Origin of the sequence: Rhizobium sp. UGM030330-04 (assembly GCF_003208455.1) — a bacterium.
Classification (GTDB): Bacteria; Pseudomonadota; Alphaproteobacteria; order Rhizobiales; family Rhizobiaceae; genus Agrobacterium; species Agrobacterium rhizogenes_A.
Window position 1 is genome coordinate 1 of record NZ_QKML01000015.1, and the last position, 115,343, is coordinate 115,343.

Annotated in this window: 101 protein-coding genes, 1 other RNA gene and 1 pseudogene (1 of these 103 running past the window's edge); 62 read left to right on the forward strand and 41 right to left on the reverse strand. The window is 60.1% G+C overall.

What is annotated here, in order from left to right; translation table 11 throughout:
* The 3 genes and pseudogenes from N434_RS26125 to N434_RS20780 form a co-directional block, all read right to left on the reverse strand.
* Positions 1-303, reverse strand: a pseudogene (locus N434_RS26125) (transposase); the annotation flags it as partial.
* 368 nt (positions 304-671) lie between these two features.
* On the reverse strand, positions 672-1,043 hold the full coding sequence (locus tag N434_RS20775; protein WP_065113813.1) for a hypothetical protein: 372 nt from the start codon (positions 1,041-1,043) through the stop codon (positions 672-674).
* A 214-nt stretch (positions 1,044-1,257) separates the two neighbouring features.
* Positions 1,258-1,890 carry an outer membrane protein gene (locus N434_RS20780; RefSeq protein ID WP_065113812.1) on the reverse strand — a complete coding sequence of 211 codons (633 nt, stop codon included), beginning with the start codon at positions 1,888-1,890 and terminating at the stop codon, positions 1,258-1,260.
* A 445-nt stretch (positions 1,891-2,335) separates the two neighbouring features.
* Between N434_RS20780 and N434_RS20785 the strand changes: the two genes are divergently transcribed.
* Positions 2,336-2,788 (forward strand): hypothetical protein, encoded by a 453-nt coding sequence (locus N434_RS20785; RefSeq protein ID WP_110760146.1) that lies wholly within the window; start codon positions 2,336-2,338, stop codon positions 2,786-2,788.
* A 200-nt stretch (positions 2,789-2,988) separates the two neighbouring features.
* Positions 2,989-3,549, forward strand: coding sequence for a dual specificity protein phosphatase family protein (locus N434_RS20790; RefSeq protein ID WP_065116018.1), 561 nt, complete (start codon positions 2,989-2,991; stop codon positions 3,547-3,549).
* A 160-nt stretch (positions 3,550-3,709) separates the two neighbouring features.
* Here N434_RS20790 and N434_RS20795 read toward each other — a convergent pair whose 3' ends face one another.
* Positions 3,710-4,957, reverse strand: coding sequence for an AGE family epimerase/isomerase (locus N434_RS20795; protein WP_110760147.1), 1,248 nt, complete (start codon positions 4,955-4,957; stop codon positions 3,710-3,712).
* Positions 4,958-5,149: 192 nt separating this feature from the next.
* On the opposite strand from N434_RS20795, the gene metH reads away from it, so the two are divergent.
* Positions 5,150-8,923 (forward strand): methionine synthase, encoded by a 3,774-nt coding sequence (metH, locus tag N434_RS20800; RefSeq protein ID WP_110760148.1) that lies wholly within the window; start codon positions 5,150-5,152, stop codon positions 8,921-8,923.
* A 69-nt stretch (positions 8,924-8,992) separates the two neighbouring features.
* Here metH and N434_RS20805 read toward each other — a convergent pair whose 3' ends face one another.
* Together N434_RS20805 and N434_RS20810 are read right to left on the reverse strand one after the other, a co-directional pair.
* The gene (locus N434_RS20805) at positions 8,993-10,324 is read right to left on the reverse strand and encodes an MFS transporter (protein ID WP_110760149.1); all 1,332 of its coding nucleotides are present in this window, start codon (positions 10,322-10,324) and stop codon (positions 8,993-8,995) included.
* A gap of 78 nt (positions 10,325-10,402) precedes the next feature.
* Positions 10,403-11,179, reverse strand: coding sequence for an AAA family ATPase (locus tag N434_RS20810; RefSeq protein ID WP_110760150.1), 777 nt, complete (start codon positions 11,177-11,179; stop codon positions 10,403-10,405).
* Positions 11,180-11,514: 335 nt separating this feature from the next.
* On the opposite strand from N434_RS20810, the gene N434_RS20815 reads away from it, so the two are divergent.
* Positions 11,515-12,153, forward strand: coding sequence for a hypothetical protein (locus tag N434_RS20815; protein WP_110760151.1), 639 nt, complete (start codon positions 11,515-11,517; stop codon positions 12,151-12,153).
* 42 nt (positions 12,154-12,195) lie between these two features.
* On the opposite strand, the gene N434_RS20820 is transcribed toward N434_RS20815, so the two are convergent.
* The 6 genes from N434_RS20820 to N434_RS20850 all read right to left on the reverse strand — a co-directional run bounded on the left by N434_RS20820 (position 12,196) and on the right by N434_RS20850 (position 18,761).
* Entirely contained in the window at positions 12,196-13,239 is a 1,044-nt protein-coding gene (locus N434_RS20820) for a zinc-dependent alcohol dehydrogenase family protein (protein WP_110760239.1), read from the reverse strand.
* 406 nt (positions 13,240-13,645) lie between these two features.
* A complete protein-coding gene (locus N434_RS20825) occupies positions 13,646-14,704 on the reverse strand; it encodes an ABC transporter ATP-binding protein (RefSeq protein ID WP_110760152.1) in 1,059 nt (352 codons plus the stop codon).
* A 13-nt stretch (positions 14,705-14,717) separates the two neighbouring features.
* Complete coding sequence (locus N434_RS20830; RefSeq protein ID WP_110760153.1) at positions 14,718-15,500, reverse strand: ABC transporter permease; 783 nt, start codon at positions 15,498-15,500, stop codon at positions 14,718-14,720.
* Positions 15,497-16,381, reverse strand: a complete 885-nt coding sequence (locus N434_RS20835; protein ID WP_110760154.1) for an ABC transporter permease — start codon at positions 16,379-16,381, stop codon at positions 15,497-15,499. Before N434_RS20835 ends, N434_RS20830 begins: the two co-directional genes overlap by 4 nt.
* A gap of 103 nt (positions 16,382-16,484) precedes the next feature.
* Positions 16,485-17,591: an ABC transporter substrate-binding protein gene (locus N434_RS20840; RefSeq protein WP_065113802.1), complete on the reverse strand. Its 1,107-nt coding sequence runs from the start codon at positions 17,589-17,591 to the stop codon at positions 16,485-16,487.
* Positions 17,592-17,882: 291 nt separating this feature from the next.
* Complete coding sequence (locus N434_RS20850; protein WP_065113801.1) at positions 17,883-18,761, reverse strand: MurR/RpiR family transcriptional regulator; 879 nt, start codon at positions 18,759-18,761, stop codon at positions 17,883-17,885.
* A 177-nt stretch (positions 18,762-18,938) separates the two neighbouring features.
* On the opposite strand from N434_RS20850, the gene N434_RS20855 reads away from it, so the two are divergent.
* The 9 genes from N434_RS20855 (at position 18,939) to N434_RS20900 (ending at position 28,745) form a co-directional block, all read left to right on the forward strand.
* A complete protein-coding gene (locus N434_RS20855; RefSeq protein WP_110760155.1) occupies positions 18,939-19,712 on the forward strand; it encodes an N-formylglutamate amidohydrolase in 774 nt (257 codons plus the stop codon).
* Positions 19,713-19,925: 213 nt separating this feature from the next.
* Positions 19,926-21,440 carry an amino acid permease gene (locus N434_RS20860; protein ID WP_110760156.1) on the forward strand — a complete coding sequence of 505 codons (1,515 nt, stop codon included), beginning with the start codon at positions 19,926-19,928 and terminating at the stop codon, positions 21,438-21,440.
* A gap of 66 nt (positions 21,441-21,506) precedes the next feature.
* Positions 21,507-22,874, forward strand: coding sequence for a glutamine synthetase family protein (locus N434_RS20865; RefSeq protein ID WP_065113798.1), 1,368 nt, complete (start codon positions 21,507-21,509; stop codon positions 22,872-22,874).
* A gap of 18 nt (positions 22,875-22,892) precedes the next feature.
* Positions 22,893-24,281 (forward strand): aldehyde dehydrogenase family protein, encoded by a 1,389-nt coding sequence (locus tag N434_RS20870; RefSeq protein ID WP_110760157.1) that lies wholly within the window; start codon positions 22,893-22,895, stop codon positions 24,279-24,281.
* On the forward strand, positions 24,278-25,423 hold the full coding sequence (locus tag N434_RS20875; RefSeq protein WP_110760158.1) for an iron-containing alcohol dehydrogenase: 1,146 nt from the start codon (positions 24,278-24,280) through the stop codon (positions 25,421-25,423). Before N434_RS20870 ends, N434_RS20875 begins: the two co-directional genes overlap by 4 nt.
* 12 nt (positions 25,424-25,435) lie before the next feature.
* Positions 25,436-25,816: a hypothetical protein gene (locus N434_RS20880; RefSeq protein ID WP_110760159.1), complete on the forward strand. Its 381-nt coding sequence runs from the start codon at positions 25,436-25,438 to the stop codon at positions 25,814-25,816.
* Positions 25,817-25,983: 167 nt separating this feature from the next.
* A complete protein-coding gene (locus N434_RS20890) occupies positions 25,984-26,700 on the forward strand; it encodes an AAA family ATPase (protein WP_065113795.1) in 717 nt (238 codons plus the stop codon).
* A 145-nt stretch (positions 26,701-26,845) separates the two neighbouring features.
* Complete coding sequence (locus N434_RS20895) at positions 26,846-27,493, forward strand: TetR/AcrR family transcriptional regulator (protein ID WP_110760240.1); 648 nt, start codon at positions 26,846-26,848, stop codon at positions 27,491-27,493.
* 46 nt (positions 27,494-27,539) lie between these two features.
* Positions 27,540-28,745 (forward strand): MFS transporter, encoded by a 1,206-nt coding sequence (locus N434_RS20900; protein ID WP_181424037.1) that lies wholly within the window; start codon positions 27,540-27,542, stop codon positions 28,743-28,745.
* Between the two features lie 69 nt (positions 28,746-28,814).
* Here the strand turns inward: N434_RS20900 and N434_RS20905 are convergent, their stop codons facing one another.
* On the reverse strand, positions 28,815-30,209 hold the full coding sequence (locus tag N434_RS20905) for a L,D-transpeptidase family protein (protein ID WP_110760161.1): 1,395 nt from the start codon (positions 30,207-30,209) through the stop codon (positions 28,815-28,817).
* A 155-nt stretch (positions 30,210-30,364) separates the two neighbouring features.
* On the opposite strand from N434_RS20905, the gene N434_RS20910 reads away from it, so the two are divergent.
* From N434_RS20910 to N434_RS20920, 3 genes are all read left to right on the forward strand, one after another.
* A complete protein-coding gene (locus N434_RS20910) occupies positions 30,365-31,198 on the forward strand; it encodes an aldose 1-epimerase family protein (RefSeq protein WP_110760242.1) in 834 nt (277 codons plus the stop codon).
* A gap of 127 nt (positions 31,199-31,325) precedes the next feature.
* Complete coding sequence (locus N434_RS20915) at positions 31,326-31,664, forward strand: protein tyrosine phosphatase family protein (protein WP_110760162.1); 339 nt, start codon at positions 31,326-31,328, stop codon at positions 31,662-31,664.
* A 49-nt stretch (positions 31,665-31,713) separates the two neighbouring features.
* Positions 31,714-32,055, forward strand: a complete 342-nt coding sequence (locus tag N434_RS20920) for a RidA family protein (RefSeq protein WP_052818029.1) — start codon at positions 31,714-31,716, stop codon at positions 32,053-32,055.
* 102 nt (positions 32,056-32,157) lie between these two features.
* On the opposite strand, the gene N434_RS20925 is transcribed toward N434_RS20920, so the two are convergent.
* The 7 genes from N434_RS20925 to N434_RS20955 form a co-directional block, all read right to left on the reverse strand.
* On the reverse strand, positions 32,158-32,574 hold the full coding sequence (locus tag N434_RS20925) for a MarR family winged helix-turn-helix transcriptional regulator (protein ID WP_110760163.1): 417 nt from the start codon (positions 32,572-32,574) through the stop codon (positions 32,158-32,160).
* A gap of 64 nt (positions 32,575-32,638) precedes the next feature.
* Positions 32,639-33,013 (reverse strand): DMT family transporter, encoded by a 375-nt coding sequence (locus N434_RS20930; RefSeq protein ID WP_110760164.1) that lies wholly within the window; start codon positions 33,011-33,013, stop codon positions 32,639-32,641.
* Positions 33,014-33,064: 51 nt separating this feature from the next.
* Positions 33,065-33,385 carry a DMT family transporter gene (locus tag N434_RS20935; RefSeq protein ID WP_110760243.1) on the reverse strand — a complete coding sequence of 107 codons (321 nt, stop codon included), beginning with the start codon at positions 33,383-33,385 and terminating at the stop codon, positions 33,065-33,067.
* A gap of 320 nt (positions 33,386-33,705) precedes the next feature.
* The gene (locus tag N434_RS20940) at positions 33,706-34,470 is read right to left on the reverse strand and encodes a HugZ family pyridoxamine 5'-phosphate oxidase (protein WP_110760165.1); all 765 of its coding nucleotides are present in this window, start codon (positions 34,468-34,470) and stop codon (positions 33,706-33,708) included.
* Positions 34,471-34,657: 187 nt separating this feature from the next.
* Positions 34,658-36,310, reverse strand: a complete 1,653-nt coding sequence (locus tag N434_RS20945) for a thiamine pyrophosphate-binding protein (RefSeq protein WP_110760166.1) — start codon at positions 36,308-36,310, stop codon at positions 34,658-34,660.
* Entirely contained in the window at positions 36,307-37,509 is a 1,203-nt protein-coding gene (gene caiB, locus N434_RS20950; RefSeq protein ID WP_110760167.1) for a succinate--glutarate CoA-transferase, read from the reverse strand. Before caiB ends, N434_RS20945 begins: the two co-directional genes overlap by 4 nt.
* Before the next feature lie 168 nt (positions 37,510-37,677).
* Positions 37,678-38,658: an alpha/beta fold hydrolase gene (locus N434_RS20955; protein WP_110760168.1), complete on the reverse strand. Its 981-nt coding sequence runs from the start codon at positions 38,656-38,658 to the stop codon at positions 37,678-37,680.
* 147 nt (positions 38,659-38,805) lie between these two features.
* Here N434_RS20955 and ettA point away from each other — a divergent pair, with 147 nt between their 5' ends.
* From ettA to metF, 3 genes are all read left to right on the forward strand, one after another.
* A complete protein-coding gene (gene ettA, locus N434_RS20960) occupies positions 38,806-40,455 on the forward strand; it encodes an energy-dependent translational throttle protein EttA (RefSeq protein WP_065113786.1) in 1,650 nt (549 codons plus the stop codon).
* A 160-nt stretch (positions 40,456-40,615) separates the two neighbouring features.
* Complete coding sequence (locus N434_RS20965) at positions 40,616-41,629, forward strand: ArsR/SmtB family transcription factor (RefSeq protein WP_065113785.1); 1,014 nt, start codon at positions 40,616-40,618, stop codon at positions 41,627-41,629.
* Between the two features lies 1 nt (position 41,630).
* On the forward strand, positions 41,631-42,524 hold the full coding sequence (gene metF / locus N434_RS20970) for a methylenetetrahydrofolate reductase [NAD(P)H] (RefSeq protein WP_181424038.1): 894 nt from the start codon (positions 41,631-41,633) through the stop codon (positions 42,522-42,524).
* Positions 42,525-42,987: 463 nt separating this feature from the next.
* Here the strand turns inward: metF and N434_RS20975 are convergent, their stop codons facing one another.
* The 7 genes from N434_RS20975 to N434_RS21005 all read right to left on the reverse strand — a co-directional run bounded on the left by N434_RS20975 (position 42,988) and on the right by N434_RS21005 (position 50,722).
* Positions 42,988-44,214 (reverse strand): lytic murein transglycosylase, encoded by a 1,227-nt coding sequence (locus N434_RS20975; RefSeq protein ID WP_110760169.1) that lies wholly within the window; start codon positions 44,212-44,214, stop codon positions 42,988-42,990.
* A gap of 123 nt (positions 44,215-44,337) precedes the next feature.
* Positions 44,338-45,117: a glycoside hydrolase family 25 protein gene (locus tag N434_RS20980; protein ID WP_065116015.1), complete on the reverse strand. Its 780-nt coding sequence runs from the start codon at positions 45,115-45,117 to the stop codon at positions 44,338-44,340.
* Between the two features lie 249 nt (positions 45,118-45,366).
* Complete coding sequence (locus N434_RS20985; RefSeq protein ID WP_161991708.1) at positions 45,367-46,083, reverse strand: class I SAM-dependent methyltransferase; 717 nt, start codon at positions 46,081-46,083, stop codon at positions 45,367-45,369.
* Positions 46,080-47,330, reverse strand: coding sequence for a BtaA family protein (locus N434_RS20990; protein ID WP_065113781.1), 1,251 nt, complete (start codon positions 47,328-47,330; stop codon positions 46,080-46,082). Before N434_RS20990 ends, N434_RS20985 begins: the two co-directional genes overlap by 4 nt.
* A gap of 303 nt (positions 47,331-47,633) precedes the next feature.
* Positions 47,634-48,698 (reverse strand): lytic transglycosylase domain-containing protein, encoded by a 1,065-nt coding sequence (locus N434_RS20995; protein ID WP_110760170.1) that lies wholly within the window; start codon positions 48,696-48,698, stop codon positions 47,634-47,636.
* A 124-nt stretch (positions 48,699-48,822) separates the two neighbouring features.
* Complete coding sequence (locus N434_RS21000; protein WP_110760171.1) at positions 48,823-49,458, reverse strand: LysE family translocator; 636 nt, start codon at positions 49,456-49,458, stop codon at positions 48,823-48,825.
* Between the two features lie 52 nt (positions 49,459-49,510).
* A complete protein-coding gene (locus tag N434_RS21005; protein ID WP_110760246.1) occupies positions 49,511-50,722 on the reverse strand; it encodes a pyrophosphate--fructose-6-phosphate 1-phosphotransferase in 1,212 nt (403 codons plus the stop codon).
* Positions 50,723-51,053: 331 nt separating this feature from the next.
* Between N434_RS21005 and N434_RS21010 the strand changes: the two genes are divergently transcribed.
* From N434_RS21010 to rnpB, 6 genes are all read left to right on the forward strand, one after another.
* On the forward strand, positions 51,054-51,794 hold the full coding sequence (locus tag N434_RS21010) for a J domain-containing protein (protein ID WP_065116014.1): 741 nt from the start codon (positions 51,054-51,056) through the stop codon (positions 51,792-51,794).
* The gene (locus N434_RS21015; RefSeq protein ID WP_110760172.1) at positions 51,791-52,570 is read left to right on the forward strand and encodes an N-acetylmuramoyl-L-alanine amidase; all 780 of its coding nucleotides are present in this window, start codon (positions 51,791-51,793) and stop codon (positions 52,568-52,570) included. The genes N434_RS21010 and N434_RS21015 overlap by 4 nt, the downstream gene beginning before the upstream one ends.
* A gap of 247 nt (positions 52,571-52,817) precedes the next feature.
* On the forward strand, positions 52,818-53,357 hold the full coding sequence (locus N434_RS21020) for a lytic transglycosylase domain-containing protein (protein ID WP_110760173.1): 540 nt from the start codon (positions 52,818-52,820) through the stop codon (positions 53,355-53,357).
* Positions 53,358-53,508: 151 nt separating this feature from the next.
* Positions 53,509-54,696 carry an FAD-dependent oxidoreductase gene (locus tag N434_RS21025; protein ID WP_110760174.1) on the forward strand — a complete coding sequence of 396 codons (1,188 nt, stop codon included), beginning with the start codon at positions 53,509-53,511 and terminating at the stop codon, positions 54,694-54,696.
* Between the two features lie 60 nt (positions 54,697-54,756).
* The gene (locus tag N434_RS21030; RefSeq protein WP_110760247.1) at positions 54,757-55,947 is read left to right on the forward strand and encodes an NAD(P)/FAD-dependent oxidoreductase; all 1,191 of its coding nucleotides are present in this window, start codon (positions 54,757-54,759) and stop codon (positions 55,945-55,947) included.
* 56 nt (positions 55,948-56,003) lie between these two features.
* An RNA gene (rnpB, locus tag N434_RS21035) (RNase P RNA component class A) lies at positions 56,004-56,405 on the forward strand.
* 58 nt (positions 56,406-56,463) lie between these two features.
* Here rnpB and N434_RS21040 read toward each other — a convergent pair.
* Positions 56,464-56,895: a winged helix-turn-helix transcriptional regulator gene (locus N434_RS21040; RefSeq protein WP_110760175.1), complete on the reverse strand. Its 432-nt coding sequence runs from the start codon at positions 56,893-56,895 to the stop codon at positions 56,464-56,466.
* A gap of 89 nt (positions 56,896-56,984) precedes the next feature.
* Here N434_RS21040 and N434_RS21045 point away from each other — a divergent pair, with 89 nt between their 5' ends.
* From N434_RS21045 to N434_RS21115, 15 genes are all read left to right on the forward strand, one after another.
* Positions 56,985-57,800: an oxidoreductase gene (locus tag N434_RS21045; RefSeq protein ID WP_110760176.1), complete on the forward strand. Its 816-nt coding sequence runs from the start codon at positions 56,985-56,987 to the stop codon at positions 57,798-57,800.
* A 50-nt stretch (positions 57,801-57,850) separates the two neighbouring features.
* A complete protein-coding gene (locus N434_RS21050) occupies positions 57,851-58,852 on the forward strand; it encodes an NADP-dependent oxidoreductase (protein WP_110760177.1) in 1,002 nt (333 codons plus the stop codon).
* Positions 58,853-59,469: 617 nt separating this feature from the next.
* Positions 59,470-59,910 (forward strand): division/cell wall cluster transcriptional repressor MraZ, encoded by a 441-nt coding sequence (gene mraZ / locus N434_RS21055; RefSeq protein WP_110760178.1) that lies wholly within the window; start codon positions 59,470-59,472, stop codon positions 59,908-59,910.
* A 14-nt stretch (positions 59,911-59,924) separates the two neighbouring features.
* On the forward strand, positions 59,925-60,950 hold the full coding sequence (gene rsmH, locus N434_RS21060; protein ID WP_110760179.1) for a 16S rRNA (cytosine(1402)-N(4))-methyltransferase RsmH: 1,026 nt from the start codon (positions 59,925-59,927) through the stop codon (positions 60,948-60,950).
* 1 nt (position 60,951) lies between these two features.
* Complete coding sequence (gene ftsL, locus N434_RS21065) at positions 60,952-61,506, forward strand: cell division protein FtsL (protein ID WP_065113769.1); 555 nt, start codon at positions 60,952-60,954, stop codon at positions 61,504-61,506.
* Positions 61,506-63,248 carry a peptidoglycan D,D-transpeptidase FtsI family protein gene (locus N434_RS21070; protein WP_065113768.1) on the forward strand — a complete coding sequence of 581 codons (1,743 nt, stop codon included), beginning with the start codon at positions 61,506-61,508 and terminating at the stop codon, positions 63,246-63,248. The genes ftsL and N434_RS21070 overlap by 1 nt, the downstream gene beginning before the upstream one ends.
* A 59-nt stretch (positions 63,249-63,307) precedes the next feature.
* Entirely contained in the window at positions 63,308-64,777 is a 1,470-nt protein-coding gene (locus N434_RS21075) for a UDP-N-acetylmuramoyl-L-alanyl-D-glutamate--2,6-diaminopimelate ligase (RefSeq protein ID WP_110760180.1), read from the forward strand.
* On the forward strand, positions 64,774-66,207 hold the full coding sequence (locus N434_RS21080) for a UDP-N-acetylmuramoylalanyl-D-glutamyl-2,6-diaminopimelate--D-alanyl-D-alanine ligase (protein WP_065113766.1): 1,434 nt from the start codon (positions 64,774-64,776) through the stop codon (positions 66,205-66,207). The genes N434_RS21075 and N434_RS21080 overlap by 4 nt, the downstream gene beginning before the upstream one ends.
* 23 nt (positions 66,208-66,230) lie before the next feature.
* Complete coding sequence (gene mraY, locus N434_RS21085) at positions 66,231-67,331, forward strand: phospho-N-acetylmuramoyl-pentapeptide-transferase (protein WP_003494882.1); 1,101 nt, start codon at positions 66,231-66,233, stop codon at positions 67,329-67,331.
* 3 nt (positions 67,332-67,334) lie between these two features.
* Positions 67,335-68,744 (forward strand): UDP-N-acetylmuramoyl-L-alanine--D-glutamate ligase, encoded by a 1,410-nt coding sequence (gene murD, locus N434_RS21090; protein WP_110760181.1) that lies wholly within the window; start codon positions 67,335-67,337, stop codon positions 68,742-68,744.
* A gap of 5 nt (positions 68,745-68,749) precedes the next feature.
* Positions 68,750-69,904 (forward strand): putative lipid II flippase FtsW, encoded by a 1,155-nt coding sequence (gene ftsW / locus N434_RS21095; protein WP_065113764.1) that lies wholly within the window; start codon positions 68,750-68,752, stop codon positions 69,902-69,904.
* A 6-nt stretch (positions 69,905-69,910) separates the two neighbouring features.
* Positions 69,911-71,047 (forward strand): undecaprenyldiphospho-muramoylpentapeptide beta-N-acetylglucosaminyltransferase, encoded by a 1,137-nt coding sequence (gene murG / locus N434_RS21100; protein ID WP_110760182.1) that lies wholly within the window; start codon positions 69,911-69,913, stop codon positions 71,045-71,047.
* Positions 71,044-72,459 carry a UDP-N-acetylmuramate--L-alanine ligase gene (gene murC, locus N434_RS21105; protein WP_110760183.1) on the forward strand — a complete coding sequence of 472 codons (1,416 nt, stop codon included), beginning with the start codon at positions 71,044-71,046 and terminating at the stop codon, positions 72,457-72,459. The genes murG and murC overlap by 4 nt, the downstream gene beginning before the upstream one ends.
* Positions 72,456-73,421: a UDP-N-acetylmuramate dehydrogenase gene (gene murB, locus N434_RS21110; protein ID WP_035209672.1), complete on the forward strand. Its 966-nt coding sequence runs from the start codon at positions 72,456-72,458 to the stop codon at positions 73,419-73,421. The genes murC and murB overlap by 4 nt, the downstream gene beginning before the upstream one ends.
* A 202-nt stretch (positions 73,422-73,623) precedes the next feature.
* Positions 73,624-74,433, forward strand: a complete 810-nt coding sequence (locus N434_RS21115; RefSeq protein ID WP_110760248.1) for a GGDEF domain-containing protein — start codon at positions 73,624-73,626, stop codon at positions 74,431-74,433.
* Between the two features lie 75 nt (positions 74,434-74,508).
* Here the strand turns inward: N434_RS21115 and N434_RS21120 are convergent, their stop codons facing one another.
* Entirely contained in the window at positions 74,509-75,813 is a 1,305-nt protein-coding gene (locus tag N434_RS21120) for an MFS transporter (protein WP_065113760.1), read from the reverse strand.
* Between the two features lie 543 nt (positions 75,814-76,356).
* On the opposite strand from N434_RS21120, the gene N434_RS21125 reads away from it, so the two are divergent.
* The 9 genes from N434_RS21125 to N434_RS21165 all read left to right on the forward strand — a co-directional run bounded on the left by N434_RS21125 (position 76,357) and on the right by N434_RS21165 (position 88,639).
* Complete coding sequence (locus tag N434_RS21125) at positions 76,357-77,283, forward strand: D-alanine--D-alanine ligase (protein WP_110760184.1); 927 nt, start codon at positions 76,357-76,359, stop codon at positions 77,281-77,283.
* Positions 77,271-78,203: a cell division protein FtsQ/DivIB gene (locus N434_RS21130; RefSeq protein WP_065113758.1), complete on the forward strand. Its 933-nt coding sequence runs from the start codon at positions 77,271-77,273 to the stop codon at positions 78,201-78,203. The genes N434_RS21125 and N434_RS21130 overlap by 13 nt, the downstream gene beginning before the upstream one ends.
* Positions 78,200-79,531 (forward strand): cell division protein FtsA, encoded by a 1,332-nt coding sequence (ftsA, locus tag N434_RS21135; RefSeq protein WP_003522206.1) that lies wholly within the window; start codon positions 78,200-78,202, stop codon positions 79,529-79,531. The genes N434_RS21130 and ftsA overlap by 4 nt, the downstream gene beginning before the upstream one ends.
* A gap of 92 nt (positions 79,532-79,623) precedes the next feature.
* Positions 79,624-81,384: a cell division protein FtsZ gene (ftsZ, locus tag N434_RS21140; RefSeq protein ID WP_110760185.1), complete on the forward strand. Its 1,761-nt coding sequence runs from the start codon at positions 79,624-79,626 to the stop codon at positions 81,382-81,384.
* Between the two features lie 266 nt (positions 81,385-81,650).
* The gene (lpxC, locus tag N434_RS21145; RefSeq protein ID WP_065113756.1) at positions 81,651-82,610 is read left to right on the forward strand and encodes a UDP-3-O-acyl-N-acetylglucosamine deacetylase; all 960 of its coding nucleotides are present in this window, start codon (positions 81,651-81,653) and stop codon (positions 82,608-82,610) included.
* Positions 82,611-82,844: 234 nt separating this feature from the next.
* Entirely contained in the window at positions 82,845-83,711 is an 867-nt protein-coding gene (locus N434_RS21150; RefSeq protein WP_065113755.1) for an outer membrane protein assembly factor BamD, read from the forward strand.
* 15 nt (positions 83,712-83,726) lie between these two features.
* On the forward strand, positions 83,727-85,400 hold the full coding sequence (gene recN / locus N434_RS21155) for a DNA repair protein RecN (protein ID WP_110760186.1): 1,674 nt from the start codon (positions 83,727-83,729) through the stop codon (positions 85,398-85,400).
* A 103-nt stretch (positions 85,401-85,503) separates the two neighbouring features.
* Positions 85,504-87,678 (forward strand): NAD-dependent DNA ligase LigA, encoded by a 2,175-nt coding sequence (gene ligA / locus N434_RS21160; RefSeq protein WP_110760187.1) that lies wholly within the window; start codon positions 85,504-85,506, stop codon positions 87,676-87,678.
* 64 nt (positions 87,679-87,742) lie between these two features.
* Complete coding sequence (locus tag N434_RS21165) at positions 87,743-88,639, forward strand: aminoglycoside phosphotransferase family protein (protein ID WP_110760188.1); 897 nt, start codon at positions 87,743-87,745, stop codon at positions 88,637-88,639.
* Between the two features lie 4 nt (positions 88,640-88,643).
* Here N434_RS21165 and N434_RS21170 read toward each other — a convergent pair whose 3' ends face one another.
* A complete protein-coding gene (locus N434_RS21170; RefSeq protein ID WP_110760189.1) occupies positions 88,644-89,180 on the reverse strand; it encodes a GNAT family N-acetyltransferase in 537 nt (178 codons plus the stop codon).
* Between the two features lie 296 nt (positions 89,181-89,476).
* Positions 89,477-90,403, reverse strand: a complete 927-nt coding sequence (locus tag N434_RS21175) for a DMT family transporter (protein WP_174034363.1) — start codon at positions 90,401-90,403, stop codon at positions 89,477-89,479.
* 198 nt (positions 90,404-90,601) lie between these two features.
* On the opposite strand from N434_RS21175, the gene gcvA reads away from it, so the two are divergent.
* The 3 genes from gcvA to N434_RS21190 are packed head-to-tail and all read left to right on the forward strand — an operon-like array spanning position 90,602 to position 92,694.
* Positions 90,602-91,504 carry a transcriptional regulator GcvA gene (gene gcvA / locus N434_RS21180; protein ID WP_110760190.1) on the forward strand — a complete coding sequence of 301 codons (903 nt, stop codon included), beginning with the start codon at positions 90,602-90,604 and terminating at the stop codon, positions 91,502-91,504.
* Positions 91,505-91,547: 43 nt separating this feature from the next.
* Entirely contained in the window at positions 91,548-92,156 is a 609-nt protein-coding gene (locus N434_RS21185; protein ID WP_110760191.1) for a 3'-5' exonuclease, read from the forward strand.
* A 46-nt stretch (positions 92,157-92,202) separates the two neighbouring features.
* Entirely contained in the window at positions 92,203-92,694 is a 492-nt protein-coding gene (locus N434_RS21190; protein ID WP_035220532.1) for a CreA family protein, read from the forward strand.
* A gap of 219 nt (positions 92,695-92,913) precedes the next feature.
* Here the strand turns inward: N434_RS21190 and N434_RS21195 are convergent, their stop codons facing one another.
* Positions 92,914-93,381, reverse strand: a complete 468-nt coding sequence (locus tag N434_RS21195; protein WP_004430791.1) for a chemotaxis protein CheW — start codon at positions 93,379-93,381, stop codon at positions 92,914-92,916.
* 224 nt (positions 93,382-93,605) lie between these two features.
* Between N434_RS21195 and N434_RS25840 the strand changes: the two genes are divergently transcribed.
* The 3 genes from N434_RS25840 (at position 93,606) to N434_RS21210 (ending at position 95,477) form a co-directional block, all read left to right on the forward strand.
* Positions 93,606-93,764: a hypothetical protein gene (locus tag N434_RS25840; RefSeq protein WP_236771146.1), complete on the forward strand. Its 159-nt coding sequence runs from the start codon at positions 93,606-93,608 to the stop codon at positions 93,762-93,764.
* Between the two features lie 141 nt (positions 93,765-93,905).
* Positions 93,906-94,505, forward strand: coding sequence for a cytochrome oxidase assembly protein Sco (gene sco / locus N434_RS21205; RefSeq protein WP_065113746.1), 600 nt, complete (start codon positions 93,906-93,908; stop codon positions 94,503-94,505).
* 93 nt (positions 94,506-94,598) lie between these two features.
* Entirely contained in the window at positions 94,599-95,477 is an 879-nt protein-coding gene (locus N434_RS21210; protein ID WP_065113745.1) for a 50S ribosomal protein L11 methyltransferase, read from the forward strand.
* Between the two features lie 148 nt (positions 95,478-95,625).
* Here the strand turns inward: N434_RS21210 and N434_RS25845 are convergent, their stop codons facing one another.
* On the reverse strand, positions 95,626-95,799 hold the full coding sequence (locus N434_RS25845) for a hypothetical protein (RefSeq protein WP_003522343.1): 174 nt from the start codon (positions 95,797-95,799) through the stop codon (positions 95,626-95,628).
* Positions 95,800-96,092: 293 nt separating this feature from the next.
* On the opposite strand from N434_RS25845, the gene N434_RS21220 reads away from it, so the two are divergent.
* Positions 96,093-97,934, forward strand: coding sequence for an aminopeptidase P family protein (locus N434_RS21220; protein ID WP_110760193.1), 1,842 nt, complete (start codon positions 96,093-96,095; stop codon positions 97,932-97,934).
* Here N434_RS21220 and N434_RS21225 read toward each other — a convergent pair.
* Both N434_RS21225 and N434_RS21230 read right to left on the reverse strand, forming a co-directional pair.
* Positions 97,931-98,245, reverse strand: coding sequence for an AzlD family protein (locus tag N434_RS21225; RefSeq protein ID WP_046798084.1), 315 nt, complete (start codon positions 98,243-98,245; stop codon positions 97,931-97,933). The two genes, N434_RS21220 and N434_RS21225, sit on opposite strands and share 4 nt — an antisense overlap.
* Positions 98,242-98,961, reverse strand: coding sequence for an AzlC family ABC transporter permease (locus N434_RS21230; protein WP_110760194.1), 720 nt, complete (start codon positions 98,959-98,961; stop codon positions 98,242-98,244). Before N434_RS21230 ends, N434_RS21225 begins: the two co-directional genes overlap by 4 nt.
* 148 nt (positions 98,962-99,109) lie before the next feature.
* Here N434_RS21230 and N434_RS21235 point away from each other — a divergent pair, with 148 nt between their 5' ends.
* Positions 99,110-99,346, forward strand: coding sequence for a DUF2164 domain-containing protein (locus tag N434_RS21235; protein WP_110760195.1), 237 nt, complete (start codon positions 99,110-99,112; stop codon positions 99,344-99,346).
* Between the two features lie 45 nt (positions 99,347-99,391).
* On the opposite strand, the gene pncA is transcribed toward N434_RS21235, so the two are convergent.
* Positions 99,392-100,018 carry a bifunctional nicotinamidase/pyrazinamidase gene (gene pncA / locus N434_RS21240; protein WP_110760196.1) on the reverse strand — a complete coding sequence of 209 codons (627 nt, stop codon included), beginning with the start codon at positions 100,016-100,018 and terminating at the stop codon, positions 99,392-99,394.
* 457 nt (positions 100,019-100,475) lie between these two features.
* Here pncA and N434_RS21245 point away from each other — a divergent pair, with 457 nt between their 5' ends.
* A complete protein-coding gene (locus N434_RS21245) occupies positions 100,476-101,759 on the forward strand; it encodes a DUF2778 domain-containing protein (protein WP_110760197.1) in 1,284 nt (427 codons plus the stop codon).
* 16 nt (positions 101,760-101,775) lie between these two features.
* On the opposite strand, the gene N434_RS21250 is transcribed toward N434_RS21245, so the two are convergent.
* The 5 genes from N434_RS21250 to N434_RS21270 all read right to left on the reverse strand — a co-directional run bounded on the left by N434_RS21250 (position 101,776) and on the right by N434_RS21270 (position 106,855).
* A complete protein-coding gene (locus N434_RS21250) occupies positions 101,776-102,201 on the reverse strand; it encodes a DMT family transporter (RefSeq protein ID WP_065113740.1) in 426 nt (141 codons plus the stop codon).
* Positions 102,198-102,680, reverse strand: a complete 483-nt coding sequence (locus N434_RS21255) for a DMT family transporter (protein ID WP_065113739.1) — start codon at positions 102,678-102,680, stop codon at positions 102,198-102,200. The genes N434_RS21250 and N434_RS21255 overlap by 4 nt, the downstream gene beginning before the upstream one ends.
* Before the next feature lie 271 nt (positions 102,681-102,951).
* Positions 102,952-103,764: a glycosyltransferase family 25 protein gene (locus N434_RS21260; protein ID WP_110760198.1), complete on the reverse strand. Its 813-nt coding sequence runs from the start codon at positions 103,762-103,764 to the stop codon at positions 102,952-102,954.
* A gap of 105 nt (positions 103,765-103,869) precedes the next feature.
* Positions 103,870-106,344, reverse strand: a complete 2,475-nt coding sequence (locus N434_RS21265; RefSeq protein WP_110760199.1) for an ATP-dependent helicase — start codon at positions 106,342-106,344, stop codon at positions 103,870-103,872.
* A 100-nt stretch (positions 106,345-106,444) separates the two neighbouring features.
* Positions 106,445-106,855, reverse strand: a complete 411-nt coding sequence (locus tag N434_RS21270; protein WP_110760200.1) for a carboxymuconolactone decarboxylase family protein — start codon at positions 106,853-106,855, stop codon at positions 106,445-106,447.
* 239 nt (positions 106,856-107,094) lie between these two features.
* Here N434_RS21270 and N434_RS21275 point away from each other — a divergent pair, with 239 nt between their 5' ends.
* The 4 genes from N434_RS21275 to N434_RS21290 all read left to right on the forward strand — a co-directional run.
* On the forward strand, positions 107,095-108,261 hold the full coding sequence (locus N434_RS21275; RefSeq protein WP_110760201.1) for an efflux RND transporter periplasmic adaptor subunit: 1,167 nt from the start codon (positions 107,095-107,097) through the stop codon (positions 108,259-108,261).
* The gene (locus N434_RS21280) at positions 108,258-111,407 is read left to right on the forward strand and encodes an efflux RND transporter permease subunit (protein ID WP_065113735.1); all 3,150 of its coding nucleotides are present in this window, start codon (positions 108,258-108,260) and stop codon (positions 111,405-111,407) included. Before N434_RS21275 ends, N434_RS21280 begins: the two co-directional genes overlap by 4 nt.
* Before the next feature lie 134 nt (positions 111,408-111,541).
* Positions 111,542-112,954 (forward strand): FAD-binding oxidoreductase, encoded by a 1,413-nt coding sequence (locus N434_RS21285; RefSeq protein ID WP_110760251.1) that lies wholly within the window; start codon positions 111,542-111,544, stop codon positions 112,952-112,954.
* 91 nt (positions 112,955-113,045) lie between these two features.
* Positions 113,046-115,343 carry the 5' portion of an AsmA family protein gene (locus tag N434_RS21290; RefSeq protein ID WP_110760202.1) on the forward strand. Its footprint extends 1,410 nt past the window's final position, so the window shows 2,298 of its 3,708 coding nt (coding positions 1-2,298); the start codon lies at positions 113,046-113,048; its stop codon lies off the right edge, out of view.

Below are 115,343 nucleotides of genomic sequence, written 5' to 3' on the forward strand. Positions count from 1 at the left end.
AACTGCAAGCGATGCAGGGCAATGAATGCGTATTTCACTTTGCATCCCTGGCGAAATACGCGGCCGCTTTTTTTAGGATGTCTCGCTCCTCGATAACGCGAGCCAATTCCCTCTTCAGCCGTCTGATCTCTTCGGCTTCGTCGTTGCCCTTGGCGTTCGAGGCCGCAAACTTCTTTTTCCATTCGTACAAAGAATGCTGCCTCACCCCACCCGCTGCGAAACCTCCGCAACCGGATAGCCTCGCCCCGTGATCTGACGCACTGCGTCACGCTTAAACTCTTCGCTGAAATTCGATTTGCTCATGAGACGCTTCTTGCCTCAAAATTAGGAAAGAAGGCGTCTACAAATCTCGGGGTTATTCAGCCAGAACCCAATAGATATTGGGCAATTGGTTTTATTGAACGTGAGAAAAGGGTGCCGCAGGAGCAACGAATGTGACGACAGGGTCAATCGTTGGTGACGATAGCCCATCGAAAACTCAATGTTTTCAAAGGCGCGAAAATCGTCGAATGTGACGAACTACATTTTCTTTTTAAATCAGATTGTTAAGCTGTTTTTTACAATGCAGCTGTGCCGCTCGGCGTACAATCTGCGCTCGGCGCGCAGAATATCGGGACGCTGCCGCGCGATCTGGTCTGCTTCCATGGCAAACCAGATCGCGGATTTTGGGATCAGTTGCAGACCCGCATGCTTTCGGTGTGCCAGCCACCGTCATAGGAGTTGGGAACGCGGCGGTCTTCGAACCAGCAGCGCGGGCGTGGCGGCGGCGGGGGCTCGTAGTAGCGGGGACCGTTGTTGCTGTTGGCGATGGCGCCGCCGATCAGGCCGCCGATGACGCCTGCGGCGAGGCCGCCGGCGATTGCTGCACCGTCATTGTGGCGGCGGTGTTCGCGGTAGGGCGGCGGGGGCGGGCCGCCACGGTCATAACCACGGTCGTAGCGCGGACGATAGGGATAATCCTGTGCGGCGGCGGTGCCGTAGGATGCGAAGACGCTGCCGGTGGCAACCAGCGCGGCAAGGGTGGAAAGAATGATCTTTTTCATCGGGGCTACTCCATAAGCCTGCTTTGGGAGATAGAGGCTCATTATGCCCGGATGATGGCACGGGACGGCTGAACGGTTTGTGAATGTTTCATTTTTGAGCGGTTCATATTGTTCGCACGCCGCTTGTTTTGGTGGGTCCGGAGCGGCGGGGTTTTCAGATATGAAAAAGCCCGGCTGCCGGCCGGGCTTTTTCGCTGAAACCGGTTGGGTGGGATCAGAATTTCACGCCGAGGCCGACCTTGACGGTATGCTGGTCGAAGTCGGTGTTGACGCCGAAAATGTCCTTGTCGCCATAATCGTTGTAACGATATTCCAGCCTGCCGAAGACATTGTCCGTGAAGGCATAATCGAGACCCGCACCGACGGTGTAGCCGTTAAAGGTGGTACTGTCCTTGCCGGCCGCCGGTGTTTCTATGAAGCCGCGTGTGGCGGTCCAGCCAGCCGTCGCATAAATCAGGGCGCGGTCGAAGGCGTAACCGACGCGACCGCGAACCGAACCCTGCCAGTCGGTGCCGATCTGCACGCCGGCATAATCATTGTCATTCCAGTTATAGTCGACATCGCCCTCGATGCCGAGAACCATGTTGTTGTCGAACTGGTAATTGTAACCGGCGAAGGCGCCGAGAATGCCGCCGTCGAAATTATCCGAGGCAACGGGGCCGCCCGCCGAAAAATCACCATTCGCCCAGCCGGCGCCGCCCTGAATACCGAGATAGGGACCCGACCAGGTAAAGACCGGCAGGGTTTCCTGTGCGACAGGAGGCGCCGGGTTTTCGTAGACGGCATCCGCAGCCATTGCGGTGCTGGCCGAAAGGGCCAGGAGTGACGTTACGATCAGCGTTTTCATCGTTATTCTCCCTGAGCTACTGACGTCTATAGCATATATTAGTCTCATTTAATATGGTCGCGGGCGCGGCGATTCCAAGAGGCGACCCGTCTTCACGGGTTCGCGGCTGTCGTGCCCTGATCGCGGCGTTTCTGTCGCCCTGTCATGCTGTTGTGATGCGGCGAACGTCTCTGGCGGCGTTTGGTTCCCTTGGCATTTGCCCCGTAGCGCCAGCGGATTGGTCATTCGCTGTCACGCTTGGTTGTCTTGACAGCGGGGGGTGCGACCATAGAGTTGTGCTGCCCGAGGCACGTCGCTGCTTCGGCGCCCGGTCGACTTCGTCGGTGAGGATGTGACGTTTCGTTGAAACGCTCCGTTACATCGCGACGCGCAGGTTCGGTGGGCAGGAATGGGTCAAAGGAGGGCGGGAACGCATGAGGGTTCGATTTTATGAGGGAGGAGCGACGTGATCGTCGGAGCGGTTCTTAGTGCCATTCTTCTTCTCACCCTCATCGCATTTCCACGGCATCTCAAACCCGTCGTCATCTGCCTGCTGCTGGTCTGGGCAACCACTGCGGCCTTTGTCATCTATGACTGGCAACGCGGCAATCAGCGGCTTGCTCACGTCGTTGCGACAGCAAGTTTCGATACGGCCTGCCCGGACCCCGCCTTGCCCATTCGGGTCAGCTTTCGCAACGACAATGATGTCGCGGTGCAGCGCCTGACCTATACGCTGGAGGGCTTCGAACCGGCTTTCCGCGCTTCCGTTGCCTTCGATCCCTATCAGGTCAGCGAAAGGCGGATCGAGGCCGGCGAGACTTTCGCCGCATGCCGCGTGTTCCGGCTGCGCAACAATGAAAGGGTGGAACCGCAACGCCTGGAATGGCGGGTTACGGTCATTTCAGCGGAATTCGACTGAGCGGTTCATTCGCTCGCCGGCCATCACGGTATTTTGAGAATTCCCGCGCCGTTGCGAAACGCCTTTTATTCCAGAGGATTCATGAATCCGCTGCGCCGGCGCCAGTCGTGCCGATGCCGGTTCGTGCCTGGCATGACTTGTTTTCGCCCGTTTGCGATGCCATCTCCCCACCCGTCCGATGAATGTCGCGGGTTGACGGTTTGCGTATAGTTCTGAAGTTTTTGAAAATCACGGCCATCGGCCTTGTTGCCCTGCCGGTTCTGGCGGGCGCGCATATGGGTATCGGTCAGCTGACGGGAAATTTTCACGAGGTCATCCCCGGAGAGCTTTATCGTTCGGCACAGCCGAGCGGCAAGGACATCACCGCTTATGCCAAGACCTACGGCATCAAGACGATCATCAATCTGCGCGATGAAAAACGTGAGGGCTGGTATGATGCGGAAAGCAAGGCGGCGAAAAACAATGGCATCCGGCTTGTCGATTATCCGATGAGCTCGAGTGAAAAGCTATCGCCGCAGGATGCGGAAACGCTGGTGGCGGTGCTGCGCAATGCGGAAAAGCCGATCCTCATCCATTGCGAACACGGTGCCAACCGCACCGGGCTTGCCTCCGCCATCTATGTCGGGGCCGTGGCCGGCAAGAGCGAGGCGGCCGCCGAATTCCAGCTTTCGCCCTATTACGGGCATGTGCCGATCCCCGGTATCGGGCGCTATGAAATGTACCAGTCCTGGGATGATTTCGAGGAAACCATCGGCTTTTGAGTGTTACCTTATACGCGGGGCCATCCTCGGCCCTGTGCCGAGGGTCGAACCACGTTGCGTCCGGCAGATAGGTTGCAGATGCTCGGGACAAGCCCGAGCATGACGGAAGAGAAGCCTTCGAACGCTGTCGTCAGCCGTCCTCCGTTACCTGCAAGGCTGCTCAATAATTCCCGCCACTTTCCGCGATCACCTTCGTCAGACTTCCCGAGGCCGGGAAAAGCGGGATGAGGCAGGCCTGGAGCGCGTGGTAGATATCGCCCTTGCCGGGGAACAGCGTATGCGCCGGAACCAGGTTTTCCGTCAGTTCCTCATGCCAGCCGCCATTGCCGTGATCGATGAAGTTGTTGGCGATGGTGCTCCAGATGCGGCGGTAGCTGTCTTCGTAGAACGGGTCCGCCGGCAGGTTTTCGTTGAGGAAGTGGGCAGCCCCCGCCGCCTCGCACATGGGCCACCAGAGCTTTGCCCGCTTGTCGGGATTGTCGTTCCAGTCAAGCGTATAAAAGAAGCCGCCCTTTTCCCGGTCCCAGCCGAGCGCCATGGATTGTACGAACAGCGATTTTGCGGCCACCGGCATCCAGTCGTGGCGGCGCTCGCCCAGAACCCACAATTGCAGGATGAGGCGGGCCCATTCCAGCCAGTGGCCGGGGGTGGAACCGGAGGGGCGGAACATCTCGTTGCCGCGATAATCCTTGTCGAGCGTCCAGTTGTCGTCGAAATGCTCCGGCACGCGGAAATCCAGCTCGCCGGCGCGGCGGCGGATGACGAGATCGGCGATACGCTCTGCCTTGTTGAGGTAATGGCTGTCGCCGGTCACCTCATAGGCCGCCATCAGCGCTTCGGTGAGGTGCATGTTGGAATTCTGGCCGCGGTAATTATCGATGGGCGACCAGTCGCGGTTGAATTCCTCGGCGATCGCGCCGTGTTTTTCTTCCCAGAAACGGGTTTCCAGCACTTCGGTAATATCGGCCAGCATCTTGTCTGCGAGAGGATGGCCGACGGTCCTGGCGGAGGAGGCGGCCAGAAGCACGAAGGCATGGCCGTAACCCTGCTTGGTGGCGTCTACCGGGCCGGCATCGTTCACTTGCCAGAAATAACCGCCATGTTCGCCATCGCGATGATGGTTCCAGAGATAGGTCATGCCGTGGTCGACGATATCGCCGCAGCCGGGACGGCCGAGCAGGTGGCCGATGGAGAAGCAATGCACCATGCGGGCGGAGGCGTGGATGCCGCGCACGGGATCGTTTGCCTGCAGCGGCGCGCCCTTGCTATCGAGATCGAAGAAGCCGCCGGCAGGGTTAAGGGCGCGATACTGGAAGAAATCGAAAAGTCCCTCGGCCTGTTTTACCAGCCATTGGCGGTGCCAGGGCAGGGCGTTCCAGTTGCGGCTGTTGTGATCGTCCTCGGGCATTCTCGTCCTCCATGCGGTTTGCTGCTTCGGCTTATATCCTTGCCGTATAAACCTGTCATCTGTCAGTGAAATTTCGTAACCTGCCGCAATGACGCAAAGCCATGCCTGTCCCTTGAAGATATATTGACATAAACATATCTTTATGTGACTTGACGGCTTGCGATCTTGCAAATCGAAATGAGGAGTGTGCCCGTGTTTGACGATCTGTTTGGCCCTGAAGGGGCAAAGCGCGACGGCGCGGAAATTTTCAAGGCGCTGCGCGAGGCCGCGAGTGAACGCATCCTCATTCTCGACGGCGCGATGGGCACGCAGATCCAGGGTCTCGGTTTTGACGAAGACCATTTTCGCGGCGACCGTTTTATCGGCTGTGCCTGTCACCAGAAGGGCAATAACGACCTTCTGATCCTGACCCAGCCGGATGCCATCGAAGACATCCACTATCGTTACGCCATGGCGGGTGCGGATATTCTCGAAACCAACACGTTTTCGTCCACACGCATTGCGCAGGCCGATTACGAGATGGAAAATGCCGTCTACGATCTCAACCGTGAAGGGGCGCAGATCGTCCGCCGCGCCGCCCAGCGCGCCGAGCGGGAGGACGGACGCCGCCGTTTCGTGGCCGGCGCCATCGGCCCGACCAACCGCACGGCCTCGATTTCGCCTGATGTCAACAATCCCGGTTTCCGCGCCGTCAGCTTCGACGACCTGCGTATCGCCTATGGTGAGCAGATCGACGGCCTGATCGACGGCGGCGCCGACATCATCCTCATCGAGACGATTTTCGATACGCTGAACGCGAAGGCGGCGATCTTTGCCTGCGAGGAGCGTTTCGAGGCCAAGGGCATCCGCCTGCCGGTCATGATCTCCGGCACGATCACCGACCTTTCCGGCCGCACGCTGTCCGGCCAGACGCCGTCTGCCTTCTGGAACTCGGTGCGCCACGCCAACCCCTTCACCATCGGGCTGAACTGCGCGCTGGGCGCGGATGCCATGCGTCCGCATCTGCAGGAATTGTCCGATGTGGCCGACACCTTCGTCTGCGCCTATCCGAATGCCGGCCTGCCGAACGAATTCGGGCAATATGACGAAACGCCTGAAATGATGGCGCGCCAGGTGGAAGGTTTCGTCCGCGACGGTCTCGTCAACATCGTCGGCGGCTGCTGCGGCTCGACGCCGGAGCATATCCGGGCGATTGCCGAAGCGGTCAAGGATTACAAGCCGCGTCCGATCCCCGAGCACAAGCCGTTCATGTCGCTTTCGGGCCTCGAACCTTTCGTGCTGACCAAGGACATTCCTTTCGTCAATGTCGGCGAACGCACCAACGTCACCGGTTCGGCCCGCTTCCGCAAACTCATCACGGCTGGCGATTACGCGGCGGCGCTGGCGGTTGCCCGCGATCAGGTGGAAAACGGCGCGCAGATCATCGACATCAACATGGATGAAGGCCTTATCGATTCCGAAAAGGCGATGGTGGAATTTCTGAACCTCATCGCCGCCGAGCCGGATATCGCCCGCGTGCCTGTCATGATCGATTCCTCGAAATTCGAGATCATCGAGGCCGGTCTGAAATGCGTTCAGGGCAAGCCGATCGTCAACTCCATTTCGCTGAAGGAAGGCGAGGAGAAATTCCTCCAGCAGGCGCGGCTCATCCATCATTACGGCGCGGCGGTTGTCGTCATGGCCTTCGATGAGGTCGGACAGGCGGACACCTATCAGCGCAAGGTGGAGATATGCTCACGCGCCTACAAGATCCTGACCGAGAAGGCCGGGCTTGCGCCTGAGGACATCATCTTCGATCCGAATGTCTTCGCCGTGGCGACAGGTATCGAAGAGCACAATAATTACGGCGTGGACTTCATCGAAGCCACCAAGACCATCCGCGAAACCATGCCGCTCACGCATATTTCCGGTGGCGTTTCCAACTTGTCCTTCTCCTTCCGCGGCAACGAGCCGGTGCGCGAGGCGATGCATGCCGTGTTCCTCTACCACGCCATTCAGGTTGGCATGGATATGGGCATCGTCAATGCCGGGCAGCTTGCGGTTTACGACAATATCGACCCCGAGCTGCGCGAGGCCTGCGAGGACGTGGTTCTGAACCGCCGCGATGACGCGACGGAGCGGCTGCTGGAGGTCGCGGAGCGTTTCCGTGGCACAGGCGCCAAGGACACCAAGGTGCAGAATCTCTCCTGGCGCGAACTTCCCGTCGAGAAGCGGCTGGAACACGCGCTGGTCAACGGTATCACCGAATTTATCGAAGCCGATACGGAAGAGGCGCGCCAGAAGGCGGAGCGTCCGCTGCACGTCATCGAGGGGCCGCTGATGGCCGGCATGAATGTGGTCGGTGACCTCTTCGGTTCCGGCAAGATGTTCCTGCCACAGGTGGTGAAATCCGCCCGCGTGATGAAGCAGGCCGTGGCCGTGCTGCTTCCTTACATGGAAGAGGAAAAGCGCCTGAATGGCGGCGAAGAGAAGAAGGCGGCCGGCAAGGTGCTGATGGCGACCGTCAAGGGCGACGTGCACGATATCGGCAAGAACATCGTCGGCGTCGTGCTGGCCTGCAACAATTACGAGATCATCGATCTCGGCGTGATGGTGCCGACGACGAAGATCCTCGAAACGGCAATTGCGGAGAAGGTGGACGTGATCGGCCTTTCCGGCCTCATCACCCCGTCGCTGGACGAGATGGTGCATGTGGCGGCCGAGATGGAGCGTCAGGGTTTCGACATTCCGTTGCTGATCGGCGGCGCGACGACGAGCCGCGTGCATACGGCGGTGAAAATCCATCCGCGCTATGAGGCAGGGCAGGCGATCTACGTCACCGACGCCTCACGTGCGGTCGGCGTCGTTTCGGCACTTCTTTCCGAAGAGCAGAAGCCCGCTTATATCGATAACATCCGCACGGAATATAAGAAGGTAGCGGAGGCCCATGCCCGCAATGAGCGGGAAAAGCAGCGCCTGCCGCTTTCCCGCGCCCGGGAAAATGCCCAGAAGGTCGACTGGTCGGACTATAAGCCCGTCAAGCCGCAATTCTTCGGCACCAGGGTATTCGAGACCTATGATCTGGAGGAGCTTTCCCGTTACATCGACTGGACGCCATTCTTCCAGACCTGGGAATTGAAGGGGCGCTTCCCGGCGATCCTCGATGACGAGAAGCAGGGCGAGGCAGCACGGCAGCTTTACAGCGATGCGCAGGCGATGCTGAAGAAGATTATCGACGAAAAGTGGTTCCGGCCACGGGCGGTGATCGGTTTCTGGCCGGCCAATGCCGTGGGCGACGATATCAGGCTGTTTACGGATGAAAACCGTCAGGAAGAGCTGGCCACCTTCTTCACGCTGCGTCAGCAGCTTTCCAAGCGCGATGGTTGCCCCAATGTGGCGCTGTCCGACTTTGTGGCGCCCGTCGACAGCGGTGTTGCCGATTACGTCGGCGGTTTCGTGGTGACGGCGGGTATCGAGGAAGTGGCGATTGCCGAGCGTTTCGAGCGGGCGAACGACGATTATTCGTCCATTCTCGTCAAGGCGCTGGCCGACCGTTTCGCGGAAGCCTTCGCCGAGCGTATGCATGAGCGGGTGCGCAAGGAATTCTGGGGTTATGCGCCAGACGAGGCTCTTGGCGGCGATGATCTGATTGGCGAGGCCTATGCCGGTATCCGCCCTGCGCCGGGTTATCCGGCGCAGCCTGACCATACCGAAAAGAAGACGCTGTTTGCCCTGCTCGACGCCACCAATGCGGCGGGTGTGGAACTGACGGAAAGCTACGCCATGTGGCCCGGCTCTTCCGTCTCCGGCATTTATATCGGCCATCCCGAGAGCTATTATTTCGGTGTCGCCAAGGTGGAGCGCGATCAGGTTCTCGATTATGCGCGCCGCAAGGATATGCTGGTCACGGAGGTGGAGCGCTGGCTCGGGCCGGTACTTAACTACGTGCCGACAAATGGCGCTGAGGAAATCGACAGCGCGGCCTGATGTTTCGGGCGTCATTGCTGCAAAAAAAAAGCGCGGGTCCTGCCCGCGCTTTTTTGTTGGCCGTTGCGCTTACGATCTCAGCGCCGCCAGTTCCTCGATGCCGACATGGCTCTCAACCTCGCTGCCGCGCAGATAGAGGTAAAGGCCAATGCAGAAGGCGAGCACGGCGATGAAGACCAGATACCAGGCATGGGCCATGGGATTGACGGCAAGCGCGGTCGTCACCCCGATCGGCGTCAGCCCGCCGAAGACGGCATAAGAGACGTTGTAGGCGAAGGAGAGGCCGGAGAAGCGGACCGATGCCGGGAAGGCGCGGACCATGACATAGGGCACGGCCCCCGCCATGCCGACTGAAAGGCCCATCACGCCGTAAAGAATGAACATGGTTTCGAGCGAGGTGCCAGCATAGCTGTAGAAGGTGAAGGTGGCGATGCCGAAGAAGATGCTGGCGCCCATGAAGAAGACGCCGGAGCCGACACGGTCGATCAGTGCGCCGGCGATGATGACGCCGAAAATGAGGAACAGCGTGCCGAAGCTGGTGCCGGCCAGAGCCTGAGTCGGGCTATAGCCATAAAGCTTCTGCAGGAAGGTGGCCGTCATCAGCGTGGTCACCACGATGGCGGCCGAGAGAACCCAGGTGAGCAGGGCGGAGATGATCACGCCGCGCATATGGTGCTTCAGGACCAGCCCGAGCGGCAGCTTGTCCGTCAGCGATTTCGATTTCTTCATCTCGGTGAAGATCGGCGTCTCTTCCAGCCAGCGGCGCAGATAAACGGCGATCAGGCCGAAAATACCGCCGAGCAGGAAGGGAATACGCCAGGCATAACCGGCAACATCTTCCGGCGAAAAGAGCGAGTTGATGGCAAAGGCGATCAGCGATCCCAGCATGATGCCGAAGGAAAGGCCCGATGTGAGGAAACCGCAGGCAAGCCCGACACGACGGAAAGGCACGTGCTCGGCAACGAAGGTCCATGCGCCCGGCACTTCCCCGCCGATGGCTGCGCCCTGCAGCATGCGCAGGATGATGAGCAGGATGGGTGCCGCCACGCCGATGGTGGCATAGGTTGGCATCAGCGCCATGCCCAGCGTGGAAAGCGCCATCAGGAGGATGGAGAAGGCGAAGACGCGCTTGCGGCCATACCGGTCGCCATAGTGGGCGAGCACGATGCCGCCCAGCGGCCGCACCAGATAACCGGCGGCGAAGATGCCGAAGGTCTGGATCATGACCAGCCAGTCGGGCATTTCCGGCGGGAAGAACAGATGGCCGATGACGGTGGCGAAAAATACGAAAATGATGAAATCGTAAAATTCGAGCGCACCGCCGAGGGCCGAAAGACCGAGAGTTCTGTAATCCTGACCATTGAGGGGCCGGGCTGCCGCCGGTGTGGTGGTGGGAGACATGAGCCTGCTTCTTTTTCTAATTACATATTACTTATGGGCATGGGCCAAGCGCGGCGTGATTTCAAGCCTTATCGATGCTCAATCGCTGAGGTATTTCGATGGACGATCGAGAAAACGCCGCAGAAAAGAGATATTCTCCAGTTCGTCATACAGGCGTTCGGTGATGCCGTTCTCATCGAAATAATAGATTGTCGCTTCGGGAATGGCCAAAAGGACCGGCGAATGGGTGGCGATGATCAATTGCCCGCCGCCATCGGCCGCATGACGGATAATGGCCGCCAGTTCCAGCTGCTTCTGTGGCGAAAGCGGGCTTTCGGGTTCGTCGAGAAAATAAAGGCCGGCACCGTGCAGCCGCTGCTGCATGATGTCGAGAAACCCTTCACCATGCGATCGTTGGTCGATGGCATTGTTTCTGACGATGGTGCGAAACGTCTCCGGGGTTTCCTCGGGAAAGTCCTCGCCTTTTTTCTCGGCCTTTTCCCGCTCCCAGCGAAAATCGTCCAGCGTCTCCTCGTTCAGCCGGCGTATATAGCCGAGCACATCTTCCGCACGCATGAACATGCGGATTTTCGGATATTTCCTGCGGGCGAAATAGAAGGCCTTTGCCACGGTCCCGGCGTGCTGAAGGTAGATATCGCCTGAAACCTGACCATGGTTGCCGATGGCATAGGCCGTCATTCCCGCCGCCAGCCCTTCCAGAAGCGTCGACTTGCCGGAACCGTTATTGCCGGCGAAAAAGGTGATCGGCGTCTTGAATTCAAGGCGCTCCAGATGGCGCAGCGCCGGAACCGAGAAGGGATATTCGTCCCTGCCGCCTGGGGTGTCCTTCATGGTTACGCTGTCGAGAAACAGCATCTTCGCGGTCCTTGCATCTAATCCGTCATGTTCACCGACGTTGCGCTCTGTCGCATCATCATGGCCCGAGTCTCAAAGCAATTGCGTGTGATTACAGCTTAACGTGGGGCACTGTTCGCGCCAATGGCTTGCGGTGGTGGCGGAAATACGCCGTGCCGCCTCGTTAGAAATCCATGTTATTATAATTTAGTATGGCATAAATTTAGTAATGATTCTAAAATATACTATTTATCTTCAATAAATTATCTAATATTAAGATGCTACCTTGAGTATAAACTTCAAATTAATTCAACAATGCCAGTTGTCGTCATTCTCGTTGTTTTTGGAGAGGATGAATGAAGCATATTGCGCTTTTTTCGGTCGCGGTTCTATTTTCCGCGATATTCGTGAGCGAAGCTGAGGCGCGGAAGTCTCGTTTTTTTGCCATACCCGGATTTGGCGGCGGCGAGACCATCGATCTCGTTTATGACCTGCCGGACAACGAGCCTTTTCTTCGCGACGGGGAAGCATTCGACCTTGGTTATCTCAACAGCGGGGATAGGAGCGGTTATGTGCTGTATCGTGGCGAGCGGTACAGCAGGCTCAGCGATGCGGATATTGCCAGGCTGAAGGTGACGCTTGGTTTTGATCCGACGACAAAAGACCGCATGGAGAGGGCGGCAAGGGGCAGCGACGCGCCCTGGAACCTCGTGATTATTGTAGCGGTCGCGATTGTTGGTATTTTTGTGCTTGTTCACAAGGGCATACAAGTTGCCCGGTGGATTTCGCGATCGGCGACAACCTCCGCAGCCACGGAAAATAAGCAGCAGGAGGAGGTCCCCGACCCGCTGGAGGTCCGCAAGAAACAGCTGCTGAACCGTCAATGGCGTGATAGCCAGACGGATCATGCGGCGCGTATCCCGGCAGCATCGTCGGTCCATGTGTCTTCTCGGGCAGACGCTCCGGTCCGAGTGTTCGGACGCAGGGGTGCATGAACAAGACGAAATCCCCGGACCTCAGATGGTTGAGGGATGGTGCTATTCGAACCGGTCGATGATGCTGATGCCGCTTTCCGTGAAGCTGTCCATGGCGGGCAGGGCGGTTGCAGCCTCGGTGAGGGTGATGTGGCGGCCGATCAGTTTTTCCGGCGCAAGTTTACCGCTTTCGATCATGGCCAGCATGTCCTCGTAACGCCATGCCTGCATGCCGTGGCTGCCATAGATCTCCAGTTCGTGGGCGATGACCCGCGCCATGGGGATGGCGGGCATGGCGTGATCGGCCAGCATCAGGCCCACCTGCACGTGGCGTCCGCGCCGGCGCAGGTTGCTGATGGAATTGCAGCAGGTCTGCGGGTGGCCGAGCGCGTCGATTGACACATGCGCGCCGCCGCCCGTCACTTCGCGTACTGCTTCCGAAACATCGGCGACCGTGCGGCTGTTGATCGTCGCGATCGCGCCGAGCTGGCGGGCGAGTTCAAGCTTGTCTTCGGCAATGTCGATGGCGACGATCTGCGCGCCAAGGCCCGCGCCGATCATGATGGCGGAGAGACCGACGCCGCCACAGCCATGGACGGCCAGCCATTCGCCACCCTTCAGGCGTCCCTGATCGGTCACGGCCCGGAAGGAGGTGGCGAAACGGCAACCGAGGCCGGCGGCGGTGGCGTAACTCATCGTATCCGGCAGATGCACGAGGTTCTGGTCGGCATAATCGATGGCGACATATTCGGCAAACGAACCCCAGTGGGTGAAGCCGGGCTGGAATTGCGCTTCGCAGACCTGCTGGTTGCCGGAGCGGCATTCATGGCAACGGCCGCAGCCGGAAACGAAAGGCACGGTGACACGGTCGCCGGTCTTGAAGCGGGTGACGTTCTTGCCGACTGCGGCGATGACGCCGGCGAATTCGTGGCCGGGAACGTGCGGCAGGCGGATATCCGGATCATGCCCCATCCAGCCGTGCCAGTCACTGCGGCAGAGGCCGGTCGCCTTTACCTCGATGACCACGCCGCCATCGGCCGGTTCCGGATCGGGCAGGGATGCGACAACAGGGGTCTCGCCGAACAGTTCGTAAAAAAGCGCGCGCATCATGGCCTCATATCGCTGGAAGGCGGGTTCTAACCTGTACCTGCTCTTAGAGTATTTCCAGAAAAAGTGCGAAGCGGTTTTGCGTCTGGAAGAGCGAAAAACAGATAGAGAGAGTTCTTGCTTTTTGGGGACACAGTACACAACAGTTATGTTGGACCCGTAAAACAGGCTCGACTATCGTCGGGGTTCGTGACGCTTCCCTCTTCCGTCATACCGGCCTCGAGCCGGTATCCAGCCAGCCCAAGTCCTTGGGCTGAAAGGGCTCTTCCCGCCGCACAGACGTGCGTCGACTGGATACCGGCTCAAGGCCGGTATGACGGATAGGGCGGTACCCCGGTGCAGGTAATCTTCGCGTCGTATACTATGTTTGGGCAAAGCGGAAATGCCCTCTTTCGCCAATAGCGCTTTAGTCCTTGATCACCATCAGATCGCCCGCTGCGAATTTGAGCGTCACCTGTTCGCCAAGCGCCGGCGGCGCGGTGCCGGGATCATTGAACATGTCGAAAGACAGGGTCGAACCACCGAGATCGAGACGGGTGCGGATGACGGAACCGAGGAACTGGCTGGAGGTGACGGTGCCGGAAATGGCGACATCGCCTTTCGCGTCGCTGCCAAGCGAACCCGCTTCCGGGCGAAGCGCGAGGGTGACTTTTTCGCCGTTTGCCGCATCGACCGGCTTGTGCAGGGTGATCTGCTGCTCACCGACACGGATGGTGTTGGACGAGGAATCGACGACGGTGGCGTCGATAAGGTTGAGCGTGCCGACGAAAGAGGCGACGAAACGGGTTGCGGGCTTGTTGTAGATATCGAAGGGCGAGCCGATCTGGTCGGCGCGACCGGCATTCATGACGACGATGCGGTCGGAGATCGACAGGGCCTCTTCCTGATCGTGAGTCACGAAAATGGTGGTGATGCCGAGTTTCTGCTGGATCTGGCGGATTTCCTCGCGCAGCGAGACGCGGATCTTGGCGTCGAGCGCGGAGAGCGGTTCGTCGAGCAAAAGTACTTCCGGCTTCGGGGCCAGAGCGCGGGCCAGTGCCACGCGCTGCTGCTGGCCGCCCGACATCTGGTAGGGATAACGGTCCGCCAGATGTTCCAGATGGATGAGCTGGAGCATTTCCTTCACGCGGGCGTCGATCTCGGCTTTCGGCTTGCCGGCGACTTTCAGGCCGAAGGCGACGTTTTCATAGACATTCATGTTCGGGAACAGCGCATAGGCCTGGAACACCATGCCGATATTGCGCTGGTTGGGCCGCAGCGCCGTCTGGTCCTTGCCGTTGATGACGATGGAACCGCCGCTCGGGGTCTCGAAGCCGGCGATCATGCGCAGCACGGTGGTCTTGCCGCAGCCCGACGGCCCGAGGAAGGAGACGAATTCGCCCTTTTCGATGGCCATGTTGAAATCATGCACGACCTGCACGGAGCCGAAGGATTTCTTGATGTTGCTAAGTGTCAAAAAGCTCATGAAAATATTGTCCTCAGGCCTTGGGAGGCGCGCCCTTCTGGTAGCGTGAAACGAGTTGGATCAGACCCAGGCAACCCCAGGTGATGCCGAAGGAAATCACGGCAAGTGCGGCCGGTTCATAGGCGCGGTTGGCGCCGAGCAGCTGCATGTAGGGGCCAAAGGCCGGGCGGTTCAAAAGGGCCGCCATGGTGAATTCACCGATGACGATGGCGAAGGTCAAGAACGCGCCTGACAGCACGGCGACCAGAACATTGGGCAGGATGATGCGGGACAGGATGGTCGCCCAGCCCGCGCCGAGGCTCTGCGCCGCTTCCGTCAGCGTCGCGACATCGATGGTTCTGAGGCCCGTATCGACGGCACGGTACATATAGGGCAGGGCAAGCGTGGCATAACCGAACATCAAGAGCAGGTTGGTGCCGAAGCTCGTGCCGGTCAGCGGCAACCAGCTGGAGGTGTTGTAAAGCCGGATATAACCGAAAACGATGACGATGGCCGGAATGACCAGCGGCAAAAGCGTGATGAATTCGATATAGGGCCGCAGGCCGGGCAGTTTCAGCCGTACCCAATAGGCGGTGGGGACGACAAGCAGAACCCCGAAAACGATGGTGAACAGCGCCATCACCACCGAATAGCTGAAGGTTTCCTGGAAACGCGGATCGGTCAGCACCTTGCCATAGGCGTCGAAGGAATATTCGCCGCGCCGCATTTTCAGCGAGAAATTGGTCATGCCGATCAGCGGCAGGGCAAAATAGAGCAGGCCGAAGATCAGCGCGCCCCAGGCGAAGAACCGCTTCATTTCAGCCACCTTTCGCTGCGGGCACGCAGCCAGATATAAAGCGCATTGGCAATGCCGGTGACGACGATCATGCCGAAGGCGAGTGCGTAACCAAGATGCGGATTGCCGAGAACGTCGCCGCGGATCTGCGCGAAGAGCAGGATCGGCACGATGTTGAGCGAGGAGCCGGTGAGCGCGATTGCGGTTGCCACGGCGCCAAAGGCATTGGCGAAGAGCAGCGACATAGTGCCGAGCAGCGATGGCAGCAGGATGGGGAAGGCCACCATGCGCCAATATTGCAGGCCGGTGGCGCCGAGAATTTCCGCAGCCTCGCGCCATTCGCGCTTCAGCCCGTCCAGTGCCGGCGTGATGATGAGGATCATCAGGGGAATCTGGAAGAACAGATAGGTGACCGTCAGGCCCCAGAAGGACAGGATGTTGAAGCCGAGGAGCCGAAGATCGATGCCAACCTGCGTCTTCAGGAAGACGGTGAGCAGGCCGACAGGGCCGAGCGTGGCGATGAAGGCGAAGGCCAGCGGCACGCCGGCAAATTGCGAGGCGACGCCCGAAAAGGTCAGAAGCGGTCCGCGAATGCGCTGCGGCAGGCCGCCCAGCACGACGGCGGCGGCCACGGCGAAACCGATCAGGCAGCCCAGAGCCGCCGAGGCGAGGCTGATCTTGATCGAAATCCAGTAGGCCGCGAGGATGGAGGAGGTGAAGAGCCCGGCGATGTTTTCCAGCGTGAAGCTGCCATCAGGACGCTGGAAAGCGCCGATCACGATCTTCATCGTCGGCATGATCAGAAACAGCAGAACAAAGACGGCGAAAGGTACGACGCCTATCCAGTGCAACGGCAACTTTCTGCCCGCGTCGGATGGTCCGCCGGTGTTGGTTGATGGCATGCCTTGTCCCCAAACGCCGTTTTTAAAACGGTCTGTGTCTTAAGGTTTAATTATAAAAGAAGCACCCCGGCTTTTTGATCGGCCGGGGTGCGTTTTCAACAGTTTACTTCACGTTTGCGCCAACGACGCTGTCCCAGCCGGCCGTGACGGCGGCCTTGTTGGCGTCAACTTCCTCGAGCGTCGGGAAGATCGCCTTTTCATAGGCTGCTGCCGGCGGCAGGCTGTCGATCAGTTCCTGCGGAACCTTGCCGGCCTTGACCATGGCGTTGAAGCGGATCGGGTGGCAATAGCCCTTCAGCCAGCCGAGCTGACCGTCGTCGGAATAGAGATGTTCCATCCACAGCTTGGCGGCGTTCGGGTGCGGCGCGTAAGCGGAGATGCCCTGAACGTAAACGCCAGCCAGAACGCCCTTCTCAGGGACGACGACTTCTGTCGGCGGGTTGTCGTTCAGCGTCTTCTTCCAGGACAGGGCGTTATAGTCCCAGGCGATGATGATCGGGGTTGCGCCCTGTGCCAGCGTGCCGGCCTTGCCGATAACCGGCAGGAAGTTACCGGCCTTGTTGAGGTCGGCGAAGTACTTCAGGCCAGCTTCACCGGCTTCCTTGCCGGATTTCGCACCGGTGGAAAGGCCAGCGGCGAGAACGCCGAGGATCGCCTGGTTGGAAGCGCGCGGATCGCCTGCGAGTGCCACCTGACCGGAATATTCCGGCTTCAGCAGGTCGGCCCAGTCCTTGGGAGCGTTGGTGACGAGGTCCTTGTTCACGAACATCGACATGACGCCGTAATAGTCGCCGTACCAGTAACCGTCGGCATCCTTGACGTTGTCAGGAATTTCGTCCCAGGTGGAAACCTTGTAGGGCTGCAGCAGGCCTTCGGCCTTCATCTGCGGACCGAAAGCGAGGCCGACGTCGACGACGTCAGGAGCCTGCGGGCCCTTGTTGTCCTTGTTTGCCTTGATTGCTTCCACTTCGTCGGCGGAGCCGGCGTCGGGGTTCAGTTCGTTGACGGTGATTTCCGGGTACTTCGCCTTGAAGGCGGCGATGACGTCGCCGTAACCGCACCAGTCATGCGGCAGCGCAACGGTGGTCAGCATGCCTTCCTTCTTGGCGGCAGCGATCAGTTCGGCGCTCGGCTCGGCGGCAGCGATCGCGGTGGAGGCAATGACCATTGCGGTGGTCGTAGCAAGCAGTCGGCGGCAGTGAGAGATCACTTTTTTCTCCTCTTCGTGTTCTCATATTGCGGACGCTGATACGGATTCTAGATGAAGCTAATGTGACGGCTGGATTGCAATTTATTTATCCGGATTCCGCCACTTTACGCCCATTTTCCGCCATCATCAGGCTTTTGTGCCTGCAATCGCGGGATAATCCCCTCATCATCCTTGTTGGCCAGATCTGTTCCCCAGCTTGGTTACTTATCCTGTTTTATCGTGCTGGTAGCGATCACAGGTATCCAATCAGCGCGCGACATCCGCGTCAAGCAAGTTGCCGGCTATGCAATTTCATGTTCTGTCCGGCCTGCGGAACAGACGCGTCTGTTCGAACAGGCCTTCCAGCGCGTTCATGCGTTCCTTGGTTTCATCCCAGGTGCCGCTCTGGACGGCCTCAATCAGCGCCTCGACGACGAATAATGTCACGACGGAGGAATCCCATGCCGAGGGCGCCTCTATTTTTACCCGGAAGGTGTGCAGGGCGTGGCGGGCCACCGGTGATGTCCACTGATCCGTGAAGAGGATGATCTCAACACCGTTTGCCCTCGCCACTTCGGCAAGCGTCGTCATGTCATGCTCGTAACGGCGGATGTCGAAGATCACCAGCACGTCACCGGCGTTCATGTTCAGCATATATTGCGGCCAGGCGCTGGAATTCGATGACATCAGCGTCGTTTTCGGGCGGATCACCTGCATATGGGTGAAGAAATATTCGGCGATCGCCCCGGTGATGCGTCCGCCGACGAAATAGATGCTGCGCTTGCGGTCGGAAAGCAGCGCTGCGGCATTGTCGAAGACGGCGGTGTCGAGATCGCTCAGCGTATCGCGCAGATTGCCGGTGATGGCGTCGGCGAAGCGGTTGAGAATGTGCAGGCCGGGCGCATTGGTCGCCCAGCGGTCGTGCTTGGCGACCGGGCCGGAGATCGTCGCCTCCAGTTCCTGATGCAGATGCGCCTGGAATTCCGGGTAGCCCTTGTAACCGAGCTTCTGCACCATGCGCGCCACCGTCGGCGTCGAAACGCCGGCATTTTCAGCGATGGTGGTGATGCTGCCGAGACCGGATACGGGGTAGTTGCCAAGCAGGCTCTCCGCCAGCCGTCTTTCCGAACGGGTCAGCGCGTCGTAATGGGCATGGATGACATCCGACACGGTCGCCGTCGTGCTGCGCAAATCTTTCCCCTTCCGGTCTTTGTGCCGGTCTATCGGCTAAAATAAACATCTGCGCCAGCTATCGAGTCAATGGGAAAAATGAAGAGAAAATTTCAAAATTCCATTTGACACTCGCAATAATGTGAAGAATTCTTTTCGTCATTGGCGGGGAGCGGGGTTCCCCGGCGGGGTGCTTTCATGACGGTGCGTTCAGATTTTTTCACGCAGGCGGAAGGGCAGGCGGTCGGTGTCGAGAACGCCGCGGCGAAGGGCGACGTCCTTCTCGTCTGTGAGCATGCCTCCGCCACCATTCCGGAAAAATTCGGTACGCTCGGTCTTTCGCCCGATGTGCTTTCCAGCCATGCGGCCTGGGATCCGGGTGCCCTTGCCGTTGCGCGGCTGCTGTCGAAAAGCCTTGACGCCACGCTCGTTTATCAGCGGTTCTCGCGGCTCGTCTATGATTGCAACCGGCCGCCCGAATCGCCTTCCGCCATGCCGGTGAAAAGCGAAATCTACAATATTCCCGGCAATCTCGACCTTTCCGAAGCGGAGCGTTTTGCCCGTACTTCAGCGCTTTACGTGCCGTTTCATGATCGGGTGAGCGAAATCATCGCCGGGCGTCAGGCTGCGGGCCGCAGGGTGGTGGTGGTGACCATCCACAGTTTCACGCCGGTCTATCACGGGCAGTTCCGGCAGGTTCAGATCGGCATCCTGCATGACAGCGACAGCCGCCTGGCCGATGCGATGCTGGCGGGCGCCGAAGGGTCGGCGCTCACGGTCAAACGCAACGATCCCTATGGTCCGGAAGACGGCGTGACGCATACGCTGAGGCTGCATGCGCTGCCGGACGGGCTTTTGAACGTAATGATCGAAATCCGCAACGATCTGATCACCAATGAAGGAGAGCAGGCGGCCATCGCCGGTTTCCTCCACGAACTTATGGGGAAGGCACTCTCATCGATCGATGAGTGAGGGAGCTATGGCCGGCCGATGGTGAAAACACCGGGGCCGGCCACCAAACGAGACTGCCGACATTCAGGGAAAGCCGGAAAGGCATGAAGCGGCAAGGGAACAGCAAGTGCGTGCGGCACAGCGCGGAAACCTTCCGCAGGTGCTGAAAACTGGGGCACAATCGGCCAATAACGGCTGACTGGCTTGTTTTTTTCTTATTCAGGAGAGAAGGGCATGGACAGTTCATCGTCAGGCGTCAGCTATAAGAAAGCTGATGCATCCTATTTCGAAAAACGCGGACTTTCCCGTTATGCGGGGGTGTGGTCGCTCTGGTCGCTCGGCGTCGGGGCGGTTATTTCAGGGCATTTTTCCGGATGGAATTTCGGCTTTTCCACCGGCGGCTGGGGCGGCATGCTGGTGGCGGGCATCATCATCGCCATCATGTATCTCGGGCTGACATTTTCGATCGCGGAAATGAGCCCGGCGCTTCCGCACACCGGTGCTGCCTATTCCTTCGCCCGCACGGCCATGGGCCCGTGGGGCGGCTTCGTCACCGGACTTTGCGAGAATGTCGAATATGTGTTGACGCCGGCGGTCGTCGTCACCTTCATCACCGCCTACGTGAATTCCATCCTCGGGCTTGATCCCGCCTATTCACCCTTTGTGTGGATAGCCTTCTATGCGATCTTCCTTGCCCTCAACGTCTTCGGGCTGGAGCTTTCCTTCAAGGTCACCCTGATCATCACGCTGATTTCGCTCGGCGTTCTGGTGTTCTTCTGGATCAGCGCCATCCCGAATATCGATTTTTCGCGTTACGCGCTGAATATCGGCGTTGGCCCTGATGGCAAGGCGGTGGAGCTGCCGGAAGGCGGCGGTTCCTTCTTCCCCTTCGGCTTTTCAGGTGTTCTCGCCACGCTGCCTTTCGCGGTCTGGCTGTTCCTCGCCATCGAGCAATTGCCACTGGCCGCCGAAGAATCGGTCGATCCGAAACGCGACATGCCGAAGGGCATCATCCTCGGCGTCATCACGCTGATGGTATCCGCCTTCATGATCGTGCTGCTCAACCCGTCGCTGCCGGGTGTCGGCGCCTTCCATCTCGGTTCCTCGCTTGAGCCGCTGCTGGATGGTTTCAAGGCTATCTATGGCGATGGCGGTGTCGTGCTGCTTGGCCTTGTCGCGTTGACCGGCCTGATCGCCAGCTTCCATACGATCCTTTATGCGCAGGGCCGGCAGATCTATTCGCTGTCGCGTGCGGGTTATTTCCCGACCGTGCTGTCGATCACCCACTCGAAATACCGCACACCCTTCGTTGCCAATATCGCCGGCGCTGTCGTCGGCCTCGCGGTCATGCTCGTCATCTGGTTCTCGCTGGGTGCGGAAGAGGGCGGCAGCATCATCGGCAGCGTGCTTTTGAACATGGCCGTGTTCGGCGCCATGTTCTCCTACATCATGCAGGCGGTTTCCTTCATCCTGCTCCGCAAGAACCTGCCGTATATCGAGCGGCCGTTCCGTTCGCCCTTCGGCATTCCGGGTGCGCTGCTGACGATCATCATCGCCATCGTCACGCTGCTTTACCAGATCCAGGATCCGAACTTCACCAAGGGCGTTCTCTGGGTCGCCGTTTGGTTTGCCGTGGCGATTGCCTATTTCGCCTTTGTCGGACGCCATCGCCTCATCCTGTCGCCGGAAGAGGAATTCGCGCTGGAGCACAAGCAGGCTGCCATGGCAGCGGCGGCTGCAAAGGCCTGATGCTCAAACGAAACGGGCGGCCGTCTGCCGGCCGCCCGATCGCCACACAAAAAGGGAACGGACAAAATGACGAGCTACACATTCGACGCGCTCAAGATGGATGTCGCCGAAGGGCGTATCGACACGGTTCTGGCCTGCCTTGTCGACATGCAGGGGCGTCTGATGGGCAAACGGTTCCAGGCCGAGTTTTTCGTCGAAAGCGCCTATGAGGAAACCCATAGCTGCAATTACGTGCTTGCCACCGACATGGAGATGGAAACCGTTCCCGGCTACAAATCGTCCAGCTGGGAAAAGGGCTATGGCGACTATGTGCTGAAACCCGACCTTTCGACGCTGCGACGGGTGCCGTGGCTGGAAGGCACGGCGCTGGTGCTCTGTGATGTACTCGATCATCACACCCACGAAGAGGTGCCGCATTCGCCCCGCGCGTTGTTGAAAAAACAGGTGGCGCGGCTGGAGGCCATGGGGCTCAAGGCCTATATGGCGACCGAACTGGAATTTTTCCTGTTCGACCAGACCTTCGATGCGGCGCGCGCCAGCGGTTACAAGGGGCTGAACCTCGCCAGCGGTTATAATGAGGATTACCATATCTTTCAGACGACCAAGGAAGAGGATGTCATGCGGGCGCTGCGCAAGGGCCTGCAGGGTGCCGGCATTCCGGTCGAAAACTCCAAGGGCGAAGCGTCCGCCGGTCAGGCGGAAATCAACGTGCGTTATGCCGATGCGCTGACCATGGCCGACCGGCACGCCATCATCAAGAACGCCACCAAGGAGATCGCCTGGTCGAAAGGCAAGGCGGTGACCTTCCTTGCCAAGTGGAACTACAATGCCGCCGGCAGTTCCTCGCATATTCACCAGTCGCTGTGGAGCCTCGATGGCAAGACACCGGCCTTCCTCGACAAGGATGCCAAGCATGGCATGTCGGAGCTGATGCGGCATTATGTTGCCGGGCTTCTGGCCCATGCCAGCGAGATAACCTATTTTCTGGCGCCCTACATCAATTCCTACAAGCGGTTCATGGCCGGCACGTTTGCGCCGACCAAGGCGATCTGGAGCCTCGACAACCGCACGGCCGGATATCGCCTGTGCGGCGAGGGCACCAAGGGCATCCGTATCGAATGCCGCGTCGGCGGCTCCGATCTCAATCCCTATCTCGCCATGGCGGCTTTGCTTGCAGCAGGCATTGACGGCATCGAAAATAAACTCGAACTTGAGCCTGCTTTTGTCGGCGATGCCTATGGCGGCAAGGACGTGCGCGAGATACCCAAGACCCTGCGTGACGCCACTGCCTTTCTGGACGGATCGAAAATGCTGCGCAACGCCTTTGGCGACGATGTGATCGATCATTATGTCCATGCCGGACGGTGGGAGCAGGAAGAATACGACCGCCGCGTGACCGACTGGGAAGTGGCGCGCGGTTTCGAACGGGCCTAATCATTACGGGAAAACATCATGACCATGATCCAGAATATCTCGCCCATCGACGGCTCGGTTTATGCCGAGCGGGAGGCGATGTCGCTGGAGGCGGCGCGGGCCGCCGTTTCAAGAGCGCGCAAGGCGCAGAAAGACTGGGCCCGACGTCCGCTTGAGGACCGCGTTCAGCTGGTTCTGAAGGGTGTGGCGCGCCTCAACGAAATGGTAGCGGAGGTTGTGCCGGAACTGGCGCATATGATGGGCCGTCCGGTGCGTTACGGTGGCGAGTTCAAAGGCTTCAACGAGCGCTCCAATTATGTCGCTTCCATCGCCGCCGATGCGCTGGCGCCGCTCGTCATCGAGGAAAGCGGCAATTTCGAACGCCGTATCGAGCGCGAGGCCCATGGTGTGGTCTTCGTCATCGCGCCGTGGAACTATCCTTACATGACGGCGATCAACACCGTCGCGCCCGCCTTGATGGCCGGCAATACGGTGGTCATCAAACATGCGGCGCAGACATTGCTGGTCGGCGAACGCATGGTGCGGGCTTTCGTCGAGGCCGGTGTGCCTGACGATGTCTTCATCAACGTCTTCCTCGACCATGGCACGACCTCGGCGCTGATTTCCGAGGGCCTGTTCAACTTCGTCAACTTCACCGGTTCGGTGGAAGGCGGTCGTGCCATCGAACGCGCCGCTGCCGGCACCTTCACTGGCCTCGGGCTTGAACTCGGCGGCAAGGACCCCGGTTACGTGATGGAGGATGCCGATCTCGACGCTGCCGTCGATACGCTGATGGATGGCGGCACCTATAATTCCGGGCAATGCTGCTGCGGTATCGAGCGCATCTACGTCAATGAAAACCTCTATGACGAATTCGTCGAGAAGTCGGTGGCGTGGGTGTCCAACTACAAGCTCGGCAATCCGCTCGAGCAGGAAACCACGCTCGGGCCGATGGCCAACAAGCGGTTTGCCAAGGTGGTGCGGGCGCAGATTGCCGACGCCATTGCCAAGGGCGCCAAGGCGCTGGTCGATCAGACGCTTTTCCCGGCCGATGATGGCGAGAGTGCTTATGTCGCGCCGCAGATCCTCGTCAATGTCGATCATTCCATGGAATTCATGACCGAAGAGACTTTCGGTCCCGCCATCGGCATCATGAAGGTCAAGAACGACGATGAAGCCATCGCGCTGATGAATGACAGCAAATACGGCCTCACCGCTTCGCTCTGGACGCAGGATGCGACACGGGCAGCGAGGATCGGTCGCGAAATCGAGACCGGAACCGTGTTCATGAACCGCGCCGATTATCTCGATCCGGCGCTTTGCTGGACCGGCGTGAAGGAAACCGGCCGTGGCGGTTCGCTTTCCGTCCTCGGTTTCCAGAACCTGACCCGCCCGAAATCCTACCATCTGAAGAAAGTCACGAAATGAATATCGTCGCCAACTGGAGCTACCCCACCGCCGTCAAGCTTGGCCGTGGCCGGATCAAGGAACTGGCGGAAGCCTGCAAGACGCTCGGCATCAAGAAGCCGCTGCTCGTGACGGATCGCGGCCTTGCCAATATGGCGATCACCGCGCATGCGCTCGACGTGCTGGAAGAGGCAGGCCTCGGCCGGGCGATCTTCGCCGAGGTCGATCCGAACCCCAACGAGATCAACATGGAAGCCGGTGTGAAAGCCTATCGCGATGGCGGCCATGATGGCGTCGTCGCCTTCGGCGGCGGCTCTGGCCTTGATCTGGGCAAAACCATCGCCTTCATGGCCGGGCAGACCCGCCCGGTCTGGGATTTCGAGGATATCGGTGACTGGTGGACCCGGGCGGATGCTTCCAAGATCGCGCCGATCGTCGCTGTGCCGACGACGGCCGGCACCGGCTCCGAAGTCGGCCGCGCCAGCGTCATCACCAATTCGCAGACCCATGTGAAGAAGATCATCTTCCATCCGAAGCTCTTGCCCGGCGTCGTCATCTGCGATCCGGAACTGACGGTCGGCATGCCGAAGGTCATCACGGCCGGCACGGGCATGGATGCTTTCGCCCATTGCCTCGAGGCCTATTCGTCGCCGTTCTATCACCCGATGAGCGCCGGCGTGGCGCTGGAGGGCTTACGTCTCGTCAAGGAATTCCTGCCGCGCGCCTATAGGGACGGCACGGATATCGAAGCGCGCACCAATATGATGGCAGCGGCGGCGATGGGGGCGGTGGCGTTCCAGAAGGGTCTCGGCGCCATTCACTCGCTCTCGCATCCGATCGGCGCGGTTTACAATACCCATCACGGCATGACCAACGCCGTCGTCATGCCGGCGGTGCTGCGTTTCAATCGTCCGGCCATTGAAGACAAGATTGCCCGCGCGGCCGCCTATCTCGGTATCTCCGGCGGTTTCGACGGCTTCTATGATTACGTGCTGGAACTTCGCAAGGAACTCGGCGTGCCGGAAAACCTGACCGCCATGGGCATCAAGCCGGATCGTATCGACGAACTGGCGGCGGAAGCGATCAAGGATCCGAGCTGCGGTGGTAATCCGGTGCCGATGACGCTGGAAAATACCAGGAAGTTGTTCGAGGATTGCTTCTAAAGGGTGGGCAGAGTGACTGCGAGATTCTCACTTTTTTCGTCACTGATCGCGGTGGCGTTGTTGGGGTCGCCCGTCGTTACGCAGGCTGCTTCTTTTAAGGAACTGTCAGGGCAGGGCTACAAAGTTGGAGCCCTCTCGAGCAACAAGGCGGGAATTCGAGGCTGGAACCTGTCTAAAGGTTCTGACCGCTATTTTTGCGAGATGCGCGCGACCATGGCCTATTCGGGAAAAAATGGCATGGTGTCCTTCACCAGTGCCGGGCGCATGATTTCGCTTGATCGCAATACCGTTGAGAAAAGGCTGGGCGGTTCGCTAAATCTGCCCAAATATGAAGATCTTAAAGCCGGCCGGTTGCGGGCGGACGATGTGGGCTCCTGCCGCAAGCTGATGTAATCCACTGAACTGGAGAAGCCCGCGACGACCCGGTCGCGGGCTTTTCGTTGCCCGGCATAACCGTTCTTAGCCTTTTATTAACCCTGTTCGTTAAGATTATGGAAAGCACCATGAATTGCTTCGGTGCGTGAATGAGCATGAAACGGCTCTGACCAACAGGGGGTGTCATGTCAGTCATCACTTTCGCCAATACCAAGGGCGGTGCCGGAAAAACCACCGCCGTGCTGCTTCTGGCAACCGAACTGGCCCGCAGCGGTCACCGCGTGACGGTTCTGGATGCCGATCCGCAATTGTGGATTTCCCGCTGGCACGAATTATCAGGTGATATCGAAAATCTTTCGGTGATTTCGCATGTGACGATGGCCTCGCTTGAGGGCCATATTCGCGAGAATAAAACCAGCACTGACTGTTTCATCATCGATCTGCCGGGAGCGAAGACCCCGCTTCTGACCATGGCTCTCGGCATTTCCGATCATGTGCTGATTCCGGTTCAGGGCTGCGCCATGGATGCACGCGGGGCTGCCGAGGTTCTGGACCATATCGAATTTCTGAACCGCAAGATGGGCAAGGAGATTGCTCATTCCATCGTGCTGACGCGGGTGAACGCCATGGTGGCGACGCGTTCGCTGCTGCTGGTCAAGATGCTGCTGGCCGAGAAAAATGTCTCGGTTCTCAACACCCCGATCGTCGAGAGAGCCGCCTATCGCGATATTTTCGACCTTGGCGGCACGCTTCTCTGTCTCGATAAGACCAAGGTGAGCAATATCGACAAGGCGGTCGAGAATGCCAGAGCATTCGCGGGCGAAGTGCTTGGCCTGCTGCCGAAACGCCTGTTGCGGCTCGGTACGCCACCCGCGCGCCTTTTCACCCGTAAAGCCGCCTGAAATATTGCTTTCAACTTTCGATCCGTCTGCGGCGCTCATAACCGCAGACGGATGATGATGCCTTGGACCATCGGTGGCCGTCGGGCTTGCCGGCGTGTCAGCCGTCGCTTTTCAGCGATGGCTTCATTATTTGCTTGATTTGGAAATGATCATTTCCTATATTCCGGCCATGAGCAATACCAGCCACAATCAGTCCGAGGAACAGCGCCATCGCGGCAGGCCGCGCGAGTTCGATATCGACCGCGCGCTCGATGGTGCGATCCGGGTTTTTTCCAGACGCGGTTATCACGCCACTTCCGTCGGTGATCTTACCGATGCGATGGAGCTGGCGCAGGGCAGTCTTTACAAGGCCTTCAAGGACAAGAAGGCCGTCTTCATCGCCACGATGGAGCGCTACAGGATCGTACAGACCGAGCGTTTCGAGGCGGCGGTGGCCGGTTACGACACCGGTCGCGAACGCCTGCGGGCAGGGCTGATGTTTTATGCGGAACGGTCGCATGGCGGTGCTGGCTCTGATGGCTGTCTGGTTGTCGGTGCCGCTGCCGATCTGGCGGCGCTGGATGACGACATTGCCGTTGTGGTCGAGCGGGCCGTCAAGGCGAGGGAGCGGATTGTCGCCCGCCTCGTTGCCGAGGGGCAGAAGGATGGTTCGGTGAATTCCAGGGCCGATCCCGATGATCTTTCCCGGGCGATGCTGTGCATGATGTACGGCATGCGCGTGGTGGGAAAGACGGGGCGCAGCCTCAAGGACATGGTGGCCGTGGTGGATATCGCCATGAAGCTTGCCGAGTGAATTTATGTCTATTTAGGAAACGTTCGTTTCCATATTGGAGAAAATGATGACGACGCGTGTAATTGAAGGGGAGGATGTTGATGCAACATCCCTTTCTCCGGCTTTGACTTTTCTGCTGGCGACAGCCTGCGGGTTGATTGCCGCCAATCTTTATTATGCCCAGCCGCTTGCCGGCATCATCGGGGCGGAGCTCGGTCTCTCCGCCGGCGCTACAGGCTTGATCGTGACCCTGACGCAGATCGGTTACGGTGTCGGCCTGCTGTTCGTCGTGCCGCTCGGCGATCTCGTTGAAAACCGCAAGCTGGTCGTCGGTTCCGTCTCGATGGCGGTGCTTTCCCTTGTGGCAGCGGCATTCGCGCCGCATGCGGCCCCGTTCCTGATCGGGGCCTTCCTGGTCGGCGTCAGTTCGGTGGCAGTGCAGGTCATCGTTCCCTATGCCGCGCACATGGCGCCGCACGCCATTCGTGGCCGGGTGGTCGGCAATGTCATGAGCGGGCTGATGGCTGGCATCATGCTGGCGCGGCCGGTCTCCAGCCTGCTGTCGGAAGTCGTTTCATGGCGCGGCGTCTTTCTGACGTCGGCGGCAGTCATGGCGCTTCTTGCCGTCGTGCTCTTCCGGCTTTTGCCGCCGCGCATGCCGGAGGCAAGGCTGGGTTACGGCTCGCTGATGGCCTCGATGGGCAGACTTGCCCTCCACACGCCGATCCTGCGGCGGCGGGCGATCTACCATGCCTTCCTGTTTGCCGCTTTCAGTCTGTTCTGGACCACGACGCCGCTTTATCTGAGCGGACCGCATTTCAACCTGAGCCAGGGTGAGATCGCGCTGTTTGCGCTTGCCGGTGCTGCGGGCACCGTGGCTGCGCCAATTGCCGGGCGGATGGCCGATCGCGGCTGGACCCGTGCGGCGACTTTCCTGGCATTGGTGGCGGTGGCGCTCTCCTTCGCCGTCACGCATCTTGCGCCCGAAGGCTCGCATCTGGCGCTCGCCATCTTGGTGGTCGCTGCCATCGTTCTGGATTTCGGCGTCACCACCAATCTGGTGCTTGGCCAGCGGGCGATCTTCACGCTCGGGGCGGAATTCCGCAGCCGTCTGAACGGCATCTATATGGCGACGTTTTTCATGGGCGGCGCAATCGGTTCCGCCGTGGGCGGCTGGGCTTATGCTGTCGGCGAATGGCAAGCCGCCTCGTGGATCGGTTTCGCCTTACCGGTGGCCGCCCTGCTGTATTTCCTGACGGAAAAGCACGACTGAAACGCTGCCAAATGAAAAAAGCCCGACGGACCAAACCGCCGGGCTTTTTCTCTTTTATTCCGGTCGATCCTATTCCGCGAATTCAACCACAACGCCGGGGCGGACCATCTTTGCCAGTTCGGTCGCATCCCAGTTGGTCAGGCGGATACAGCCGTGGCTGTTTGTCTTGCCGATCTTTGAAGGTTCCGGCGTGCCGTGAATGCCGTAGGTCGGCTTAGACAGGGCAATCCAGACGGTGCCGACCGGGCCGTTCGGACCCGGCGGGATTTGCAGGATCTTGTCGTTCTGGCCCTGCTTGAAATTGATCTTCGGATTATAGGTGTAGCCGGGATTGAGCGCGATGCGCTCGACCGTATGCGTGCCGCTCGGCGAGGGCGTATCCGTGGAACCGATGGTGGCGGGATAAGCGGCGATCAGATTGCCGTCCTGGCCATAGGCAAAGACCTGCTTGATGCCCTTATGTGCTACGATGCGGGCCACCTGTCCCTTTTTCGTCTCGCCCGGATTGACCACCTTGATGATGGTGCCGGGCACCGTGAAGTCGATGCCGGGGTTCAGTTCCTTCAGATAGTTCTCATCCATATGGAAGCGCTCGGCGAGCGCCTCGGAGGTGGAGGTGAAGGACAGAGCGGGCAGCTGCGACTTTTCGGCATAGTCGTCCGGAATGGAGGCGACATAGGGGCCGGCGGCATCGGCGGCGGTAATGGTGTAGTCGACGATCGGCATGCCGCCGGAAGAGCGCAGGCGTTCCAGAATGTCGTCGGAATTGTTCGGGTCCAGCTTTTCGCCGGTCATGTCCTGCCAGGCGGCAATGGCCTTGTTGACGTTGTCACCCATCTTGCCGTCGATAACGCCGGGCGAGATGCCTTCACGGTCGAGGAAAGTCTGCAGTGCGACGATCTCCTGACGGGAGCGATTGACCGGTGTCGTCACCGGCGTGTGGCGTTCGATCAGGTGATCCGGCTGCGGAACGGCGGCCGTGGTGCTTTCGCCGGGCATGGGCTGGCCGAGCGGTCCGCTTTCCACCGCGCCGGGTGCGGGAACGGAGCCGGTATAGACATTGTCGTCGGTGCCATCGCCACGGTATTCGCGATAATCACGCACGCTGCCATTGTCCTGATAACCGTAGTCGCGCTGTGGCTCACGGTACTGGCCGCCGGGGGCGGGCGGATAATAGGTGGTGTCGCGCTGCTGGCGCGCCTGCTGCCGTTGCTGCTGGTAACCGGAGGGCATTTCGGTGGCCAGCAGATTGCCGTACTGATCGTAAAACACCGTGCGACCCATGGCATCGCGGCTGATGACGATATCGCCGCGCTCCGGCATGAAGTCGAGCACGCGGCCGTCAGGTGTCACCAGCATCGTCTGCTGGTCGCCATAACGCTGCTGCGCGCCAGCCTGTAGCGGGGCGAAAGCTGCCACTACCGCGACTGTCAGACCCAGAGCTGCGTTAAGAAACTGTTTCACGATTCTGCTATCCCTTGCTTGTTCACCGATAAACACACCGCAATCTTGACCCTATTGTGAAAAAGGTGAATTCGCGGTTAATGCAATCTTAATTTCCGTCACGACTAGTAGCGTTTCCGTGATTCATGCGTTTTTACCGCCACAGGGAGGTTGTCTTGCGTTCGTTTCAGGCCGGCAAATCGCCACGCATTTTCCTTGATGAAACCTCCGTTTTCGATATCGGCGCCTGCGTCGTCGATGGCATCGACATCGCGCCCGGCCGCGCCATTCCCGATGATGGCGATGCGCGCATCGATCATTCGCTGGAAGGCTTTCTCTTCACCTGCGGTCCCGATCATATCCGCCATCCCGAACCGATCGAAGGTGACGGCGAGGGGCGTCGATATCCGTTGCATGGGTCCTTTTCCTCGCATCCGGCAAAGATAGTCGCCTTCGATGTTCATGAGACCAATGCACTGGCGCGCGTCGAGGTTCCCGTAAAGCTTGCCGATGGCGGCACTGCGTTGCTGGAGCGGACATGGCGCATTGATGGCGAAAGCGGCGAAGTCAGCCTCGATGACAGGGTCATCAATACGTCAGACCGGCCGATGCCGGTGTTCCTGATGTATCACATGAATGTCGGTGCCCGTCTGTTTGACGATGCGGTGCGGCTGGAAGGCGCAATGCTGGATGGCGGCGGCCATGGCTGGCGTTTCGGCGAGGAGCCGGGCAATGTTTTCTGTGTTCCTGCCGGTAATGACGAATGGGCGGAATTGAAGCTCGGTCCCGTCGCGGCCATTGGCGGGAAGACGCTGACCGTGCGTTTTCGCACCGAGACGCTGCCCTATTTGCAGATGTGGCGCAACCAGCAGGAGCCGGCCAATGTGCTCGGCATCGAGCCGGTTTCGCATCGCTGGGTGGGGCGGAGCGAGCTTGAAGCTGCCGGTGAGTTCAATATTCTCCAGCCCGGTGAAAGCCGTTCCTTCGGCTTGCGTTTTTCCATCCTCTGAATGCCGTACCGAATGAGGACACCGCATCATTGACGCATGGGTTTTGAGCCCTTACATCGGATGCGGATTTCTAAGGGTGGCGAGAGCGTGCCAGCGGCGCGGATGCCGATTTCAGCGGAGGCATAAGATGGATATCAGGCGCATAGACGACGAATATTCGGTAACGGGACAGATCACCGTCGCCGATCTGGATGAGGTCAAGGCACTCGGCTTCAAGTCGATCGTCTGCCACCGCCCGGACGGCGAAGAAGACGGCCAGCCGCTTTTCGCCGATATTGCCGAGCGCGCAGAGCAGCTCGGTATTACCATCATGCATGTGCCTGTCGGCCGTTATGGCGTCGACGCCGATGCCGTTGCCGGCATGGTGGACGCGCTTGACGAATTGCAGCGCCCGATGCTCGGCTATTGCCGTTCCGGCGCGCGCTCCACGGCAATCTACGAAAAAACCCATCACCTGCGCGGCTGATTTTTCGCGCATCATTTTGTTTTCAAATGCCAATCAACAGGAGTTTTCCATGACCATCAAGCGTATCGAGCCGGGCAAGCGCATGAGCGGTGCCGTCGTTCACGGCAACACCGTTTATCTGGCCGGCCAGGTTGGCGAAGGCACCAGCGTGACGGAACAGAGCAAGTCTGCGCTGGCTGAAGTCGACCGCCTGCTGGCCGCTGCCGGCTCCGACAAGTCGAAGGTCCTGCAGACCATCATCTACCTCTCCGACATGTCCACCTTCGGCGAAATGAACGCCGTCTGGGAAGGCTGGATCGACCCGGCAAACCCGCCGGCCCGTGCCACCAGCGAAGCAGCGCTGGCAACGCCGGACTACAAGGTTGAATTCATCGTGACTGCTGCTCTCTGAGCAATCATTTGATGTGTCATTAAAAAGGCCGGGTTGCGACTTGCAGCCCGGCCTTTTTGCTGCCGGAGTGTAAGTTGACCCCTGTAAGGCAAGGGCGTTAGTCTAACGTGGTCCGGATGGGCTGAATTGTGCCGCAAGGGCCGTTTCGCAGCCGTGCTGCTTGATTGCCGCGCCAAGTGCGTGTTCGTAAACTTGGCGAGCGCTCTCGATACGCGCGCGTCCGTTATCTGTCAGCACCGTGTAGACACCGCGTTTATCGTCGGGACAAAGGTCGCGAACGGTAAGTCCTGTCCGTTCCAGACGTTCGACCAATCTTGAAACAGAACTCTGGTTCAGACAAAGATGCGCAGCAAGATCCTGCATCCGCAATTCGCCGTCCGGTGAGATGAACAGCGCTTCCAGCGCACGATATTCCGAAAGCCCAAGTCCGCAGGCGGTTTGCATCGCTTTTCCGAGGTCGGATTCAACGTTGCCAACGGCCTGAGCAAGTTTCAGCCATGCATCGTGTTTCGGGGGCATATGGGCTACGTGCTCCTGGAGGAAAGCTATCTTAGCCCATATGTATGTTCATACAATCATGTCTTCAAGCCGATGGAATTTGATCCGGCGATTGCTTTGTACTGTCGGCCAGCTTCAGCCACACGACACCGAAGATGATGATTGAAAGCCAGAATGTCTGGATGAGGTTTAAAGGCTGATCCAGCAAAAGACTGCCGCAAACCGCAGCGCCAACCGCGCCGATTCCGGCCCACACGGCGTAGCCAAGCCCGACGTCGATGGTCTTCAAGGCAACGCTCAGGAAATAAAGTGTCAGCAGAAAGAAAATCGCGGCAGCGATCGACCAACTAGGTATGGTGAAAGCCTTGCTCCCACCGACGCTTAGCGCGTAACCGATTTCGAAGCCGCCAGCAAGCAGCAGCATCAACCATGCGCGCCCGGCATTCGCTTTATCTTTCATGTCTTTATCCTTTCAGGCTTAAGTATTTGTCTTGATTGCCATGCTCGATCTTCACGCTGCGCCGCTCAGTCGGAGGCCTATGACGCCGCCGATCACCAGAAAGATGCCGGTGATCTTCTTCCAATGCAGTCGTTGTCCGAAAAAAATCGCTCCCAGAACCACGATGCCGACGCCGGCAGCGGAGGTCCAGATGGCATAGCCGACCCCAACGCTGAAGGTGAGAAGCGCAAAACTGAGAAAAACCGTTGCGATTGCGCCGCTGATGAGAGTGGCCACGGTCCACCACGGGTGGGTGAAACCCCTGGCGTTTCCTGCTGATATGGCGACCGCGATTTCAAAGATCACTGCGGCCGCAAGATACATCCAATGCATTGTCATTCTCCGTTAGGATGGTTGTGTGCGTTGTTGGTCTAATCTCCCTCTCACCGTTATGTGGCCGATGGAGCATGCATTGCCCTCGCGCATGATCGCTCAGATCACACGTCATCTATTTAATTGCATGTACATGCATATAATTTGCGACAGCAGAGGTCAATATGTCTATGCTGAATTGGTAACGCCTGTTGTTGTGCGGGGCGGGGGAGGTGACTGCCACGCGACGGCGCGCTCCAGTGGCTGCATGGCGCCGGTTGATTGTAGGAACTCTGGAGGGAATACCGGTCGAGCCTGTTTGTCTGAGGCCCTTGGCGGGTTCACTCTGCAATCGGGGCTATGCGTTGCTCAAGTTCGTTCAATGCCGCCACCCTCTCCGCAAACCACAGCCGTGCCAGATCGCTGGCCGAAGCGAGATCGATACCATCTGGGTCGATGGAGGTGATCGTCCAGCGACCGGCTTTTGCGCCGGCGAGAACTGCCAACCGCGACGCTTCACCCTTGATGGCGTTGAGGCGCGCCGCTTCGCTTTCCGTCGCAGCCATCAGTTCCGCCGCGCCTGAGAGATCGGTGCGCAGGTCGGCCGGGGTGATGTTGCTGGCATTGCGGGCCGGGCCGCCATTGATCTGCACGCCTTCCGTCCGCAGCCGGTAAAGCCTCGTGTCGGGAAGGGAGAGATAAAGTTTCGCTTTGGGGTAACGGGCAATGTAGCGCCTGATGGCGAGTTGCGTCTCATCCGGGCCGAGTTGTTCCACCTTGCCCACCAGTGTCAGCCGCGGCAGCGTCAGCGCATCGCCCTTGCCGAAGGGCGCGAGCGTCAGCGAGACGCGTGGGTCGGCCTCCATGTTGCGGGCGTGCAGCGCCAGGCCGGCCGCGAAGAAAAACGGCGTGCCATCCGGCTCGATACCGATATTGGTGGCAGTCGTGTAGGGATAGCTGCTGACCGGATCGAGCGTGGCGAGCGCCGCCGTGCGGGACGTGTGCAGCACATCGCGGGCCACGCGTACCGCCTCGAAAGGCGCACCGGCCGAGGGCTCGATCTTCGCGCCGCGTGGGGTGATGACGGGAGGGGCAACGTCCGGCATGTCTTATCCTGAGTTAGTGGATGCTGAGAGAAGCGTAAAACCTCTCCACGTCATGTCCTGGCCTGTCCCGTGCATCTGCAACCGATCGATTTAGCGCGACGTGGTTGGATCCTCGGGACAGGCCCGAGGATGGCGTCAAGCGAGCGTCAGGATTTACACCATGCCGGAGGCATGTCCATGCGTCATGTCAGCTTTTTGTCCTGATCTGTGTCAGCGTGCGCGTTGGCGTGATCGCTTCCGGGTCCAGCTTCACCTCGATGATCGCAGGCTTGCCGCTTGCACGCGCCCGCTCGAAGGCAGCGGCGAAGTCTTGCGTTCTTTCCACCGTTTCGCCGTGGCCGCCATAGGCTTTCGCGAAAGCGTTGAAATCGGGATTGACGAGATCGGTGCCGCTCACACGGCCGGGATATTCCCGTTCCTGATGCATGCGGATCGTGCCATAGGTGCCGTTATTGACCAGCACGGTGATGATCGGCAGGCCGTAGCGCACGGCGGTGATGAATTCCTGTCCGTGCATCATGAAGCAGCCGTCACCGGCAAAGCAGATCACCTCCCGCGCCGGGAACAGGTGCTTTGCGGCAACCGCCGCGGGTAAGCCGTAGCCCATCGAGCCGGAGGTCGGCGCCGATTGCGTGTTGAAGCGGCGGAAGCGGTGGAAGCGGTGCACCCAGGTGGCATAGTTGCCGGCGCCATTGGTGAAGATGGCGTCCTCAGGCACATTGGCTTCGATCCAGTCCATGATCGGACCCATCTGCACCGGGCCGGGGCCGGTCTGCGGTGGCGTGGACCAGTTGAGGTAAGCGGTATGTATGGCGGCGGTGCGCTCGGCCCATGCAGCGTTTGCCGGAAGCGAGATGGAGGAGAGGGCGGCGACGAAATCATCCGGTGCGGCGCAGATTGCGAGATCGGGACGGTAAACGCGGCCAAGCTCTTCGGCTTCCGGATAGATGTGGACGAGTTTCTGCGACGGGTAGGGGATGTCGAGCAGCGTATAACCGGAGGAGGGCATCTCGGAGAGGCGGCCGCCGAGCAGAACCACGAGATCGGATTCCTTGATCTCCTTTGCCAGCGCCGGGTTGATGCCAATGCCGACATCGCCGGCATAGGAAGGGCTTAAGTGATCGAACAGCATCTGGCGGCGGAAGGAACAGCCTACGGGCAGCTTGTGGTTTTCGGCAAATGCCCTGAAGCTTGCCACGCTCTCCTCGGACCAGCGTGTGCCGCCGATAATGAAGATCGGCCGTTTTGCCTCGCCCAGCATTTTCGCGAAGGCCGCGATCTGTGACGGGCCGGGATGCGCTTCGACCGGCGTGTAGGGCTTTGCCTCGGGCGCTTCGACCTCTTCCACCAGCATGTCTTCGGGCAGCGTCAGCACCACCGGGCCGGGGCGGCCGGAGGTGGCAACAGTGAAGGCGCGGGTGACGAATTCCGGGATGCGGCGGGCATCATCGATTTCGCCCACCCATTTGGCGAATTCGGTGAAGGCGCGGCGATATTCCACTTCCTGAAAGGCTTCGCGCTCGCGGGCTTCGCGCTGCACTTGGCCGATGAACAGGATCATCGGAATGGAATCCTGCCTTGCGATGTGCAGGCCGGCCGAGGCGTTGGTGGCACCCGGACCGCGGGTCACCATGCAGATGCCTGGTTCGCCCGTCAGCCGGCCCCAGGTGTCGGCCATCATGGCGGCGCCACCTTCCTGGCGGCAGACCACGGTTTCGATGCCGCTTTCATAAAGCGCGTCCAGCACCGCCAGATAGCTTTCGCCCGGAACGCAGGAAACGCGGGAGACACCATTGGCCTTCAGCGCTTCGACGATCAATTGCCCACCGGTTCTTTTCATGGCGTCGTGGTCCTTTCGATGTTTTCCAGTTCGGCCAGCACCTGCGCCTGATGTTCGCCGAGCTTCGGGCTCGGACGTTCATAGTGCAGCGGCGTCTGTGACATGATAATCGGTGTTCGTACACCGGGGATGACCGTGCCATCCTGAGCTTCGAGATCAATACGCAGGCCGCGTGCCTGAACCTGTGGATCGGCGAACATTTCCTCGATGGAATTGATTGGCCCGGCCGGCACGGCATTCTGCTCGCAAGCGGTCAAAAGATCGCGCTTCTGCCATTTCAGCGTTTCGGTGGAAATGATCTGCCGGACTTCGACCTTATGCGCCACGCGGGCCTTGTTCGTCGCGTAGCGCTCGTCATCGGCAATCGCGCCTATGCCGAGGATATTGCAGAGGCGGCGGAACTGGCCGTCATTGCCGACCGCGAGGATGAGGAAGCCATCGGCCGTCGGCACCACCTCATAGGGGGAAATATTCGGATGGGCATTGCCGAGCCGGACGGGCGGCTTGCCGGAGATCAGGTAATTCATGTTCTGGTTGGCGAGCACGGCCGACTGCACATCGAGAAGCGCCATGTCGATATGCTGGCCTTCGCCTGACCGTATGGCGTGGATCAGCGCGGCCTGAATGGCTGTCACGGAATAGATGCCGGTGAAGATATCGGCAACAGCCACGCCAGCCTTCATCGGCTGGCCATCCGGTTCGCCTGTTATCGACATGAAGCCCGACATGCCCTGCACGATATAATCATAACCGGCGAAATCGGCATAAGGCCCGGTCTGGCCGAAGCCGGTGATGGAGCAATAGATCAGCTTCGGATTGAGCGCCTTCAGGCTCTCGTAATCGAGGCCGTATTTGGCAAGTCCGCCGCGCTTGAAGTTTTCGATGACGACATCGGCGGTGCGCACCAGCCGGCGCACCAGCTCGCAGCCTTCAGGCGTTTTCAGATCGGCGACGATGGAGCGTTTGCCGCGATTGGTGGCGTGATAATAGGCGGCGGAGAGGTTTTCGCCTTCCGCGCCTTCAACGAAGGGCGGTCCCCATGTGCGGGTGTCGTCACCGCCTTCGGGGTTTTCCACCTTGATGACATCAGCGCCCATATCGGCCAGCATTTGCCCCGCCCAGGGACCGGCCAGAACACGCGCAAGCTCAATGACACGAATGCCTGATAGTGGTGGTTTCCTGTTCGGCATGTCGGTCATCTGTCCCCCGGTCTTTTGTGCCTGCCGGTTATAGACCGCGCCTTGCCCCGCCGCATGTGATTTTATCTCATGGACTTATTCCGTTTTGGAACGGCACTGAACTGGGGCTGACACGGCAGCTTCGACATTCGTTGTGTTTTGAGAGTCCCCTAATTCCGTCATTCCGGCTCAAGGCCGGAATGACGGGGAGGGCGTTTTACTGTCATCCACGACGCGGCCGCACCAGGCGGCGAAATCCGCCGCTGCCGCCTGCCAGCCGATCTCGTTCAGCGTCTCGTGCCGCATGCCCTTGTAGATGGTGTGTTCGACATGGCTGAAACCTGCCTCTCGAAACCGCTCTGCGAGCCAGACGATCTCCCTGCCGTCATTGGTCGCGGCGTCCTGATCGCCGCTGACCAGCAGAAGCGGCAAAGTCTTCGGCAGACGCTCGATGAGCTTCGGGGCGCGATAGGAGAGTTCGAAAACGTCCTGCCACAGGGAAACGCTGGCCTCGAACTGGCAGAGCGGGTCTTGCACATAAGCATCCACCGCCAACCTGTCATGGCTCAGCCAGTCGGCGTGGGTGCGCCTTTCCGGCATTTTCGCGTTCCAGGCGCGGAAGGTCGCTTTCGGCAGGATGGCGCTCGGCACGTCCGAGCCCTTCAGCATCTTTTCAAGCCGCAGCACCACCTGCGCGATGCGGCCCATGACGCCGGGATTGAGATTGGAATTCCAGATCGACAGGCCATCGAAGGCATCCGGATGGCTGACGGCGGTGTTGAGCGCCACGAGGCCGCCCATGGAATGGCCGAACAGGATGACCGGCAGGCCGGGATGTCTCTCGCCGATCATGATGCGCATCGCCATGACATCGGCGACCACTTTTTCGGCGCCATCCTTCCAGGCGAAGCGGCCGATCGGTGCGTCCGCCGCTTTCGTGCGGCCGTGGCCGCGATGGTCGTGGGCATAGACCTCGAAACCCTGTTTCGCCATGACACCGGCAAAACGGCGGTAGCGGCCGGCATGTTCCACCAGACCGTGGCAGATCATCAGCACGCCCCGCGCCGGTGAAACAGCCGAGGGCAGGTGGCGAAAGGCGATGGATGCGCCGGAAGGAGCCTCGAGCCTCTCGATCCGGCTGAAGGCGAAGTCATCAGTCGTCTCATTCATCGTCGCACCCAGCGTGTCATCATGTGCCTTGTCATAATCATGGGGTCATAATCGTGCCAGAGGTTGCCCCAAGGTCCTATTTACCCTACATAGCGGCAAATTTCCCGATACGTACTCTTAAAAATCCGATGTGGAGCATTCGCTACAATGGCACGTCAATTCATCTATCACATGGCTGGGCTGAACAAGTCCTATGGCGCGAAGAAGGTTCTGGAGAACGTCCATCTCTCCTTCTACCCCGATGCCAAGATCGGTATCCTCGGCCCGAACGGCGCCGGTAAGTCGACCGTTCTGAAAATCATGGCCGGTCTAGACAAGGAATATACCGGTGAAGCCTGGCTCGCCGAAGGCGCGACGCTCGGTTATCTCGAGCAGGAACCGAAGCTCGACGAAAACAAGACCGTGATGGAAAACGTCATGGAAGGCGTGGCGCACAAGACCGCCATCGTCGACCGCTACAACGAACTGATGATGAACTACTCCGACGAAACGGCGGATGAGGGCGCAAAGCTCCAGGACATGATCGACAGCCAGAACCTCTGGGATCTGGAAAATCAGGTCGAAATGGCCATGGACGCCCTGCGTTGCCCGCCCGGCGACTCGGCCGTAACAGGTCTTTCGGGCGGTGAGCGCCGCCGCGTGGCGCTGTGCCGTCTGCTGCTTTCGCAGCCGGATCTGCTGCTGCTCGACGAACCGACCAACCATCTTGACGCGGAAACCATCGCCTGGCTGGAAAAGCATCTGCGCGACTATCCCGGCGCCGTGATGATGATCACCCACGACCGCTACTTCCTCGACAATGTGACGGGCTGGATTCTCGAGCTCGACCGTGGTCGCGGCATTCCCTACGAAGGCAACTATTCCGCTTACCTGCAGGCGAAAGCCAAGCGCATGCAACAGGAAGCCCGCGAAGATGCCTCCCGCCAGAAGGCCATCAGCCGCGAAAGCGAGTGGATCGCCTCCAGCCCGAAGGCACGCCAGACCAAGTCCAAGGCGCGTATCAAGGCCTATGACGAGCTGGTGGAAGCGGCGGAAAACCGCCGTCCCGGCGATGCGCAGATCGTCATTCCGGTTGCCGAGCGTCTCGGCCGCGTCGTCATCGAAGCCGACAATCTGACGAAGTCCTTCGGCGACCGCGTGCTGATCGAAAACCTGTCCTTCAAGCTGCCGCCCGGCGGCATTGTCGGCGTCATCGGTCCGAACGGCGCGGGTAAGTCGACGCTGTTCAAGATGATCACCGGTCAGGAACAGCCCGATAGCGGTTCGGTGACTGTCGGTGAAACGGTGCAGCTCGGTTATGTCGACCAGAGCCGCGATACGCTGGCGGGTGACAAGACCGTGTGGGAGGAAATCTCCGGCGGCAACGACATCATCAAGCTCGGCAAGTTCGAAGTGAACTCGCGCGCCTATTGCGGCGCCTTCAACTTCAAGGGCGGCGATCAGCAGCAGAAGGTCGGCAATCTCTCGGGTGGTCAGCGCAATCGCGTTCACCTTGCCAAGATGCTGAAGGCCGGCGGCAACGTGCTGCTGCTCGACGAACCGACCAACGACCTTGATACGGAAACGCTGGCAGCGCTCGAAGAAGCGCTGGAAGCCTTCGCCGGTTGCGCCGTTATCATCAGCCACGACCGCATGTTCCTCGACCGTCTGGCCACCCATATCCTCGCTTTCGAGGGTGACAGCCACGTGGAATGGTTCGAAGGCAACTTCGAAGACTACGAAAAGGACAAGGTCCGCCGCCTCGGCCCGGAAAGCATCAAGCCCGGCCGGGTCAGCTACAAGCGCCTGACGCGCTGATCCTTTTCCGCATCGCTTCAGAAAGGCCCGCCGCAAAGCGGGCCTTTTCTTGTGCAATAAATGGAGTTGATGGCGGCGCATTACAGTTTGCGCTTGCATCGAACACCAGATCGACATAAAGATATCTTTATATCTTGATTAGCTTGCGAGGCGCGGCAGAGTGGCGTTCGGTCTGGACAAATTGGTGGATCTCCTGAAGGCGGCGGGTGAGCCGACGCGCTTCCGTTTGCTGGCGCTTCTTTCGGCCGGCGATCTGACGGTTACCGATCTTACTGAAATCCTCGGCCAGTCGCAGCCGCGCATCTCCCGTCACCTCAAGCTTTTGACGGAAGAGGGGCTGATCGAGCGTTATCAGGAAGGCGCATGGGCCTATTTCCGCTTGCGGCAGGATGGCGAGCCTGCGGGCGTCGTGCGGCAGCTGCTTGCCGCTGCATCGCCCTCTGACGCGGTTCTCCAGCGCGACAGCGAGCGGCTTGCCACCGTCAAGCGGGTGCGGGCCGAACGTGCACAGGATTATTTCAGCCGCAACGCATCCGCCTGGGACGAGTTGCGCCGTCTGCATGTCAGCGACGAAGCCGTGGAAGGCGCGTTGCTGAAGCTGGTGGGAACCACCCCGATCGATTCCCTTCTCGATCTCGGCACCGGCACCGGCCGTATCCTGCAGCTTCTGAGCGGCATCTATCGCCGTGCGATCGGTGTGGATGCCAGCCGCGATATGTTGTCGGTGGCGCGCGCCAATCTCGACAAGGCGGGCGTGGTCAATGCATCCGTCCGTCATGGTGATATTCTCAACCTGCCGCTGGAGGGACAGGATTTCGATCTGATCGTCATCCATCAGGTGCTGCATTTCCTCGACCAGCCGGAAATCGCGCTTTCCGAGGCCGCACGTATGCTGCGCCCCGGCGGGCGGCTGATCGTCATCGATCTTGCGCCGCATTCCTTCGAATATCTGCGCGATGAGCACGCGCATGTGCGGCTCGGTTTTTCGCATCCGCTGATGGAAGAATGGCTGAAGAAGGCCGGGCTTTCGCTGGAACGCGCTGTCGATCTTCATTCTGAAAAAGCGTCCGACGAGGCTCTCGACGTGACGATATGGGTTGCCCGCGACCAGCGGCTGCTGATGGCAGACGATGTGGTGCAAGAGGCCGTTTTACTTGCTGCCGGGAGGGCATGATATGTTGAGGTCGGAAACCGCGCGCCGTGATGGCGATATCCGGTTGTCTTTCGAATTTTTCCCGCCCAAGAATCCCGAGATGGAAACCCAGCTCTGGGAAACGGTTGCCGAGCTGAAGAAGTGGAATCCGGATTTCGTGTCCGTGACCTATGGCGCGGGTGGCTCCACCAAGGCGCCGACGCTGGATGCGGTGCGCCGTATGATCGGCGACAGCCACCTGCCGACCGCCGCGCATCTGACCTGCGTGGATGCCAGCCGTGACGACGTGCATCAGGTCATCGAAGAGTTTAGCAATGCCGGCGTTCGCCATTTCGTGGCGCTGCGCGGCGACCCCTCGACCGGTATCGGCACGGCTTACAAGCCGCATCCCGAAGGGTATGAGAATGCCGCCGCATTGGTGAGAGGCCTGCGCGAGATCGGCGATTTCGAAATTTCCGTTTCGGCCTATCCGGAAAAGCATCCCGAAAGCGCAAGCGAAGCTGTTGATATCGACATGCTGAAGCGCAAGGCGGACAATGGCGCGACCCGGGCGCTGACGCAGTTCTTCTTCGATAATGACGTGTTCGAGCGTTACATGGAGCGGGTGGCAGCGGCGGGCATTACCATTCCGGTGGTTCCGGGCATCATGCCTATCCAGAACCTTACCCAGCTCAAGCGTTTCGCCGGCCGCTGCGGCACCAGCGTTCCCGGTTTTCTGGATGAGCGTTTTGAAGGTTATGACGAGGATCTGGAAGGGCGTGCCCGCGTGGCCGCCGAAGTTGCGGCCGAGCAGATCGCCGATCTGCAACGGCGTGGTTTCAACGAGTTCCACCTCTATACCATGAACCGTGCGCCGCTGGTCGACGCCGTGCTCGAAAATCTCGGGCTGGAGCGTCTGCGCCGCAGCGCCGCCTGATCCAGGCAACAGATTTCAGGCAGAAAAAAAGCGCAGGTCCCTAAGGATCTGCGCTTTTCAAACTCGTGTCACTACGGTTCTTCACTGCGTTTGGTCTTCACGTCTCGTCAGATGAAAAGCATCATCGCTACGAACAAAAACGCCAAACCGACTGCCAAGGCATTGAGAGATTTTGTAAGTCCCATGGGTGCCTCCTGTTGTTGACAGGGTCGATAATATGACCGTTTTGTGGCAGTTGAAAAGCGGTTTTTGTGATGCAGTGCAGCACGCTTTGGCATGGTGTAAAAAAGTAAATTCTATAATATATTGAAAATAAAAGATTATTTTCTTATCACGCAGTGCTTCATATGTTTAAAAAAAGTAAATGACCGGGGTGTTATCCCCAGTCATCCGGTCGAGATTAACGATTTCCGCCTTGATTCCGGCTCACAGATTAAAGGCCTGGCAGCGCCGTTAAGATTGCTTAAAGCGCCTGCAGAAGCGCGGCCGACGGCCAGCCATCCGCGGGCATGCCGAGGCGCTGTTGCTCCTTCTGGATGGCGACGCGGGTGCCGGAACCGAGAATGCCATCCACCTTGCCGACATTGTGTCCGCGCGCCTCAAGCTTGGTCTGAAGCTCTTTCATGGTCGCGTCATCGAAGCCGGGCTCGGGATTACCCTTGTTGTAGACAGGGGAGCCCATCAGGCGGGTGGCGAAATAGGCGGCCGATGTCGTGTAGATGAACGACTGGTTCCATTCCAGATAGATGTTGAAATTCGGATAGGTGATGAAGGTCGGTCCCTTGCGGCCCTGCGGCATGATGAGGGCCGCGGGCAGGGAGGCGAAGTTCCTGTTGCCGTCACGCGGGGTTACGCCCAGCGCAAACCATTCACCGGCGGTCAGCGGACCGCCGAGGCCGGATTTTTCCCAGGGCAGGTTTTCCGGCAGGGAGACTTCCTGAATCCAGGGTTCGCCCTTCTTGAAGCCGAGATGCTGGATGAATTTGGCCGCCGTCAGAATGGCATCCGGGGCGCTGCTCTTGACGTTGATATGCCCGTCGCCGTCTCCATCAACGCCGAAGGCGATGATGTCCTTGGGCAGCATCTGCACCTGACCGATTTCGCCCGCCCATGCGCCGGTATTGGTGGCGGGATCGAGGTCGCCGTGCTGGACCATTTCGATCAGCGCCAGCAGCTGCGGACGGAAAAGTTCCGGGCGACGGCAATCATGCGAGAGGGTCACCAGCGCGTTGCGGGTGTTGAAATCGCCCTGAACGGCGCCGAAATCGGTTTCCATGGCCCAGAAGGCGGCGATGACGCCGGCCGGTACACCGTATTCACTTTCGGCGCGGGCGAAGGTGGAGGAGAGTTCCTGCAGCTTCCTGCGGCCGATATCGAGGCGAGCCTGGCTGACGGTACGCTGGGAGAACTCCAGGAAGGTCTGGCGGAACACACCCTGCGCGCGGTCACGCGAGAGCACCTTCGGGTCGACCTGCGCGCCGGCAAGCGCCTTCTGGATCGCATCGGCCGGAATGCCTTTGGCGAGCGCGTCGGCCTTTACGCCTTCAAGGAAGGCGCCGAGATCACCGCCGCAGGCAACCTGCTTGGGATCGTCAGGCGAGGCCACGGGTGGCGTGGCGAAGGCGGAGCCGGTGGAAAGAAGCGACAAAGCGGCGGCAAAAACGATGCTGCGCGACCGGAAGGTGGACATGGGAATTTCCTCAATGGGTTGTAGGCCCGCTTTACCCATATGTTTGCGACAAAAAAACGGGTCTCGCGGTCTGGCGACAGGTGAGAACGCGGTTTTTTTGAATGTGTTGCTTCTTGGCCGTGTTTATTTGGCGGAAGCGACCCATTTACGCCAGTTTTTCTCGCTGCCGGCAAAGACATTGATATCGGTCGGACCGTTCACGCCGGGCACGACGCCGGTTGCCGTATATTGCCAGAAGGCCCATTGCCGGTCTTCATAGATCTTGGTCGGATGCGCGGCGACGGAGCGCACCCAGAAATGATAGTCCTTGAACTGGCCGACGAGATTGTCGCGGTGGAAATCGACCGAGGTATAGATGATCGGGCGTTTGCCATAATGCGCCTCGATACGGTCGAGGAAACGCTGCATCTCGGCGCGAACGATGCCGGGCGCCGGGCGCGTCTTGCAGGTGGGCGAGGCCGGGTTCCATTCCACGTCGAGAACCGGCGGCAGGGTGACGGCGTCCTTCGGCACGTTGCGGATGAACCAGTCGGCCTGCGCGTCGGCGGTCGAGCAGAAATAATAGAAATGATAGGGCGCGTGCAGGATATTCGCCGCTGCGGCGCTGCGCCAATGGTCACCGAATTTCGGGTCGATGCGATCCGATCCCTCCGTCGCCTTGATGAAGACGAAGGAGACGCCAGACTTGCGCACGGTCGGCCAGTCGACATCGCCATTCCATTTGGATACGTCGATGCCATGCACCTCATGACGGTGCGGGTTGTTCATGCCGAAATCCTGCGGATCGGTATCGGAAAATTTCGGCTTGGAAACGGATGCGGTTTCAAGCAGGTCATAACTCGTGGATGTGCAGCCGCCGATCAACAGCAAAGCCGACAAAAGTGCCGATAAACGCAGCCGCATTGGAACCCTGAAGAAAGTGTTGTCCATCCCACGGCCGCAAAAATGGCGCGCCGCATCTCCCGATTTACCCATAACATGGTAAACAAGCGGTTATGGCAAGAGGCACCGCGCCTTTTTGCGCCCTGCAAGCCACTGGATTTGAAGCGATTTGCGTTTTTGTGGCGGCAATGGCCGATCAGCGCCGCAGGAAACGCCCCAAAGCCCGCCGCTGCCGCTGCGCGGGCTGAGGTGCTGAAATCCCTTCGAGAATCAGGCGTCGGCCAGGATGCGGCTGATTTTCGGTTGCTCCTGGGGCACGGGAAGCGTGATGACGGCCCGCCACGCATAACCGCGGGCGATCTCCTCGAATTCCAGATTGCCATCGAAACGACCGGCCATATTGGCCAGAACGTAACGAAGATTGGCGCGGGGCGTGACGTGAAAACGGGTGAGCCATGCCTGCAGAAGAGTGCGGAACCACTTCGGCAATTGCTCCTGCTGGCCGAAATCGACGATATGCAGGGAGCCGCCGGGTTTCAGGGCCGTGAGCGCCTGTTCGATCGCTTTTTCCCAGTCCGGTATCATGGACAGCGCATAGGGGATCATGACACGGTCGAAACCGTCGGGCTGACCGAATTCGGCGGCACGGAAGGCGGTGGCGTCGGCCACGCGCAAAAGCGGACGCTCTGCCTTGCCGGCAAAATTCTCGGATGCGGTCAGCAGCATTTCGGCGGAAATATCAAGGCCGAACAGTCTGGCCTGGGGAAATTTGCGGCTGGCCAGCAGCAGGTTGCGGCCGGTGCCGCAGCCGACTTCCAGCAGCGTGCCGCCCTTCGGCACGTCGAGACTGGAAATGGTCCTGTCGCGGCCGAGCAGGTAATATTTGCGGGTGATATCGTAGATATGCCGCTGATGGCGATACATGCGGTCCATCAGGCCCGCATGCGCGCTGTCTGCAAGGCCCACATTCTCGCCGATGGTTTTCATGCCATAGCCCTTTGATAGATATGGAAGCCGCCATAGATGGCCGAGCGGTCCATGGCGTTCAGCTCTTTCGAGCGCTCTTCGAGGTAGACCCACTGGTTGCGGATGTCGGTGGAGAGCCGGCCTTCGATGACGCTTTTTTCGGCGGCGGTGCGGAAGATGACGCGCGCGCCGGCTGCGGCGGTGCGGCTGATCTGCGACCATAATTCGTTGAGCTGCGCGTCCGTCATCCAGTCCTGCGCGTCGAGCAGGATATAGCGGTCGACGGCGCTTGCCGGTTTCTTGGAAAGAAGCTCGGTATAGGTGGCATGATGCACGGCGACGCGGGCGGTGTTGTTGCGGATCGTTTCGTAATATTCCGGCTTGAGATAGGCGGGCAGGGCACCCTCATGCGGCTCGGGATAACGGCGTGCGAAGGCCTGCCAGGCGAAATAATTGTCGCTGAGCGGAAAGTTGCAGGCAAGCTTTTCCAGCCGCTCCTTGAGCACGGCGGCAACCGTGCCATTTGCGGAAAGGCTTGCGAGCTCGTCATATTGGCGGGGCGGAATGCCGAGGCCGAACAGCGAGCTTTTGCGCTTCGTCAGCCAGCGCACCACCGGCTTGTCGAACAGCGGTGCGACCTTGCTGTCGAAGAACTGGCGCTGTTCGTCCAGTGTACGGCTGTTGGCCATTTCGGTGAGCTTCACGCCGTGCAGGCGGGCCATGAGGTGGCCGGCGCCGATGAAACGGCCGAGCAGACCGGTGCGATAGATATTCCGGTCAAACACAGAAATGCGGCGGCGGCCGGTCAGCGTGCGCTTCGACCAATAGGCCTTGGTCGTATCGTCGAGGTGGTCGGCGATGAAACGGTCATAGCCATGGCTGTTGCTGCGGGTATTGGCGCGGCCGAAGTGGCGCACGACATCCTGATGGGCGGGAAGGTGGCGGAAGGCGGCGAGCTTCAGCTTGTTGAGGGCGATGTGATGCGGGTTCAAATCCACGACATCGATGCTGGCAGGGTTGCGGGAGAGATAGGCCAGCATGTTGCAGCCGCCGGAGCCGATGGTGACGATGCGGTGACCTTCGCCAAGCTCCATCGCTTCCATGTCGATTTCCGGGTCTTCCCAGATTTGAGGGTAGACGAGACCGGAAAAAAGAACTCCGAAGAACCGTTCGGAAAGGCCGCTTTTCGAGAGTGCCTTGTGCTGGAGCAATGCGGACTTCAGTTTCGTGTTTTTGCTGAAGCCGGTCTTGGGTGCCGCACTCGTCATATGTTCACCTCTCAGTCGATTGAGAGGCCTCTACAGCCGTGACGCTACAGTTTGATGACAGGGCCTGTGGGCTGAGGCAGGAATCGAAAAGACGATGGGAAAGCGGACGGTGCCCCGGGTTGATGGCCAAGGTCCGTCATGCAAGCCATCCCCGGTTTTGAGCCGAAGAATCAAAGCCCGTTGCAATGGCAGGTTCCCGGGGCAGGCCCGAGGGCGGCGGAGGTGTTGTTTTCGAGGCTTATGGGCGGGCGTTCCGGCAGACCGTTCCTATTTGAACGGCATTCCCGGAACAGCCTGAAACCATTATTTGCGCAGGACGTGCAGCATGCCCTTGCGCTTGGCGTCGTAATAATAACCGCGCGCATAAAGGCGGACCGCGTTGTCGCGGTTGTTATCGGCGACAAGCCATGCGCCGCGCAGGTATTTGACGGCATATTTCAGGTTGGTTTCGGCATCGAACAGGCCAGACGCCGGGCCGTCGAAGCCCATGGAGCGGGCCGTGGCGTGCTTGATCTGCATCAGGCCGAAATGGCCGCCATTATAGGCGCCGGGATTATACATGCTTTCACGCTGCACCACGCGGTGTACCAGATCTTCCGGCACGTCATACATGGTGGCGTATTTGGAAATCAGCCCGCTCAGCTTCTCGCGTCCGGCTGGCGCCGATCTGAGCGGCGCCGTCATCGTTTCGTTCTGCCGGATGGCGGCAAGGGCGGCATTGGTGGGGCCGGCGGCATAGGCCAGAACCGCGCTATCCGGCTTCGGCAGCGGAACGACCTTCCGCTCCGCCGTCAGTTCGGTGCCGATGGAGGGTGAACCGGGCGGTGGCGGCGCGGGCGGGAAGCTGCCCTTGACGGCAACCACCTGCGGCAGGTCTGCGGCGGCATTGTGGGGTGCGGACTTTGCCGCCATGTCAGCCGTTTCGATTGCGGCTGCGGCCGGAGCGGCGCCTGTCGGTGCGAGAGCCGCGGCCGTGGTCGGCGCAGACGTCATCACGGTGGCCTGCGCCATCTCGTTCTGTTGCGGTTGCATCTGGGCAGAGATGGCGGCCGCAGCGGCGATTTCGGATGCCGGCGGCAGTGCGACGCGGCCGCCCTTGACGGCGACGGCAGTCGGAAGTTCCGCAGGGTGAGAAGAGGCTTCGGCGGTCTGCGTTGCCGGAGCGATGCCGGCCGGGGTCTCTGCCGTTGCCGACTGTGCGGCCGGCTGGCCGGAAGTGGCGGGGTGAACCGTGGCGATCTTCGGGCCGTCAGGCCCTTCCTTCGCGGTATATTCGACGCTGGTGCATCCGGCCAATGCCAGTGCCAGGCCCACGGTGGAAGACAGAAGAAGTGTCCTTCTTCCGCGGAATTTGCCCGAATTTCGCATGTTGCCGCCTTCGTTATGCCTGTCTTTCGATACCCCCGCGTCGAGCGAAGCAGGCAGTGTCCCGTCGAGCCTTCATTAACCTATTGTAAGGAAAGCGGCAAGCCGGGAGTAATCTCCCGGTTTTTCAGGCTGCAATGCGCCTGTATCCGGCGCTGACGGCACGGCCGGAAATGAAGTGGGTACGGTATTTCGGCCTGATTTTTTTCTCGCCCGACATGCGGCGCACCAGCGCCAGCGTCGAGGCGGCAAACAGCGCCTGCGCCGTCAGCATGGCAAGCGCCAGAAGCAGGGTTGCTGCCTGCGCCATGGCGAACGCTTCAACGGCGTTGCCGGAGGTGGAAACGAATTGCGGCAGCAGCGCCAGAAAGAATGCGAAATAGCGCGGGCGCAGCGCGGCGATGGCGTAACAATCGCTGAAAATGCCGATCCATGATTTGCCGGGCAGATTGTCGTTGTCGGCATTGGCTGCCTGGGCGGCGGGCGTGGCGAAGGTCCACAGGAAAAACAGCATAAGCCAGCCAATACCGGCCCATTGCACGATTTCAACGAAGGCTTGCGGCAGATAGGTGAGGCCGGCCACCGGAATGGCTGAAATCGTCATGGTCGTGACGATACCGAGGGCGCCGCCGCTGACAGAGGCGAAAATCGTCTTCCTGCCGCGAATGGCGGCATAGGAGGCAACAGAGAATACAAGGGGAGAGGGAAGTGCGAACACAACGGCACATGCTGCACAAAAAATCAGCCAGGCCTGTCCAGACATTCTCTTCCTCCTTGCCCTCCCTGTCGCCGTCTTATTTTAGACTATCGTAAAATCAGGCCGCTGTGAACGGCTGACCGACGTGTTCCATCACTTCGGTAAACCATTTTGCAGAGAGGTCGAAATGCTTTCCACCCTTGATACGCGGAAACTCGATGGTCCGCAATTTGCCTTTCTGGTCTTCGTCATGGCCGGTAACGCCGGAAACCTTGTTGAGGGCGCTTTCGACGGCGAGATCGACCATGCCCTGGATGAGGCGCAGGTCCTCGCCGTTGGCGGCGGCGGAACGGGCGAAATAGCCTGATTTCTGCACCATGGAGCGTTCGGCGCCGATGAGGCTCGCGAACTGCTTCTGGAACCAGCCACCGACATTGATGGTGTCGATCTTCACATGGCCGAAGGCATCGCGCTTGACGGCTTCGCCGGACGCTTCGCGTTCCGCGACGATGGAATCGAGGCCCGCACCTTCCGACACGAACAGGGTGACATAGCCGTTCCTGTCCATGATCTCTTTCAGACGCTCGGCTTCCGCTTCGATGTCGAAGGCCATTTCCGGCAGATAGATGCCGTCGATGTTCTTCATCTGCGTGTTCATCATCAGACCTTCGACATATTCATTGCCGCTGGTCTTCTGGATATAGGCGCGGGCGGTGGCGGCCGTCAGCCAGCCGCAATGGCGGCCCATGACTTCGTGGATGACGAAGGTCTTCGGCGCCGCACTCTGTTCGTTGCTGACATTATCGAAGAAGGAGGCGCCGACTTCGGCAGCCGTCCAGGCGCCAAGCGACTGCTTGATCGGTACAACGTCATTGTCCACCGTCTTCGGCAGGCCGACGACGGTAAGGTCGTAACCGTTGGCACCGAGATAGGCGGCGAGGTCGGCGGCCGTCGTGTTGGTGTCGTCACCGCCGATGGTGTGGAGAATGGTGATGCCATCTGCGGCCAGCCGTTCGGCGGCGACGCGCAGCGGATTGTCGCCTTCCTTGACGAGGCCACGCTTGGCGCAATCGGCGGCGTTGGTGAGCTTGACGCGGCTGTTGCCGATCGGCGAGCCGCCATAGCGGTGCAGGAGATGCGCCTTCTCCCGCATGTCCGCCGTGATCTCGATACGGTCGCCGAGAAGCACGCCCTGATAGCCGGAGCGATAGGCCACGATGTCGATTTCAGGCGCGATGTCGCTATAGCGCTCGATCAGGCCGCCAACGGCCGAAGAGAGACAGGGCGCAAGGCCACCCGCGGTCAGCATTGCGACTTTCTGTTTGGCCATCATGGCTCTCCTTTTCACGTATACCCAAAGACATGTCTGGCAAATGGATGCGACAGCCGCGTGTAGGTGTAAAGTGAATTTATGAAGAAAAACGCCGATTTCTCGCGGTTTTTCAGCGGCTTGAGGAAACCCGTCGAATATAATCGTTTCAATCCGCATCGAAGCCGCCACGCGCCCATGTCCGATTGCTGCGCCTGTGGAAAACCTCGGTTGCGCCGTTTCCCGCGCTCTTGTTCCTGAAGCAAAACTGTCGCAAAGATGAATAAAAGTTAATGCCGCTGGCCCCCTCGACATATTGCATTCGCGGCGATATCCCGTCATGCTTGTCGCCATGATGTTCGATTTCGCCTGTCTGCAAATTTCATCCCTGTGGGAACGGCTGCTCGGCGCAATCGGCGACGCGGCGGGCGGTGCGCTCGGGCGCGTTGTGGAAGCCATCCGCACCCTGTTCGAGGGTGACCCGGAAACACGCCGCAAAGTTTCGTTCTCCGTGGCGATCATCGCGCTCTCCGCCAAGATGGCGAAAGCCGACGGCGTCGTCAACGATGCCGAGGTGCGCGCCTTCCGGCAGATATTCGATTTTCCGGAAGAAGAAGCCAGGAACGTCGCCCGTCTTTATAATCTTGCCCGTCAGGATGTCGCCGGTTACGAGGCCTATGCGGAGCGGCTCGCGGGTCTGTGCGGTTCCGGCCATGACAATTGCGAGATGCTGGAAAGCGTCATCGATGGCCTGTTCCATATCGCCAAGGCCGATGGGCTGATCCACGAGCGGGAACTGGCTTTCCTTGGCCGTATCGCGGAAATCTTCCATATCACCGAAGATCACTTCGAAACGATCATGGCGCGGCACGTCCACATGGACGGGCGCGATCCCTACCGCGTACTTGGCGTTTCGCCTTCCGACGATTTCTCCGACATTCGCAAACGTTACCGTTCGCTTGTTGCCGAGCACCATCCGGACAAGCTCATCGCGCGCGGCGTTCCCATGGAATTGCATGCGGCGGCGAATGAGCGTATGGCGGCTCTTAATGCCGCCTATGCGGCCATAGAGAAAGAACGCCGCGTCGCATGAGTGAATGTCTGCCGGATTTTACCCCGGATTTCGGGGGCGCGGCCGTTGCGCCTTCGCCTAACCATGGCGAAAGGCTTGATGTGGCCGGGCCGGATATCATTCTTCTGCACTATACCGGCATGACGACCGCCGATGGCGCGCTGTCGTGGCTCTGCAATCCGGAAAGTCAGGTCTCCAGCCATTATTTCGTCTTCGAGGACGGGCGGGTTGTTCAGCTGGTTCCGGAAACCCGCCGTGCCTGGCATGCGGGCAAGAGCGTCTGGGCAGGGCATGAAGACATCAATTCCCGCTCCATCGGCATCGAAATCGCCAATAAGGGTCATCCGGGCGGTCTGCCTGAATTCCCGAGGGAGCAGGTGGCGGCCGTCATCGAATTGTGTCGCGATTGCGGCCAGCGATGGTCCATCGCGCCTGAAAGGGTGCTTGCCCACTCGGATGTAGCGCCGATCCGCAAGGTCGATCCGGGTGAGAAATTCCCGTGGGACATCCTGTCGCAGCACGGTGTCGGCCATTGGGTGGAGCCCGCGCCGATCCGCGGCGGCCGCTTTTTCCAGCGTGGTGACCATGGCCAGCCCGTCGAAGCACTTCAGTCGATGTTGTCCATTTATGGATATGGCGTTGAAATTACAGGCGCTTATTGCGAGAAAACCGAAGGCGCCGTTGCTGCCTTCCAGCGGCATTTCCGTCCGGCTCTGGTGGATGGCATCGCGGATTTTTCCACCATCGACACGTTGCACCGGCTGATTGCCAGCCTTCCGAAATTTTCGGTCGTCTGAAGGCAGATTCTGGAAAAGCGTTCCCCGTTTTCCGGCTGTTCAAGTCGCTTTTTTTGTTGTGCCACAGATAATCCGCATTGAAGAAGTTTAAGAACGTCACTGCATGCGGTGACGTTCTTCAGGGGAACCTGCCGTCAATATCAATCAAGGAGACTGGACAGCGGAAAGTCGGGATCGACTTTCCGGGCGTTGAATATTTGTGTCGCTTCACTGTTACCGTCATCCGATCTGGAGACTTTTTCTACATATGAACAGGGTTGTTGTTGCTGTTGCGGCGGGTGTTGTTATGCTCGTTTCACAGGCGGGGATTGCTTTTGCCAAAGACGAGGACGTCAAGACCAAGACCGTGACGCTGGAGACCTTCTTCCGCAAGTCCGGTTATCCCATTCCGGAAAAGAGCCTGCCTTCCTCCCTCAGGAACGATTATTCCGATCTGATCGTCAAATATGCCAAGCGTTACGGCGTTCCCACCAATCTGGCGCATGCCGTGGTTTCGGTGGAAAGCAAGTTCAACCCGAAGGCCCGCGGCAGCGCCGGCGAGGTCGGGCTGATGCAGATCAAGCCGGCAACGGCGCGCATGATGGGTTTTCGAGGTACGACAAAGGCGCTCTACGATCCCGAGACCAATATTCGCTGGGGCATGCAATATCTGGCAACTGCCCATCAGCTTGGCGGCGGCGAGGTTTGCAGCACGATCCTGCGGTATAATGCCGGCCATGGCGCCACGCGCATGAACCCGGTGTCCAAGCGTTATTGCGGCAAGGTGCAGGCGCTGCTGGCCGGTTGAGACCTGCGCTTATCTTTCCCGGAAGCCTTTCCCGGAAAAGCGGTGCTGTTTTCCGTCCGGAAATGCGACCGCGCCCCATGGTTTTGCGAAAAGCGATTCCGGTTCGCGCGGGCATGCTGTAGTCAGGAGCAAATCTGATACGGAGCATGTCATGCCGGATTTCAAATATATCGTGGTCGGGGCCGGGATGATGGGGGCTGCCGCTGCGCGGCACCTTTCTGCGCAAACGGAAGGCGTGGCGCTGATCGGACCGGGCGAACCCGCCGATCGCAAGAGCCATAAGGGCGTGTTTTCAAGCCATTACGACGAAGCACGTATCACCCGTGGGTTTGATGGCGACCCTGTCTGGGCGGAACTCGCGCAGCGTTCCATCCGGCGTTACGCCGAGATCGAGGCCAAGAGCGGTATCCGCTTCTTTACCGAAGCCGGCTGCCTGTTTACCGGAAACGGCAAGGGGCTTGCGGGAGACTATGTGTCGCGGGCGCTTTCTTCGGCCGGTCGTCTCGGTCTTGGCGTGGAAACGCTCGGCACTGAGGCGCTGGCTGGCCGGTTTCCGATGTTCTCGTTACCCGCCGATCACGGTGGCAGCTTCGAGGCCCGTAATGCCGGCCACATCAATCCCCGCGCCTTGGTAAAGGCGCAGTGTTCGATTGCCGGGGCGCAGGGTACGCATCTGGTGGGCGAGACCGCAGCGCATATTCACGACACCTCCCACGGTGTCGAAGTGGTAACGCGGGAAGGTACTGTTCACACCGCTGAAAAGGTCATCGTGGCCGCAGGCGGTTTCACCAACATGGCTGAGCTTTTGCCTTCGCCGGTCGACATGGCGGCCACCGGTCGCACCATCGTATTTTTCGAGCTGGATGAGGCAAGGCAGGCGATATTCGGCGCCATGCCGTCGACCATCGTGCTGGCGGAAACGGAGGACGACATCGTCTACATCCTGCCGCCGGTGCGATATCCCGATGGCAAGATCTATCTGAAGATCGGCGGCGAAAGCGAGAAGGGCAGGCTTGAGACGCTGGCCGAGGCGGTGGACTGGTTCCATTCCGACGGCACGCCGGGTGAGGTGGAATTCCTGACGAGGAAGGCCCTGTCGCTGATGCCCGAACTTGCCGGCTGCCCCGTGACCTCCGGCTCCTGTGTCGCATCCATTACCCGCAGCGGTTATCCCTATATAGGCTATACACAATCCTCCAATATCGCAGTTCTGACGGGTGGCAATTTCGTCTCCGCCAAGTCTTCGGACGAGATCGGGCGGCTGGGTGCCGTGCTGCTTGCGAGCGGTCAACTGACCGAGGATGAATTCGCGGCCGAAATGTCGCCGGTTTTCATCTGACATCCTTCTGCGAAGCGGCTACAAGGTTGCTACTGAACAGGGTGGATGAAGAGGGGCGGCATGTCGGGACATTTCAACTATATCGTCGTGGGTCGCGGCATGATGGGTGCCGCCGCCGCCCGCCATCTGGCGGAAACGGTGGATGGCGTGGCGCTGATCGGCCCCGGCGAACCTGCCGATATCAAATCACATCAGGGCATTTTCGCCAGTCATTATGATGAGGCGCGGATTACCCGCACCATCGATGGTGATGCCGACTGGGCGCTGCTCGCCAACCGCTCGATTGCGCGTTATGCCGATATTGCCGCGAGAAGCGGCGTGGAATTTTACGCGCCGGTCGGTTGCCTGATGGTGGGGCCTCAGCGGGGCGGCGGCAATCCCTTTATCGATGGTGTTCTCAAGGCAGCGACGCGGCTCGGTGTTTCGACGGAATTGCTGGATGGGGAAAACCTGAAAAGCCGGTTTCCCTATTTCTCTTTCGAGCCGGGCTGCGAAGGTGTCTTCGAAAGGGACAATGCCGGATACGTCAATCCACGTGCGCTGGTGAAAGCACAGGCGGTTCTGGCGGAAAAGGCCGGCGTTAGGCTGATCGACGATATCGTCGTCTCGACGCGGGAAGAGGATGGTCGCGCTTCGGTGCGGACGGCTTCCGGTGCGGTTTATACCGCAGACCGGGTGCTGGTGGCGGCCGGCGGGTTCTCGATCACGAAAGACCTGCTGCCGCAGCCGGTCGCGCTCAATGTCTATGCGCGGACCGTCGCCTTCTTCGAGATTGACGAAGCCGATCTTGGGCAATATGCGGCTATGCCGTCGCTGATCTACGAGCCGCGCGACACCACGAAACATATCTATCTTCTGCCGCCGGTGCGTTATCCCGATGGCAAATTCTATCTGAAAATCGGCGGTGATCCCGATGACAAGGCGGTCGGCAGCGACCCTGAAATCCGGGAATGGTTCCGGTCCGGCGGACGTGAAAGCGTGCGGGATCATCTGTCGGCCATCGTCGAAACGCTGGTGCCTTCCGTCGATCTCTCGCGTGTCTCGATGGCCGCCTGCGTCGTCTCCAAAACCCGGAGTGGTTATCCCGCCATCGGTTTTACCGCCTCACCGCATATCGCGGTTCTCACCGGCGGCAATGGCACCGCGGCGAAGAGTTCCGACGAGATCGGGCGGCTGGGTGCCACGCTGCTGCGGGATGGAAAAATCGCCGATCGTGCTTTCACGACGGATTTCACGCCGGCATTTCTTTGATCCTTGATTGCGCTTTTCGGTGGCTTTCGCTCCGGAACATGGTTATGCAGCCCATGCCAGTTGGCCGGGCAGCCGCGCTTTACCAATGTCGAAAGACGGTAAGGTGAGGAAAGTCCGGGCTCCACGGAAATACGGTGCCGGATAACGTCCGGCGGGGGCGACCCCAGGGAAAGTGCCACAGAGAGCAAACCGCCATGCATCGCATGGTAAGGGTGAAAGGGTGGGGTAAGAGCCCACCGCGCCGCTGGTGACAGTGGTGGCAAGGTAAACCCCACCGGGAGCAAGACCGAATAGGGATGACACGGGATGGGCGAAAGCCCGTTCACAGCCGGTTTCCGGGCCCGTCATCCGGGTGGGTTGCGAGAGGCGGCATGCAAATGCCGTCCCAGATGAATGGCTGCCACGTTCCGGGTCAAACCGGGGCCATACAGAACCCGGCTTACAGGCCAACTGGCGAATTTTCCCACCTGTGTGCGATGCCTCTCTGTTAATCCGGCGCACTTGCGGTGAAGGTGCTCATTCGGGTTTAGCTACACGAATGGGACGGGTTCCGACTGGAGCGCCGGTCACGCGGTCTATGGTGACGGGATCGATTTCCGTTCCGGTCTCAGCGTCGAAAAAACGGGTTACCTCACCGCCGCCGCGATGTTTGTTTCCCCATGCGCCTATTGCAAAGAGGACCGGCAGAAAATCGCGGCCGGCTTCCGTCAACATATATTCGTAGCGTGGCGGACGATCGGAATAACGGCGTTTCACCAGTAATCCCTCTTCGGTCAGCGATGAAAGCCGCGCTGTGAGCATCGTCGGCGCGATGCCGAGGCTCTTGCGAAAATCATCGAAGCGGGTGAGGCCCGCATGGGCATCGCGCATGATCAGCATGCTCCAGGCGTCGCCGACAAGGGCGAGGCTGCGGGCGATGAGGCAGGGCTGGTCCGAGAGATTTTTCATGTTGATATCTTTTTAGTAGTGACTTTGTATCGATTTGATAGTAACTCAATGTTCATTGTTGTTCCATAACAAAATGAAAGTGGACGCAGATGAGCAAGACAGAACGCGGCATTGCCCTGGTGACGGGCGCATCCTCCGGCATCGGGCTGGTGACGGCGCAGGCGCTCCGGCGCGACGGTTACCGTGTGTTCGGCACCAGCCGAAAGCCGATGCCCGACATCGAGGATGGGATCACGATGCTGATCTGCGACGTTACCGACGATGCGTCCGTGCGGCGTGCGGTGGACGAGGTTTTGAGCCGCGCAGGAAGGATCGATCTTCTCGTCAACAATGCCGGGATCGGTTTGCTGGGCGGTGCGGAAGAATCGACGGCGGAGCAGGCGAAGGCCGTATTCGACGTCAACGTGTTCGGCGTGATGCGCGTGACAAATGCGGTTCTGCCCGTCATGAGACGGCAGCGTCGCGGCCGTATCGTCAACCTCAGTTCCATACTCGGGCTGATCCCAGCCCCCTATAATGCGCTTTACGCATCGACCAAGCACGCCATTGAAGGCTATTCGGAATCTCTTGACCATGAAGTGCGAACGCAGGGCATCCGCATCGTGCTTGTCGAGCCGGGTGTGACCCGCACCTCCTTCGAAGAAAACATCACACGGCCAGACCGGCCGCTTGCCCTCTACGATACGGTTCGGGCGGACGCCGAGAAACTGATGCGTGACGTCATCGAAAAGGGCGATGCCCCGGAGGTGGTTGCAAAAGTTGTCGTAGAGGCCGCCAATACGGCATCGCCCAAACGACGCTATACTGCCGGAAAAGCTGCGGGGCAGGCCCGCTTCATCCGCCGCTTCCTGCCTGAGTCCTTCGTCGACAGGAGCTTTCGGAAATTCAGCAGGCTTCCCGATTGAGCTTTTATTGCCGGTGCCGTGTGCCGGCCACAGAAACGAAAGTTAGTCCGATGAAATCATTTCTGATCGATCGCTACAAGAAAGGCGGCGCATTGCGGCTCGGCGAGATCCCCGAGCCGGAGTTGCGCGCAAACGACGTTCTGGTCGAAATCCGCGCCGCCAGCGTCAACCTTCTGGACAACAAGATCAGGGACGGAGAGTTCAAGCTCATCCTGCCGTACCGACTTCCGCTGGTGCTGGGCAACGATGTGGCGGGTGTCGTGGTCCGCGTCGGTGCCAATGTCCGCAAATTCAAGCCCGGTGACGAGGTCTATGCCCGACCGGACCAGGCACGTATCGGGACATTTGCCGAGTATATCGCCATTGATGAGGCCGATGTGGCGATGAAGCCGGACAATCTGACCATGGAAGAGGCCGCATCCATACCGCTTGTCGCCCTGACGGCATGGCAGGTGCTTGTCGAGCGGGCCAATGTGCAGAAGGGACAGAAGGTGCTGATCCATGCCGGTTCGGGCGGCGTAGGCACTATCGCGATCCAGCTTGCCAAACATCTCGGGGCATATGTGGCCACGACCACGAGTACAGGCAACATGGATCTGGTAAGAAGTCTCGGTGCGGACGTCGTGGTCGACTACAAAAAGGAAGACTTTGCTGAAGTGTTGCAGGGCTATGACGTCGTGCTGAACAGCCTCGGAAAAGACACGCTGGAAAAATCCATCGCAGTGCTGAAACCTGGCGGGAAGCTGATTTCGATTTCCGGGCCGCCCGATCCGGATTTCGCCCGGCAAAATGGCTTCGGCTGGCTGCTTCGTCAGGTCATGCGCCTGCTCAGTTTCGGCATCAGGAGGAAATCGAAACGCCGGGGGATCGGTTATTCTTTCCTATTCATGACCGCGAATGGCGGGCAACTCGAAAAGATTACCGCTCTGATCGAGGCGGATCACATACGTCCGGTGATGGATCGGATATTCCCGTTCGAAAAGACCATTGAGGCATTGGACTATATCCAGACCGGTCGTGCGAAGGGCAAGGTTGTCATCGCGGTGAAATAATGTTTGCGGTCCATAGGGCCGAAAGCAATTTCCAGTTCAATTGCCGGGCGAATATGGGGCCGATCCTCGACGTGTCGGGCGGCCCCGTACGCCGTCACGCTTTTAGCTGGAATGCTCCCGATGAAAAACGACATCGTACTGCCGCCACCTGTGGCGCGGAGCGCCATCGTGCGCCGCCTTCCGTGCATTGTGGCTGAGACCATGGGCTGGATGAAGAGGCGCATTCGCCCGAACCGCGATCAAAAGCGGTGCGGCTGAAATCATTTCCTTGTTTCAAAACAGAAAAACGGCGGTTTCACCGCGCCTTTGTGTGCCGTGAAAGAGCGTCTGTGCGCCCGAAGTAAACCATTCGTTAAACTTAACGGCTTATGAATTTCCGATGCGAAGTCGGTATCGTGCCGGCTTCTCCCATTGACGCCCATAGTGTCCCATGATATCCCAAATGCACACCACACTGGGTCGTGTTTTTGACCCGCAATCGCTGAAACGAGTGAGGAGCCTGCAAGGGGCTGCTGCAGGGCATGTTGCCCTGGCGCTTGGCGATGTGTCGTGCGTACCGGTGTTGTCTGTGGGGCGGATGGTTCGCCTGGCGGATTGCGGTTTGGGCGAGTTGAGTAATGGACCGCTTTTTATCGAACGTGACGAACAGGATCGACGCCAAGGGGCGCGTTTCGGTTCCGTCTCCGTTTCGTTCGGTGCTGGTGAGGCGCGGCATTCAGGAGCTTTATTGCCTTCAGGATTTCGCCTTTCCGGCAATCAGTATCGGCGGTCCGGATTTGCTGGAGCGCTACGAGCGGCAGATTGCGTCGATGGATGCCTTCTCGCCGGAGGCGAACGCGATGTCGCTGCTGGTTCACGGCGGCGGTGTCTTCATGAAGCTCGACCAGGAAGGTCGGTTGATGGTGACGGATTTCGTGCGGGAATTTACCGGCATATCCACCGAGGTCACCTTCGTCGGACGGGCGGATCATTTTCAGCTTTGGCAACCGCAGGCGTTTTTGGGCGCGCAGGCGGAAGCAAGAGCGGGGCGCGGTTTTTCGGCTGCTCGCCCCGCATAGGACGGGGACACGGAATGGCGGCGAATTCTGGTGGGCGATCTTCTGATGCCGATGGCGGACCTCAGCGTCACATCCCTGTCCTGCTTCGCGAAGTTATCGCCGCGCTTGAACCCGCATCCGGAAAGATCATCCTTGATGGCACTTTTGGTGCCGGCGGCTACACCCAGGCCATTCTCGATCAGGGTGCCAACGTCATCGCGCTCGACCGTGATCCGACCGCGATAGCTGGCGGTCAGGCGATGGTTGCCGCCAATGGCGGCAGGTTAAACCTTATTCAATCACAATTTTCCGATCTGGCGAAGCACGCGCCCGAGGGCGGTCTCGACGGCGTCGTACTCGATATCGGCGTTTCCTCCATGCAGATCGACGAGGCAGAGCGCGGTTTTTCCTTTCAGAAGAACGGTCCCCTTGATATGCGCATGTCCGCCTCCGGCGTTTCGGCGGCGGATGTCGTCAATCGTGCGAAAGTCGGCGATCTGATCCGCATCTTCGGTTTTCTCGGTGAGGAAAAGCAGCCGGGCCGCATTGCCCGCGCCATCGAGAAGAGGAGGGCGGAAGAACCCTTCCGCACTACGCGTGATCTCGCCGGTCTCATCGAGATCGTCACGCCGCGCAAGGCGAAGGACAAGATCCATCCAGCGACACGGGTGTTTCAGGCGCTTCGGGTTTTCGTCAATGATGAACTCGGCGAGTTGGCGCAGGCGCTTTTCGCTGCAGAGCGGTCCCTGAAGCCCGGTGGTCGCCTGGTCGTCGTCACGTTCCATTCGCTGGAAGACCGCATCGTCAAGAAATTCTTCTCCGACCGTTCCGGCAAGGCCGCCGGTTCCCGGCATCTGCCGATGGTCGAAGACAAGCCGGCCATTTTCGACAATATCGGCAAGCCGATGATCGCCGCCAGTGACGCGGAGGCGGAACTCAATCCGCGTGCGCGGTCAGCCAAGCTGCGGGCCGGTCTGCGCACGACCGCGCCGGCGCGCGCGGCGGATTTTTCGATCTTCGAGCTTCCCGATCTCGCCAGCCTTGAAAAGATGGGAGGCTGATATGCTGCGCACTTTCGATGTCATCTTGATGGGGGTCATGGTTGCTGCGGCCGTCGTGACCTATTCGATCAAGCACAAGGCCGATTTGAAGCTCGAAGAGGTCCGCAAGCTCGAGGCCGAAATCAAGCTCGAGAAGGATACGATCGATCTGTTGCGGGCCGACTGGGCGCTGCTGACGCAGCCGAACCGTCTGCATCGCCTCGTCAACGCCTATCAGGACGAGCTTGGCCTTTCGCCGACGCTGCCGACGCAACTGGCGCAGCCGCGTGAGTTGCCCATGCTGCGCTCGCAACTGCCGCAACCGCCTGAGCCGGAAGGCATGAGCGTCGAGGACGTGATTGCCGCCGCCGTCAACGGTTCCAAGCCGGGCGCGACGCTTGGCGCGGCCGCCAAAAAGAAATCGCCGCCGGCCGGCCAGATCGCCGCCAATGGCGCCCCGGTTCCGACGCCGAGGGCGCGCGTTTCCCGTCCCCCAGCGGCTCCGGCCGTCTCCGCCGTCGCCGGTGATGAAACCGATGACATGGATGACACGATAACAGGATCGGTGAACCGCTGATGTCTTTTCTCTCCCGCGTCATGGTTTTGAAGAGCAAGGCTCATTTTTCCGCCAGCACCACCGGCGTTTATACCGATCATGCGGCTTTTGAGGGAGCCCGCAAGAAGCGTGCTGCCCAGGCGAAAAGCCGGGTCGGTCTGATCATTTTCGGTTTCGTGGCCTTTTATGCCGTCGTTGGTGGGCGTCTCGTACAGTATGGCATGGCGGAACAGGAAACCGTTTCAAGCATCGCGCCCGCAGACCGGCTGATGGCGTCGCGCCCGGACCTTCTCGACCGCAATGGCGAGGTTCTCGCCACCGACATTCGCACCGTCTCGCTGTTTGCCGAGCCGCATCGCATTGTCGATATCGACGAGGCGATCGAGAAGCTGCGCACCGTTCTGCCTGATCTCGATCAGCGCGGCACCTATCAGAAGCTCACCTCCAATTCCCGCTTCCAGTGGCTGCGCCGTCAATTGACGCCCAAGCAGCAGAGCCAGATTCTGGCGCTCGGCATTCCCGGCATCGGCTTCCGTCCGGAAAAACGCCGGTTCTACCCGGGTGGCCCGACGGCGGCTCATGTGGTCGGTCACGTCAATATCGACAATCGCGGCGTGGCGGGCATGGAACGCTACGTTGACAGCCAGGGCCTCGCCGATCTGACGGCGCTCGGCATGACCAGCGACCAGCCGCTGGAACCGGTGAAGCTTTCGATCGATCTGCGCGTGCAGTCCATCGTGCGTGAGGTCGTGACTTCGGCCATTGCCAAGTTCCAGGCAATCGGCGCCGGCGCCGTCGTTCTGGACGTGCACACGGGCGAAGTTCTCGCCATGGCCTCGGTACCGGATTACGATCCGAACAACCCGGCCGAAGGCGCAAAAGAGGGCTGGCTCAACCGCATGTCGAACGGCACGTTCGAAATGGGCTCGACCTTCAAGTCCTTCACCATCGCCATGGGCCTCGATTCGGGCCGCGTGCGTCTGGGTGACAGTTTCGATGCCCGTTATCCGATCCGTATCGGCGGTTTCACCATCAAGGACTTCCACGGCAAGAACCGCATTTTGTCGGTGCCGGAAATCTTCCAGTTTTCGTCCAATATCGGTACGGCCAAGATCGCCGACACCGTCGGCACCGAAGGCCACAAGGAGTTTCTGACCAAGCTCGGGCTTTTGACCCGCATGCAGACCGAATTGCCGGAGGTAGCGCTGCCATCGCAGCCGCGTGAATGGAAGAAGATCAACTCCATCACCATTTCCTTCGGTCACGGTGTTTCGACGACACCGCTGCAGACGGCGGTTGCCGGGGCGGCACTCGTCAATGGTGGCAAGCTGATCGAGCCGACCTTCCTGCCGCGCACCCGCGAACAGGCGGATCTGGTGGCCAAGCAGGTTCTGAAACCCACCACCAGCAAGGACATGCGTTTCCTGTTCGAGTGGAATGGTGTGAACGGATCGGGCCGCAATGCGCGCGTCGACGGTTTCAACGTCGGCGGCAAGACCGGCACGGCGGACAAGGTCGTCAATGGCCGCTATGTTCGCGACAAGAACTTCAACGCCTTCCTGTCGGCTTTCCCGATCGACGACCCGCAATATGTGGTGTTGACCTTCATCGATGAACCGAAGACGGACAAAGGCAATGGCGCGGCGCTGGCCGGCACCTCCGCAGCGCCGATGGTGCGCGACATCATCGCCCGCACGGCAGCGGTTCTGGGTGTGAAGCCGAAGTTCGGCAAGGATGGCTCGGCCTTGCTCGTGTCTTATTGATTGTTAGAGCTTATGATGTTCCGGCGATTCGCGCCGGGGGGACAAGACGGACACAGTCGATGAATTTGCGAGATATATCCGGAAATGCGTTTCCGGAATTGAATGAATTGCTCCTGTCTGGAATAGGGGCGGTCGAAATCGGGGGGATAACCGCAGACAGCCGCAAGGCTCAGCCCGGCAGTCTGTTCGTGGCGGTTGCGGGCACGAAGGCGGATGGCGCGGCCTATGTGAAGGACGCGGTTGCCAAGGGCGCGGTTGCTGTCGTTTCCGGTCATGCGGTGGAGGCCGATGTGCCGGTGCTGGTCGTCTCCGACCCGCGGCTCTATCTTTCGCTCGCCGCCGCCCGTTTTTATGGAAAACAGCCGGAAACCATGATTGCCGTCACCGGAACGGCGGGGAAAACCTCCGTCGCTTCCTTTGTGCGGCAGATATGGGCCTTTGCCGGCCATGCGGCCGCGCAGATCGGCACGACGGGTGTCATCGCTCCGGGTCGCGAGGATTACGGCGCGCTGACAACGCCCGACCCGGTGACGCTGCATGCGCTTCTGGCCGAGCTTGCCTCCGAAGGCGTGACGCATGCGGCGATGGAGGCTTCGAGCCACGGCCTCGACCAGCGCCGTCTCGATGGCGTGAAGCTTGCGGCGGCCGGTTTTACCAATCTTGGCCGTGACCACATGGATTATCATCCGACTGTCGAGGACTATATGGCAGCGAAGATGCGGCTGTTCGACACGCTGATGAAAAAAGGCGCGCCAGCGGTGATTTTTGCGGACGATCCGTGGTCGGAAAAGGCAATCCAGGCGGCGCGCGAAGCGGGCCTCGCTGTGCGAACCGTGGGCCGCAAGGGTGATTACCTGACGCTGAAGAGGGTGGAGCATTTCCGTCATAAACAGATGATCGAAGTGCATCATGACGGTGTGATTCACGAGGTGGATATTCCGCTTGCCGGCGATTTTCAGGTGGCCAACGCGCTTGTGGCGGCCGGTCTTGCCATGTCCACCGGCGTTTCCGCCGCAGTGGCGATGAAGGCGCTTGAAAAGCTGATCGGTGCGGCCGGCCGGCTGGAACTGGTGGGCCAGACGAAAAACGGCGCGCTTGCCTATGTGGATTATGCCCACAAGCCGGATGCGCTGGAAAATGTGCTCACTTCGGTCAGGCCTTTCACGTCGGGCCGTATCGTCACCGTCTTCGGCTGCGGTGGCGACCGCGACAAGGGCAAACGCCCCATCATGGGTGAGGTGGCGACGCGGCTTTCCGACATCGTCATCGTCACCGATGACAATCCGCGCTCGGAAGATGCCGCAACGATCCGTTCCGAGGTCATGGCGGCGGCACCGGGTGCACTGGAAATCGGCGACAGGTCGCAGGCGATCCACCATGCGGTATCGCTGCTTTCCAACGGCGATACGCTGATCGTCGCGGGCAAGGGGCATGAAGAAGGGCAGATCGTCGGTTCCGTGACGTTGCCGTTTTCCGATCATGAACAGGTGCGCGCTGCACTGGCAGGGCTGGAAGGATCGAAGATTTGAGCTGGTTATGGACAGTCGCCGATATGATCGCCATCACGGCAGGACGCCCGGTGGGCAACCTGCCGACCGGAATCACCGGCATTTCCATCGACAGCCGGACGGTCAAGCCGGGCGAAGCGTTCTTCGCGATCAAGGGCGACCGGGTGGACGGTCATGACTATACCAGTTTCGCCGTTGCGAACGGGGCGGGTCTTCTGGTCGTGGCGGAGGGCAAGCTGCCGGCGCTCGGCCGGCTGACCGTACCGATGATCGTGGTGGAGGATGTACTTGCCGCACTCGGCAAGCTCGCCATCGCGGCGCGCGAAAGAACGTCGGCGCGCATCATCGCGGTGACGGGTTCCGTCGGCAAGACGACGACCAAGGAAATGCTGCGGCAGGCGCTTGCGCCATCCGGCCGGGTGCATGCGGCAGTTGCGTCCTTCAACAATCATTGGGGCGTGCCGCTGACGCTGGCGCGTATGCCGGCCGACACCGAATTCGGCGTTTTCGAAATCGGCATGAACCATTCCGGAGAAATCCGGCCGCTGGTGAAAATGGTTCGTCCGCATGTGGCCATCATTACCACCATTGCCCCCGCCCATCTCGGCAATTTCAAGGACATAGAAGAAATCGCCGCCGCCAAGGCGGAGATATTCGAAGGCCTGGAGGAGGGCGGCTCCGTCATTCTCAACCGCGACAATGCCCAGTTCGAGCAGCTTGAAGAGGCTGCGCAGGAGCAGGGCATCGAGCATATTCTGACATTCGGGCAGCACGCCAAGGCCGATTTCCGTCTGGCCGATTTCGAGAGCACTGTGACGGGTTCGACCATCTGGGTGATCCTGAACGGTGAAACCAGCGAATTGCAGCTGAATATTCCCGGACGGCATATTGCCGACAACGCCATGGCGGTTCTCGGTACCGTTGCTCTCACCGGCGCCAATCTGGACCGCGCTTTCGAGGCGCTCGGGACGCTGGAGGCGGTGAAAGGGCGGGGCCAGCGCCACCATCTGGCGATCAATGGCGGGTCTTTCCTGCTGATCGATGAAAGCTACAACGCCAATCCTGCCTCCATGCGGGCGGCGATCGCCGTGCTGGCGGAGACCGAAACGCAGGGGCATGGCCGTCGCGTCGCCGTTCTCGGCGACATGCTGGAGATGGGTGAGTTTTCCGCGCAGCTGCATGAGGAGCTGGCCGGACCGCTGCTTGCGGCCGGTATCGAACATGTCTGGCTGGCGGGCGAGGCGATGGCCGCTCTTCGCGATGCGCTGCCGGACAGCGTCACCGTCATCTGGTTCCCGACAACGGCTGAGCTTGCCGATTTCGCCCTGCAATGGGTGCAACCGGGAGACGCGCTGATGGTAAAATCGTCACTTGGCCTCGGTTTCGGCAAGATTGTCGCCGCCCTGCTTGACAAGTATCCGGCATTCCCCGAGACGGAACGCCAAGTCTGAAATAGCCTTTTGAAAGGGCAAATATGCTGATCTGGCTCGTCGAACTGTCGGATAAAGTTCAAGTCTTCAACCTCTTCCGGTACATCACCTTCCGGGCGGGGGCGGCGATGTTCACCTCTGCGTTGATCGTCTTCCTGTTCGGACCGGCGATCATCAACTCGCTGCGCGTTCGCCAGGGCAAGGGCCAGCCGATCCGTGCCGACGGGCCGCAGACGCATTTCAAGAAGGCCGGAACGCCGACCATGGGCGGGCTGATGATCCTTGCGGGTATCCTCGGCGGCTCGCTGCTCTGGGGTGACCTGTCGAATGTCTATGTCGTCGCCGTTCTGATGGTGACACTCGGTTTCGGCGCCATCGGTTTCTATGATGATTATCTCAAGGTCACGAAACAGAGCGACAAGGGTTTTTCCGGCAAGGCCCGTCTCGGCATCGAATTCCTGATTGCGGCGATTGCCGTGTTCTTCATGATGAAGATGGCGCTAGCCTCCGCACCGCATGGCGGCACGCTCGGCAGCTCCATTGCGTTTCCGTTCTTCAAGGAATTCGTGATCAATCTCGGCTATTTCTTCGTGCTGTTCGGCGCTTTTGTCATCGTCGGCGCGGGCAATGCGGTGAACCTGACGGATGGTCTCGACGGTCTCGCCATCGTGCCGGTCATGATCGCCGCCGCCACCTTCGGCGTGATCGCCTATCTCGCTGGCAACGCGGTTTTCGCCAATTACCTGCAGATCAATTTTGTGCCCGGCACGGGTGAGCTTGCCGTCATCGTCGGCGCAGTCATCGGCGCGGGCCTCGGCTTCCTGTGGTTCAACGCGCCACCCGCCGCCATCTTCATGGGCGACACGGGTTCGCTGGCGCTCGGCGGCCTCATTGGCTCCATCGCTGTCGCGACCAAGCACGAGATCGTCATGGTCATCGTCGGCGGTCTGTTCGTCATGGAGACGCTGTCGGTCATCATCCAGGTCTTCTGGTTCAAGCGTACCGGCAGGCGCGTCTTCCTGATGGCGCCGATCCATCACCATTTCGAGAAAAAGGGCTGGACGGAAAGCCAGGTGGTCATCCGTTTCTGGATCATCTCCGTTGGCCTCGCGCTGCTCGGCCTCGCCACCCTGAAGCTGAGGTGAGCGATGATCCCGGTCACGTCGTTCAAGGGTAAGAAGGTCGCTCTCTTCGGGCTCGGCGGTTCGGGCCTCGTCACGGCCCGGGCGCTGGTTGCCGGCGGGGCGGATGTCGTCGCTTTCGACGACAATCCCGACAGTGTCGCGAAGGCTGAGGCCGAGGGCATCGTAACGGCGGACCTTCGAACGATAGACTGGCCCTCGTTTTCTTCCTTCGTGCTGGCTCCCGGCGTGCCTTTGACGCATCCAAAGCCGCACTGGTCTGTGGACCTTGCGAAAGCAGCGGGCGTCGAGATCATCGGCGATATCGAGCTTTTCATCCGCGAACGTCGTGCCCATGCGCCGGATTGCCCTTTCATTGCGATTACCGGCACCAACGGCAAATCCACGACAACGGCGTTGATCGCCCATATTCTCAAGGCATCCGGCCGCGATACGCAACTCGGCGGCAATATCGGCACGGCGGTGCTGAGCCTCGATCCGCCGAAGGCGCAACGCTTCTACGTGGTCGAATGCTCGTCCTACCAGATCGATCTTGCACCGACGATCAATCCGACCGCCGGCATTCTGCTCAATCTGACGCCTGACCATCTCGACCGGCATGGCACGATGCAGCATTATGCCGACGTCAAGGAACGGCTGGTGGCGGGTAGCAACATTGCGATCGTCGGTGTGGACGACAGCCATTCAACGCTGATTGCCGACCGTATCGAGCGCGCCGGCGTCAAGGTGGAGCGCATTTCCAAGCGCAATGTCGTTTCCGAAGGTCTTTATGCCGAAGGCAGCCGCATCCTGCGGGCACATGGCGGCACGTCTTCGCTGCTCACCGATCTCGACGGTATCCAGACGCTTCGTGGCAGCCACAATGCGCAGAACGCGGCGGCGGCAATCGCCGCCTGCCTTGCGGTCGGTGTTTCCGAAGACGAGGTTCGCGCCGGTCTCAAATCCTTCCCCGGCCTCAAGCATCGCATGCAGCCGGTCGGCCGGCGCGGCAATGTCACCTTCGTCAATGACAGCAAGGCGACCAACGCCGATGCGGCAGCGCCCGCACTTTCAAGTTTCGACCGTATCTACTGGATCGCCGGCGGTCTGCCGAAGGCGGGCGGTATCACCAGCCTTTCTCCGCTTTTCCCGCGCATCGCCAAGGCCTATCTGATCGGTGAAGCGGCGGCGGAATTTGCCGCGACGCTTGGCGAGGCGGTGCCTTACGAAATATCCGGCACGCTGGACAAGGCCGTGCAACACGCGGCGGCCGATGCGGAAAAAGATGCGACGGCCGGCAATATCGTGATGTTATCCCCGGCTTGCGCAAGCTTCGATCAATATAAGAACTTTGAGATCAGAGGTGATTCGTTCGTCGCGCAGGTCGCGGCGCTCGATGGCATGACGATGCTGGTTGACTCTGGAAAAGGGGGCTGAAGGCCATGGTAAGCCGAGTTGATCGCGGTCCGGTCGCGGAGTGGTTCTGGACCATCGACCGTTTCTTTCTGGCGGCGTTCGTCGCGCTGATGGGCATCGGCCTGATGCTGTCCTTTGCAGCGTCGCCCGCGGTTGCCGAGCGTATCGGTCTCAACAGCTTCTTCTTCGTCGAGCGTCAGGCGATGTTCATGGTGCCGTCGCTGGCGATCATGGTCGGCCTTTCCTTCCTGTCGCCGCGTCAGGTGCGCCGCGTGGCGGTCATCATGCTGATCGTCTCGCTGCTGATGATGATTTTCGCGCTGTTCTTCGGCATCGAGGTCAAGGGTGCGCGGCGCTGGATTTCCATCGGCACCTTCTCGATCCAGCCGTCGGAATTCATGAAGCCGGCCTTCGTCATCGTCTGCGCGTGGCTGTTTGCCGAACGGGCGCGCCATCCTGAAATTCCCGGCAATCTCTTCGCCATCATCACCTTCGGCATCGTGGCAGCACTCCTGATCGCCCAGCCGGACTTCGGCCAGACGATCCTGACCTCGGTGGTCTGGGGCGGCATGTTCTTCATGGCCGGCGTACCGTGGTTCTGGATCATCATGCTCGGTGGCGTCGGCGTCGGCGGCATCATCTCCGCCTATCTGATGCTGCCGCACGTGGCCGGCCGTATCGACCGTTTCTGGACCGGCGAGGGCGATACATTCCAGGTGGATACCGCACGTGAGGCCATCATTCGCGGTGACTGGTTCGGTCGCGGACCGGGCGAGGGCATCGTCAAGCGCATCATTCCCGACAGCCATACCGACTTCATCTTCTCGGTTGCGGCGGAAGAATTCGGCATCGTTTTCTGCATGTTCCTCGTTGCGATCTTCGCCTTCATCGTGCTGCGCGGCCTGTCGCACGCCTTCAAGGAAAAGGACGATTTCTGCCGCTTCGCCGTGGCCGGCCTCGTGTTGCAGATCGGCATGCAGTCGATGATCAATATTGGCGTCAATCTGGAACTGATGCCCGCCAAGGGCATGACGCTGCCTTTGATTTCCTATGGCGGTTCGTCGATGATGGCGATCTGCGTGACCGCCGGTTTCCTTCTGGCGCTGACACGCCACAGACCCGAAAAGCGGGCGCAGGAGCGGAGTTTCTTCCGCGTCGGTTCCGGCGTTCCCGCGGAGTAAACGATCATGAGCAAGGGTATTGTTCTTCTTGCCGCCGGTGGAACCGGCGGCCATGTCTTTCCAGCCGAGGCTCTGGCGCATACGCTGAAGGCGCGCGGTTATCAGGTGCATCTCGTCACTGACAGCCGCGCCGAGCGTTATGCCGGAAAATTTCCGGCGGATGAAATCCATGTGGTGCCTTCCGCCACCATCGGCTCGAAGAACCCGATTTCCGTCGTGCGTTCGCTCTGGAAGCTGTGGGTGGGTCTTCGCGCGGCGCGCCGGCTGGTTGCGAAACTGAAGCCGGTCGCGGTTGTCGGTTTCGGCGGTTATCCCACCGTGCCGCCGCTGCTGGCATCGACCGGGCTTGGTGTGCCCTCCATCATCCATGAGCAGAATGCGGTGATGGGTCGCGCCAACAAGGCGCTGGCTGCCCGCGTGAAGGCGATTGCCGGCGGTTTCCTGCCGCCCGCCAACGGCCAATATTCCGACAAGACGGTGGCGACCGGCAATCCGGTGCGTCCGGCGGTGCTGGCGGCATCGGACATCCCCTATACCCCGTCGCAGACGGGCGAGCCGTTCCAGCTGGTGGTTTTCGGCGGCAGCCAGGGCGCGCAGTTCTTTTCCAGCGCCGTGCCGGCGGCGATCTGCCTGCTGAAGGACGAGCAGCGCAAGCGCATCGTCGTCACCCAGCAGGCCCGGCCGGAAGACAAGGACAATGTGATAACGTCTTACCAGAAGCTTGGCGTCAAGGCTGACGTTTCGCCCTTCTTCGGTGACATGGCCACACGCATTGGCGAGGCCGATCTCGTTATCAGCCGTTCGGGCGCCTCGACGGTATCGGAACTCTCGGTGATCGGCCGTCCGTCGATCCTCGTGCCCTATCCGCATGCGCTCGATCACGATCAGGCCGCCAATGCGGCGGCGCTTTCGGCGGCGGGCGGGGCAAGCGTCATCAAGCAGGCGGAATTGTCGCCACAGAAGCTGTCCGGACTTCTCTCGGCAGCGCTTTCGGAGCCGGATCGGCTTTCTGCCACTGCGGCGGCGGCCAGGGCGACCGGCAAACCCCATGCGGCGGATGTGCTGGCCGATCTGGTGGAGGCGATTGCTTCCGGCCAGTCCATACAGGAATTCAAGAAGAATAATGAAGGAGTTGGGGCATGAAGATGCCGAAAGCCATAGGCCTTGTCCATTTCATCGGCATAGGCGGGATCGGCATGAGCGGCATTGCCGAAGTGCTTCACAATCTCGGCCACCGGGTTCAGGGGTCCGACCAGTCCGACAGCGCCAATGTGCAGCGCCTGCGCGACAAGGGTATCGAGGTTTTCGTCGGCCATACCGCGGATAATCTCGGTGATGCGGAAGTCGTGGTCGTTTCCACCGCCATCAAGAAGAGCAATCCGGAACTCATCGCCGCGCGGGAAAAACACCTGCCGATCGTGCGCCGCGCCGAAATGCTGGCCGAGCTGATGCGTTTCCGCAATGCCATCGCCATTGGCGGCACCCATGGCAAGACCACCACGACCTCCATGGTCGCGACCCTGCTCGAAGCCGGCAATCTCGATCCGACCGTCATCAATGGCGGTATCATCAATGCCTATGGCACCAATGCCCGCATGGGCGAGGGCGAGTGGATGGTGGTGGAGGCCGACGAATCCGACGGTACCTTCCTGAAACTGCCGGCCGATGTGGCCGTTGTCACCAATATCGATCCGGAGCATCTGGATCACTACGGCAATTTCGATGCCGTGCGTGCCGCATTTCGCCAGTTTGTTGAGAACGTGCCGTTCTACGGTTTCGGCGTGATGTGCCTCGACCACCCGGAAGTGCAGGCGCTGGTCGGCCGGATCGAGGACCGCAAGGTCATCACCTATGGCGAAAACCCGCAGGCGGACGTGCGCTTTTCGAATGTGCGCATTGACGGCACGCGGTCCATTTTCGATGTGGAAATCCGTCGCCGCCGCACCGGCAAGATATTCTCCTTCAAGGACCTCGTCCTGCCGATGCCCGGCCGCCATAATGTGTCGAATGCGACGGCGGCGATTGCGGTTGCCAACCGTCTCGGCATTTCGGAAGCCGACATCAAGAAGGGCCTTGCCTCCTTCGGCGGCGTCAAGCGGCGCTTCACGCTGACAGGCGAAGCCAACGGCGTGCAGGTCTTCGACGATTACGGTCATCATCCGGTTGAGATCAAGGCCGTGCTGGCGGCTGCGCGGGAAGCCTGCAAGGGCCGTATCATCGCCGTGCACCAGCCGCACCGTTACAGCCGTCTTTCCAGCCTGTTTGACGATTTCGCGCATTGCTTTAACGATGCCGACACGATTATCCTTGCTCCGGTCTATGCTGCGGGCGAAGATCCGATCGAAGGCGCAAGTTCGGAAGCGCTGGTTTCGGCCATCAAGGCCGCCGGCCACCGCGATGCCCGTTTTCTCGAAAAGCGGGAGGACCTTGCGTCACAGGTTGCAGCCATTGCGAATCCGGGTGATTTCGTGGTTCTCTTGGGGGCTGGGAATATCACGCAATGGGCAGCGGTGCTGCCTTCGGAATTGAAGAGCATATCAGGAAAGTCTGAATGAGACAGGTCGATGGGGTAAAATTGCTGGGGAGGCTCGGCGACGGGGTAAAGGAATTGCGGGGACGTCTGACACCGGATGCGCCCATGGACCGCGTGACGTGGTTCAGAGCCGGCGGCCTTGCGGAAGTCATGTTCCAGCCGCACGACACGGATGATCTGATTGCCTTCCTGAAAATTCTGCCGGAAGACGTGCCGCTGACGGTGGTTGGCGTCGGTTCGAACCTTCTGGTGCGCGATGGTGGCATTCCGGGCGTTGTCGTCCGTCTGTCCGCCAAGGGTTTCGGCCAGGTGGAGCTCGCCGGCGAAAACCGCATCAAGGCCGGTGCGATCTGCCCCGACAAGCATATTGCGGCCATGGCCATGGATAACGGCATTGGCGGCTTCCATTTCTATTACGGCATTCCCGGCTCCATCGGCGGCGCGCTGCGCATGAATGCGGGCGCAAACGGCGGCGAGACGCGCGAGCGGGTGGTGGAAGTCTATGCGGTTGACCGTCAGGGCAATCAGCATGTGCTGTCCAATGCGGACATGGGTTACAGCTACCGCCATTCCGGCGCCGATGCCGGCCTGATCTTCACCGGTGCATTGTTCGAAGGTTATCCCGAAGACAAGGCGAAGATCCGCGCCGATATGGACGCCGTGCGCCACCATCGCGAGACCGTTCAGCCGATCCGCGAACAGACCGGCGGTTCGACCTTCAAGAATCCCGAAGGTCATTCGGCCTGGGAACTGATCGACGAGGCGGGTGGCCGCGGTCTCGTCATTGGCGGCGCGCAGATGTCGTCGCTGCACTGCAATTTCATGATCAATACCGGCCACGCGACGGGTTATGATCTGGAATATCTGGGTGAGACGATCCGCAAGCGTGTGTTCGAAAAGTCGGGCATTCGGCTTGAATGGGAAATCAAGCGCCTTGGCCTCTTTATGCCGGGCCGCGAAGTGGAGCCGTTCCTCGGGGCATAAGCCCCGACGAATGCCTTGTACTGCAAGAAAATCCTGCTGTTGAACCGGCCGTTTCGTGTATCGTAACGGTCGATCAACGCTTTTTGCCATATTGTTTCCGGGAAATACGTGAGCGGATGAGATAAAGTCTCGCCCCTCCAATAATTAAATGCTTTTTTATTTCGAAATACCAACGACATTACGCGACTGGGCACTTTTGAACATGATGTTGGGTCTTTGGAAAAAAACGATCGAAATGATAAGTTTTTCGGTCGCCACGCCGGAGGACCGCCGCCGGCTTGAGCCGCTGGAATTCTCCATTCGTATTGCGTGCCTCGTGACGCTCATCGTTATCCTGATGTGCACGGGTGGTCTGGTGTTTCTGGCGCAGTTCGGGCTGGTAACCGATCTCTTCAACGGGATCATGCTGAGCGTGACGCTCGGCGGGGCCGTTGCGTTTACGGTGACGTTGCTGGTCTGCTGGCTGAATGCCAGGGAGGTGCAAATTCTCGTGCAATCCCATGAGCGCTTCCTGCATCTGAGCCATACGGATGCCCTGACCGGCCTGAGTAACCGGCTCGGCCTTTATGCGGCATGCGCCGAACTCGGCAGCGATTATTGCGTCGCCTTTCTCGATATCGATCATTTCAAGCTGGTGAATGACAGATACAGCCATCTTGTCGGTGATCTCGTCATCTCGAGCGTTGCCCGCAGGATAAGGGAGCATTTCGATCCTTCTGCGCATGTCGCCCGTCTGGGGGGTGAGGAATTTGTCGTCGTGCAGGAAACCAGCCCGCCTGCCTTTCTGCAGATGTGCGAAAGGGTTCGCGCGGTCATCGAGACCACGCCGGTGGAGCATCAGGATCAGCGGATCACGGTGACGATTTCGATTGGCGTGGCCTTTCGCGGCGACGCCGACATTTTCGACAAGGTCATGCACAATGCCGATCTGGCGCTCTATCGGGCGAAAGGGGGAGGGCGCAATCGCGTCTGCGTGACCGGTCATGCGGAGCGGCGCCAGGCCGTGGCGTAAGCGTCGAAGCAGGCAAACAAAAGCCCGCGAGACGAAGGTTTCGCGGGCTTTTCAATGTCTGGCAGTCCGTTCGGATCAGACTTCGTCCTTGCGGGAAAGAAGAATGCAGGCGAGCGTGATGAGGGCGGATACGCAGAGGTAATAACCGACATATCCCATGCCGTAATTCACCTGCAGCCATGTGGCGATGTAAGGCGCCAGCGATGCGCCGAAGATGCCGGCCATGTTGAAGGTGATGGACGAGCCGGTGTAGCGCACGCGGGTCGGGAAAGGCGCGGCGAGTGCCGTGCCGATCAGGCCGTAGGTCATGCCCATCAGCATCATGGCAAGAGCCGCGAAGACGAAGATCGAACCTTCGCTGCCAGTCATCAGGGTAGGCAGCAGGAAGGAGAACAGGCCGATCAGCACTGTCGTCAGGATCAGGATTTCACGACGGCCGAATTTCTCGGCGAGCTTGCCGGCGATCGGAATGAAGATGCCGAAGACGATTGAGCCGAGGATCTGCACTTCCAGCGCGTCGAGGAACGGGATTTTCAGGACCTTGACGTTGTAGGACAGAAGATAGGCAGTGCCGATATAGAACAGCACGAAAGTGGCCAGCGCCACGAAGGTGCCGAGCACGAGGCTGCGCTTGTGGTTGCGGAACAGTTCCGCGACCGGCACGGCCACACGCTCTTCCTTTTCGATTGCCTTCTGGAAGTCGGGCGTTTCGGTGATCGACAGGCGAACCCACATGCCGACCGCGATCAGGATGATCGAGGCGACGAAGGGAATGCGCCAGCCCCAGCTGAGCAGGGCTTCCTGAGACATGAAGTGCAGCAGGATCCAGAACACGCCGGACGAAAGGAACAGGCCGACAGGTGCGCCGAGCTGCGGGAACATGCCGTACCAGCTGCGCTTGCCGGGAGGGGCGTTTTCCGTGGCGAGCAGGACGGCGCCGCCCCATTCCCCACCAAGGCCGAAGCCCTGACCGAAACGGCAAAGCGCGAGCAGCAGCGGGGCCAGAACGCCGGCGGTCTCATAGGAGGGCAGGAGGCCGATCACGACCGTCGAGACGCCCATCGTGAGCAGGGCGGCGACAAGGGTGGTCTTGCGGCCGACGCGGTCGCCATAGTGACCGAAGACCACGGCGCCGAGCGGGCGGGCGAAAAAGGCGATGGAGAAGGTGGCGAAGGACGCCAGAAGCGCCGTCATCGGGTCATTGTTCGGGAAGAACAAAGTAGGGAACACGAGCACTGCGGCCGTGGCGTAAACGTAAAAATCGAAAAACTCGATGGTCGTGCCGACCAGGCTGGCAGTGAGAACTCGTGCAGGCGAATTTGTCTTTACAACGTTCGAATTGCCAGCTGTCGGCGATACCGGAGATATCGCGTCAGTCATGGTTTGGGTTCCATTTTGGAGGATTGCAATGTCATGCCTTGGGAGGCGATGTCTGCGTTAACGCAATTTTTGTTCCTATGGAATGCTGAAAAAGAAATAATGCAAATAATGTGATTGATGAATGCGACAGGCTTGGCCGTCGCGGCCGGGCTGCGGTCCGGCGATTGAGAGACTGATTCAGGCCGTGGATTTAAAACGCTGAAACGCCAGATTATTTTCCCTGGGGAATAATCCCGTCTGTTAACGTTTTGACCTTGCCTTCGTCGGGGAGCCGCAGCCCTGCCGGCGTGATTTTATTTCCGATCATTGAAAACCTGCATGTTGCAATCGGTGCAACTCTCTGATTCCAAGGAGGGAATCCGGATCGATGCTGATTCTTTAATGGAACTCGGCATGTTGGGCGCGGCGGTTAACGAAAGTAAACGATTCATTAACCTTAATGGCGTTTAACTGATCACAAGGATCATGTGCCAGAATCACCGTTCGTCAAATTCGGTCGGTTCGGGGGTGGTTCGTAACGGAGAGTTGGTGTCAGAGGTATCGATGGGCGGCAAGCACGTAGCTGTTCTTTTGGGTGGGTTTTCGTCGGAGCGGCCGGTCAGCCTCTCGTCGGGCAACGCTTGTGCGCTTGCGCTCGAAGGCGAGGGCTACAAGGTCACCCGGGTCGATGTGGGGCGCGATATCGCCGCCGTGCTCGGTGAGCTGCGCCCGGATGTGGCCTTCAATGCGCTGCACGGTCCCTTTGGTGAAGACGGCACCATTCAGGGCATCCTCGAATATCTCGCCATTCCCTATACACATTCCGGCGTGCTGGCTTCCGCTCTTGCCATGGACAAGGCGCAGGCCAAGAAAGTTGCTGCCGCCGCCGGCATCCCGGTGGCTGCCGAGCGCGTCATGAACCGCTTCGATTTCACCAGCGAACATCCGCTTGCGCCGCCCTATGTGGTCAAGCCGGTGCGTGAAGGCTCGAGCTTCGGTGTCGTGATCGTCAAGGAAGACCAGTCGCATCCGCCGCAGATCCTCACCTCTTCGGAATGGCGTTACGGCGATCAGGTGATGGTCGAGCGTTATATTCATGGGCGCGAGCTGACCTGCGGTGTGCTCGACGGCGAGGCGCTGGGCGTCACCGAAGTGGTGACGCTCGGTCACAATTTCTATGATTATGATGCGAAATATGCGGCTGGTGGCTCGAAACATGTCATTCCCGCAGAAATTTCACCGAAAATTTACCAAAAAATTCAAACACTGGCGGTTATGGCGCATCGGGCGATCGGATGCCGTGGCGTAAGCCGTTCAGACTTTCGTTACGACGACCGTTTCTCAGAAGATGGCGAAGTTATCTGGCTTGAAGTGAATACGCAGCCGGGCATGACGCCGACCTCCCTGGTGCCGGAAATGGCGGCCCATGCTGGCCGTTCCTTTGGTAACCTTGTCAGCTGGATGGTGGAGGACGCTTCGTGTTTGCGGTGACCGGCAAAAAGTCGACGGCAAAAAAGCGCGAACAATTCGCGGCGGCGGCCAGTGCCGACGACCGCATGGTGTTGCCGCGTCCTCTGCGTCGCTTCGTGCGTTTCGGTGTCAGCCTTGCGACCGGACGCATTCACATTCCCGCCCATACCGGCACGATTTCGGCCGTCGCCTTTTACGCGGTGACCGGGCTTTACGGCATGTCGCTCGGCGGGCACACCAATATCGTTACCCAGACCACGACATCGGCCGCGGGCTTCGCGGTCGAGGACGTGAAGGTCTCCGGTAATCTGCAGACCTCCGAAATCGAAGTGTTCCAGCTTCTCGGCCTCGATGGCAGCACCTCGCTGATCGCGCTCGATATCGATGCGGCGCGCCGCAAGCTGGTGCAGCTTCCCTGGGTGGAAGATGTCGATATTCGCAAGGTCTATCCGAAGACGGTTGAAGTTCGCCTGAAGGAACGTGAGGCCTTCGGCATCTGGCAGCACGGAACGGAACTGTCGCTGATCGAAAAAAGCGGCAGCGTGATTGCGCCGCTGCGGGACAATAAATTCGCCTCCCTGCCGCTCTTCGTCGGCCGCGACGCGGAAACGGGTGCTGCCGGTTTCGTCGAACAACTGGCCGACTGGCCGGAAATCCGCAACCGTGTCCGCGCTTATGTCCGCATTGCCGGTCGCCGCTGGGATCTGCATCTCGACAACGGCATCGTCGTCAAGCTGCCGGAAGAAAACCTGCCGCAGGCGCTGCAATTGCTGGCGCGGCTCGATCTCGAGGAAAAGGTGCTGTCGCGCGATGTCGCCGCGGTTGATCTCCGGCTCGCGGACCGCACCACGATCCAGCTGACCGAGGGTGCCACGGAACGCCGCCAGGCCGCCGTCGATGCGCGCACCAAGGCTCTCAAGAAGGCGGAGAAGAACACATGAGCTTATTCGGTTCTTCCCATTTCGGCCTGCCTCGGCTGAAGCCGCTTTCCTCCAAGCGCAGCCACATCGTGTCGGTGCTGGATATTGGCTCGACCAAGGTCGTATGCATGATCGGCCGGCTGACGCCGCGTCAGGAAAGCGAAATTCTGCCGGGCCGCACCCACAAGGTCGAAATCATCGGCATCGGCCACCAGCGCTCGCGCGGCGTGAAGTCAGGCGTGATCGCCGATCTCGACGCGCTGGAAGGCGTCATCCGTCTGTCTGTCGATGCGGCCGAGCGCATGGCGGGCCTTACCGTCGACAGCCTGATCGTCAATGTTTCTGCCGGACGGTTGGCAAGCGATATCTATACCGCGAGCATCGATCTCGGCGGCCAGGAAGTGGAAGCAAGCGACCTGCGCAAGGTTCTGGTGGCGGCAAGCCAGCAGTCCATGCGCCAGGACCGGGCGATTCTGCATTCGCTGCCGACAGGCTATTCGCTGGATGGCGAGCGCGGCATTCGCGATCCGCTCTCCATGTATGGCGATCTTCTCGGCGTCGACATGCATGTGGTGACGGTCGAGCGCACGGCGCTGAAGAACCTCGAGCTTTGCGTCAACCGCGCCCATCTTTCGGTCGAAGGCATGGTGGCGACGCCCTATGCCAGCGGTCTTGCGGCGCTGGTGGACGATGAAGTCGAACTCGGCTGCGCGGCCATCGACATGGGCGGCGGCACCACGACGATCTCGGTTTTCGCCGAGGGCCGGCTCATTCACACCGACGCGATCGGCCTTGGCGGCCATCACGTTACGACAGATCTTGCACGTGGCCTCTCGACACGAATCGAAGATGCGGAGAGACTGAAGGTGGTGCATGGTTCGGCTTTGCTGAATGGCGCGGATGAGCGCGACATGATTTCGATCCCGCCGATTGGCGAAGATGATCGCGATCAACCATCGCAAGTTTCAAGAGCCCTTGTAACCCGCATCGTGCGGGCGCGTATCGAAGAGACGCTGGAATTGATCCGTGATCGTATCCAGAAGTCCGGCTTCAGCCCCATTGTCGGCAAGCGCGTTGTCCTGACCGGCGGCGCAAGCCAGCTGACGGGGCTGCCGGAAACGGCACGGCGCATTCTCGCCCGCAACGTTCGCATCGGCCGCCCCATGGGTGTGGCTGGTCTTCCGGTCGCGGCAAAGGGACCGGCATTTTCAACCGCCTGCGGACTGATGATCTATCCGCAGGTGGCGGACATCGAAATTCATGCGGCGCAAGGCGGAATGTTCTCGCCGTTTGGTACGGGTAGCGGCCGGATAGCCCGGGTGGGGCAATGGCTGAAAGAGAGTTTTTGAGTGGCCTCGTGGCGTAAGCCGGAGGTTTCAGAGTTGAGTTTTCAAGAATCGGCCAGCGGGGCGATGCGGCCAGAGAAAGAAGGAATGCTAAAATGACGATACAGCTGCAAAAGCCTGATATCACCGAGCTGAAGCCACGCATCACCGTTTTCGGTGTCGGCGGTGGCGGCGGTAACGCTGTCAACAACATGATCACGGCCGGCCTCCAGGGCGTCGATTTCGTCGTCGCCAACACGGATGCCCAGGCGCTGACCATGACGAAGGCAGATCGGGTCATCCAGCTCGGCGTCAACGTCACCGAAGGCCTCGGCGCCGGTTCCCAGCCGGAAGTCGGCCGCGCCGCCGCTGAAGAATGCATCGACGAGATCATCGATCACCTGAACGGCACCCACATGTGCTTCGTCACCGCCGGCATGGGCGGCGGCACCGGCACCGGTGCTGCCCCGGTCGTTGCACAGGCTGCCCGCAACAAGGGTATCCTGACGGTCGGCGTCGTCACCAAGCCTTTCCACTTCGAAGGCGGCCGCCGCATGCGTCTTGCCGAACAGGGCATCGAGGAACTGCAGAAGTCCGTCGATACGCTGATCGTCATTCCGAACCAGAACCTCTTCCGCATTGCCAACGACAAGACGACCTTCGCCGACGCCTTCGCCATGGCTGACCAGGTTCTCTACTCCGGCGTTGCCTGCATCACCGATCTGATGGTGAAGGAAGGTCTCATCAACCTCGACTTCGCCGACGTTCGCTCGGTCATGCGCGAAATGGGCCGCGCGATGATGGGTACCGGTGAGGCTTCCGGTCCGGGCCGCGCAATGCAGGCTGCGGAAGCGGCAATCGCCAACCCGCTGCTCGACGAAACCTCGATGAAGGGCGCACAGGGCCTGCTGATCTCCATCACCGGCGGTCGCGACCTTACCCTGTTCGAAGTCGACGAGGCTGCAACCCGCATTCGCGAAGAAGTCGATCCGGATGCCAACATCATCCTCGGCGCGACCTTCGACGAAGCGCTTGAAGGTCTCATCCGCGTCTCCGTCGTCGCAACCGGCATCGACCGCGTTGCTGGCATCGGCGAACAGAACGTTGCCGATATGCGTGCCGCAGCAGCCGTTGCCAAGCCGCTTATCCGTCCTTCCGCGGCCGTTGCTTCCGCTCCGGCCGCAGTTCAGCCTGCTCCAGCAGTATCGCAGGCACAGAAGGCCGTAGACCCGATCGCCCAGACCATCCGTTCGGCGGAAGCCGAAATGGAACGCGAACTCGGTTTCGCCGCACACCAGCAGCCGGCTCAGGATTTCCGTCCGCAGAGCAAGCTGTTCGCATCTTCTCCGGCTGAAGCGCCGGCGGCTCTTCGCCCGGCCCAGCCGGTTCAGCAGGTCGCTCCGGCACCGGTTGCTCCGGCGCCCGTCTACCATGCACCGGAACAGGTTGCCGCTCCGGCTCCGCGCATGCAGCAGCCGCAGGCCCCGGTCTACCAGGAGCCTGCTCCGGTTGCCCGCCAGCCAGAGCCGGTACGCATGCCGAAGGTCGAGGACTTCCCGCCGGTCGTGAAGGCCGAGATGGAACATCGCACCCATGCCGCTCCTGCCGCCCAGGAAGAGCGTGGCCCGATGGGTCTTCTGAAGCGCATCACCAACTCGCTTGGCCGCCGCGAAGAAGAAGAAGTTCCGTCCGACATGATGGATGCACCGAGCATGGCTCCGCAGCAGCGCCGCGCACCGCTTTCGCCGGAAGCCAGCCTCTACGCACCGCGTCGTGGCCAGCTTGACGACCACGGCCGCGCAACGCCTGCCTCGTCCAGCCACCATGACGACGACCAGCTGGAAATTCCGGCCTTCCTGCGCCGCCAGTCCAACTAAAGGCGATTCCATCCGCCTCTTCGAACGCCCGGGTTTCACGATCCGGGCGTTTTGTTTATTTTACGTTATTAACACTAAATTAATTCGGTTTTTCAAAGGCTTATGCGTGTAACAATCCGAAACGAACAGTGATTTGTCGTGGCACCTACATGTGCGTATGTATGAGCCTGGGTAAAGGAAAATACGGACTTGGCCGGTTGCCAAAACCGGCTTGAAAACTTGAACGGCGCCCAGGCGGCGCGGTTTGCAAAACAAGGCATATACGCATGACTATCGGACTGCTCGGATTTCAGACAACTATCGCACATGCTGTTCAGCTCAAAGGCATTGGCGTGCATTCCGGCAATCCGGTTTCGATGACGTTCCAGCCCGCAGAAGCCGGAACGGGCATCGTGTTTCATCGCCTTCATGACAATGGCAGCGTTACCGAGTTGAAGGCCGTTTCGGCCAATGTCGGCAATACCGATCTGTGCACCGTGCTCGGCCGTTCGCTCTCCCAGTCGGTGGCGACGATCGAGCACGTCATGGCTGCAATCTATGCCATGGGCCTCGACAACCTCATCGTCGAGGTTGACGGTCCTGAAGCGCCGATCATGGACGGCAGCTCCGCTCCCTTCATCGAGGCGATCGAATCGGTCGGCATCAAGAGCCTCGGCGTGAAGCGCCGCTATATTCGCGTCATCAAGCCGGTGCGTATCGATTCGGGTGCGTCCTGGGCGGAGTTCCGTCCCTATGACGGCACGCGCTTTGAGGTTGACATCGATTTCGATACGCCGCTGATCGGCAAGCAGTCCTGGAAGGGTGACCTGACGGCGGAGAGCTTCAAGAGCGAACTGTCTCGCGCCCGCACCTTCGGTTTCATGCGTGACGTTGAGCGCCTGTGGGCTGCCGGTTATGCGCTCGGCTCTTCGCTCGAGAATTCCGTCGTCATTTCCGACGATAACAGCGTCATCAACATGGAAGGCCTGCGTTACGCCAAGGACGAATTCGTCCGTCACAAGACGCTGGACGCCGTGGGCGATCTGGCGCTTGCCGGCGCGCAGTTCATCGGCTGCTACCGCTCCTATCGCGGTGGCCACAAGGTCAATGCGAACGCGCTGAAGGCTCTTTTGAGCGATCGTACGGCCTATGAGATCGTCGAAGCGCCGGCCGCCCGCAACCAGATGGTGCGTGCCCGTGAATTCGTCGCGGTCAACATGCCGGAATTCGCACCCTGGTCTGCCTGAGTTTGTTTGCAGGCTATCAATTGACAGGAAAAGCCGCTCCTTCGGGGCGGCTTTTTCGTGATGCAGGACAAGATGTTTCGCCATATCGCCTGATATTCATGTGATTGCGCGCGTGGATGCCATAAAAATGCGTTAATGCGTCATCATTGCGTTGCCCTGCGGATGCTTTTATGGCTAGAAACGCCAGTGCAAAGCCGATGCTTATGTATTTGCGCGGGAAGTGGGAACTGTCGAATGAAGCATGTAGGGTCTGGTGCGATGAAGGGTACGATGCGGGGGATCGCCGTTTCGTTGTTGTTGGTCGGTGCAAGTGTCGCCGTCACGGCCTGCCAGTCCGATCCGGATATCGACATTACCAAGCTCGGCGTCGAGACCGATCCGCCTGACGTTCTGTACAAGCAGGGGCTTGCCAACATGAACGCCGGCAACATGACGGAAGCCTCACGCAAGTTCGAGGCGATCGACAAGCAATATCCCTTTACCGAATGGGGCCAGAAGGCGCTTGTCATGCAGACCTTCATTGCCACGCGTACCAACAAGAACGATGTGGCGATCACAACCGGCAGCCGGTTCCTGCGGCAATATCCGCGCTCCAAGGATGCCGCCTATGTTCAATACATGATCGGCCTTGCCTATTCGAAGCAGATTTCCGACGTGACGCAGGATCAGCGCGCCGCGCAGCGTACCGTCGAGGCGATGAACAAGGTCGTCAACGACTATCCCGATTCGGAATATGTCGCCGACGCGCAGGCCAAGATCCGTTTCGCCCGCGACCAGCTTGCCGGCCGCGAAATGCAGGTTGGCCGCTATTATCTTGAGCGCAAGGAATATCTCGCCGCCGTTTCGCGTTTCCGTATCGTCGTCGAGCAATACCAGAACACCAACCAGATCGAGGAAGCGCTGGCGCGTCTGACGGAGGCCTATTACGCGATGGGCCTGACGGATGAGGCGCAGACCGCGGCCGCCGTTCTTGGTAACAACTATCCCGACAGCCAATGGTATGCGGATTCCTACAAGCTGCTGAAGGGCAGCGGGCTGGAGCCGCGGGAAAACAAGGGGTCCTGGATTTCGCGCGCCGGCAAGAAGCTTATCGGCGCCTGAGACGGGGCATAGGCCATGCTGGTCCAGCTCTCGATTCGCGATATCGTCCTGATTGAAAGGCTCGACCTCGGTTTCGAGGCGGGCCTTTCCGTGTTGACGGGGGAAACGGGCGCTGGCAAATCGATCCTGCTCGACAGTCTTTCATTGGCGCTCGGTGGCCGCGGCGATGGCGGCCTTGTACGGCACGGCGAGGACAAGGGGCAGGTGACTGCCACTTTCGAAGTCCCCAACAATCATCCGACACGGCTTCTTCTGCGGGAAAACGGTCTCGATGACGACGGTGACCTGATTTTTCGCCGTGTGCAATCCTCCGACGGGCGCACCAAAGCCTATATCAATGATCAGGCCATCAGCGTGCAGATGATGCGCCAGCTCGGGCAATTGCTGGTGGAAATTCACGGCCAGCATGATGACCGCGCGCTTGTCGATACCGATGCCCACCGCACGCTGCTGGATGCCTTTGCCGGACTGAGCGATGAGGCCCGCGCCGTTCAGGGTTTTTACCGCACCTGGAAAGACGCCGAGCGCGCCCTGAAGACCCACCGCGCCAAGGTGGAGGCCGCCGCCCGCGAGGCGGATTACCTTCGCTCCTCCGTCGAGGAACTCGAAGGGCTTTCGCCGCGTGACGGCGAAGAGGAGGAGCTTGCCGAGCGCCGGGCGGTGATGCAGAAATCCGAACGCATTGCCGGCGATATCGCCGAAGCCAGCGAGTTTCTGAATGGCAATGCTTCGCCCGTGCCTGTCATTGCATCCATGATGCGCCGGCTTGAGCGCAAGAGCCATGAAGCGCCCGGCCTGCTGGAAGACACCGTGCAATTGCTGGATGCCGCGCTGGACAGCCTTTCCAATGCGCAGATGGAAGTGGAGGCGGCGTTGCGCCGCACCGAATTCGACCCGCGCGAGCTTGAGCGGGTGGAGGAGCGACTGTTTGCGCTGCGCGCCGCCGGCCGTAAATATAATGTCGCGGTGCCTGACCTGCCGGCGCTTGCGGAAAAAATGGTGGCTGATCTCGCCGATCTCGATGCCGGTGAGGAAAAGCTTGGCAAGCTGGAGGCCAATCTCGGCGTCGTCAAAGCTGATTTCGACCGTGCCGCCCAGTCGCTTTCCGACAAACGCCGCCATGCGGCGGATGCGCTTTCCGACGCTGTGATGGCCGAGCTTCCGGCGCTGAAGCTGGAGCGCGCGCGGTTTACCGTCGAGGTGACATCCGATCCCGAGCAGGGGACGGCTGACGGCATCGACACGGTGGAATTCCACGTCCAGACCAATCCGGGCACACGGCCGGGGCCGATCATGAAAGTCGCCTCGGGTGGTGAATTGTCCCGTTTCCTGCTGGCGTTGAAAGTGGCGCTGGCGGATCGCGGTTCGGCACCGACCCTGGTGTTCGATGAAATCGATACGGGCGTTGGTGGTGCTGTGGCGGATGCTATCGGCCAGCGGCTGCGTCGCCTGTCGAAGACGGTGCAGGTTCTCTCCGTCACCCATGCACCGCAGGTGGCGGCGCGGGCGGCGACCCATCTCTTGATTTCAAAAGGCCCATCCGGCGATGGCAGCGAGCGCATCGCCACCCGCGTGGCGACGATGGAGCCGAAACACCGGACCGAAGAGATTGCCCGCATGCTTGCCGGTGCGTCGGTGACGGACGAGGCGAGGGCGGCGGCGGCTCGCCTGCTGGCGGCCAAGGACTGACGGCTGCCCACGCGGATTCGGCTTGTGGGTCCAACGGCAAAACCTGTTTTTATTGCGTTTTATTTCGGCTAAAAGCGTTCGGTAATTCCGAAAAGAGGCCGACATGTCGAAAGACCAGATTCCCGTCGAAAACCTGACTGAACTTGAAGCCTCTTCCGAGCTGGCATTTCTCGCAGCCGAGCTTGCCCGTCATGACGCGCTTTACCACGGTAAGGACGCGCCGGAGATCTCCGATGCTGACTATGATGCGCTGAAGCGGCGCAATGATGCCATCGAGGCGGCGTTCCCGGCATTGGTGCGGGCTGACAGCCCGTCGAAAAAAGTCGGCTTTACACCGCTGCCGACCTTTGCACCCATCGTGCATGCCCGCCCGATGCTGTCGCTCGACAATACATTTTCGGAAGAGGACCTGCGCGATTTCGTCAGTTCCGTCTATCGTTTCCTCGGGCACCTGCCTGACGATTCCATCGCCTTCACCGCTGAGCCGAAGATCGACGGCCTTTCCATGTCGATCCGCTATGAGAAGGGCAAGCTGAAGACGGCGGCCACCCGCGGCGATGGCACGACCGGCGAGAACGTCACCGCCAATATCAGGACCATCAAGGAAATCCCGAACGAATTGCCTTCGGACGCGCCCGATGTGGTGGAGGTGCGTGGCGAAGTCTATATGGCCAAGAGCGACTTCATGGCGCTCAACGCCCAGATGGAGGCCGAGGGCAAGCAGACCTATGTGAACCCGCGCAACACGGCATCCGGTTCGCTGCGCCAGCTTGACGCCAATGTGACGGCGAAACGCAAGCTGCGGTTCTTCGCCTATGCCTTGGGTGAAGTCTCTAATAGTGGCCAGCCGGCGCGGATTGCCGATACGCAATATGGCATCGTCGAGAAGTTCCGGGAGTGGGGATTTCCGGTCAATCCGCTGATGAAGCGATTCACCTCCGCCCAGCAATTGCTTGAGCATTATAATGAAATCGGCGTCGCACGGCCTGATCTCGATTATGATATCGATGGCGTCGTCTACAAGGTCGACCGGCTTGATCTGCAGGAACGGCTGGGCTTTCGTTCGCGCAGCCCGCGTTGGGCTACGGCGCACAAGTTTCCGGCCGAACAGGCTTTCACCACGGTCGAGAATATCGAAATCCAGGTGGGGCGCACCGGGGCGCTGACGCCGGTGGCGCGCCTGACCCCGATCACGGTCGGTGGCGTCGTCGTCACCAATGCGACACTGCACAATGCTGATTACATCGAAGGCATTGGTAACAGCGGCGAGCGTATCCGCCCTGAGGATCATGACATTCGCATCGGCGATACTGTTATCGTGCAGCGCGCTGGCGATGTCATTCCGCAGGTGCTGGATGTGCTGCTGGAAAAGCGCCCTGCTGAAGCGGTGAAATATGCGTTTCCGGAGAAATGTCCGGTCTGCGGCAGCCATGCGGTACGCGAACGTAATGAAAAGACCGGCAAGCTCGATTCGGTCACGCGCTGCACCGGCGGTTTCGTCTGCCGGGCGCAGGCGGTGGAGCACTTAAAACATTTCGTCTCGCGAAATGCTTTTGATATTGAAGGGCTGGGCACCAAACAGATCGATTTCTTCTTCGAAAGCGATGATCCGGCGCTCTCTATCAAGACTGCGCCCGATATCTTTACGCTGAAGGCGCGGCAGGAAGCATCCCACCTGACCAAGCTTGAGAATATTGACGGTTTCGGCAAGGTCAGCGTCAGGAAGCTGTTCGATGCCATCGATGCCCGCCGCGAGATCGATCTGCATCGGCTGATCTTTGCGCTCGGCATCCGCCATGTCGGCGAGACCACGGCGAAGCTTCTGGCGCGTTCCTATGGCACCTATGAACATTTCGAAGAGGCCATGAAGGCTGCGGCGGATCCGGCAAGTGACGCCTGGGCTGAACTCAACAGCATCGACGGTATCGGCGAGGTGGTGGCCCGCGCCATCATCGAGTTCTATAAGGAACCGCGCAATCTCGACGTCATCGACCGGTTGATACGGGAGTTGCAGCCGAAGGAAGCCGAGAAACCTTCGACTGAGGGCAGTCCCGTGGCGGGCAAGACGGTGGTCTTCACCGGCTCGCTGGAAAAATTCACGCGGGATGAGGCGAAAGCCCGGGCCGAAAGCCTTGGCGCGAAAGTGGCTGGTTCCGTTTCGAAAAAGACGGATATTCTGGTGGCCGGGCCGGGGGCGGGCTCCAAGCTTGCCAAGGCGACGGAACTGGGCGTGCAGACCATGGACGAGGATGAGTGGCTGGCGCTGATCGGCGGCTGATCTGCCGTCATCGCCGAGTTGTCCTGCACCGCTAGAGGTTTGCGCCTGAAACGGGGAACGCATCATGGATGACCGCATTGTCGTCACCGTTCAGCAGGTCCGGGCGCTGATTGCCAGCCAGTTTCCGCAATGGGCGGCGCTCGATGTTCGGCCGGTGGAACTGAGCGGCTGGGACAATCGCAGCTTCCGCCTTGGCGACGACATGCTGATCCGCATGCCAAGTGCTGAGCGCTATGTGGCGCAGGTGGAAAAGGAACATCGGTGGCTGCCGGCCCTTGCGCCGTTCCTGCCGGTTCCGATTCCCGCACCCTTGGCGCTTGGACAGCCGGGTGAGGATTATCCGTTCTGTTGGTCCGTCTATCGCTGGCTGAAGGGTGAACCTCTCGCCCGGCAACTGGACAGTATCGATCTTTCGGCCATCGCCAGCGATGTTGCGGGGTTTTTGAACGCCCTGCATGACATCGATGCTTCGGATAGCCCCCTTGCGGGCGCACATAATTTCCATCGCGGCGGATCGCTGGCGGTCTATGATGGCGAGGCGAGAGCCTCGGCGGCGCGCCTTTCCGATGAGGTGGATCAGGCGTTGGCCATGGAGATATGGCAGCTTGCGCTTTCGAGCCGTTGGCAGGGGCAGGGCGTGTGGGTGCATGGCGATATTGCCGAGGGCAATCTCTTGGTGCTGGACGGGCGCCTGTCGGCCGTCATCGATTTCGGCAGTTCCGGCGTCGGCGATCCGTCGTCCGATCTCATTCTCGCGTGGAATGTGCTTGATGCGGAAAGCCGGGCTGTCTTTCGCCGGGCGCTGGATCTGGATGAGACCACATGGCAGCGCGGGCGCGGCTGGGCACTGTGGAAGGCGTTGATCGTACTGGATGCCGAGCGCGGGCGGAACGAAGAAATGGCCGAATGGTCGCGGCGAACCATTCGGCGCGTGTTTGAGGATCATTGCTTGGCCGTCTAAACCATTACCGCAGACGCGCCATGCAATAGGCATCGATATATTCGCCATCGCGGAAGGCGAAGGATTTCAGATGGCCCTCGACCTCGAAGCCGAATTTACGATAAAGCGCCAGCGCCGGTTCATTGTCGGTGAAAACGGTCAGCTCGATCCTTTTCAGGTCCAGCCAGCGATCCGCAATGGCGAGGATTTCGCCGATCATGGCGCTGCCGATTCCCCGTCCCGTATAGGCATCATGAACACCCATGCCGATGCTGCCCGCATGGGCCCGGCGGTTGGTGTGGCGCGTCAAGCCGATATCGCCGACGATCTTGTCGTAGAGAATGGCGACCAGCGCAAAGCTGTTGGCCGACTGGGTTTCGATCCCTTTGCGAATATCTTCCGGATTCTGATGCGGCCAGCGCAGCGTCCCGTTGCGAAATCCGGCCATGTTGTGCAGTGCCGTTATCCCCGGCGCATCTGCCGGGGTGCGGGCGCGGATGCACAGGCCTTCGGGCCAGCGCGCATCGGGGTCCAGGGGTGAAGGTATATCGCTTTCCGGCATGTCTGCTCTCCTTGGATTTTTCAGCCGAGGCAGAGCGGGAACACCAGACCCTGCCAATATGCGGCAGGGTGGTGGACGGATGACCAGTTGACTAACGCACTGACACCGCCACGCGCCCTGCGGGGCGAATGGTCACGGTGAGATGCATGTGGGTGGCAAAGCTGGTCATGGCGGCATAAGGCCAGAGGAGCCGCCGGGCGTCAAGACGGCACGGAAGCGTTCATTGCCGGAAAACATCGGGGTGAGAGGAAAAAAACGAGGCCGTTGTCTCGCAAGCCGGCCTCGATCGTCCGGCCTCATTGCAGCCGTTGGCGCGGCTGGCGCAATCTGGAAAGCAATCTGCCATCGATTGCGGCAAGACCGGCAGCGATCATCGCCATGCCGGCGAAATGTTTCATTTCCAGTTGCTCGCCGAGAAGCAACGAACCGAGCAGGATGGCGCTGACGGGAATGAGGAAGGTGACGAGGGCAAGATTGGTGGCGCCGGCGCTGGCAAGAATGCGGAAGAAGATGAGGTAGGCGAGGGCTGTTGACAGCAAGGCGATGCCGATCAGCGCGCCCCAGGTGCCGAGGCTTGGCATGGCGAGTGTCCATGGCCTGTCGACGAGAAGAGCCACCGGGATCAGCATCAGCGTCGAAGAGGATATCTGGCCGGTGGCGGTCATCAGCGGCGGCACGCCCATGGCCTTGAAACGGCGGCCGAATATGCCCGCGAAGGAATAGGAGATGGCTGCGCCGAGAATGGCGATCTGGCCCCAGAGGCCGGATGATCCGCCAAAGGCTGCAGGGCCGATCATCGTCGCCACGCCGGCAAAACCGATCAGCACGCCGACGAGTTTATTACCGGTCATCTTTTCGTCAGCGGTCAGGAAATGCGCGACAATGACGGTGAAAAGGGGCGTGGTGGCATTAAGGATCGAGGCAAGCCCGCTGGCAATATGGGTCTGGCCCCAGACGATCAGGCAGAAGGGAATGATGTTGTTGAGCAGCCCCATGCCGAAAAAGGCGCGCCACACCGCCCATTGGCGCGGCAGGTGAAGGCCCATGATACGGCAGACGATGAGAAGCGCCGCAGCGGCAAGCGTGACCCGCAACGTGACGATGGTGACGGGCGGCAGTTCCTTGACCGCGACGCCAACGAAAAAGAACGATCCGCCCCAGAGCAGCGAGAGCGCTATGAGCATTGCCCACTCTCGGGCATCCATCTGTTTCTGTATCGCCATCATCGTCTCCCACGCTATATGAATATCGACATGATTGCAGGAAGGCACGCTGTCATCCACCCGATATCGGTTGAGTTTACCTCAAGCCGATATTGCGGCCTTTTCTCCGCCCCCATATCCTGTTGCGTCTATTTACTCCCCGTTTTATTGTGTTTTCAAACGATAGTTTCTCTCGCGATAATTGAGCCCAGCTAAATCATGGCAACGGAACTTCCATCGCTTAAAGGGTTGCAGGCCTTTGAAGCCGCGGCGCGGTATCGCAGCGTCACGCTTGCTTCCAACGAGCTGAATGTCACCCCTGGCGCGGTCAGCCTGCAAATACGGGAGCTGGAGACGCGGCTTGGCGTGCAGCTGTTTTTCCGCAAGCCTCGCAGCATTCAGCTGACGCGGGAGGGGGAACGTTATTACGGCGCGCTTCGCACCGCCTTCCGGATGATGCGCGAGGCGACGGCGGAACTGACGGCGCGCTCCGAGATCACGATTCTGACCCTCAGCTGCACGCCGACTTTCGCTATACAATGGCTGATGCCGAGATTGCCGGCCTTTCAGCAGCAACACCCCTATGTGGACGTCCGCATCAGCGTGACCAACCGGCTGGTGGATTTTTCGCGGGACGATGTCGATCTGGCGGTGCGGCATGGTTTTGGCCGTTATGAAGGGCTGGAGAGCATCCGTTTCATCGATGACAGCACTTTGCCGGTCTGTTCGCCGCAGCTTCTTGAGAAATACGGACCGTTTCAGGAGGCGGGAGACCTGAAAGCCGTGCCGCTTCTGCATGATGAAAACCGCAATGAGTGGCGGCGCTGGCTGGAGGCGGCCGGAGCATCCGATGTCGATGCCTCCGGCGGCACGATCTTCATCGACAGCAATGGCGCGCTGGATGCGGCGAAAGCCGGGCATGGCATTGCGTTGACGCGACGCTCGCTTGTTTCCCGCGAGCTTGCGGAAGGTGCGTTGATCGCGCCCTTCGGGAAAGACATGGCCAGCACGCTTGCCTATTTTCTGGTTTATCCACGACGCATGCTTGATAATCCCGATCTGGTGACGCTCATCGAATGGATGCTTTCGCAGGCGGGTTCGACCGAGGCCGGTTCTCTTTGATGCCAATCCGGTCTATGCCGGAATAAAACAACGGGAATCACTCTTGAAAACCATCGCCATCGATTTCGAGACCGCCAATGAGGAACGGGGCAGCGCCTGCTCCGTCGGGCTTGCGTGGATAGAAGACGGTAATATCGTTCGTGTCGAGGAACGTCTTATCCGCCCGAAGGACATGCGGTTTTCGTCCTTCAACATTGCCGTGCACGGAATTCGGCCTGCTGATGTCGAGGATGCGCCGGAATTTCCTGAGGTGATGGAAGAGTTCATTGATGACTTCCATGGCGCCACCATGATCGCCCATAATGCCGCCTTTGATTTCAGCGTCATGCGGGCGTCCTTCGACAAATACCGGCAATCCTATCCTGATCTTTCCTATCTGTGCAGCGTCAAGATCGCCCGGCATGTCTGGCCACATCTGGAATCGCACAAGCTGAATGTGATTGCCCATCATCTCCAGCTGCGCTTCGTGCACCATAATGCCGCCGAAGACGCGGTTGTCTGCGCTGCCGCATCGATTGCGGCGGCGAAGGCCCTGCGTGTCGCCCATATCCGCGATCTGCCGGAAAAGATCGGAATGGTCGCCGGCCGTCTCACCTCCACCGGCTACCAGCCCTGCAGCATGAAAAAACGCGCCGTCGCCCGGGTTGCTTAATGGTGTCGCCCACCTATGTTTGAAGCAACGTAACGGAGAAGATGCGATGACGATGAAAACTCTGTCGGGTTTGTTTGCGGGCTTTCTGGCATTGCTTCCGGTGACAGCGGCGCATTCGCAGGTCGTGGGTGAGGTCGGGGTCGACTGGATCGGCAATGATATCGTCATCGAGGCGATCGCCGATCCCAAGATCAAGGGTGTCACCTGCCACGTTACCTATTTCGAGCGTGGCGTCATCGACCGGCTGAAGAACGGTAACTGGTTCGAAGACCCATCCAACAACGCCATTTCCTGCAGCCAGACGGGGCCGGTGGAGATCGGCGACATCGATCTGTCGAAGGGTGGGGAAGAGGTATTCCGGCAGGGCATGTCGCTGGTCTGGAAGAAGCTCGTCGTCAGCCGCGTCTATGACAAGGCCAATGACACGCTGATCTATCTGGTGCATGCGCGGGAACTGACCGACGGTTCGGCCAAGATGGCGATTTCCACGGTGCCGCTCTATAATCAGCAGGTGACGTGGCAGAAGGGCAAGCCGTAAGCTCTTCCGGTATTTTGATAAGGAATTCCAATGCATTAGCCGTCATGCCGGACTTGACCCGGCATCCAGCCACGACGCGCCCGCGTCGTGAAGGGACTCTTTCGCGATCAAAGACTTGATCGCGCTGGACCCCGGATCAAGTCCGGGGTGACGGGGTGGGGGCGCTCAGGTGGTGCCAAACCCTAAGGTTCTGCATACAGCCCGCATGGCTTCAGCTGATCAGGCCGCTTCGCGTGCCAGCTCGTCCGCAATGACGGTGTCGAGGTTGAGGAAGCAGACCATGCTCTTTTCCAGCGCCACGATGCCGCGGCAGAAGCTGCGCTGTTCTTCCGGAATGATATCCGGCGCGGGCTGCAGGTCTTCGGAGCGGATGGTCATCATGTCGGAGACCTGTTCCACCAGCAGGCCGACCAGCTTGCCGCCGATATCGGTGACGATGATGGCGGAGCGTTCGGACGGTTCGGTCATCTTCATGCCGAGGCGGCCGGCCATGTCGATGACGGGAATGACGGCGCCGCGCAGGTTGATGAGGCCGAGAACATAAGGCGGCGTGTGCGGCATCGGGGTCACCGGCGCCCAGCCGCGGATTTCGCGGATCGCCATGATGTCGATGCAGAATTCCTGATCGCTCAGATGGAAGGAAACGATTTCGAGATATGCGCCGGATTGCTTGATGGCGTTGGACATGACGGCAGGTTTCCTCTGATGGCTCTCTAACAGGCCCGCGCAGGATTGAGCTTTATGCGGTGGCCGGCGTGGACCGGGAGACATCATGTCGAGGCTTCAAAAACCGCTGCGATCATAATGCGCAGCAAGATTTTAAACTTTCCCTAACAATTGCCGCTGCCGGATCGTCGAAGCCCAGTATTTTGGCGGTTTTCGCGCTTGCGCAAACAGGTTATAACAGAAGCATGAAGGCACTCACGTCCCATCCGCTGAAGTTTATTCTGGCAAGTCTTGCCGCTGCGGCTTCGCTTGCCGTTGTGCTTCTTGCATTTGACGGCTGGGTGCGGCACAGCACGGATATTTTCCTTTCCACCGTGCAGAGCGGTATCGCCTGGTGTCTGTGATCGTTTGGGCCGTCCGCGCTTTGTGACAAATCAGCGCGGTTCCCGCAAATACGTCCAGTTGATTTGCCGTCGCCGTCGCCGTTCGTTATCAGTCTGCCAGGGCCTGCGATATGCCGCCGGCTTTCGGGGTAGGATTGGACAATGAGAAATATTCGCATCGTATTGTGGGCCGTGGTGGTCGTTCTTGCCGGTGTCGTCAGCTGGCTGACGATCGAAATGACGAAGACCCGTGAGCAGATGGTGGAAACGGCCTATGGCGTGCCGTTCGAACTGACGGCGCAAAACGGCCAGCCGATTACCGAAAAGGCCTTTCAGGGCAAACCGACGGCCTTGTTCTTTGGTTTCACCCATTGCCCGGAAGTCTGCCCGACGACATTGTTCGAGCTGAACGGCTGGATGGAAAAGGTGGACCCGGCCGGCGACAAGATGCAGGCCTATTTCGTCTCCGTCGATCCAGAGCGTGATACGCCCGAGATCATGCAGCAATATGTTTCCAACGTTTCGAAGCGGATTACCGGCATTACCGGTCCGGCCGACAAGATTGCCGAGACGCTGAAAGGCTATCGCATCTATGCCAAGAAGGTGCCGGTGGATGAGAAGGATCCGAATGGCGATTACACCATGGATCATACTGCCTCCGTCATCCTGCTTGATGCTAAGGGCCGTTTTTCAGGCACGATTGCTTATGGCGAAAACCCTGAAGTTGCCGAGCAGAAGCTCCAGAATCTTCTGAAGGGCTGATAGAGCCGGCATAATTGCGCCAGGCTTATTGGACTGGCGCAGCTTTTGTGGCAAAGGCAAGACAACAACCTCAGCCAGAGAAAGCAGCCCGCCGTGAGCGAAATCCGACTTTACGTCACCACGACCGAAATCAAGGCCGGCGAAATCCTCGATCTCATGTCGGATTATTTCGGCGAGGAGGATGTTGCGATCGCCACGACCGAGGTGGATGAGAAGCGCGACATCTGGGAAGCCTCCGTCTATTTGATGGCCGAGCAGGAGGATGAGTTCCGCGAGCGTGTCGGCGCTTTGCTTGCGCCTGCATTTCCCGGTCTCGTCATCGAAAAAGAGATCGTTCCCGATGTCGACTGGATCGCCAAGTCGCTCGAGGGGTTGAAGCCGGTCAGGGCAGGGCGGTTCATCGTGCATGGCGCGCATGATCGCGACAAGGTGCAGCCGCACGATCTGGCTATCGAGATCGAGGCGGGGCAGGCTTTCGGCACCGGCCATCACGGCACGACGGCGGGTTGCCTTGAAATGATCGAGGATGTTCTGCGGGCACGGACGGTGCGCAACGCGCTCGATCTCGGCACCGGCAGCGGCGTGCTGGCGATTGCCGTGCGCAAGATGCGCCCCATTCCCGTACTGGCGACGGATATCGACCCCATTGCCGTCAAGGTGGCCAAGGAAAATGTACGGCTGAACGGCATTGTGTCAGGAATGGCGCTGGAAACCGCACCCGGTTTTCACTCCGATGCTTTCCGCAAGCATGGTCCATTCGATCTCATCATCGCCAATATTCTGGCGCGGCCGCTGATCAAGATGGCGCCGCAGCTTGTCACGCATCTGGCGCCCGGCGGCACCGTCATTCTGTCGGGCATTCTTGCGTCACAGCGCTGGAAGGTTCTCGCCGCTTATAATGGCGCGCGGCTTTCCCATATCCGCACCATCTGGCGCAACGGCTGGGTGACGCTGCATCTGCGCAAAGACTGACGCTCTTTCGACATTGCTTTCGGGCAAAAGAAAAGGCGGCGCTTTCGCGCCGCCTGGAACCCGCGAGCATATGGGAGGAGCTTGCTCAAGCGGGTCGACGTATTCCTGTTCAGACGCGGTGGAGGGAGGATCGCCGCGCCTGACGTGATCAGAATACGTAGCTGGACTTTGCCTTGCGACGCAGATCGGCGCGGTTCATGCCCAGCGCTTCGAGCGACTTGTCGTCAAGGTTCAAAAGCGCTGCGTTGACATGGCGGCTGACCTGACGCTCGCGTGCTTCAACAACACGATCGAAGGCGGTGCGGAGGAAAGATTTTGCCATTGCTTCAAATCCCTTTTTGCCAGGAGAGCGTCTCTCTCGCTGTGTTGATCCATATATAAGCGATGTGATTTTGTTTGGTTAGAGAGGATATCTCACGGTAGATATGCGTTTCTCGCATATCATGTCGCATTCAGTATTACTTATTTTGTGAATTATGCACAATTTATCGTCGAAACCGGGGCTGTCATATATGGCTTGAAACGGGGTTTGCCCGCATGGCATTGTCGATGCGCGCCAATGATTTGACGGCGCGACAGAACCGCTTTTCTCATGACAGTTCCCGAAAGACGCCCATGTTCCAGACCTTCGAAAACAAATCCGCGCCGCAATTTGGCAAGGCCCGTGTCGAGGCGCTGCGCGCCGGTTTCGACGCCCTCGGCATTGACGGTTTTCTGGTGCCGCGGGCCGATGAATATCAGGGAGAATATGTGCCGGAATGTGCCGAACGCCTGTCGTGGCTGACGGGGTTCACCGGTTCTGCCGGTGTTGCGCTGGTGACACGCGCGCAAGCGGTGGTGTTTGTCGACGGCCGATATACGACGCAACTCAAATCCCAAGTCGATCAGTCCGTGTTTACCGGCGGCGATCTCGTGGGCGCGCCGCCGCCTGTCTGGCTGTCCGAACATGCCACGCAGGGCTTCCGGCTCGGTGTCGATCCGTGGCTGCATACCGGCGCGGAACTGAAGCGTCTGGAAAAGGCACTGGCAGGCAAGGGTGGCTCCGTTGTCCTGCTGGAACGCAATCCGCTCGACGCCCTGTGGCAGGATCGTCCGTCCGAGCCGCTGGAACCTGTCGTCATCCAGCCGGAAGCCTTTACCGGGGTACTCGCGAAGGAAAAGATCGCGCTGCTGGCGGAGACGGTTTCGGCAAAGGGCGCGGATGCCCTGCTGGTTACCGATCCGTCCTCCATCGCCTGGATTTTCAATATTCGTGGCAATGACGTGCCGCATACGCCGCATCCGCTTGCCCGCGCCATCATCTATGCCGACGGCAGGGCGGATATTTTTCTCGACAAACGCAAGACCGGCATCGAGGCCGAGGCCTATCTGGCGCAACTGGCGACGCAGTTGCCGCCATCGAAGATTGCCGACCGCCTGCATGCGATTGCCAGCGCCAAGGGCCGGGTCATGGTCGATGCCGATCTGACGCCGGTGGCGTTGACGGGCGCAATCGCGGCGGCGGGCGGTACATTGGTCGAAGCGGCCGATCCGGTCCGCCTGCCGCGCGCCTGCAAGAACAGGGCGGAGCTTGCCGGTTCTGCCGCAGCGCACGTGCAGGATGGCGCGGCCATGGTCGAATATCTGAGCTGGCTGGATCGCCAGCAGCCGGGCAGCGTCACCGAAATCGCTGCGGTCAAGGCGCTGGAGGCAGCGCGGGCCAGAGTGGGGCAGGCGATGCAGAACCCGTTGAAGGATGTGTCTTTCGACACGATTTCCGGCGCTGGCGAACATGCCGCCATCATCCACTACCGCGTCACCACCGACACGGATCGCACACTTGCCGATGGCGAAATGTTCCTCGTCGATTCCGGCGCGCAATATGTCAACGGTACTACTGACATCACCCGTACCGTCGCAATCGGCACGGTGCCGGAAGAGCAGAAGCGTTTCTTCACGCTGGTGCTGAAGGGGGTGATCGGCATCAGCACCGCACGGTTTCCGAAGGGAACGCGCGGTTGCGACCTCGATCCCCTGGCGCGCATCGCGCTGTGGAAGGCCGGCGCCGACTATGCCCATGGCACCGGCCACGGTGTCGGTTCCTATCTTTCGGTGCATGAGGGACCGCAGCGTATCGCAAGGCTTTCGACGCAGGAGCTGCTGCCGGGCATGATCCTGTCGAACGAGCCGGGTTACTACCGTCCCGGTGCTTTCGGCATCCGTATCGAGAACCTGATCTATGTGCGTGATGCGCAGGAGGTGGCCGGTGGCGACCAGCCAATGTTCTCCTTCGAGACGCTGACCTGGTGCCCCATCGACAACAAGCTTGTCGTCGTGTCGCTCCTGACCGACGAGGAACTCGACTGGCTGAACGCCTACCATGCCGACGTTCTGGAAAAGCTCTCTCCGTTGATCACCGATGAAGAGGTGAAAGCATGGCTTGTTGCCGCGACCAGGCCACTGGAGAGGATCGCTTAAAGCAGCCCGAAATGCCTGATGGCGATGACGACGGCCCAGCCGATTGCCAGCATCGTCAGGCCGGGAAACCGCAGGCAGACCAGAAGGGCTGCCACCATGCCGATCTTCACCTCGTATCCGCCTTCGAAAAAGGCGGGTGCGACAAGCGTGGTCAGAACCGCAACCGGTACGGCGTTAAGTCCGGCTTCCATGCGCGGCGGGATGGATTTCATCCGCGTCATCAGCACATAACCGCCGATGCGGGTGAGATAGGTGGCGATGGCGGCGAGCGCGATCAGGATCATCGTATCGGTATGGAGCATGTCGCTCATGGCGTTTCCACCCGGTTTTCGGCGTTCGCCCCGCCGGCCGGTTTCGGCGGATAGAGGACGGCAACGAGAATGCCGGCAATCGCGCCGAGGCTGACATGCCAGGGCGAGCCGACGAAGTGATAGGCGACCGTCGCGCCGGCTGCGCTTGCCAGCATCACGGGGTAGAAATTCTCCCGCTGGCGGAAGCTCAGGACCATGCCCATGAAATAGATCGGCAAAAGCACATCGAGGCCGATGGCCTTCGGATCGCCGACGAGGTTGCCGAGCGAGGCGCCGAGAATGGTCATGGCCAGCCACAGCACATAGACCGGTGCCGCAAAGCCCATATACCAGGAAAAACCGACCGTGCCGGTGTTCTCATATTTGCGGACCGATTCGGCGAATTGCGGATCCACCAGAACGAAGAAGCCGGCAGCTTTCTGCATCAGCGACCAGCCGGAGATCATTCGGGCAATGGCCGCCGAATAAAGGATATGGCGGAAATTGACGGCGAAGACGGAAAGAACGATCAGCCATGGGGCGACCTTCTGGCCAAACAGTTCGATGCCGACAAGCTGGCTTGCGCCGGCATAGACGGTGCCGCTCATGATCGTGGCTTCGGTGACGCTCAGGCCGTTATCGACTGCAACCGCGCCGAACAGCGCGCCAAAGGGGGCGGCGGAAAGGGCGATCGGAAAACCGGTCCGCAGTCCCTCGCGAAAATCTTTATTGAACATTCTCTGGAAACTCCTTGCCGCCGCTCTATCGCCGTCCCGGCCGGCTGGCAAACGAATTGCATGAATGGATCGATTGATTCCCTTGAAGCTTCCGTTACGGTAACGCCCGCGCGATATTTCGTGCCTGAAATCGGATCATGGAAGACAGATGCTGGAAAAGCAGGAAAAGGCCGCGCTGGCTGCACGGATAAGGGATTACCTCGCCCGGGAGACCGAAATCGAAATTGGTCTTCTGCAGGCTGAGATCTTCGTGGAATTTCTGGCCGAAGAGGTCGGATATGTTTTCTATAATCAGGGGCTCAAGGATGCACATGCCGCAATCCTGAGACGGCTTGAGGACGCGGCCGGTGATATCGACGTCTTGGAGAAACCAAGGCGGCGCTGACAGAGCGTTCCTTACCTCACGCCTGTGGCCGGCAGAAGAGTGAGGTCAGTCGCGCAATATGTCGCGGCTGTTGACGATTGCGGCGCCCTTTTCCCGCATCTCCGCAATCGCGGCCTTTATGCCCTGCGGATCGATGCCGCGGCTTGCATCCTCGATGAAACGGACCCTGACGCCGGGTAGCATGTCGAGCGCATCGAGCACCGAAAAACTGACGCAATAATCGGTGGCGAGGCCGCATATGTCGAGCTGCGTCACGCCCTGACGCGCCAGATAATCGGCAAGGCCCGTCGTCGCCGACTGGTCGTTGTCGCGAAAGGCGGAATAGCTGTCGACGGCGGGGTTTTCGCCCTTCTGCTGAATGTAGTCGAATGCCTCCGTCTTCAGGTCGGGATGGAATTCGGCATCCTGCGTGCCCTGCACGCAATGATCCGGCCACATCATCTGCGGTTTGCCGGAAAGTTCGCCCATGTCGAAAGGTTTCCTGCCGGGGTGCTGCGAGGCGAAACTGCCGTGGTTTTCCGGGTGCCAGTCCTGCGATGCGACGACGAGATCGTAACCGCCATTGTCGATCAGGGCATTGGCGGCGGGCACGACCTTGTCGCCTTCGGCAACGGCCAGATTGCCGCCTGGGCAAAAGCCGTTCTGAATGTCGATGAGCAGCAGCGCCTTCATGATGTGCCTCCCTTTTTGCCAGCAGGATGCCAAGCCGGCTCTGGCGGATCAAGTGCCCTTTCAACCTTTGTGCCGGTGCAAGTGCCCGTGGCGGGCGCTCGTCCCGTCGCAGTCCTGCCGCATTTGCAGCAAATTTCCGGCCAAGTCGGAATTTACCTGACGATGCGGCGACGGAAATTTTAAAGGCCGATGGCGCCCCGCAGGGGCCTTCTTCCGGGACGATGTGGTGCAGATGCACGCTATGCCCGTGTAAGTCATTGTTTTGCCTTCGCCCGACAATGCGCAGACCTTAACGAAATATTTTTGCAGGGACTCGTAAACACTTTGGTTACCATAATTCGTCATGCTTCGAACCAGTCAGTTCCGAAACCGGCGTGGTGTTTACCCGCTCTTCGGATGCCCCAAAATCCCACCGGCATCGGCCGGGTGTGCGTGAACGGTTCGAGTAACGAGTATCATGGCGTTTTCTGCTGCGGCCTATAATGGCGCCGGTCTTGCTGGCCCGTCTTCCGTCAAGAGAGACAAATCATTTTCGCTTGGCCGAATGTCCGCGCTTCTTGGTGGCGGCGCTTTCGCCGGGCTGTTCGCCTTTGCCGCCTTTGCTTCGCTGCACAGCATGGCGGCTGCCTCCCACGGTGTCGGACAATTTGAAAAGACGCTGGTGGCAAGGCTCGATTCCGCCACGGCTGCCGCCCCTGCGGCTGGGCGGGATATTCACGTCCGCAAATTCTCGCGCCTGAGCGACCACAGCCATGGCCAGCAGAAGGCGGTTCGTCTTGCCGGCATCATGCCCGAAATCGGTGCGAAGGAATTCGGCGAGCGTTTTGGCGCGGCGGTGAATACGAAGGGGCAGGCGACGGTCAGGGAACTTGCGGCGCTGCGGCCTTCGGCAATCGTCGATTCGGCGCTCGGACGCACCTCCGAGGTCGCCTATCGGAGCCCCGCCTCGCAACATCCGGCATTTGAAGTGGCGCTGGCGCGGCCGCAGATCGAGGAGGAGGCCAACAGCCTGCTTCCCGACGATGTGCCGCTGCCGAGCTTCCGCCCCGAGGTTGCTGCGGCTGAGACGGTGGAGCCATCGCCGCGTCCCGCCGCACCCTCCAGGGCGGAGGAGCGCGTCCCCGCTGTCGCTTCCGTCCCGGATTTCGATGCGCCGGTTCCGCTGCGGGCCCCGCAGGCGCCGAAGCAGAGCACCGGCGCCATGCTCGCCTTTGCGAAGCCGGACAATCCGATGCGTGAGCCGAGCAAGATGGATGCGGTTCCGTGGCCGGACCGCGGCAACGGCACGGCGATCTACGATATTTCCTCCGGCGTGGTGCACATGCCAAACGGCGAGAAGCTGGAGGCGCATTCCGGCATCGGCAAGATGCGCGACAACCCGGACTACGTTCATGTGAAGATGCGTGGCTCGACACCGCCTTCCAGCTATAAGCTGACGATGCGCGAGGCCCGTTTCCATGGCGTCGAGGCCATTCGCCTGACACCGGAAAACGGCGTCAACCCGCATGGCCGCGACGGTCTTCTGGCCCATACCTACATGCTGGCGAAACGCGGCGAATCGAACGGCTGTGTCGTGTTCCGGGACTATTCCCGCTTCCTTGCGGCCTTCAAGCGCGGCGAAGTCAAACGCATGGTGGTGGTGCCCAAGCTCAACGGCAATCGTCCCACGCTTGCCAGCGGCGGCAGCAAAAGCGGTGGCAAGACGCTGTTCAGTATGTTCTCGCGCGGCAGCGATTCCTGAGGCTGCCCGAGTTTTGTCAGCGGCCGCGCCGCTGTGTCAGTACCATGCCGGCAAGGATGAGAAGAATGCCGAGCGCGCTTGCCCAGATTTTCGGCGGATGATCGCTGAAAAGATCGAGCACGACGCCTGATACCATCTGGCCGCTGATGACCAGAAGGGCGGTGTTGACCGCGCCGATGCGTGGGATGAGCCAGCTTCCCGAAGCGATGAAGACGACACCGATCGGGCCGCCGATGAAGGCAAGCCAGGGGGCATCGGCCGCGCCCGGCGGAATGAGGCCGCCGACGATGAGCCCGATGACGGTCAGCACGCCAAAACCGACAATATGGTTCCAGAAGGAGGCGATGAGCGGCGAGTTCGACAGGCTGAGACGGCCGTTGATCTGCCGGCTCAGCGCCACGAACACGCCACCCGTAAAGGCCATGGCGATCCAGATAATCATGCCGTTCTCCCGACGAGAATAATAAGCGCGCTGCCGCAAAGGATCAGTGCCACCGCCGCCATGTCCCGCATGTCCGGTCGTCTTTTGGGCAGGCCGAAGAGGCCGAAAAGATCAGCCAGCAGGCTGAAGATCACCTGTCCGCCAAGCCCGAGCGCAATGGTGCCGGAAAGCGCCAGCGGTGAATTGACGGCGGTGGAGGTAAGGATGACGATGGCCGCACCCACGACCCCGCCGCAATAGGCCCAGAGCGGCGCTTTCGGTTTTGCCGGTGCCGCTGGGTCTGTCTTCGGGCGCATGATGGCGAGATAGATCAGCGCCGCCACCGTGCCGGTGCCATGCGCCGTCCATGAGGAAAACAGCGCGCTGCCATAATGGGCAAGCTGGCCGTTGAAATGGACCATCAGTGTCAGGAGGCAGCCGCTGGCGAAGGCGGCGGCAAGATGCAGCGGGTTGAGGCGGGGATGCGTCGTATCTGTCATGGCGGGCCGGGAAAGCTGAAGAGGAACCTGAGCTTTAGCTGATATGTGCCTGAAGCGGAATCGAATTGCGCCTCTTCTTTGCCTTGGGCGACATTATCCTGTGCGCTACGGAACCAGCGACGCAGCCGCGCATTGTTCCAGCATGAAGAAAACGACGCGCAAGCCATTGAACCGGATGACGATTTTTGTCATTTCGATTTTCATTCTCGCAGCCGTGGTGGCTGCGGTCTATCTCATCGGCTTCACGCCCGGAGAGATCTGAGCCTGTCGCTCAATGTCCGGCAGCGGCAGCTTTTCGCTTGCCGCCTTCCATTGCCACCCGTGCTTTCGCCACCGCAAAGCGGAGGCCGCGCAGGAGAAAACGGCTCGTTTCCAGATAGGCGCGGTAGGGCAGTACCGTGAAATAACGCCAGCGCGGCAGACGATAAATGCGCAGGTTGTTCTGGATCTGGCTTTCACCGTCCGCATCCTGCGTCGCGCAGAGCGGGTAGATGAAGGCTCCCTTCAGGCCCGCGAGATATTCCAGATCAAAAGCGATATCGTAGGCGAGCCGCATGGGAATGAGTTTCGAGATCCACCGTCCGGCGCGGCGATTGACGAGATAGGCTCCAGATCCCTTTTCGCGGGTCAGCGCGATGGCGAGCGAACGGCCGCCGGCGAGCGGGCGAAACGGAAACTTCCGGCCATTGCTGACCGTGGTCAGCCGCAGCAGATCCCAGTCATCGCCGTTCAGCACTGCCTCGTCGAGCGCATCGAGAAAATCATGGTCAAAGACGACGTCGTCTTCGAGGATGAGCGCGATATCGGCATCGCTGTCCATGAACTTATTGGCGCAGGCGACATGGCTGAGATAACAGCCGATTTCCGGCGGCGAGGTACGGCGGCCATGCATGAGCATGTAGGAAATCTCGCTGAATTCCGGGATCGGATACTTCAGCTCCCTGCCATTGACACCGGCCACCCGCTCCGCCTTCAGCCCCATGGCATCAAGCCGGGTCGTCATGTCCTCAAGGCGCCTGGTGGCACCGTCCATGTTGATCAGGAAAACGGCAAGCTTGCGCTGGCTTTTCGGTAAAATATGCAAAGCGGTCCTCGCCCGGTTTTCACTGTCGTGTAGCAATTCCTTTATTGCAACGGCTTGAGGCGGGCTATGGAAAAAGCTGTCTTGAACCTGTCTTAATCGTGCGAATCAAACCTTTTCCACAAATCCGTCCAGCACCCGTTTCTGCCCGGCGCGGTCGAAATCGATGGTCAGCTTGTTGCCCTCGATGGCGGAAATATTGCCGTTGCCGAATTTGAGGTGGAAGACGCGGTCGCCGACAAAGTATTTCGATGGCGTGTCGGCCACGGATTTCGCCACCAGCTCGCCGTCGATGGTGCGGGTGCGCGGGCCGCTTTCGCCATAACCGATCCGTTCGACCGCATGGCCGGAGCGGGTGCCCCAATTGTCGCGGGTGGCGTCGCTGCGGTTCTGTTGCGCACGCTTCCAGCCGGGGGTGGAGTAGTTGTTGGCGAAGGGATCGGCCTTGTCGAATCGGGACTGGCCATAGCCACCGCGGCCGCCATAACCGCCGTAACTGCTGTCGGACGCCGCCACATCCACATGGGCGGGTGGCAGTTCATCGAGGAAACGGGAGGGCAGGGTGGATTGCCACAGCCCGTGAATGCGCCGGTTCGACACGAACCAGATATGGCAGAGCTTCTTGGCGCGGGTGATGCCAACGTAAGCGAGACGGCGTTCTTCCTCCAGGCCGGAGCGCCCGCCCTCATCCAGCGCCCGCTGGTGCGGGAACAGGCCTTCTTCCCAGCCCGGCAGGAATACGGTGTCGAATTCCAGACCCTTGGCGGAATGCAGCGTCATGATGGAGACGGCATCGAGATTTTCGTTCTGCTCGGCATCCATGACGAGGGCAACATGCTCAAGGAAGCCGCGCATGCTCTCGAAGGCTTCCATCGAGCGGATGAGTTCCTTGAGGTTTTCCAGTCGTCCAGGCGCTTCTGCCGTCTTGTCGGCCTGCCACATGGCGGTATAGCCGCTTTCGTCGAGAATCTGCTCGGCAAGCGTGGTGTGTTCGGTGTTTTCCAGGAGGCCCTGCCAGCGGCGGAAATCCTGCACCACGTCGAACAGCGCCTTGCGCGCCTTCGGTTTCAGCTCGTCGGTCTCGATGATGTCGGCGGCTGCGGCCAGCATCGGAATATCGCGGGCGCGGGCGTAATCGTGCAGATTGCGGATCGTCGTATCGCCAAGGCCGCGCTTCGGCGTGTTGACGATCCGCTCGAAGGCAAGATCGTCTGCCGGCTGGCAGACAAGGCGGAAATAGGCCATGGCGTCGCGGATTTCGAGGCGCTCATAAAAGCGCGGGCCGCCAATGACGCGGTAATTGAGGCCGAGCGTGACGAAGCGGTCTTCGAATTCGCGCATCTGGAAGGAGGCGCGAACGAGAATGGCCATGTCGTTCAGATTATGGTTCTTGCGCTGAAGCTGTTCGATTTCCTCGCCGACCGCGCGGGCTTCCTCCTCGGAATCCCAGGCGGCATGCACCACGACCTTTTCATCGTCAGGGCTGCTGCGTTCGGTGAACAGCGTCTTGCCGAGACGTCCCTCGTTATGGGCGATCAGATGGCCGGCCGCGCCGAGAATATGTTCGGTGGAGCGGTAGTTTCGCTCGAGCTTGATGACCTTGGCGCCCGGAAAATCCTTGTCGAAGCGGAGGATATTGTCCACTTCCGCGCCGCGCCAGCCATAGATCGACTGGTCGTCGTCGCCGACGCAGCAGACGTTTTGCGGTTCGCCCTTGGCGCGCTGGGCCAGCAGCCTGAGCCACATATATTGCGCCGTGTTGGTGTCCTGATATTCGTCCACCAGAATATAGCGGAACTTCTGGTGATACTCTTTCAGAATATCGGTGTGGCGGCGGAAGATGCTGATCGGGTGCATCAGAAGATCGCCGAAGTCGCAGGCGTTCAGCGTTTTCAGCCGGTTCTGATAGGCGGTGTAAAGTTCGCGGCCCTTGCCGTTGGCGAAGGCGCGGCTGTCGCCCTCCGGAATATCCGGCGGCGTCAGGCCCTTGTTCTTCCAGCCGTCGATCATGCCGGCGAACTGTTTTGCCGGCCAGCGCTTGTCATCAAGACCTTCGGCCTGGATGAGCTGCTTGATCAGCCGCACCACGTCATCGGTATCGAGAATGGTGAAATCCGATTTAAGACCGACGAGTTCGGCATGGCGGCGCAATAGCTTGACGCCGATGGAGTGGAAGGTGCCGAGCCAGGGCATGCCCTCGACAGCGCCGCCGACCAGAACGCCGATACGTTCCTTCATCTCGCGGGCGGCCTTGTTGGTGAAGGTCACGGCAAGGATTTGGCTGGGATAGGCGCGGCCGGTCGCCAGAATATGGGCGATGCGGGTCGTCAGAACGCGGGTCTTGCCGGTGCCGGCGCCGGCGAGAACGAGAACGGGTCCGTCCAGCGTTTCAACGGCATCGCGCTGTTCCGGGTTGAGGCCGGAAAGATAGTCAGGCGCGGCACGCGTCTGGTCGCGCGCCGCCATGGCGCGGGCGGCAATGCCAAGCCCGCCGCCGTTTTCCGCACCGGCATTGTTCGTCGCCTTGCGCGGCGCCACGGGTTCTTCATCGAAGAACGGCATATCGTCAAAACTGTTGCTCATGCGGCCCAATGTAGTGATTCGGGATATAAAGGCCAGAACCGTGTTCTGCTTTTATTCCGGTATCGTCAGTCAAAACGCCTATTCCAAGGCATTTTTTGTATCACGTCTGCCTGTCGGCGTCGAAAGCGGCGTCAACGGGCACTTGCAGAGCCACAGCAAGCTGGTTGGTTTTTGCGGCAAGCGCGATGACGCGCAGCAAATCGGCATGCTGCTCTTTCGTCATGCCCTTGGCTTTGGCGGCGGCCGTGTGGGAATGGGCGCAATAGGAGCAGCCATTGGTGACGGAAACGGCGATATAGAGCATTTCCTTCACCACGGGATCGAGCGCCGAGGGTGTCGCTATCACCGCCTTGACTTCACCCCAGGTCTTTTCAAGCAGATCGGCATCGAAGGCGAGGTAGAGCCACATATTGTTGATGAAATCCGATTTGCGGGTGGCGCGGATATCATCGAACACCGCCTTGACGCGCGGGTCGGCTTCAGGATTCTCGGCTTTCGTCACGGTGCTCATGGTTCCTCCAGTCGTGTTTCTCCGTGGGGCAGATTATCCCAACGGAAGATATTTGCGACAGGATTGCGCGGAAGGATTGCCGGCCGGCTGCCTGGCGCGGCAATTGCGCCCAAATTACAATTACGTAAGGAACGGATTTGTGCGTTGCCTTGCCCCCGCCAAGCAGGAATACTGCACCTGTCCCGGAACGTGTCGTTTTCGGGAATGTATCGTGCTGCGCGGATCAACCGGAGAAATACATGCGGGTCTGGAAACAGGTGGGTGTCAGTCTTGCCGTGGTGGGAGCCGGGCTCTGTCTCTGGGGCTTTTATTCGCCCGAAGCCCGCAATGTGCTCGCCGCCATCGGGCTCGGCAAGATGCCGGCCGGTGCGATCGAGGTGGCGGCATCCGGCGCCGGAACCTCAGGCGCGCCATCGGGCCAGAATGCCGGCGGCGCTCGCCGCAACGGCAATGCCACTCTGGTGGTGACGGCTCCGGTTAAAAAAGGCATGGTCAATGACCGGTTGAACGCTATCGGCAACGGCGAGGCGATCCAGTCTGTTGTCGTCATGCCGCAGACCTCCGGCACGCTTTCGGAAATCCGCACCTCCTCCGGTGCACGCGTCGTGAAGGGGCAGGTGCTCGCGCGGCTCGATGATGAGGAGCAGGTGATCGAGCGGGACAAGGCGCAGGTGACGCTGCGCAGCGCGGTTGAAAAATCGAATTCCTACAAGAACCTCAAATCCGTTTCCCGCCTTGATGTGCTGGATGCGCAGATTGCCGAAGAGGCCGCCAAGCTTGCGCTGAGCACCGCCGAACTTAATCTCAAGCGTCGCGACATCGTCGCGCCCATCGAAGGCGTGGCCGGTATCGTCGCCGCCAATATCGGCGACAACGTTACCACGCAGTCGACCATCGTCAGTATTGACGACCGCTCCGAAATTCTCGTCAATTTCTGGGCCCCCGAGCGCTTCGTGACCGCGATCAAGGTCGGCATGCCGGTGGAGGCGACGTCGATTTCCCGGCCCGGCGAGACCTTCAGGGGCGAAGTCGAGGCGGTCGACAACCGCGTCGATGAGGCAAGCCGCACCATCCGCATCCGGGCGAAATTCGGCAATGAGAAGGATGAACTCAGGGCCGGCATGTCGTTTGGCGTCACCATGCGTTTTGCCGGGGAAATTTATGCCTCGGTCGATCCGCTTGCCGTGCAATGGGACGCGGAAGGCTCCTATGTCTGGCGCGTCACCGAGAACAAGTCGAACAAGGTGCGGGTGCAGATCGTGCAGCGCAATCCAGATGCCGTTCTCGTCAAGGCCGAGCTGGCGGAAGGCGAGCCTGTCGTGATCGAGGGCCTGCAGCGCGTGAGAGAAGGCGGCGCGGTCCGCGTCGGCAACCAGCCGAAGCCTGAAGAGGTCGCCAGCCAATGACGACGCATCCGCCTTCCGGTCAGGATTCCAAGCTCGCCTTTACCGCATTGTTCGTGCGCCGGCCGATTCTGGCGGCGGTTCTCAACACGCTGCTGGTCGTTGCCGGCCTTGCCGCACTGGTTGGCGTCGAAGTGCGCGAATTGCCCGATGTCGACCGGCCGACGATCAGCGTCAGGACCACCTATGAGGGGGCGGCGCCGGAAACCATCGATCAGGAGGTGACGCAGACCATCGAAGGTGCGGTGGCGCGTGTCAGCGGCGTCAAGTCCATCTCGTCCAACTCGCAATTCGGCACCAGCCGCGTGACGCTGGAATTCGGCGACAATGTCGATCTGGCTGTTGCCGCCAACGACGTGCGCGACGCCATCGGCCGCGTCACCAATCAGCTGCCTGACGATGCCGACGAACCGCAGATCATCAAGGCGGATTCCGACAGCCAGCCGATCATGCGCCTTGCCGTCACCTCGACCACGCTCAGCATGGAAGACCTGACCAAGCTGGTGGATGACGAGATCATCGACCGTCTGGCCGCTGTTGATGGCGTCGCGGATGTGGAGCTTTACGGCGATCAGGAAAAGGTTTTCCGGGTCGATCTCAATCAGGCGGCGCTCGCCAGCCGCGGTTTGACGGTAACCGATGTTTCGAACGCGCTTGCCAGCGCGGCCCTCGACGTGCCGGCGGGGTCGCTGAAAAGCACGACGCAGGACATCGTCGTGCGCGCCACGGCCAGCCTGACGAAGCCTGAGGATTTCTCCAATCTCCTGATCAAGAACAATATCCGTCTCAGGGACGTGGCAACCGTCATGCTGGGTGCGGATGATGAATCCACCTCGCTGCGCTCCAACGGCGTGCAGGGGGTCGGTCTCGGCGTCATCCGTCAGGCGCAGTCGAACACGCTCAATATTTCAACCGGCGTAAAAGCCGCCGTCGCCGCCATGTCGGCCAATCTGCCTGAGGGTACGCGTATCGTCGTCACCAGCGATGATGCCGTCTTCATCGAAGGCGCGCTGCACGAGGTGGAACTGGCGCTCGGTCTCTCGGCGATCATCGTCGTTGTCGTGCTTTATCTCTTCCTGCGCGACTGGCGTGCGACCCTCATTCCGGCGATCACCATGCCTGTCGCGCTGATCGGCACTATCGTCGCCATCTATATGGTCGGCTTCTCGGTCAATATCCTGACCCTGCTTGCCATCGTGCTGGCGACGGGCCTCGTGGTCGATGACGCCATCGTCGTGCTGGAAAACATCGTGCGCCGCCGGGCGGAAGGCATGGGGCCGCGGGCCGCCGCCGTTCTCGGCACGCAGGAGGTCTTCTTCGCGGTCATCGCGACGACGGCGACGCTTGCCGCCGTGTTCATTCCGCTTTCCTTCCTGCCCGGTCAGCTTGGCGGCCTGTTCCGCGAATTCGGTTTCGTCCTGGCCTTTGCCGTGGGCTTGTCATCGATCGTGGCGCTGACGCTCTGCCCGATGCTGGCTTCCCGCATGCTGAAGGAGGGGCTGAAGGAGCCGACGGGACCGCTCGCCTGGTTCGGCAATGTCTTTGCCTCCACCTACAAAACGACGCTTTCCGCCTGCCTCAACAATCCGCTGATCGTCATCGTTGTCGCGCTGATCTTCTCAGGCCTGTCATGGATCGCTTTCGGCATGATCCAGAACGAGCTGACACCGCGCGAAGACCGTGCCTCGATCATGATGCGGGTCACCGCGCCACAGGGCGTCAGCCTCGAATATACCCGCGACCAGCTGCAGCGGATCGAGGAAAACCTGCAGCCGCTGCGCGACAGTGGTGAAATCCGTAATATCTACTCCATCACCGGCATGAACGGTTCGTCCAATACCGGCTTCATGGTGTTGACGCTGGCGCCCTGGGCCGATCGCGAGCGGACGCAGAACCAGATCGCCGCCGATGTCACCTCCGCCGCCAACAAAGTTCCGGCGCTGCGCGGCAATGCGATGCAGCCGAACAGCCTCAGAATTCGCGGCGCCGGCAACGGGTTGCAAATGGCGATGGTCGGCAGCAATTATGCGGCGCTGACGGCGGCGACACAGAAACTGCTGCTTTCCATGGAGGAAAGCGGCCTGTTCGACACGCCGCGTTTTGACAACGAGCCCAACCAGGCGCAGCTTTCCGTTTCCATCGACCGTGAGCGTGCGTCGGATCTCGGCATCGACATCACCGGCCTGTCACGCGCCATGCAGTCGCTGCTGGAAGGGCGCTCGATCGTCGATGTCTTCGTGGATGGCGATGCTATCCCGGTGCGGCTTCTGTCCTCCACCCGGCCGATCAACGACCCGACCGATCTTGAAAACGTCTTCCTGAAAACGGGCGACGGCAAGATCGTGCCGATGTCGGTTATCGCCACGCTCAAGGAAAATGCGGTTGCGCCGCAGTTGAACCGCGAACAGCAGCTTCCCTCCGTCGGCTTTACCGCCAACCTCAAGGATGGCGTTTCGCTCGGTGAGGCGCTGCAGAAGGTGAATGAGCTTTCGCAATCCGTGCTGCCGCCGGGCGCGCGCCTGCTGCCGCTCGGCGAAGCGGCGACGCTGGAGGAAAACTCGAGTGGCATGTTGCTGACCTTCGGTTTCGCCATCGCCATCATCTTCCTCGTGCTGGCCGCGCAGTTCGAAAGTGTGCTGAGTTCGGTCATCATCATGTCGACGGTGCCGCTTGGTCTGGCCTGCGCGGTGATTGCGCTGCTGGTCACCGGCTCGAGCCTCAACGTCTATAGCCAGATCGGCCTTGTGTTGCTGGTCGGCGTGATGGCGAAGAACGGCATTCTCATCGTGGAATTCGCCAACCATCTGCGCGACCAGGGTGCCACCGTGCGCGAAGCCATCGAAAAGGCCACCAGCATCCGTCTGCGCCCCGTCATGATGACGATGATCGCCACCATTCTCGGCGGCGTGCCGCTGGTGCTGGCGCAGGGGGCGGGTGCGGAAGCGCGCATCGCGCTCGGCTGGGTCATCGTCGGCGGTCTCGGTTTTGCGACGCTGGTGACGCTTTACATCACTCCGGTCTCCTACCTGCTGATCGCCCGCTTCGCCAAGCCGCAGGCGGATGAGGAAATCCGCCTCCACCGCGAACTGGAACTTGCCGCCCGCCGCAAGGCGCTGGAGGAAGACAAGCCGCTGCTTGCGGCGGAGTAGGACGGGGTTTTTGCTAAACCGCATCCGGTGCAATCGCGATGCTGGACAAAGCGTTAACCTTATCCCATACCACCTGACGGAATTTCGTAACGGATCGAATCCGTTACGGGCGGATGTTGCGGTGGAGATGGATGATGGCGCTGAAAGATGTGGTGGCGGGCAAGCGGAACGAAGAGGGTATCGCGTCTGCGCTCGCGGTGCTGAAGCAGCAGCTTGGTGACAGGCTCCAGACCGGGCAGGCGTTTCGCGAGCAGCACGGCCACACCACAACCTATCTGACCCTGCAGGCGCCTGACGGTGTTGTCTTTGCCGAAAACGCCGATGATGTGAAGGCCGTGGTGAAGGCTTGCGCGCAGTACAAGGTGCCGGTCATTCCGTTCGGAACGGGGTCTTCGCTCGAAGGCCAGGTGAATGCGCCCAATGGTGGAATCTGCATCGATTTCAGCCGGATGAATCGCATCATTGAGGTGAATGCCGAAGATCTTGACGTGACGGTGGAGCCGGGCGTGACGCGCGAGGACCTCAATGTCTATCTGCGCGATACCGGCCTGTTTTTCCCGATCGATCCGGGTGCCAATGCCTCGATCGGCGGCATGGCCTCGACGCGGGCGTCAGGCACCAATGCCGTGCGTTACGGCACGATGAAGGACAATGTGCTGGCCGTCACCGCTGTCGTCGCCAATGGTGAGGAAATCCGCACCGCGCGGCGCGCCCGCAAGTCTTCGGCAGGTTACGACCTGACGCGGCTTTTTGTGGGTGCGGAGGGGACGCTCGGTGTCATCACCTCGGTGACGCTGCGGCTGCAGGGCATACCGGAAAAGATCGCCGGTGGGGTCTGCACCTTCGACAGCATCAAGGCAGCCTGCGATGCGGTCATCATGACGATCCAGATGGGCGTTCCGGTTGCCCGTATCGAATTGCTTGACGAGGTGCAGGTGCGGGCCTGCAACGCCTATTCCGGCCTGAACTACGCGGAAAAGCCGACGCTGTTCGTGGAGTTTCACGGCACGGAGGAGACGGCGGCGCTGCAATCGCAGCAGTTCGCCGAAATCGCGGCCGAATGCGGCGGCGTCGACTTCCGCTGGACGAGCGATGCGGCCGAGCGCAACAAGCTGTGGAAGGCGCGGCACGATGCCTATTGGGCCTCGCGGGCGCTTGCGCCCCATCTCGACGGGCTTTCCACCGATGTCTGCGTGCCGATTTCGCGGCTGGCGGATTGCGTGGTGGAAACACAGCGGGACATCGAGGAAAACGGCTTTCTGGCGCCAATCGTCGGCCATGCGGGCGACGGGAATTTCCACGTCCTCATTCTGTTCGATGGCAAGGATGCGGAAAGCGTGGCGAAAACGGAAGCCTTCGTCGCCCGCCTCAATCGCCGGGCGATTGCCATGGACGGCACCTGCACCGGCGAACACGGTATCGGCCAGGGCAAGATGAGTTTTCTCGCCGAAGAGGCGGGAAATGCGCTGGATCTCATGCGCGCCATCAAAACGTCGCTCGATCCGGATAATATTTTCAATCCGGGCAAGTTGTTCCGTCTTGTCTGATCATTCTCACATTTGATTGGTACAAAAGGCTGCTTGCCGTTAAGGCAGAAAAGAATAGGTTTGCAGCGTTCGCGAAGGGAGATGCAGGTCAGTGCTCGGGCGTATTCTGGTTTTTCTGGGCGGACTGCTGGCCTTGGTGCTGTTTTCGGCGCTGCTCATTCCCTATTTCGTTGACTGGACGGATTTCCGTCGCGATTTCGAGGATCAGGCAAGCCGTATTCTCGGCAAGAAGGTGGTGGTGCATGGCCGGGTCGAAGCCCGAATCCTGCCTTTCCCTTCGGTAACCCTGCATGATGTGCGTGCGGGAACGGATGCGGACGGCTCGCCGCTCATCCAGGTCGCCCGTTTTTCCATGGATGCCGAGCTTGCGCCGTTCCTCTCCGGTGAGGCGCGCATCTTCGACATGCGTATCGAGGAACCCAAGGCCAAGATCAGGCTCTTGAAAGACGGCACGCTGGACTGGATGCGTGGCAGCCGAGCGGAAATTCCTGCCCGCACCGTGGTGCTGGAAAGCGTACAGATCGAAGGCGGGCAGATCGAATTCATCGATGAGCAATCCGGCCGCAACCGTGTCGTGACCGGTCTCAGCGCAGACATGTCCGCCAATTCGCTGGCCGGCCCGTGGAAGGCGGAAGGGCGTGCTGCCGTCGACGGGCATCCGGGTTCCTTCTCCCTCTCCAGCAGCGAGCCCGATTATGCCGCCGGCCGCATGGGGCTCAGGGTGCGGCTGGTGCCGGACGAGCATCCGGTCGAGGTCGATCTGGACGGTGCGATCGCCGCGGCGGCGGGAAAGCCAGCCTATAGCGGCTCGTTCTCCTTCATCTTCCGTGAAGACGAAAAGCAGAAACAGGCCGGACCGTCGCTATTTTCCTCGCCACGCACCCGCGGCAGTTTCGAACTGACCAATGAGAGTGTGCGCATATCGAGCTACCGCATGGAACTCGGCGGCAGCGAAAATCCCTATGTCGTGACCGGGGAAGCGACGCTCGATACCGGTGCGAAGCCGGAGTTCCTGCTGACGGCGGATGGCCAGCAGATCGATGTCGCCCGCTTCGCGCCACCCGTCGTGCAGACGGGCAAGACCTCGCGCCAGCCCACCGTTTCGGTGCGTCAGCGCATCGAGGCCTTTGCGGCCATGGTCGCCCGCATTCCGGTGCCGCCGGTGCCGGGCAAGGCTAGCATCAGCCTTCCGGCCCTTGTTTCCGACGATACGACCATCCGCGACATCAGGCTGGATGTGCGCCCGGAAGGCAGCGGCTGGCAGGTGGTGAATGCGGTTGCGACCCTGCCGGGCAGGACGCAGCTGGAAGCCAAGGGATCGCTGACACTGCTTGGCGGCCCGGCCTTCAACGGTAATCTGCTTGTGGCCTCCAACCAGCCCTCGGGGCTGGCCAACTGGCTTTCCGGTTCCGTCGATCCGGCAATTCGGCAGCTCAACGCCGCCGGTTTTTCCGCCGATGTCTCATTGACGACGCGCAACCAGCGTTTCGACAATCTCGAGCTTGCCATAGGCGAGGCATCGCTGAAGGGCGAGCTGGAACGGCGCTCCGACGGCAAGACCTCCAATCTCTCCATCGATCTCGCCGGCAACGAAATCGACCTTGATGCCCTGAAGGCGCTCGGCAGCCTGGCGCTTGGCGATCAGGTGGGAAGCTCGGTTCTCGATCATCGAATCAATGCCAAGTTCAAGGCCGACCGTTTCAACATGGCCGGCGTGACCGCCAATCATGTGGAGACCGCCTTCAGCATGGCAGGCGGCATCCTGACGCTCGAAAACATGACGGCGGGCGATATTGCCGGCGCCGAGGTGCGGGCCAGGGGAGAGCTGCAGGGCTCGCTGCTCAAATATGCGGGCAAGGGTACGGTGAACCTGCATGCGGCGGATATGCAGCCGTTCTTCACCATGCTGCAGCAGAAATTGCCTGATCACCCGTTCCTCGGGCGTCTGGCGGCGAGCGCACCCTGGTACGCCAATTCCGACCTTGCCGTGGATGTTTCCGTCAACAGCGAAAATGGCGGGGCCAATGTGGCCGTCTCCGGTACCGTCAATGGCAGCCGTCTGTCGGCCGTTGCCAAGATGCCGGATTTCCTGTCGATCACCGATGATACCGCGATGTCGCTGGAAGCGGTCCTGAAAAACCAGTCGACGGCGATCCTGTTCGGACAGGCGGGGCTTGACCCGCTGCCCTTCGATGCGGATGGTGAGGGGCTTCTCTCCGTCAAGCTCAATGGCACGCTCGGTTCGCCCGCCCAGACCGACATACGTTTTTCGACGGAGCGCACGCATTTTTCGATGAACGGCTCCTTTGCCGTTGCGGCCGCCAATTTCGGTGAAGGCAGTGCCGATGTGGCGCTCGAAAGCGCTGATATAGAGCCATATCTCATCATG

Bases quoted from the DNA above. Each gene is read 5' to 3' on its own strand.
- metF (WP_181424038.1), top strand. From the start codon at position 41,631: ATGTTGAGGTCGGAAACCGCGCGCCGTGATGGCGATATCCGGTTGTCT.
- N434_RS20810 (WP_110760150.1), bottom strand. From the start codon at position 11,179: ATGCTGTTTCTCGACAGCGTAACCATGAAGGACACCCCAGGCGGCAGG.
- N434_RS21245 (WP_110760197.1), top strand. From the start codon at position 100,476: ATGGCGTTTTCTGCTGCGGCCTATAATGGCGCCGGTCTTGCTGGCCCG.
- ftsL (WP_065113769.1), top strand. From the start codon at position 60,952: ATGCTGCGCACTTTCGATGTCATCTTGATGGGGGTCATGGTTGCTGCG.
- N434_RS21165 (WP_110760188.1), top strand. From the start codon at position 87,743: ATGGATGACCGCATTGTCGTCACCGTTCAGCAGGTCCGGGCGCTGATT.
- N434_RS21195 (WP_004430791.1), bottom strand. From the start codon at position 93,381: ATGTCCAACGCCATCAAGCAATCCGGCGCATATCTCGAAATCGTTTCC.
- N434_RS21010 (WP_065116014.1), top strand. From the start codon at position 51,054: ATGATGTTCGATTTCGCCTGTCTGCAAATTTCATCCCTGTGGGAACGG.
- N434_RS20825 (WP_110760152.1), bottom strand. From the start codon at position 14,704: ATGAGCTTTTTGACACTTAGCAACATCAAGAAATCCTTCGGCTCCGTG.
- N434_RS20975 (WP_110760169.1), bottom strand. From the start codon at position 44,214: ATGTCCACCTTCCGGTCGCGCAGCATCGTTTTTGCCGCCGCTTTGTCG.
- N434_RS21030 (WP_110760247.1), top strand. From the start codon at position 54,757: ATGTCGGGACATTTCAACTATATCGTCGTGGGTCGCGGCATGATGGGT.
- N434_RS20985 (WP_161991708.1), bottom strand. From the start codon at position 46,083: ATGAAAACCATCGGCGAGAATGTGGGCCTTGCAGACAGCGCGCATGCG.
- N434_RS20955 (WP_110760168.1), bottom strand. From the start codon at position 38,658: ATGAATGAGACGACTGATGACTTCGCCTTCAGCCGGATCGAGAGGCTC.
- murD (WP_110760181.1), top strand. From the start codon at position 67,335: ATGATCCCGGTCACGTCGTTCAAGGGTAAGAAGGTCGCTCTCTTCGGG.
- N434_RS21040 (WP_110760175.1), bottom strand. From the start codon at position 56,895: ATGAAAAATCTCTCGGACCAGCCCTGCCTCATCGCCCGCAGCCTCGCC.
- N434_RS20915 (WP_110760162.1), top strand. From the start codon at position 31,326: ATGGATATCAGGCGCATAGACGACGAATATTCGGTAACGGGACAGATC.
- N434_RS21000 (WP_110760171.1), bottom strand. From the start codon at position 49,458: ATGTCTGGACAGGCCTGGCTGATTTTTTGTGCAGCATGTGCCGTTGTG.
- sco (WP_065113746.1), top strand. From the start codon at position 93,906: ATGAGAAATATTCGCATCGTATTGTGGGCCGTGGTGGTCGTTCTTGCC.
- N434_RS20900 (WP_181424037.1), top strand. From the start codon at position 27,540: ATGACGACGCGTGTAATTGAAGGGGAGGATGTTGATGCAACATCCCTT.
- N434_RS20805 (WP_110760149.1), bottom strand. From the start codon at position 10,324: ATGTCTCCCACCACCACACCGGCGGCAGCCCGGCCCCTCAATGGTCAG.
- N434_RS20875 (WP_110760158.1), top strand. From the start codon at position 24,278: ATGAATATCGTCGCCAACTGGAGCTACCCCACCGCCGTCAAGCTTGGC.
- ftsZ (WP_110760185.1), top strand. From the start codon at position 79,624: ATGACGATACAGCTGCAAAAGCCTGATATCACCGAGCTGAAGCCACGC.
- gcvA (WP_110760190.1), top strand. From the start codon at position 90,602: ATGGCAACGGAACTTCCATCGCTTAAAGGGTTGCAGGCCTTTGAAGCC.
- N434_RS20890 (WP_065113795.1), top strand. From the start codon at position 25,984: ATGTCAGTCATCACTTTCGCCAATACCAAGGGCGGTGCCGGAAAAACC.
- N434_RS25845 (WP_003522343.1), bottom strand. From the start codon at position 95,799: ATGGCAAAATCTTTCCTCCGCACCGCCTTCGATCGTGTTGTTGAAGCA.
- N434_RS20870 (WP_110760157.1), top strand. From the start codon at position 22,893: ATGACCATGATCCAGAATATCTCGCCCATCGACGGCTCGGTTTATGCC.
- ftsA (WP_003522206.1), top strand. From the start codon at position 78,200: ATGAGCTTATTCGGTTCTTCCCATTTCGGCCTGCCTCGGCTGAAGCCG.
- N434_RS20815 (WP_110760151.1), top strand. From the start codon at position 11,515: ATGAAGCATATTGCGCTTTTTTCGGTCGCGGTTCTATTTTCCGCGATA.
- N434_RS21050 (WP_110760177.1), top strand. From the start codon at position 57,851: ATGAAATCATTTCTGATCGATCGCTACAAGAAAGGCGGCGCATTGCGG.
- N434_RS20835 (WP_110760154.1), bottom strand. From the start codon at position 16,381: ATGCCATCAACCAACACCGGCGGACCATCCGACGCGGGCAGAAAGTTG.
- N434_RS21125 (WP_110760184.1), top strand. From the start codon at position 76,357: ATGGGCGGCAAGCACGTAGCTGTTCTTTTGGGTGGGTTTTCGTCGGAG.
- N434_RS21190 (WP_035220532.1), top strand. From the start codon at position 92,203: ATGACGATGAAAACTCTGTCGGGTTTGTTTGCGGGCTTTCTGGCATTG.
- N434_RS20855 (WP_110760155.1), top strand. From the start codon at position 18,939: ATGACGGTGCGTTCAGATTTTTTCACGCAGGCGGAAGGGCAGGCGGTC.
- N434_RS21075 (WP_110760180.1), top strand. From the start codon at position 63,308: ATGAATTTGCGAGATATATCCGGAAATGCGTTTCCGGAATTGAATGAA.
- N434_RS20865 (WP_065113798.1), top strand. From the start codon at position 21,507: ATGACGAGCTACACATTCGACGCGCTCAAGATGGATGTCGCCGAAGGG.
- N434_RS21015 (WP_110760172.1), top strand. From the start codon at position 51,791: ATGAGTGAATGTCTGCCGGATTTTACCCCGGATTTCGGGGGCGCGGCC.
- recN (WP_110760186.1), top strand. From the start codon at position 83,727: ATGCTGGTCCAGCTCTCGATTCGCGATATCGTCCTGATTGAAAGGCTC.
- murG (WP_110760182.1), top strand. From the start codon at position 69,911: ATGAGCAAGGGTATTGTTCTTCTTGCCGCCGGTGGAACCGGCGGCCAT.
- N434_RS21235 (WP_110760195.1), top strand. From the start codon at position 99,110: ATGCTGGAAAAGCAGGAAAAGGCCGCGCTGGCTGCACGGATAAGGGAT.
- ligA (WP_110760187.1), top strand. From the start codon at position 85,504: ATGTCGAAAGACCAGATTCCCGTCGAAAACCTGACTGAACTTGAAGCC.
- N434_RS21230 (WP_110760194.1), bottom strand. From the start codon at position 98,961: ATGTTCAATAAAGATTTTCGCGAGGGACTGCGGACCGGTTTTCCGATC.
- N434_RS21270 (WP_110760200.1), bottom strand. From the start codon at position 106,855: ATGAGCACCGTGACGAAAGCCGAGAATCCTGAAGCCGACCCGCGCGTC.
- mraY (WP_003494882.1), top strand. From the start codon at position 66,231: ATGCTGATCTGGCTCGTCGAACTGTCGGATAAAGTTCAAGTCTTCAAC.
- N434_RS21025 (WP_110760174.1), top strand. From the start codon at position 53,509: ATGCCGGATTTCAAATATATCGTGGTCGGGGCCGGGATGATGGGGGCT.
- N434_RS20940 (WP_110760165.1), bottom strand. From the start codon at position 34,470: ATGCCGGACGTTGCCCCTCCCGTCATCACCCCACGCGGCGCGAAGATC.
- caiB (WP_110760167.1), bottom strand. From the start codon at position 37,509: ATGACCGACATGCCGAACAGGAAACCACCACTATCAGGCATTCGTGTC.
- N434_RS21070 (WP_065113768.1), top strand. From the start codon at position 61,506: ATGTCTTTTCTCTCCCGCGTCATGGTTTTGAAGAGCAAGGCTCATTTT.
- N434_RS20930 (WP_110760164.1), bottom strand. From the start codon at position 33,013: ATGAAAGATAAAGCGAATGCCGGGCGCGCATGGTTGATGCTGCTGCTT.
- N434_RS20795 (WP_110760147.1), bottom strand. From the start codon at position 4,957: ATGCCCGAGGACGATCACAACAGCCGCAACTGGAACGCCCTGCCCTGG.
- N434_RS20995 (WP_110760170.1), bottom strand. From the start codon at position 48,698: ATGCGAAATTCGGGCAAATTCCGCGGAAGAAGGACACTTCTTCTGTCT.
- N434_RS20895 (WP_110760240.1), top strand. From the start codon at position 26,846: ATGATCATTTCCTATATTCCGGCCATGAGCAATACCAGCCACAATCAG.
- N434_RS20920 (WP_052818029.1), top strand. From the start codon at position 31,714: ATGACCATCAAGCGTATCGAGCCGGGCAAGCGCATGAGCGGTGCCGTC.
- N434_RS21275 (WP_110760201.1), top strand. From the start codon at position 107,095: ATGCGGGTCTGGAAACAGGTGGGTGTCAGTCTTGCCGTGGTGGGAGCC.
- N434_RS21255 (WP_065113739.1), bottom strand. From the start codon at position 102,680: ATGACAGATACGACGCATCCCCGCCTCAACCCGCTGCATCTTGCCGCC.
- N434_RS21265 (WP_110760199.1), bottom strand. From the start codon at position 106,344: ATGAGCAACAGTTTTGACGATATGCCGTTCTTCGATGAAGAACCCGTG.
- N434_RS20935 (WP_110760243.1), bottom strand. From the start codon at position 33,385: ATGCATTGGATGTATCTTGCGGCCGCAGTGATCTTTGAAATCGCGGTC.
- N434_RS20925 (WP_110760163.1), bottom strand. From the start codon at position 32,574: ATGCCCCCGAAACACGATGCATGGCTGAAACTTGCTCAGGCCGTTGGC.
- N434_RS21005 (WP_110760246.1), bottom strand. From the start codon at position 50,722: ATGGCCAAACAGAAAGTCGCAATGCTGACCGCGGGTGGCCTTGCGCCC.
- N434_RS21175 (WP_174034363.1), bottom strand. From the start codon at position 90,403: ATGGCGATACAGAAACAGATGGATGCCCGAGAGTGGGCAATGCTCATA.
- murB (WP_035209672.1), top strand. From the start codon at position 72,456: ATGAGACAGGTCGATGGGGTAAAATTGCTGGGGAGGCTCGGCGACGGG.
- N434_RS20775 (WP_065113813.1), bottom strand. From the start codon at position 1,043: ATGAAAAAGATCATTCTTTCCACCCTTGCCGCGCTGGTTGCCACCGGC.
- N434_RS21170 (WP_110760189.1), bottom strand. From the start codon at position 89,180: ATGCCGGAAAGCGATATACCTTCACCCCTGGACCCCGATGCGCGCTGG.
- N434_RS21285 (WP_110760251.1), top strand. From the start codon at position 111,542: ATGGCGCTGAAAGATGTGGTGGCGGGCAAGCGGAACGAAGAGGGTATC.
- N434_RS20945 (WP_110760166.1), bottom strand. From the start codon at position 36,310: ATGAAAAGAACCGGTGGGCAATTGATCGTCGAAGCGCTGAAGGCCAAT.
- N434_RS21280 (WP_065113735.1), top strand. From the start codon at position 108,258: ATGACGACGCATCCGCCTTCCGGTCAGGATTCCAAGCTCGCCTTTACC.
- N434_RS25840 (WP_236771146.1), top strand. From the start codon at position 93,606: ATGAAGGCACTCACGTCCCATCCGCTGAAGTTTATTCTGGCAAGTCTT.
- lpxC (WP_065113756.1), top strand. From the start codon at position 81,651: ATGACTATCGGACTGCTCGGATTTCAGACAACTATCGCACATGCTGTT.
- N434_RS21045 (WP_110760176.1), top strand. From the start codon at position 56,985: ATGAGCAAGACAGAACGCGGCATTGCCCTGGTGACGGGCGCATCCTCC.
- murC (WP_110760183.1), top strand. From the start codon at position 71,044: ATGAAGATGCCGAAAGCCATAGGCCTTGTCCATTTCATCGGCATAGGC.
- rsmH (WP_110760179.1), top strand. From the start codon at position 59,925: ATGGCGGCGAATTCTGGTGGGCGATCTTCTGATGCCGATGGCGGACCT.
- N434_RS21225 (WP_046798084.1), bottom strand. From the start codon at position 98,245: ATGAGCGACATGCTCCATACCGATACGATGATCCTGATCGCGCTCGCC.
- N434_RS21115 (WP_110760248.1), top strand. From the start codon at position 73,624: ATGATGTTGGGTCTTTGGAAAAAAACGATCGAAATGATAAGTTTTTCG.
- ettA (WP_065113786.1), top strand. From the start codon at position 38,806: ATGGCACGTCAATTCATCTATCACATGGCTGGGCTGAACAAGTCCTAT.
- pncA (WP_110760196.1), bottom strand. From the start codon at position 100,018: ATGAAGGCGCTGCTGCTCATCGACATTCAGAACGGCTTTTGCCCAGGC.
- N434_RS20990 (WP_065113781.1), bottom strand. From the start codon at position 47,330: ATGACGAGTGCGGCACCCAAGACCGGCTTCAGCAAAAACACGAAACTG.
- N434_RS21250 (WP_065113740.1), bottom strand. From the start codon at position 102,201: ATGATTATCTGGATCGCCATGGCCTTTACGGGTGGCGTGTTCGTGGCG.
- N434_RS20820 (WP_110760239.1), bottom strand. From the start codon at position 13,239: ATGCGCGCGCTTTTTTACGAACTGTTCGGCGAGACCCCTGTTGTCGCA.
- mraZ (WP_110760178.1), top strand. From the start codon at position 59,470: ATGGACCGCTTTTTATCGAACGTGACGAACAGGATCGACGCCAAGGGG.
- N434_RS21150 (WP_065113755.1), top strand. From the start codon at position 82,845: ATGAAGCATGTAGGGTCTGGTGCGATGAAGGGTACGATGCGGGGGATC.
- N434_RS21120 (WP_065113760.1), bottom strand. From the start codon at position 75,813: ATGACTGACGCGATATCTCCGGTATCGCCGACAGCTGGCAATTCGAAC.
- N434_RS20860 (WP_110760156.1), top strand. From the start codon at position 19,926: ATGGACAGTTCATCGTCAGGCGTCAGCTATAAGAAAGCTGATGCATCC.
- N434_RS20780 (WP_065113812.1), bottom strand. From the start codon at position 1,890: ATGAAAACGCTGATCGTAACGTCACTCCTGGCCCTTTCGGCCAGCACC.
- N434_RS21220 (WP_110760193.1), top strand. From the start codon at position 96,093: ATGTTCCAGACCTTCGAAAACAAATCCGCGCCGCAATTTGGCAAGGCC.
- N434_RS21020 (WP_110760173.1), top strand. From the start codon at position 52,818: ATGAACAGGGTTGTTGTTGCTGTTGCGGCGGGTGTTGTTATGCTCGTT.
- ftsW (WP_065113764.1), top strand. From the start codon at position 68,750: ATGGTAAGCCGAGTTGATCGCGGTCCGGTCGCGGAGTGGTTCTGGACC.
- N434_RS20830 (WP_110760153.1), bottom strand. From the start codon at position 15,500: ATGAAGCGGTTCTTCGCCTGGGGCGCGCTGATCTTCGGCCTGCTCTAT.
- N434_RS20980 (WP_065116015.1), bottom strand. From the start codon at position 45,117: ATGCGGCTGCGTTTATCGGCACTTTTGTCGGCTTTGCTGTTGATCGGC.